Origin of the sequence: Pseudomonas sp. RHF3.3-3 (assembly GCF_048069595.1) — a bacterium.
Lineage (GTDB): Bacteria > Pseudomonadota > Gammaproteobacteria > Pseudomonadales > Pseudomonadaceae > Aquipseudomonas > Aquipseudomonas fuscovaginae_B.
Genome location: NZ_CP182250.1, coordinates 2,787,362 through 2,902,704, shown reverse-complemented (window position 1 = coordinate 2,902,704; position 115,343 = coordinate 2,787,362). Strand labels below are relative to the sequence as shown.

92 protein-coding genes and 3 pseudogenes (1 of these 95 cut by a window edge) are annotated in these 115,343 nt (G+C 63.7%); 49 read left to right on the top strand and 46 right to left on the bottom strand.

From position 1 onward, the window contains the following. From ACMGT0_RS13315 to ACMGT0_RS13300, 4 genes and pseudogenes are all read right to left on the bottom strand, one after another. On the bottom strand, positions 1-707 hold the 5' portion of the coding sequence (locus tag ACMGT0_RS13315) for a GGDEF domain-containing protein (protein ID WP_054056683.1). 331 nt of this gene lie to the left of the window's left edge; the window shows 707 of its 1,038 coding nt (coding positions 1-707); the start codon lies at positions 705-707; its stop codon lies beyond the left edge, outside the window. 85 nt (positions 708-792) lie between these two features. After that, positions 793-1,128: pseudogene (locus tag ACMGT0_RS13310) on the bottom strand (methyl-accepting chemotaxis protein); the annotation flags it as partial. Between the two features lie 20 nt (positions 1,129-1,148). Further along, complete coding sequence (locus ACMGT0_RS13305; protein ID WP_416772968.1) at positions 1,149-2,060, bottom strand: PAS domain S-box protein; 912 nt, start codon at positions 2,058-2,060, stop codon at positions 1,149-1,151. Positions 2,061-2,158: 98 nt separating this feature from the next. Continuing rightward, positions 2,159-3,052, bottom strand: coding sequence for a hypothetical protein (locus ACMGT0_RS13300; RefSeq protein WP_054056685.1), 894 nt, complete (start codon positions 3,050-3,052; stop codon positions 2,159-2,161). A gap of 524 nt (positions 3,053-3,576) precedes the next feature. Between ACMGT0_RS13300 and ACMGT0_RS13295 the strand changes: the two genes are divergently transcribed. Beyond that, positions 3,577-3,768 (top strand): hypothetical protein, encoded by a 192-nt coding sequence (locus ACMGT0_RS13295; RefSeq protein WP_054056686.1) that lies wholly within the window; start codon positions 3,577-3,579, stop codon positions 3,766-3,768. A gap of 13 nt (positions 3,769-3,781) precedes the next feature. Here ACMGT0_RS13295 and ACMGT0_RS13290 read toward each other — a convergent pair whose 3' ends face one another. The 3 genes from ACMGT0_RS13290 to ACMGT0_RS13280 all read right to left on the bottom strand — a co-directional run bounded on the left by ACMGT0_RS13290 (position 3,782) and on the right by ACMGT0_RS13280 (position 9,598). Then, entirely contained in the window at positions 3,782-4,744 is a 963-nt protein-coding gene (locus ACMGT0_RS13290) for a bifunctional helix-turn-helix transcriptional regulator/GNAT family N-acetyltransferase (protein WP_054056687.1), read from the bottom strand. 207 nt (positions 4,745-4,951) lie between these two features. Beyond that, positions 4,952-7,858, bottom strand: a complete 2,907-nt coding sequence (locus tag ACMGT0_RS13285) for an EAL domain-containing protein (protein ID WP_416772965.1) — start codon at positions 7,856-7,858, stop codon at positions 4,952-4,954. A gap of 369 nt (positions 7,859-8,227) precedes the next feature. Then, positions 8,228-9,598 carry an MFS transporter gene (locus ACMGT0_RS13280; RefSeq protein ID WP_416772963.1) on the bottom strand — a complete coding sequence of 457 codons (1,371 nt, stop codon included), beginning with the start codon at positions 9,596-9,598 and terminating at the stop codon, positions 8,228-8,230. 94 nt (positions 9,599-9,692) lie between these two features. Here ACMGT0_RS13280 and ACMGT0_RS13275 point away from each other — a divergent pair, with 94 nt between their 5' ends. Both ACMGT0_RS13275 and ACMGT0_RS13270 read left to right on the top strand, forming a co-directional pair. Further along, on the top strand, positions 9,693-10,553 hold the full coding sequence (locus ACMGT0_RS13275) for a LysR family transcriptional regulator (RefSeq protein ID WP_416772962.1): 861 nt from the start codon (positions 9,693-9,695) through the stop codon (positions 10,551-10,553). 112 nt (positions 10,554-10,665) lie between these two features. Beyond that, complete coding sequence (locus ACMGT0_RS13270; RefSeq protein ID WP_054056691.1) at positions 10,666-12,867, top strand: OsmC domain/YcaO domain-containing protein; 2,202 nt, start codon at positions 10,666-10,668, stop codon at positions 12,865-12,867. Between the two features lie 77 nt (positions 12,868-12,944). Here ACMGT0_RS13270 and mobH read toward each other — a convergent pair whose 3' ends face one another. Continuing rightward, positions 12,945-14,153, bottom strand: a complete 1,209-nt coding sequence (gene mobH, locus ACMGT0_RS13265; protein ID WP_416772960.1) for a MobH family relaxase — start codon at positions 14,151-14,153, stop codon at positions 12,945-12,947. A gap of 193 nt (positions 14,154-14,346) precedes the next feature. Then, positions 14,347-14,682, bottom strand: a complete 336-nt coding sequence (locus ACMGT0_RS13260) for an ArsR/SmtB family transcription factor (RefSeq protein WP_054056713.1) — start codon at positions 14,680-14,682, stop codon at positions 14,347-14,349. A gap of 58 nt (positions 14,683-14,740) precedes the next feature. Between ACMGT0_RS13260 and ACMGT0_RS13255 the strand changes: the two genes are divergently transcribed. The 7 genes from ACMGT0_RS13255 to ACMGT0_RS13225 all read left to right on the top strand — a co-directional run bounded on the left by ACMGT0_RS13255 (position 14,741) and on the right by ACMGT0_RS13225 (position 19,294). Then, positions 14,741-15,832, top strand: coding sequence for an NADH:flavin oxidoreductase/NADH oxidase (locus ACMGT0_RS13255; RefSeq protein ID WP_416772958.1), 1,092 nt, complete (start codon positions 14,741-14,743; stop codon positions 15,830-15,832). 244 nt (positions 15,833-16,076) lie between these two features. After that, positions 16,077-16,742 carry a hypothetical protein gene (locus ACMGT0_RS13250; RefSeq protein ID WP_416772956.1) on the top strand — a complete coding sequence of 222 codons (666 nt, stop codon included), beginning with the start codon at positions 16,077-16,079 and terminating at the stop codon, positions 16,740-16,742. Next, on the top strand, positions 16,739-17,260 hold the full coding sequence (locus tag ACMGT0_RS13245; protein WP_054062626.1) for a hypothetical protein: 522 nt from the start codon (positions 16,739-16,741) through the stop codon (positions 17,258-17,260). The genes ACMGT0_RS13250 and ACMGT0_RS13245 overlap by 4 nt, the downstream gene beginning before the upstream one ends. Beyond that, positions 17,257-17,778 (top strand): hypothetical protein, encoded by a 522-nt coding sequence (locus tag ACMGT0_RS13240; RefSeq protein WP_054056696.1) that lies wholly within the window; start codon positions 17,257-17,259, stop codon positions 17,776-17,778. The genes ACMGT0_RS13245 and ACMGT0_RS13240 overlap by 4 nt, the downstream gene beginning before the upstream one ends. 62 nt (positions 17,779-17,840) lie before the next feature. Then, positions 17,841-18,068, top strand: a complete 228-nt coding sequence (locus ACMGT0_RS13235) for a hypothetical protein (protein WP_054056697.1) — start codon at positions 17,841-17,843, stop codon at positions 18,066-18,068. A 35-nt stretch (positions 18,069-18,103) separates the two neighbouring features. Beyond that, positions 18,104-18,682: a DUF4291 domain-containing protein gene (locus ACMGT0_RS13230; RefSeq protein ID WP_054056698.1), complete on the top strand. Its 579-nt coding sequence runs from the start codon at positions 18,104-18,106 to the stop codon at positions 18,680-18,682. Between the two features lie 51 nt (positions 18,683-18,733). Continuing rightward, positions 18,734-19,294 carry a hypothetical protein gene (locus tag ACMGT0_RS13225; protein ID WP_416772953.1) on the top strand — a complete coding sequence of 187 codons (561 nt, stop codon included), beginning with the start codon at positions 18,734-18,736 and terminating at the stop codon, positions 19,292-19,294. Positions 19,295-19,449: 155 nt separating this feature from the next. Here the strand turns inward: ACMGT0_RS13225 and ACMGT0_RS13220 are convergent, their stop codons facing one another. Then, on the bottom strand, positions 19,450-19,815 hold the full coding sequence (locus ACMGT0_RS13220; protein WP_416772951.1) for a winged helix-turn-helix transcriptional regulator: 366 nt from the start codon (positions 19,813-19,815) through the stop codon (positions 19,450-19,452). A gap of 73 nt (positions 19,816-19,888) precedes the next feature. Between ACMGT0_RS13220 and ACMGT0_RS13215 the strand changes: the two genes are divergently transcribed. Further along, entirely contained in the window at positions 19,889-20,443 is a 555-nt protein-coding gene (locus ACMGT0_RS13215; RefSeq protein WP_416772950.1) for a carboxymuconolactone decarboxylase family protein, read from the top strand. 204 nt (positions 20,444-20,647) lie between these two features. On the opposite strand, the gene ACMGT0_RS13210 is transcribed toward ACMGT0_RS13215, so the two are convergent. The 4 genes from ACMGT0_RS13210 to ACMGT0_RS13195 form a co-directional block, all read right to left on the bottom strand. Next, the gene (locus tag ACMGT0_RS13210) at positions 20,648-21,118 is read right to left on the bottom strand and encodes a hypothetical protein (protein ID WP_416772948.1); all 471 of its coding nucleotides are present in this window, start codon (positions 21,116-21,118) and stop codon (positions 20,648-20,650) included. 16 nt (positions 21,119-21,134) lie between these two features. Beyond that, on the bottom strand, positions 21,135-28,436 hold the full coding sequence (locus tag ACMGT0_RS13205; RefSeq protein WP_416772946.1) for a DUF637 domain-containing protein: 7,302 nt from the start codon (positions 28,434-28,436) through the stop codon (positions 21,135-21,137). A 33-nt stretch (positions 28,437-28,469) separates the two neighbouring features. Continuing rightward, the gene (locus ACMGT0_RS13200) at positions 28,470-30,185 is read right to left on the bottom strand and encodes a ShlB/FhaC/HecB family hemolysin secretion/activation protein (protein WP_416772944.1); all 1,716 of its coding nucleotides are present in this window, start codon (positions 30,183-30,185) and stop codon (positions 28,470-28,472) included. Positions 30,186-30,344: 159 nt separating this feature from the next. After that, the gene (locus tag ACMGT0_RS13195) at positions 30,345-30,869 is read right to left on the bottom strand and encodes a hypothetical protein (protein WP_054062634.1); all 525 of its coding nucleotides are present in this window, start codon (positions 30,867-30,869) and stop codon (positions 30,345-30,347) included. A 112-nt stretch (positions 30,870-30,981) separates the two neighbouring features. On the opposite strand from ACMGT0_RS13195, the pseudogene ACMGT0_RS13190 reads away from it, so the two are divergent. From ACMGT0_RS13190 to ACMGT0_RS13130, 13 genes and pseudogenes are all read left to right on the top strand, one after another. Beyond that, positions 30,982-32,310 (top strand): annotated as a pseudogene (locus tag ACMGT0_RS13190) (cache domain-containing protein); the annotation flags it as partial. Between the two features lie 339 nt (positions 32,311-32,649). Next, positions 32,650-33,171 (top strand): annotated as a pseudogene (locus tag ACMGT0_RS13185) (methyl-accepting chemotaxis protein); the annotation flags it as partial. 139 nt (positions 33,172-33,310) lie between these two features. Next, positions 33,311-33,775 (top strand): SRPBCC family protein, encoded by a 465-nt coding sequence (locus ACMGT0_RS13180; RefSeq protein WP_054056707.1) that lies wholly within the window; start codon positions 33,311-33,313, stop codon positions 33,773-33,775. A 169-nt stretch (positions 33,776-33,944) separates the two neighbouring features. After that, the gene (locus tag ACMGT0_RS13175; RefSeq protein WP_054062636.1) at positions 33,945-34,391 is read left to right on the top strand and encodes a DUF411 domain-containing protein; all 447 of its coding nucleotides are present in this window, start codon (positions 33,945-33,947) and stop codon (positions 34,389-34,391) included. 63 nt (positions 34,392-34,454) lie between these two features. Next, on the top strand, positions 34,455-35,477 hold the full coding sequence (locus ACMGT0_RS13170; protein ID WP_054056709.1) for an alpha/beta fold hydrolase: 1,023 nt from the start codon (positions 34,455-34,457) through the stop codon (positions 35,475-35,477). Positions 35,478-35,487: 10 nt separating this feature from the next. Then, positions 35,488-36,441, top strand: coding sequence for a D-2-hydroxyacid dehydrogenase family protein (locus ACMGT0_RS13165; protein WP_054056710.1), 954 nt, complete (start codon positions 35,488-35,490; stop codon positions 36,439-36,441). A gap of 476 nt (positions 36,442-36,917) precedes the next feature. Then, a complete protein-coding gene (gene glgA, locus ACMGT0_RS13160; protein WP_054056711.1) occupies positions 36,918-38,483 on the top strand; it encodes a glycogen synthase GlgA in 1,566 nt (521 codons plus the stop codon). A 13-nt stretch (positions 38,484-38,496) separates the two neighbouring features. Next, on the top strand, positions 38,497-40,302 hold the full coding sequence (gene treZ / locus ACMGT0_RS13155) for a malto-oligosyltrehalose trehalohydrolase (RefSeq protein ID WP_416772941.1): 1,806 nt from the start codon (positions 38,497-38,499) through the stop codon (positions 40,300-40,302). Further along, positions 40,299-42,380, top strand: coding sequence for a 4-alpha-glucanotransferase (gene malQ, locus ACMGT0_RS13150; protein WP_416772939.1), 2,082 nt, complete (start codon positions 40,299-40,301; stop codon positions 42,378-42,380). Before treZ ends, malQ begins: the two co-directional genes overlap by 4 nt. Continuing rightward, entirely contained in the window at positions 42,377-45,115 is a 2,739-nt protein-coding gene (locus ACMGT0_RS13145) for a malto-oligosyltrehalose synthase (protein ID WP_416772937.1), read from the top strand. The genes malQ and ACMGT0_RS13145 overlap by 4 nt, the downstream gene beginning before the upstream one ends. 22 nt (positions 45,116-45,137) lie before the next feature. Next, positions 45,138-45,422 (top strand): DUF2934 domain-containing protein, encoded by a 285-nt coding sequence (locus tag ACMGT0_RS13140; RefSeq protein ID WP_054062641.1) that lies wholly within the window; start codon positions 45,138-45,140, stop codon positions 45,420-45,422. 188 nt (positions 45,423-45,610) lie between these two features. Further along, positions 45,611-47,755, top strand: a complete 2,145-nt coding sequence (glgX, locus tag ACMGT0_RS13135; protein WP_054056944.1) for a glycogen debranching protein GlgX — start codon at positions 45,611-45,613, stop codon at positions 47,753-47,755. Positions 47,756-47,896: 141 nt separating this feature from the next. After that, on the top strand, positions 47,897-48,655 hold the full coding sequence (locus ACMGT0_RS13130; RefSeq protein WP_054056943.1) for a PIG-L deacetylase family protein: 759 nt from the start codon (positions 47,897-47,899) through the stop codon (positions 48,653-48,655). 68 nt (positions 48,656-48,723) lie between these two features. On the opposite strand, the gene glgB is transcribed toward ACMGT0_RS13130, so the two are convergent. From glgB to ACMGT0_RS13115, 3 genes are read right to left on the bottom strand one after another with little or no spacing between them, the layout of a single operon-like run. Beyond that, on the bottom strand, positions 48,724-50,952 hold the full coding sequence (gene glgB / locus ACMGT0_RS13125; protein ID WP_054056942.1) for a 1,4-alpha-glucan branching protein GlgB: 2,229 nt from the start codon (positions 50,950-50,952) through the stop codon (positions 48,724-48,726). Then, positions 50,949-54,287 (bottom strand): maltose alpha-D-glucosyltransferase, encoded by a 3,339-nt coding sequence (treS, locus tag ACMGT0_RS13120; RefSeq protein ID WP_416772933.1) that lies wholly within the window; start codon positions 54,285-54,287, stop codon positions 50,949-50,951. The genes glgB and treS overlap by 4 nt, the downstream gene beginning before the upstream one ends. A gap of 29 nt (positions 54,288-54,316) precedes the next feature. Then, entirely contained in the window at positions 54,317-56,314 is a 1,998-nt protein-coding gene (locus ACMGT0_RS13115; protein WP_416772931.1) for an alpha-1,4-glucan--maltose-1-phosphate maltosyltransferase, read from the bottom strand. A 207-nt stretch (positions 56,315-56,521) separates the two neighbouring features. On the opposite strand from ACMGT0_RS13115, the gene ACMGT0_RS13110 reads away from it, so the two are divergent. Then, the gene (locus tag ACMGT0_RS13110) at positions 56,522-56,689 is read left to right on the top strand and encodes a hypothetical protein (protein WP_193394198.1); all 168 of its coding nucleotides are present in this window, start codon (positions 56,522-56,524) and stop codon (positions 56,687-56,689) included. 89 nt (positions 56,690-56,778) lie between these two features. On the opposite strand, the gene ACMGT0_RS13105 is transcribed toward ACMGT0_RS13110, so the two are convergent. Next, the gene (locus tag ACMGT0_RS13105) at positions 56,779-57,279 is read right to left on the bottom strand and encodes an MgtC/SapB family protein (RefSeq protein WP_054062644.1); all 501 of its coding nucleotides are present in this window, start codon (positions 57,277-57,279) and stop codon (positions 56,779-56,781) included. 144 nt (positions 57,280-57,423) lie between these two features. Between ACMGT0_RS13105 and ACMGT0_RS13100 the strand changes: the two genes are divergently transcribed. The 3 genes from ACMGT0_RS13100 to mapR all read left to right on the top strand — a co-directional run bounded on the left by ACMGT0_RS13100 (position 57,424) and on the right by mapR (position 60,873). After that, a complete protein-coding gene (locus ACMGT0_RS13100) occupies positions 57,424-57,663 on the top strand; it encodes a DUF3203 family protein (RefSeq protein WP_054056939.1) in 240 nt (79 codons plus the stop codon). A gap of 207 nt (positions 57,664-57,870) precedes the next feature. Beyond that, entirely contained in the window at positions 57,871-59,286 is a 1,416-nt protein-coding gene (gene ccoG, locus ACMGT0_RS13095; protein WP_273820405.1) for a cytochrome c oxidase accessory protein CcoG, read from the top strand. A 177-nt stretch (positions 59,287-59,463) separates the two neighbouring features. Next, a complete protein-coding gene (gene mapR / locus ACMGT0_RS13090) occupies positions 59,464-60,873 on the top strand; it encodes a GntR family transcriptional regulator MpaR (protein ID WP_054056938.1) in 1,410 nt (469 codons plus the stop codon). A gap of 126 nt (positions 60,874-60,999) precedes the next feature. Here mapR and ACMGT0_RS13085 read toward each other — a convergent pair whose 3' ends face one another. The 6 genes from ACMGT0_RS13085 to ACMGT0_RS13060 form a co-directional block, all read right to left on the bottom strand. Further along, complete coding sequence (locus ACMGT0_RS13085) at positions 61,000-61,746, bottom strand: SDR family oxidoreductase (protein WP_054056937.1); 747 nt, start codon at positions 61,744-61,746, stop codon at positions 61,000-61,002. 105 nt (positions 61,747-61,851) lie between these two features. Then, the gene (locus ACMGT0_RS13080) at positions 61,852-63,297 is read right to left on the bottom strand and encodes an efflux transporter outer membrane subunit (protein WP_416772928.1); all 1,446 of its coding nucleotides are present in this window, start codon (positions 63,295-63,297) and stop codon (positions 61,852-61,854) included. Next, complete coding sequence (locus ACMGT0_RS13075) at positions 63,294-64,355, bottom strand: HlyD family secretion protein (RefSeq protein ID WP_416772927.1); 1,062 nt, start codon at positions 64,353-64,355, stop codon at positions 63,294-63,296. Before ACMGT0_RS13075 ends, ACMGT0_RS13080 begins: the two co-directional genes overlap by 4 nt. Positions 64,356-64,380: 25 nt before the next feature. Further along, the gene (locus tag ACMGT0_RS13070; protein WP_416772925.1) at positions 64,381-65,922 is read right to left on the bottom strand and encodes an MFS transporter; all 1,542 of its coding nucleotides are present in this window, start codon (positions 65,920-65,922) and stop codon (positions 64,381-64,383) included. A gap of 138 nt (positions 65,923-66,060) precedes the next feature. Continuing rightward, complete coding sequence (locus tag ACMGT0_RS13065) at positions 66,061-66,969, bottom strand: LysR family transcriptional regulator (RefSeq protein ID WP_054062784.1); 909 nt, start codon at positions 66,967-66,969, stop codon at positions 66,061-66,063. Positions 66,970-67,062: 93 nt separating this feature from the next. Further along, on the bottom strand, positions 67,063-68,190 hold the full coding sequence (locus ACMGT0_RS13060) for an MFS transporter (RefSeq protein WP_054060293.1): 1,128 nt from the start codon (positions 68,188-68,190) through the stop codon (positions 67,063-67,065). 358 nt (positions 68,191-68,548) lie between these two features. Between ACMGT0_RS13060 and ACMGT0_RS13055 the strand changes: the two genes are divergently transcribed. The 3 genes from ACMGT0_RS13055 to ACMGT0_RS13045 are packed head-to-tail and all read left to right on the top strand — an operon-like array spanning position 68,549 to position 71,116. Continuing rightward, a complete protein-coding gene (locus tag ACMGT0_RS13055; protein WP_054060292.1) occupies positions 68,549-69,541 on the top strand; it encodes an aliphatic sulfonate ABC transporter substrate-binding protein in 993 nt (330 codons plus the stop codon). Positions 69,542-69,560: 19 nt separating this feature from the next. Further along, complete coding sequence (locus ACMGT0_RS13050) at positions 69,561-70,400, top strand: ABC transporter permease (protein ID WP_054060291.1); 840 nt, start codon at positions 69,561-69,563, stop codon at positions 70,398-70,400. Between the two features lie 2 nt (positions 70,401-70,402). Next, positions 70,403-71,116, top strand: coding sequence for an ABC transporter ATP-binding protein (locus ACMGT0_RS13045; protein ID WP_054060290.1), 714 nt, complete (start codon positions 70,403-70,405; stop codon positions 71,114-71,116). Position 71,117: 1 nt separating this feature from the next. Here the strand turns inward: ACMGT0_RS13045 and ACMGT0_RS13040 are convergent, their stop codons facing one another. Both ACMGT0_RS13040 and ACMGT0_RS13035 read right to left on the bottom strand, forming a co-directional pair. Further along, entirely contained in the window at positions 71,118-72,761 is a 1,644-nt protein-coding gene (locus ACMGT0_RS13040; RefSeq protein ID WP_054060289.1) for an acetolactate synthase large subunit, read from the bottom strand. 225 nt (positions 72,762-72,986) lie between these two features. After that, positions 72,987-74,159, bottom strand: a complete 1,173-nt coding sequence (locus ACMGT0_RS13035) for a DUF1624 domain-containing protein (RefSeq protein WP_054060288.1) — start codon at positions 74,157-74,159, stop codon at positions 72,987-72,989. A 283-nt stretch (positions 74,160-74,442) separates the two neighbouring features. On the opposite strand from ACMGT0_RS13035, the gene mrdA reads away from it, so the two are divergent. The 3 genes from mrdA (at position 74,443) to ACMGT0_RS13020 (ending at position 78,063) form a co-directional block, all read left to right on the top strand. Then, positions 74,443-76,335 (top strand): penicillin-binding protein 2, encoded by a 1,893-nt coding sequence (gene mrdA, locus ACMGT0_RS13030; RefSeq protein WP_416772921.1) that lies wholly within the window; start codon positions 74,443-74,445, stop codon positions 76,333-76,335. A 280-nt stretch (positions 76,336-76,615) separates the two neighbouring features. Then, positions 76,616-77,359 carry an ABC transporter permease gene (locus ACMGT0_RS13025; protein WP_416772920.1) on the top strand — a complete coding sequence of 248 codons (744 nt, stop codon included), beginning with the start codon at positions 76,616-76,618 and terminating at the stop codon, positions 77,357-77,359. Further along, positions 77,359-78,063, top strand: coding sequence for an ATP-binding cassette domain-containing protein (locus ACMGT0_RS13020; protein ID WP_416772919.1), 705 nt, complete (start codon positions 77,359-77,361; stop codon positions 78,061-78,063). The genes ACMGT0_RS13025 and ACMGT0_RS13020 overlap by 1 nt, the downstream gene beginning before the upstream one ends. Before the next feature lie 30 nt (positions 78,064-78,093). On the opposite strand, the gene ACMGT0_RS13015 is transcribed toward ACMGT0_RS13020, so the two are convergent. Then, positions 78,094-78,723 (bottom strand): LysE family translocator, encoded by a 630-nt coding sequence (locus ACMGT0_RS13015; RefSeq protein ID WP_054060284.1) that lies wholly within the window; start codon positions 78,721-78,723, stop codon positions 78,094-78,096. A 168-nt stretch (positions 78,724-78,891) separates the two neighbouring features. On the opposite strand from ACMGT0_RS13015, the gene ACMGT0_RS13010 reads away from it, so the two are divergent. Continuing rightward, positions 78,892-80,517 carry an NADP-dependent glyceraldehyde-3-phosphate dehydrogenase gene (locus tag ACMGT0_RS13010; protein WP_416772916.1) on the top strand — a complete coding sequence of 542 codons (1,626 nt, stop codon included), beginning with the start codon at positions 78,892-78,894 and terminating at the stop codon, positions 80,515-80,517. 1 nt (position 80,518) lies between these two features. Here the strand turns inward: ACMGT0_RS13010 and ACMGT0_RS13005 are convergent, their stop codons facing one another. Beyond that, positions 80,519-80,737, bottom strand: coding sequence for a hypothetical protein (locus ACMGT0_RS13005; protein ID WP_054060282.1), 219 nt, complete (start codon positions 80,735-80,737; stop codon positions 80,519-80,521). 182 nt (positions 80,738-80,919) lie between these two features. On the opposite strand from ACMGT0_RS13005, the gene ACMGT0_RS13000 reads away from it, so the two are divergent. Together ACMGT0_RS13000 and ACMGT0_RS12995 are read left to right on the top strand one after the other, a co-directional pair. Further along, complete coding sequence (locus tag ACMGT0_RS13000; protein WP_054060281.1) at positions 80,920-82,488, top strand: sensor domain-containing diguanylate cyclase; 1,569 nt, start codon at positions 80,920-80,922, stop codon at positions 82,486-82,488. Positions 82,489-82,589: 101 nt separating this feature from the next. After that, positions 82,590-83,738 (top strand): MalY/PatB family protein, encoded by a 1,149-nt coding sequence (locus ACMGT0_RS12995; RefSeq protein WP_416772914.1) that lies wholly within the window; start codon positions 82,590-82,592, stop codon positions 83,736-83,738. A gap of 124 nt (positions 83,739-83,862) precedes the next feature. Here ACMGT0_RS12995 and ACMGT0_RS12990 read toward each other — a convergent pair whose 3' ends face one another. From ACMGT0_RS12990 to ACMGT0_RS12945, 10 genes are all read right to left on the bottom strand, one after another. Further along, complete coding sequence (locus ACMGT0_RS12990; RefSeq protein ID WP_054060279.1) at positions 83,863-84,516, bottom strand: iron-containing redox enzyme family protein; 654 nt, start codon at positions 84,514-84,516, stop codon at positions 83,863-83,865. A gap of 50 nt (positions 84,517-84,566) precedes the next feature. Next, positions 84,567-84,965, bottom strand: coding sequence for an ester cyclase (locus ACMGT0_RS12985; protein WP_054060278.1), 399 nt, complete (start codon positions 84,963-84,965; stop codon positions 84,567-84,569). 38 nt (positions 84,966-85,003) lie between these two features. Continuing rightward, the gene (locus ACMGT0_RS12980; RefSeq protein ID WP_239688074.1) at positions 85,004-85,780 is read right to left on the bottom strand and encodes an N-acyl amino acid synthase FeeM domain-containing protein; all 777 of its coding nucleotides are present in this window, start codon (positions 85,778-85,780) and stop codon (positions 85,004-85,006) included. Between the two features lie 319 nt (positions 85,781-86,099). Further along, positions 86,100-86,537, bottom strand: a complete 438-nt coding sequence (locus ACMGT0_RS12975; RefSeq protein WP_054062659.1) for an HIT family protein — start codon at positions 86,535-86,537, stop codon at positions 86,100-86,102. Between the two features lie 325 nt (positions 86,538-86,862). After that, entirely contained in the window at positions 86,863-87,069 is a 207-nt protein-coding gene (locus ACMGT0_RS12970; protein WP_054060276.1) for a hypothetical protein, read from the bottom strand. A gap of 132 nt (positions 87,070-87,201) precedes the next feature. After that, positions 87,202-88,044, bottom strand: coding sequence for an alpha/beta fold hydrolase (locus ACMGT0_RS12965; RefSeq protein WP_054062660.1), 843 nt, complete (start codon positions 88,042-88,044; stop codon positions 87,202-87,204). A 36-nt stretch (positions 88,045-88,080) separates the two neighbouring features. Continuing rightward, on the bottom strand, positions 88,081-89,724 hold the full coding sequence (locus ACMGT0_RS12960; protein WP_416772910.1) for an ABC transporter ATP-binding protein: 1,644 nt from the start codon (positions 89,722-89,724) through the stop codon (positions 88,081-88,083). Next, positions 89,721-90,569 carry an ABC transporter permease gene (locus ACMGT0_RS12955; RefSeq protein ID WP_054061296.1) on the bottom strand — a complete coding sequence of 283 codons (849 nt, stop codon included), beginning with the start codon at positions 90,567-90,569 and terminating at the stop codon, positions 89,721-89,723. The genes ACMGT0_RS12960 and ACMGT0_RS12955 overlap by 4 nt, the downstream gene beginning before the upstream one ends. Further along, positions 90,569-91,558, bottom strand: coding sequence for an ABC transporter permease (locus ACMGT0_RS12950; protein ID WP_054062663.1), 990 nt, complete (start codon positions 91,556-91,558; stop codon positions 90,569-90,571). Before ACMGT0_RS12950 ends, ACMGT0_RS12955 begins: the two co-directional genes overlap by 1 nt. Next, positions 91,555-93,165: an ABC transporter substrate-binding protein gene (locus ACMGT0_RS12945; RefSeq protein ID WP_416772908.1), complete on the bottom strand. Its 1,611-nt coding sequence runs from the start codon at positions 93,163-93,165 to the stop codon at positions 91,555-91,557. The genes ACMGT0_RS12950 and ACMGT0_RS12945 overlap by 4 nt, the downstream gene beginning before the upstream one ends. 313 nt (positions 93,166-93,478) lie before the next feature. On the opposite strand from ACMGT0_RS12945, the gene ACMGT0_RS12940 reads away from it, so the two are divergent. Further along, entirely contained in the window at positions 93,479-94,840 is a 1,362-nt protein-coding gene (locus ACMGT0_RS12940) for a tetratricopeptide repeat protein (protein WP_416772907.1), read from the top strand. Between the two features lie 93 nt (positions 94,841-94,933). Here the strand turns inward: ACMGT0_RS12940 and ACMGT0_RS12935 are convergent, their stop codons facing one another. From ACMGT0_RS12935 to ACMGT0_RS12925, 3 genes are all read right to left on the bottom strand, one after another. Beyond that, positions 94,934-95,443: a GNAT family N-acetyltransferase gene (locus ACMGT0_RS12935; protein WP_416772905.1), complete on the bottom strand. Its 510-nt coding sequence runs from the start codon at positions 95,441-95,443 to the stop codon at positions 94,934-94,936. Further along, a complete protein-coding gene (locus ACMGT0_RS12930; protein WP_081006003.1) occupies positions 95,433-96,212 on the bottom strand; it encodes a HesA/MoeB/ThiF family protein in 780 nt (259 codons plus the stop codon). The genes ACMGT0_RS12935 and ACMGT0_RS12930 overlap by 11 nt, the downstream gene beginning before the upstream one ends. A 115-nt stretch (positions 96,213-96,327) precedes the next feature. Continuing rightward, positions 96,328-96,504, bottom strand: coding sequence for a hypothetical protein (locus ACMGT0_RS12925; protein WP_160319858.1), 177 nt, complete (start codon positions 96,502-96,504; stop codon positions 96,328-96,330). 157 nt (positions 96,505-96,661) lie between these two features. On the opposite strand from ACMGT0_RS12925, the gene ACMGT0_RS12920 reads away from it, so the two are divergent. From ACMGT0_RS12920 to ACMGT0_RS12910, 3 genes are read left to right on the top strand one after another with little or no spacing between them, the layout of a single operon-like run. After that, positions 96,662-97,021 carry a hypothetical protein gene (locus ACMGT0_RS12920; RefSeq protein WP_416773596.1) on the top strand — a complete coding sequence of 120 codons (360 nt, stop codon included), beginning with the start codon at positions 96,662-96,664 and terminating at the stop codon, positions 97,019-97,021. Continuing rightward, on the top strand, positions 96,966-97,325 hold the full coding sequence (locus ACMGT0_RS12915) for a cysteine peptidase family C39 domain-containing protein (RefSeq protein WP_416772903.1): 360 nt from the start codon (positions 96,966-96,968) through the stop codon (positions 97,323-97,325). Before ACMGT0_RS12920 ends, ACMGT0_RS12915 begins: the two co-directional genes overlap by 56 nt. After that, complete coding sequence (locus ACMGT0_RS12910; RefSeq protein WP_416772901.1) at positions 97,322-99,073, top strand: peptidase domain-containing ABC transporter; 1,752 nt, start codon at positions 97,322-97,324, stop codon at positions 99,071-99,073. The genes ACMGT0_RS12915 and ACMGT0_RS12910 overlap by 4 nt, the downstream gene beginning before the upstream one ends. Before the next feature lie 95 nt (positions 99,074-99,168). Here the strand turns inward: ACMGT0_RS12910 and ACMGT0_RS12905 are convergent, their stop codons facing one another. Then, positions 99,169-100,161, bottom strand: coding sequence for a P1 family peptidase (locus ACMGT0_RS12905; RefSeq protein ID WP_416772899.1), 993 nt, complete (start codon positions 100,159-100,161; stop codon positions 99,169-99,171). Between the two features lie 497 nt (positions 100,162-100,658). On the opposite strand from ACMGT0_RS12905, the gene ACMGT0_RS12900 reads away from it, so the two are divergent. The 6 genes from ACMGT0_RS12900 to ACMGT0_RS12875 all read left to right on the top strand — a co-directional run bounded on the left by ACMGT0_RS12900 (position 100,659) and on the right by ACMGT0_RS12875 (position 108,860). Beyond that, positions 100,659-103,094 (top strand): TonB-dependent receptor plug domain-containing protein, encoded by a 2,436-nt coding sequence (locus tag ACMGT0_RS12900; RefSeq protein ID WP_054061119.1) that lies wholly within the window; start codon positions 100,659-100,661, stop codon positions 103,092-103,094. Between the two features lie 64 nt (positions 103,095-103,158). Beyond that, positions 103,159-104,487 carry an LLM class flavin-dependent oxidoreductase gene (locus ACMGT0_RS12895; RefSeq protein ID WP_054061118.1) on the top strand — a complete coding sequence of 443 codons (1,329 nt, stop codon included), beginning with the start codon at positions 103,159-103,161 and terminating at the stop codon, positions 104,485-104,487. After that, positions 104,484-105,503 carry an LLM class flavin-dependent oxidoreductase gene (locus tag ACMGT0_RS12890; RefSeq protein WP_416772897.1) on the top strand — a complete coding sequence of 340 codons (1,020 nt, stop codon included), beginning with the start codon at positions 104,484-104,486 and terminating at the stop codon, positions 105,501-105,503. The genes ACMGT0_RS12895 and ACMGT0_RS12890 overlap by 4 nt, the downstream gene beginning before the upstream one ends. After that, a complete protein-coding gene (locus ACMGT0_RS12885) occupies positions 105,500-106,495 on the top strand; it encodes an LLM class flavin-dependent oxidoreductase (protein WP_054062669.1) in 996 nt (331 codons plus the stop codon). Before ACMGT0_RS12890 ends, ACMGT0_RS12885 begins: the two co-directional genes overlap by 4 nt. A gap of 219 nt (positions 106,496-106,714) precedes the next feature. Then, positions 106,715-107,719, top strand: coding sequence for an LLM class flavin-dependent oxidoreductase (locus ACMGT0_RS12880; protein WP_054062670.1), 1,005 nt, complete (start codon positions 106,715-106,717; stop codon positions 107,717-107,719). 1 nt (position 107,720) lies between these two features. Further along, complete coding sequence (locus ACMGT0_RS12875; protein WP_416772895.1) at positions 107,721-108,860, top strand: LLM class flavin-dependent oxidoreductase; 1,140 nt, start codon at positions 107,721-107,723, stop codon at positions 108,858-108,860. 171 nt (positions 108,861-109,031) lie between these two features. On the opposite strand, the gene ACMGT0_RS12870 is transcribed toward ACMGT0_RS12875, so the two are convergent. Both ACMGT0_RS12870 and ACMGT0_RS12865 read right to left on the bottom strand, forming a co-directional pair. Next, positions 109,032-110,111 carry a sigma-54 interaction domain-containing protein gene (locus tag ACMGT0_RS12870; RefSeq protein ID WP_054059387.1) on the bottom strand — a complete coding sequence of 360 codons (1,080 nt, stop codon included), beginning with the start codon at positions 110,109-110,111 and terminating at the stop codon, positions 109,032-109,034. After that, positions 110,108-110,323 (bottom strand): TOBE domain-containing protein, encoded by a 216-nt coding sequence (locus tag ACMGT0_RS12865; RefSeq protein ID WP_054059386.1) that lies wholly within the window; start codon positions 110,321-110,323, stop codon positions 110,108-110,110. Before ACMGT0_RS12865 ends, ACMGT0_RS12870 begins: the two co-directional genes overlap by 4 nt. A gap of 243 nt (positions 110,324-110,566) precedes the next feature. Here ACMGT0_RS12865 and ACMGT0_RS12860 point away from each other — a divergent pair, with 243 nt between their 5' ends. Together ACMGT0_RS12860 and ACMGT0_RS12855 are read left to right on the top strand one after the other, a co-directional pair. Beyond that, on the top strand, positions 110,567-111,388 hold the full coding sequence (locus ACMGT0_RS12860) for an aldo/keto reductase (protein WP_416772892.1): 822 nt from the start codon (positions 110,567-110,569) through the stop codon (positions 111,386-111,388). Between the two features lie 99 nt (positions 111,389-111,487). Beyond that, a complete protein-coding gene (locus ACMGT0_RS12855) occupies positions 111,488-113,092 on the top strand; it encodes an IclR family transcriptional regulator domain-containing protein (RefSeq protein WP_416772890.1) in 1,605 nt (534 codons plus the stop codon). Between the two features lie 2 nt (positions 113,093-113,094). Here ACMGT0_RS12855 and ACMGT0_RS12850 read toward each other — a convergent pair whose 3' ends face one another. Both ACMGT0_RS12850 and ACMGT0_RS12845 read right to left on the bottom strand, forming a co-directional pair. Further along, complete coding sequence (locus ACMGT0_RS12850) at positions 113,095-114,306, bottom strand: OprD family porin (RefSeq protein ID WP_416772888.1); 1,212 nt, start codon at positions 114,304-114,306, stop codon at positions 113,095-113,097. A gap of 124 nt (positions 114,307-114,430) precedes the next feature. Continuing rightward, complete coding sequence (locus ACMGT0_RS12845; RefSeq protein WP_416772886.1) at positions 114,431-115,300, bottom strand: aldose 1-epimerase; 870 nt, start codon at positions 115,298-115,300, stop codon at positions 114,431-114,433. Between the last annotated feature and the right edge of the window lie 43 nt (positions 115,301-115,343).

Here is a 115,343-nt window from a genome sequence, read left to right as displayed (position 1 = left end):
AAAATCCTGTCGCCGATATCGTGACCATATTGATCGTTTTTCAGTTTGAAACTGTCGATATCCAACATGATGAAGTAGCCACTATTCCCTTGTGCCAGCACCTTCTGGAAACTACCCATGAATGCACGCCGATTGAGCAGAGAGGTGAGAAAATCCGTCTCCGCCAACGTTCTGAACTCACTTTCGATCAACAGCACCGAACGCATATTCCTCAAGTAGGTCAGATTCAGGATAAAGCCGATCATCATGGAGAAGATGCAAAACAGCACCAGATAAATCTCCAGCCCCTGGTACGCACCGACATCGAGACTGGGCCATATCAATATCCAGACGGCCGTGGTGGAGATCAGGTAATCCTGAATCGTGATAAATAATATGGCGCTGCCTACTACCATGATCACCGCAAGCGGAAGAGAAAAAATACGCAATGCCACGTGAGCCTCGATCACCTGTACAAAACCGAGGGCCAGGAAAAAAATATAAAGGCCACCCAATACTCGCCATACGGGAAAGCTGGTCACCACACGATGGAAGTACCAGAGAGCCAGCAGGCACGCCGTGACCAGTACATTTGCAAGGTTCAATCCCGACAGGGGATCAAGCAGCAGTACCCATAACCATGCGACCAGTCCTGCCAATTCCGCCTTGGTTACCGCTGGCGATAATAATGTACGCATTCTCGGCCTGATCTTGAAAGTCGCCGGCATTGTTCAACTCCTCTTCCCGTAACGACTCAAGTGCAATGTCCAAAGGAAACGCCCCGTTTCCCATGACAGATACCCATGGCGCAGATCAACTCAAGTCGCTGGTGACCCTGCCAATGGCATCAACCACTTGCTTGGCGCCCTGCTGGATATCTCCCATTGCCATGCCTGCCTGCTCCGCCAGCCCCAGCAAATGGTCGGCCTGGTCCCTGCTGCCCTGGACAAGCACCGCGGCTTGATCGGCCAGTTCCCGGTTTTGTCGCACCACGTGGGTAATCTCTTGCGTGGCCGCGCTGGTACGGCCGGCGAGCTTGCGTACCTCATCCGCCACGACTGCGAAACCACGCCCATGGGTTCCTGCGCGCGCGGCTTCGATAGCAGCGTTAAGCGCCAGGAGATTGGTCTGGGTGGCAATGGCGCCGATGGTGTCCACGATGGAGCCGATCAACTGGGACTGCGACCCAGCGCTGTCATGCTGTCGGTCACTGAAGCCATCTGCTGCGCAATGGTTTGCGTGCCAAGAATCGAAGCAGCGGCCAGTTCCATGCCTCGATTCGCTTTCACATCGGTATCGCGCGATACGTCGTAGGCCATGTTCGCGGCCTGCTTGATCACCTCGGCTTTCTCGACCTGTTCGGTCACTACGCTGGCGAATTTGGTGATTTTGTACACCCGGCCGGAGGCGTCCTTGACCGGGTTATAGGTGGCCTCCAGCCATACCACCCGACCGCGTTTGTCCACCCGACGAAAACGTCCGGCACTGAACACGCCCCGATTCAAAGACTTCCAGAACTCGGCGTAATCTGCCGAAGCCACGTCCTCGGCCAGGCAGAACAGGCGGTGGTGCCGCCCCTGGATCTCCGCCAGGCTATAACCCATCGCCTGGATAAAGGCCTCGTTGGCAGAGAGAACCTCACCCGCAAGATTGAACTGGACCATGGCCATCGAGCGGTTCAGCGCACTGAACATTTCGATGACCTCCTGCTCCTTCTGCGCCAAGGGCGGCGTGATGAAACCATACCCCTGGAAGGCGCGATCCGCCGCGTTGAGCCAACACATGCCGAGTACCACGGCACGACCGTCGGCGGCGGTATAGCATTGCTGTTCAATGGCTCGCGGATTCGCCGCAAATCCACCCTGCGGCTCAGCCATGAGCTCGCCCATCGCCCTGCCTGACAGATCACTCGACGAGTACCCCAGTGCCTCTGCGAAACGCTGGTTGGCCGAGACGATCCGGCCCGTTCCATCGACCCTTACTGAAAGAAAAACCGAGTCGATGTCGGTGATCGTCCCCAGCAATGTGGTCAGATCCTGCCGACAGTCGAACAGGGCATTCTTGATGCGACGATTAAACACACTGACCTCCGGTATCAATGAGTACAACGAACAAGGACGGTGCCTGGCGATCAAGTCGCTCTCAACGGCGCGGCCAAGGAACAGGCCCGCTCATCGGCCTAGAGGCCGCGAAAGTTCCAACCTTCGACAGTCTCGCTATTCGCACAGCTGTCTTTGGCACCCAACTCCATGCTCACCCGTGCCACCGCAAAATTGATGGACATGGCCCGCCGAATCAGTTCGAGGAACGCAGGACTCAGTTCGACCAGATTCTGGTGGCATTTGAAATATCCCTGCAGTTTTCCCTCTTTGATCATGCGTCGCATATGAGTCTTGGAGACCCCGAGGCGCGATGAGAGCTCAACATAAGACGATACGTTATAACCTCTCTCCAGCGAGCCGTTGCGCAAGGCATCGGTATACAGCGCGAGCATCGGCAGGTGGCCGCCATCACGATTCATGATCCACTTAGCTTCGGGCAAGAGCTTGTCGAGCATCAGGTCCGCTTCCAGTAACCTGGCAAACCCGCGGAAAAAAATCTGCAGCAAATCCGTAGATCCTCGAGGCTCCGCCAACCAACTATCGTAGGGAGGAATGATCTGCGAGGGCAGCAAGTACGACTTGATAATACGGCTGGCTTCAAGCAACGCCATTTCGGTAGGCCCGAAAATACGCTGGCGCCCATCTTCGGCATGCAGGCCAATATGCATATAACCGGTAATAAACAAGAATGAACAATAGGAATCCAGACTGTTGCGCGACAGATAGCCACGCTCCTGACAAAAAGCCTTGACTCTGGACAGAGGAATCCGATTATCGCTGAAATTAAAACTCAACAACGAGAGAGCCACCATGAGCCTGTCATATTTTAAAAGATTTTTATAAAACAGGGGCTTTCTCCGATAACTTTCCATTACTAGGTCGAAATGCAAAAGAATAGCTCCATCCATATCGCCCTGGGTCATCTCGGAACTGGTCTCTTTCAAATACTCAAGCAGATCAGTTTTATTCATCAACGCTCAACAACCCTCACAAGACGACCTTAAACAGCTGCTACAGCGTTGCTGACAGTATAGGCATATTCGATCAGCTGGTTAGTTCACCCCAAAAATGTTCCATGGTTTTCCCTTGCCGGAATTACCCTTGATTTCGTACGGATACGGTCAATTTCTTTAATCGATCTCTGCCTGGTAGCCAGCGACTGTACTGGCAGTTCAAATGGGCTTGCCCGATCTTCAGACCTTCCGTTTCCACCCATTCACTTCAATACGGCAGTCCTCGGTTATTTCATCCAGATAAGGGGCTATCTTCTCTTCATCCAGCATGATCAGGGTCCGCCCGGCCGCAGCTCGCAAAGGCGCTCCTTTTTAATTCAACCGAAACAACACCCGCGCAAGCATGAATGCGTGCTCTATGGGCAAAGTGATGGTAGCGTGTGCCCGCGCCCTGTCGCCGGCAGGCAAGCGGCGTCGAGCGCGGATTGGTCGAGACCAGCCCATGACGATCAGCAAAGCACAGACAGGTAGTTGTCCTCACCATGCCATTCACCCGCCCACCCGAAGCGCTGGCACGCCAGATCGAGCAACTCGAGGAGGCGGTCGTGCGTATGCGCGAACAGGCATCGGTGCTGGCCGGCGAGAGGCTGTTCGTCGCTGCGGAACAACTCCTGGAAAACGCCAGCAGGCTGGAGCATGCCACGGCAAACCTGAAATCCACGGCCGGTCGATAGCCGCTCGCGCCCCTCAACGAGCGAGCCGGGCCCTGGTGCGGATGAATTGCTGTTCAGTGACAACCGTCCCCCACTGGCTGCCCTGCTCCTGCTTCACCAGCTCGAACCCCTGGGCCTCATAAAGTCGCCGCGCAGCGTCGAGGCCGCTGAACGTCCAGAGTCGAGTCGCATCGAACCCGGCATCGTCACAGAAGCCCAGCGCCTCGCTCAACAACCGACGCCCCACCCCACTCCCTCGACAGCCATCGTCCAGGATGAACCAGCGCAGGTGGGCCTCGTTGTTGCCCAGGTCCTGCCCGTCGATGGCGATCGAACCCACAATGCGTCCATGGTGAGTCGCGAGCCATAACCGGTTGCACGGCTGGTCGAGACGCCCGACGAACTCGGCAACAGCGGTGGCCACCTGGCTTTCGAACACCTGGCCGAACCCTGCCAGCCGGGAGTAGAACGCCGCATGCATCTCGGCTATCCGGCCCACCACGCCTGGTCGATATCCGCTAATGATGCTGATGCCATGGGCTGCAGGCTCGGCAGAACCCAGTCGCCTTGCGGACAAGGCGCGAGCATAGGCCGCCAGGCCCTGCGCGACCACCTGCTGCTCGGTCGGGTTCAGGTGGCCCAGCGCGGCGCTGACTTGCAACTGGCCATAGCCATGGATGTCTGCAACGGTCTTTCTACCGTGAGGGGTCAGACGCAGCAGCTTGGCGCGGGCATCGTCATGACTGGCCGTCTCTTCCAGTTCGCCGGCCTCGATCAGCTTGCTCACCATGCGGCTCACACTGGATTTCTCAAGCCCCAGAACCTGCACCAGTTGGGCGGCCGTCATCACTCCCTGCGCGTCGATCTCCAGCAAGGTGTGCACGGCGGATGCCGAATGGTCGGTACCCGCCAGTGTCGTGCGCATGAACCCCAGTTCACGCACCATGGTGCGTGAGGCCGAGCGTATTTCATCGATCAGTAAGGAGCTGTCGTTCATGGGAAATGCCCGCCGCCAAATAGTTGCATCATACAACCATTACTTTGACGGCCTGTCCAGCGCTCCCTGGCTCGCCCGTAAGCCATCAGCCCTCAACACCCGTGTAGGAGCGGGCTTGCCCGCGAACACCGGCGCAGCCGGTGCCACCCACCGAGTTGTCCGCTTCGCGGGCAAGCCCACTCCCCCAGGGGCGCGCCGAAGCCGCCACTAGGGGATCCAGGACCGGGCGTTCTCCCCGCACCCTCTCAGTGCTTCCAACCCCATCGGTTTGGCGAAGTAATAGCCCTGCGCCTGCCCCGCCCCCATTTCGCGCAACAGTTCCAGGGTCTCCTGATCCTCGACCCCTTCCGCCACCACACTCAGATCCAGCGATTCCGCCATCCGTACGATGGCCCGTACGATCGCCCGGCTGCGCGCGCTGCCGGTCAGCTCGAAGATGAACGACTTGTCGATCTTCAACCCGCTGAAACGGTACTGGTGCACATAGCTCAGCGACGAGAACCCCGCACCGAAGTCATCGAGTACCACCGACATGCCGTTGTCGGCCAGCCGCTGCATGGTCTGCCGGGCAATCGCCGGTTCGGCCACCAGCGCGCCCTCGGTCAGTTCCAGGCAGATCCGCGACGGCGAGACGCCATGCTGCGCCAGCAGCGCCAGCACATCACCGGCAAAGTCCGGGCGGGTGATGCTGTAGCTGGAGCAGTTGACGTGCACCGCCGGCCAATCGGCGTGCTCGGGTTGGGCAAGGATCGCGGCGACGCTGCCGAGCATGTACAGGTCCAGCCGGCCGATCAGGCGCAGGCCCTCGAAATCCGTCAGGAATTCTCCCGGGGCGATCACCCGCCCGCCCGGCTGGTGCCAGCGGACCAGCGCTTCCAGGGCCAGCAGTTCGCCGGTTTCAACGTTGACGATCGGCTGGAAGTACGGCAGCAGCTCGTCGCTGCGCTTGAGTGCGTTGCGCAGGGCCCCTTCCCGCTCGACCTGGTCCGAGACCTCGCGGCGCAGTTCCTGGTTGAACACCGCGTAGCTGTCGCGTCCGGCGCTCTTGACCCGGTACATCGCCGCATCGGCGTCGCGCAGCAGGTCGGCGGGCTCGTGGTGGAACTGGCTGTCGGCACTGACGATGCCGATGCTGCAGGAAGAAAAGACTTCATGGCCGTTGATCAGGAACGGCAGGTCGAACGCCACCAGGATCCGTTCGGCGACTTCGGTCACCACCTCCAGCGGCGCATCGGGGACGAGTACCGCAAACTCATCGCCGCCCAGCCGTGCCAGCATGTCGCTTTCGCGCAGGCAACCGCGCAGACGCTGGGCCGCCTGCATCAACAGCAGGTCGCCAAAGTGATGGCCAAGGCTGTCGTTGACCATCTTGAAGCGATCGAGGTCGATGAACATCACCGCCAGGTGCCCGCCTGCGCTGTCGAAGTGCGACCAGGCCAGGTTCAGACGCTGCTGCAGGTAGGTACGGTTCGGCAGCCCGGTCAGCGCATCGTGGGTGTTCTCGTGCTGCAGCTTGGCGTTGGCATGGTCGAGTTCGCGGGTGCGGCTCTGCACCCGGGCCTCGAGCATGAGGTTGGCGGCATGGATCGCCTCGGCTGCGCTGCGCCGCGACAGCGCGGTGTCGATGTGCCGCGAGACGAACGTCAGCAGTTCCTGGTCGCGCTGGGTGTAGCGCACCTGCGCGGTGTAGCTTTGCACCGCGAGCACGCCACGCACCACGTCGCCATCGAACAGTGGGATGCCCAGCCAGGAGTGGGAACGGACGTTGTCTTGCGGCGCGTCGATCTCGCCGATCGAGGTCAGCCGGTCGACCTCGTCGACGTCGAACAGGCAGGGCCGGCGCTGGCGGATCACGTACTCGGTCAGGCCGCGGCAGCCGCGCCGGGGGGCCGGACGGTTGGTCTGGCGTTCGTCGACGTAATAGGGAAAGGTCACCTCGCCCGTCGCGTCGTCGAACAGAGCGATATAGAAGTTCTGCGCAAACAGCAGCGCACCCACGATGTCATGCAGGCTCTGGAACAACTCGGCCATGTCGCCGGGCCGGCTCGACAATTCGGCGATCTGGAACAATACGCTCTGCAGGTGCTCGGCGCGCTCGCGGTCCAGTATTTCCTGGCGCAGCGCGTCGTTGAGCGCCGACAGTTCGAGGGTGCGGCGCATCACCGTTTCTTCCAGGTCCGCGCGGTGCAGCATGCGGTCCAGCGCCATCGCCACATGGCGGGCCACCACCAGGAACAGCGCGCGGTCCTCGGCGCTGTAGATACGCGACACGTCGTAGACCTGCATGGCGAGCATGCCGAACACCTCGTCCGAGGCGTTTTTCAGCGGCGCCCCCATCCAGAACTCGGGGCGGTCGCCCACGCAATAGAAGCGCTGCTCGGCCTGGGCGGCGAGGATCCCGGCGGCGTCGATCAGCAGCGGCTGGCCGCTGGTCAGCACCTGGCCGGTCAGGGACAGGTGATCGGGGTCGAGGTATTCGTAGTTTTCGGACTGCAGGGCCTGGGTGTCGATGATGTCGACATAGTACGGGTAGTCGATCTTGCCGGTGTGCGGGTCGTACAGCGCGAGGTAGAAGTTCTCGGCGTCGATCAGGCTGGCCAGCAGCCGGTGAATGCCCACCAGGAACACCGAGCGGTCACGGGTCGAACTGGCCAGGTAGATGATTTCATAGAGCACCCGCTGGGTGACTTGCGCCCGCGCCAGGGCATCGGCCTGCACCTGGACACCCAGGCGTCGGGCGAATTCGGCAAGTGCCGGCTGCGTGGCCTGCTCGAGCGGCGCGAGCAACCAGCCCAGGACGCTTTCGCCACGGCCGGTGGGCCAACGGTGCAGGCATCGGGCCCGGCAAAAGGCTTCGAATTCGTCATTCGAGACGATGGACGGCCACTGCGCCCGGGGGGCGCCCTGCCCGACCAGGTGCAACTGTTCGCCGGCGCGATAGACCGCCCAGGCGCTGGTGTGAACCCAGTTGCGCGCCGAGTCCAGCAGTTGCTCGATCGTGTCCTCGTTGTCCGCGGCAATCGCGGCAATGTCCGAGTGACCTTCCTGTTGATCGGCGACGGTATCGCAATCGTTCGATTGCCCAGAGGAGTCGGTCAAGCGACGAAAACTCATCAACACTCCCAGAGCCAAAACTGGCGATACTCAGTGACTGACCGCTAGCGATCCGCTCTCAGGTCAACCCCATGGCGTTCTTTGAATCGTTTATATGTCGGGTGCCAGCCATAGCGCCTTAATGCCATATTGACAGTATCGAGGCGCGTTGAGAATGGGGCTGAGACAGGAGTTTTCCGAACGGTAAATGGGGCCTGATAGGCTCACCCGGACGTGAGTGACGGGGGATGGCCGCCATTGGCGGTTCGCGGTCAAGGCCAACGGCCGTGTGCATCCGGCTCAACGCAGATATTGGCCGCGTCGAAGCCATGCGGATGCTTTCATTCGACCGGGATGAGTTGGTGACGCGGTGGTAGGCGGTTGAATCCCTCATTCCAGGCACAACGGAGCATCGCGGCAAGCGCTCGGTTTCAGTCCACTGAAAGCGATTGCCATCGCCAACAGCAAGGCCGCCACGCAACCACCGAGCGCCAGGTTGATGCCAGGTAGACTCGCCGTGCCACCGAGCAGCGCAACCCCCATCACACCGCCCATCTGCCGGGCCGCGTTGAGGGTGCCGGAGGCTGTTCCGGCATAGTGTGCCGGCACCGCTTCGAGCATCGCGTGGGTGAGCGTGGGTATCGCCAGCGCGATACCGCCTCCAGCCAGCAGCATCGGCAGGATCAACAGTCGGTAAGACTGCTCGGCCAGCGCCGCCAGCATCAGCCCGTAGCCACAGGCGGAAATGCCCAGGCCCAGCATCACCAGGGTGCGACCCGACCAGCGCCCTGCCAGATGCCCGGCCAGCAGGTTCATCACCATCAGCACCCCCATCATCGGCAGGAAGGCCAACCCCGTGCGCTCGGGTGTCCAATGCCATTGCGCCTGGAAGTACAGGCTGAAGGTAAAGACCATGCCGTAGAACACCAGGTTGGCGATCAATCCGACGCTCATCGTGCACCTGACCACCCGGTTGCGCAGGACAGCTGGTGGCAGCATGGCATTGGGATTGCCGTTCTGCAGATGGAGAAACAACCCTGCGGCCAACAGGCAGACCACGAAGGCCGCCAGCACCAGCGGATTGCTCCAGCCCTCATGACCGGCTTCGGTCAGCGCCAGCGTGAGCATGACCAGGGCCAAGGCGCCACAGAGTTGCCCGGGCAAGTCCAGCTTGCGCCCGGGCTGCCCCGTTCCGGCGGGAATGCCGCCGAGCGTGAACCACAGCCCCAGCAGACCGATCGGCAGGTTGATCAGGAACACACTGCGCCAACCCCAGTGCTCGACCAACACCCCGCCGAGCACTGGCCCGGCCGCCAGCGCAATGCCACCACCGGCACTCCACCAGCCCACGGCCCGACGACGCTGGGCAGGATCGACATAGAGCTGGCGCAGTAAGGCGAGTGACGTCGGCACCAACAAGGCCGCGCCGAATCCCTGGATGCCCCGCCAGCCGACCAGCCCCCAGAGCGTCGAGGCCACCCCAGCACCCAGCGAGGCGCCGGTGAACAGCACCAGGCCGATCAGGTACAGGCGCCTGGCGCCCAGGCGATCGCTCAACGTACCCGCCAGCAACAGCGAGGCGGCAAACACCAGGGCATAGGCATTGACCACCCATTGCAAGCCGCGCACATCCGTGTCCAACGCGCTGCGCAAGGTATCGAGGGCCACATTGACGACGCTCACGTCGATCAGAACGATGGCGAAACCGAGGCAGGCCGCCAGCAACGCTCGGGTGGAAGGGGATTGCGGATGCTCAGTCATGTCCGACTCCTCAAGGAAAGAAGCGACGATACAAGCCGGACTATCCGTGCGAATATTCCGTAAATGCTCACGCCATATCGGGAAAAACGCACAGATGCTGGACTGGGAAAACCTGCGCTACTTCGTGGCGATCGTCGAGGCCGGTAGCCTCTCTGGCGCCGCACGGCACATGAAAGTCGACCATGGGACGGTCAGTCGGCGCCTGTCGGCGCTCGAAGCCGAACTGGGCGTGAGGCTGCTCGACCGACTGCCGCGCCGATGCAGCCTGACCGCCATGGGCATGCAGATCCACCGGCTCGCCCAGGACATGGAGCGGGCCGCATTCGGCATCGAACGCCTGGCCAGCGCTGAACAGGCGAACATGTCCGGCAAGGTCACCTTGAGCGTACCGCCGGTACTGGGCACGAACTTCTTCGCCGATCGGCTCGCCCCCTTGAGGACACGTCACCCAGGCATTCAGCTGTCGATGGCCAACCAGGCGCAGAGCGTATCCCTGGAACGCCGCGAGGCCGATATCGCGGTCCGGCTGTTTCGGCCGAGCGAACCGGCCAACGTCACCCGCCGCATCGGGCGCATGCCGTTCGGGCTCTATTGCGCCCACGACTATGCCCACGCGGCACAGCCACAAGACTGGGGTTTCATCGCCTATGACGCACAGTATGCCGACATGCCGCACCAGCAATGGCTGCTGTCCGTGGCGGCAGGCCGCCCGGTGGTCTGCGAGGTGAGCGACATCAGCACCCAGCAACGGGTCGCGCGCTCGGGCCTTGGCGTGGCCGGACTGCCACTGTTCATCGGCGACCCTGACCCGGCGCTCAGGCCCCTGCCCTGCGATGGCGAAAGCTTCTACCGCGATATCTGGCTGGTGGTGCATGGCGACCTTGGCAAGTCACCGCTGATCCGGGCCGTACTCGATTATGTTTCGGAAACAGTGGAGCAGGTGTTTGCCACCTGAGCCAGGCGGCGCAACCGCGAAGATCCGCAGTCTCGTCCGCTATCGCTTCCTTCCCGGCGAAAAGACCGGATAATAGCGGCCATTCGTATTTTCGCTCTTCTGGTAATCCCGCATGGAAATCAAGGTCAACTTTCTCGACAACCTCCGACTCGAAGCCAAATTCGATGACTTCACGGTGGTGGCCGATCAACCCATCCGCTACAAGGGCGATGGCTCGGCACCGAGTCCCTTCGACTATTTCCTGGCCTCCTCGGCCCTGTGCGCGGCCTACTTCGTCAAGGTGTACTGCGAAACCCGCAATATCCCCACCGACAACATTCGCCTGTCGCAGAACAACATCGTCGACCCGGAGAACCGCTACAACCAGATCTTCAAGATCCAGGTCGAGCTGCCCGCCGACATCTCCGACAAGGACCGCCAGGGTATCCTGCGCTCCATCGACCGCTGCACGGTAAAGAAGGTCGTGCAGACCGGGCCGGACTTCGTCATCGAGGAAGTGGAAAACCTGGACGCCGATGCCCAGGCCCTGCTGATGCCGAGCAGCGATTCGCCCACCCGCACCTACATTCCCGGCAAGGACCTGCCGCTGGAGCAGACCATCGCCAACATGTCCGCCATCCTCTCGGGCCTGGGCATGAAGATCGAGATCGCCTCATGGCGCAACATCGTGCCGAACGTCTGGTCGCTGCATATCCGCGATGCGCAGTCGCCGATGTGCTTCACCAACGGCAAGGGCTCGACCAAGGAAAGCGCCCTGGCTTCGGCCCTGGGCGAGTTCATCGAGCGCCTGAACTGCAACTTCTTCTACAACGACCAGTTCTGGGGCGAAGAGATCGCCAACGCCGAATTCGTCCACTACCCGGACGAACGCTGGTTCAAGCCCGGGCGCCAGGACGCCCTGCCCAAGGAAATCCTCGACGAGCACTGCCTGGCGATCTACAACCCCGATGGCGAGCTGCGCGGTTCGCACCTGTACGACACCAACTCCGGCAACACCGAGCGCGGCATCTGCTCGCTGCCGTTCGTGCGCCAGTCGGATGGCGAGGTGGTGTACTTCCCCTCCAACCTGATCGAGAACCTGTTCCTCAGCAACGGCATGAGCGCCGGCAACACCCTGGCCGAAGCGCAGGTACAGTGCCTGTCGGAGATCTTCGAGCGTGCGGTGAAGCGTGAAATCCTCGAAGGCGAAATCGCCCTGCCGGACGTGCCGCAGGAAGTACTGGCGAAGTACCCGGGGATTCTGGCCGGCATCCAGGGTCTCGAGGAACAGGGCTTCCCGGTGCTGGTCAAGGATGCTTCCCTGGGCGGTGAATTCCCGGTGATATGCGTGACCTTGATGAACCCGCGCACCGGCGGTGTGTTCGCCTCGTTCGGCGCGCACCCGAGCTTCGAAGTGGCGTTGGAGCGCAGCCTGACCGAACTGCTGCAGGGGCGCAGTTTCGAGGGGCTGAACGACCTGCCGCAGCCGACCTTCGAAAGCCAGGCGGTAATGGAGCCGAACAACTTCGTCGAGCACTTCATCGACTCCAGCGGCGTGGTGTCGTGGCGTTTCTTCAGCGCCAAGGCCGACTACGAATTCGTCGAGTGGGACTTCTCCGGCCAGGGCGAAGACTCCAACGCCGAGGAAGCCGCCGCTCTGTTCGGCATCCTCGAAAGCCTGGAGAAGGAAGTCTACATGGCGGTGTACGAGCACCTGGGCGCGTCGGCCTGCCGCATCCTGGTGCCGGGCTACTCGGAAATCTATCCGGTGGACGACCTGATCTGGGACAACACCAACAAGGCACTGTTCTTCCGCGAAGACATCCTCAACCTGCACCGCCTGGACGAGGAAGGCCTGCAAGGGCTGGTCGGCCTGCTGGAAGAAAGCGAACTGGACGACTACACCGACATCACCACGCTGATCGGCATCGAGTTCGACGAAAACACCGCCTGGGGCCAGTTGACCATCCTGGAGCTGAAGCTGCTGATCCACCTGGCGCTGCAGAACTTCGAGGAAACGAAGGAGTTGGTCGAAACCTTCCTGCAGTACAACGACAACACCGTCGAGCGCGGCCTGTTCTACCAGGCCCTTAACGTGGCGCTGGAAGTGGTGCTGGACGACGATTTGGAGATGGCCGACTACGAAGTCAACTTCCGCCGCATGTTCGGCAACCCGCGCATGGACGCGGTGCTGGGCTCGATCGACGGCAGCGTGCGCTTCTTCGGCCTGACGCCGACGAGCATGAAGCTCGAAGGTCTCGACCGCCATCAGCGGCTGATCGACAGCTACCGGAAACTGCACGCGGCCCGGGCCAGGATGGTCGCCTCCCGCTGAGCCCTGTCGAGAGAAAAAAGCGCCCCGTGCGCTCTTTTCTCCCTGGCGACCGAAGTAGCCTGGACCCGCTGCGCGAGTCACTCCTTCAACCGCAAGGAGGGATTGTCCGCCGGGGCCTCGGCAAAGATCAGCAGCGGGTCCTTGAGCAGGTAGCCCTTGAGGTCGCGGACCTTGCGCAGGTCCTGAAGCTCGCAAGTCCAGATGTTCAGGCCCTTGCTGCCCTTGCGATGCACCCGCTGTTTCTCGAAACAGCGCTGAACCCAGCGCCAGTCGTCGGTGTCCTGCGACTTGGCCAGCTCGGCTATCTCGGGGTGCTCCTGGACATAACGGTGAAAGATGGCCGGGGACACCATGAACGCCGTGCCGGCAACGCTGTGAACCTTTGCCGCGGCGGTGTTGGTCACGATCCTGCCGGTGAGGATGCCGTCGCGAAGCCAACGGATGAAAGCCTCCCCCCTGGCCTTGTCGCCCCCATCGTCGCTTGCCTCGGCACAGGCCAGCGCAACCACCGGCTTCGGAACCACTTCGGCGGGTGGCGGTTGAGACATCCTCGCCGAACTGCCCTCCTGCCCATCGGCAATCGATGCCTGGTCAGCCTGGGTCAGCAGTTCACCCAAGGCGCCGGCCTTTTCATCGTGCCCCGCCAGAACATGGATCAAGGCCCTCCAGAGCTCGGGGTAGCCACTCAACCACTGGAGTGTCGAATGAGACACCAACTGGGTGAACAACAGGCCAGCCGCGGCGACATGAGCCTGGTCCGGACTGTCGTTGAGGTACTTGAAGCGGTAGGGCCGCTCGGGTGGCCCCATCCAGGGATACCATGCCGCACCGTTGGACAACTGCACACTCATGTCGACGATGATCCTGCCGAGATCGCGCAACAACGCGCCATAGGCCGTGGCGACGCTCCAGGCCTCCGCCTGGACGCCCTGCACTTGCGTGCTGGCCCCGGCCGGCAGCAGGCGCGACTGGCGCAACTTCAGCACATAAACCGTGGTGCTCAGGCAGTGGTCGAGCAAGCCACCGGGGTAGGCGTGATGAGCGTGCCGCGAGGCGGGAAACTGCTGGGCCAGCTCGGCACAGCGCTCGATGGGCTTGAGATAGAGCCCATCGAACTGGTCGCGTGACAGCGAAACGAGTTGCCAGATCTGCCCGAGCAGCGCTTGCCGGCGCGGCGTCGCAAGGAGTTCGGCAGCCGACTGCGGGATGAAGTACCCGACTGTCGGCGCTGCCCCATGGGAGTCTGAATCTGCGGGGTTTATTTTCAGCAACCGGCGCCAGAACATCGAAGTGTCATCCGTATCCGTGGAAAGACCTTTCGAATTCCCGGGCAGCCTGCGACGAACCCGGCCGCCCGTGAATCCTCGTTTTCTACCTGGATTTACGCACTTGCAGGGGGAGGATAACCATGGAGAAACAGGTTTGCGGCTTGCGTGTTTTCAGCCGCTGAAAGCGTTGCGCACCCGGCAGGCGCCTGGATCAGCGCTGGGACAGAATGCAGCCGAGCAACCCGGGAAAACGCGTGTCGAGCATTTCCAGGCGCAATGAATTCATGTGCGTGGTGCCGACGTTGCGAGTGTGCACCAGCCCCGCATCGCGCAGCACGCGAAAGTGGTGGGACATGCTCGACTTGGGCCGCCCGCCATCCAGCTCACCGCAGCTCGCCTCGGCCACACCGGCAAGGCTGCGGACGATTTCCATGCGCACAGGGTCGCTCAAGGCGTAGAGCACGCGTTCGAGCATGAGGTCTTCGGGAGCCGGGTGTTTGAATTCTCGCATGCCGGGAATGATAACAAGACTTCCCTTTATTGCCATAGTTCGATTACCATCGAACAAACGAATCAACCTATCCATCGTCTCCTGGAGATTTTCCATGTCGGCACTGTTCGAACCCTACAAGCTCAAGGACGTCACGCTGCGCAACCGCATCGCGATCCCACCGATGTGCCAGTACATGGCCACCGACGGCCTGATCAACGACTGGCACCAGGTCCACCTTGCCGGCCTGGCCCGTGGCGGCGCCGGCCTGCTGGTGGTGGAGGCCACCGCCGTGGCACCGGAAGGCCGCATCACCCCCGGCTGCGCCGGCATCTGGAACGACGAACAGGCCCAGGCCTTCGTTCCCGTGGTCAAGGCCATCAAGGCCGCAGGCTCGGTGCCCGGCATCCAGATCGCCCACGCCGGCCGCAAGGCCAGCGCCAACCGGCCATGGGAAGGCGACGACCACATTGCCGAATCCGATGCCCGCGGCTGGCAGACCATCGCGCCGTCCGCCCTGCCCTTCGGCGCGCACCTGCCCAAAACACCAAAGGCCATGACCCTGGAGGACATCGCCCGGGTCAAGCAGAACTTCGTCGATGCCGCCCGTCGCGCCCGCGATGCCGGTTTCGAGTGGATCGAGCTGCACTTTGCCCACGGTTACCTGGGCCAGAGCTTCTTCTCCGAGCATTCCAACCAGCGCACCGACGCCTACGGCGGCAGCTTCGAAAACCGCAGCCGCTTCCTGCTGGAAACCCTTGCTGCGGTGCGTGAAGTCTGGCCGGAAAACCTGCCGCTCACCGCGCGTTTCGGCGTGCTGGAATATGACGGCCGTGACGAGCAGACCCTCACCGAGTCCATCGAACTGGCCCGCCGGTTCAAGGCTGGCGGCCTGGACCTGCTGAGCGTCAGCGTCGGCTTTACCATCCCCGTCACCAACATCCCATGGGGCCCGGCCTTCATGGGTCCGATCGCCGAGCGCGTGCGGCGCGAAGCCGATATCCCGGTAACCTCGGCCTGGGGCTTCGGCACCCCGCAACTGGCGGAAGGCGCCCTGAAGGCCGGGCACCTGGACCTGGTCTCGGTAGGCCGTGCGCACCTGGCCGACCCGCATTGGGCCTACGCCGCAGCCAAGGAGCTGGGCGTCGACAAGGCCGCCTGGACACTGCCGGCGCCTTACGCGCATTGGCTGGAGCGCTATCGCTGAGTCGTTGTCGCGTTGAACCGGAAAGGCACCGATGTTCCGGTGCCTTTTCTTGCCCGGCTCGATGCCCCCCAAAAAACCGCGACGGATTTCGGGCGTCAATAACTCGAAAATCACGACCGATCGCTAGCAAAACGCCAGCACTTCCCTTAGGCTTCGCCTCGCAAAACCCGTGTGCCAGGAAGGCCGCCATCATGACTTTCCAACCGACACCGGTGCTTGACCGTCAGTTCAATCAGGGAAGTCCATGTTCCGCGTCATCAAGGCTTCGGCCATCTTCTTTCTCGTCGGCCTGCTCAGCGGCTGTATCACCCACAGCGCCTCACTCGTCAGCGACCCGCTGCAACCGGCCAGCGGTGAGCCCGTGGCCTACCTGGTCGGTTCCATCGGCCCACAGTCGTTCAAGCTCTCCCCGGCCGACAACCAGCGCCTGCTGATCCGCAAACGCGGCTCCGCCTATGGCGCCGCCGGCCTCTGGATGCGCGGTGGCAACCAGACACCGCAAGACATCGAGGATGGCGACGGCGCCGCCAGTGTCTTCGTACTGCCCCTCAAGCCCGGCGACTACGAGTTCTACGATTTCCAGTTCTTTTCCGCCCAGTACACGCCTGGGCTTGGCACCACCTTCACCTCGCGCCAGGCCCGGGAAAAATTCAACCTGCCGCTACGGCTCGAAGCCGGCAAGGCCTACTATCTCGGCGAATTCCGCTCGATGTGCCTGATGGGCGACCGCTGCGCCTTCCTGTGGCGGGACCAACTCGCCCGCGATGGTGCCATCGCCCTGCGCCAGCAGCCCGCCCTGCCGCCGCTGCAGCGCCTGAACCTGGATCTCAAGAGCGCCGCCCCCTACCTGTTCATCGCCCCCACGTCGACCACCGGCAAGCCTGCCGGCGCCACGGAAGTCAAACCATGAGAACACTTGCCGGCCTCGTCGCCGCGAGCCTGCTGACCGGCTGCACCGCGACCAACACCCTGCCCGACAGCACCTTGGCCGATGGCCAGGACTACCTGCAGCCCATCCATGTGATGGTCGACGACCCCCTGCAGTCCTCGACGCTGCGCAACCACCTGCGCGAGACCGGGGTTTTCCGCAACATCGAAACCGGCAGCGGCAAGGCCGACGAGTACAGCGTGCAGGTCAAACTGAAGATGCAGCGCGAGTACCCGCCGTTCCCGGTGGTTCTGCTCAGTTGCGCCACCCTGTTCATGCTGCCCCTGTCGAAGGAAATCGATACCGACACCGAGTTCACCGTCCTGCGCGGCGACCAGCGTCTCAAGCAATACCGCTATCGCAACAGCACCCGCAAATACACCTGGCTGCTGGATCAGGGCGGCGAGATGGAAGGCCAGAACCTCGGCCGCATCGCCCGCGCCTTTGCCCGGGACGTGCGCCAGGACCAACTGATCCCTGCCGTCGGAGCTGCACAATGAGCCTGAAGCCTTCAGCTGCCGCTGCGCTGCTGGGTGCCGCCCTGCTGACCAGCGGCTGCACCAACAACCTGAAGCCGCTCGACTACCACGCCGAGCGCGCCTACGTCCCGGTCACCCTGGACCTGGGTTCCATCAACAATCGTTTCGACGAGCAGCGTCATCGCCAGATGATCGGCGTGCTCAAGGACACCGGCGCGTTCTCCATGCTCGACGGCGGCTACAGCCGCAGTGGCTACAGCCTGTCGATCCGCGAGCCCTATGACGGTGGTCCGAGCTACCTGGGCCTGCTGAACGTCTTCACCCTCTTCACATTCCCGATGCCCTACCCTTACAAGGACAACCTGCGTGGCCAGGTCTACAAGGACGGCGAGTTGCTCAAGACCTACAACTATTCCCGCGAAGGCTGGAGTGTGCTGGCCTGGTACGTGCCACTGTCGAGCGTGGAAAACCGCCGGCAGATGCTCGATCAGTTGATGAACGAAATGGACAAGGATCAGGTGATTCCCCATCAACCTTGAACCCCGGCCTGGTCAGGACCACTGACTTTTGCACCCCTCTCAGACGCTCGGGAGAGCCATGGATGTCCGGCAATATCGGTAACGAGTACCTTCACGCAGTGCTGACCGGCCTGCGATTCGTCTTTCTGATGGTCCTCTCGGCCTGGCTTGCCGGCAAGTTGCAGGGCCTGTTTCACAACCACAACACCTTCGTGTTCATCGGTTTGTTGATGACAATCTGGTTTGTCCTCAACGAACTGTTGGAACGGGCCGGCAGGAAGCGCCGTCGCGCGTCATCCGAGAAACACTGATTACCCCATAGCCAAAACAACCACAGGACTATCATTTGCCTACACCTCCACTTCGCCAGATCCGCGCGCAGTACGACGAGCAGACCATTCGCGTCTACCAGGCCTATTCGGACTCCATCGCCGAGGCCGCCCTCGCCCACGGGACCTTCGTCTCGCCGCCGTTCAAGATGGAACGGATGACCTGGATAAAACCTTCCTTCCTCTGGATGATGTACCGCGCCGGCTGGGGCCTGAAGGACGCCGGCCAAACCCGCATCCTGGCGATCGACATCACTCACGAAGGCTTCGCCTGGGCCCTGGAACACAGTTGCCCGAGCCACCCCGACGAATCGATGAGCCAGGAACAATGGCAGGCCCTGAAGGACAACTCCCCGGTCCGCATCCAGTGGGACCCGGAGCGTGACCTGCACCTGCAACCGCAGACCCACCGCGCCATCCAGATCGGCCTGGGCAAGGAAGCTGTCGCGCTTTACGTCAACGAGTGGATACGGAACATCACCGACGTGACCCCGCTGGCTCGCCATATCCATGGGCTGGTAGCCGGGAACCGGCTTGCCGAGGCACAGCAGGCGCTGCCGGTGGAGGTCGAGTACAGACGACCTTCAGTGGCCTGAGCAGTACCTTTTCATCATTCAGACGAACATGTTCAAGGATATTCATAAGTCATGAAGAGCCCCAAACTGCTGACCCTCGCTCTCGTCCTGGCATTACCGGCCTGCCACTCCAATGTCCGGGACTCTTCGCCCAGTTTCGCGAAGGATGGGGTGCAACTGGGTCAGAAAAAGGTGGCGGTCGATGCCGAGCACGCCAAGGTGATCCTGAAGTCATCCGGCAGCACCGCTCCCGTGGAGTATTCGATCAGTCGCGCCAATGACCCCGACCAGCGCCTGGAAGTCCTTGGACGCGTGGTGGACTCGGGCCGCGGGAAAGTATTTGGCTGGATCGCCAAGCTCAACGAAACCAGCAGCAGCGCGCTGCTGAAGAACTTCCCGCAGTTGGAAGTCCAGGCCGATGCCAACCAATCGCTGCTGGTATCGGGTTACGGCCGCAGCCTCGGGACCGCCAATCATTATACCTGCGGCCCGATCAACACCCGCTTTACCCCGCAGAGCGGCAAGGTTTACCTGGTGGAATTCCAGTACATCGAACAGCGCTGTGAACTGCATGTCTATGACGTGACGAAGCCCAAGGAGCGCATTCCTGTGCAGAGTACGCCTTCGACGTAAAAAGCGTCGGCGTCTTTCATTGGCTGATGACGAATCGACCTGCATCGCCCTCCACACCCGCTCGACGAACGAAAGGCTCCATCAGGCGTTCCCCCGAAGGCCTGAGGAACGACCCTCGGATGTCCGAACGGGCCGGCCGGCTCGGCATTGCGCTTTCATGATTTCGTCGCGGCAACTGCCTTATTTTGGGGAGGCCGTGAATTGACGGCTTCATCCCACTTTTCCGCGAAGCGGTAAAGCGGCAGAAACGCTTGCGTGAGTTCGATACCCAGCCGGGTTAGACCATAACCGCTTTTCCCGGACTCAACGATACCCGCCTCGCGCAGCTCATGAATTCGAGCCTGAAGGACTGTGGGAGAAATCTCACCAGCGGCAGTACGCAGTGCCCTGGAGCTGAGTTCGCCGCCTTGAAGCTCCCAAAGTATTCGCAAAGCCCATTTTTGCCCCAAAAGATCCAGCAGCGCCATGATAGGCCGGCGTGGGATTTCAATTGATTGGCTGGTAGGTCTGTCATCACTCATGCTGATTGGCCTTGACTGCTACGTTTACTGTAGCAATCCTCACTGCTACATTATCAGTAGCGGAGGATACACCATGTCACGCATTTCGCCTCTCAGTGCTCCATACCCGCAAGATATCCAAACCGAATTCGATCGAATCATGGGACCGGGCGTACCGCCCCTGGTGCTCTTCTCGACCCTTGCAAAGAGCGAACGAGCCTGGCGCAAATTCATGGGAGGCTCGCTGCTGGACGGTTCTGTCCTCACCCTTCGCCAACGGGAGCTGGTGATCAACAGAGTCTGCGCACGCACGGGGTGCGAGTACGAGTGGGGGGTGCATGTCCTGGCATTCTCAAAAGCTGCCGGCCTCTCCAGGGAAGACATCGCCGAAACCTTGCGGTATCCGCTCAATGGGACTCACTGGTCTGCCGATGAGGCGGCCCTGCTAAGCACCATCGACTCTCTGCATGATCGAGCTACGTTGAGCACCGCCGAGTTCGAACTGGCAAGAGAACACTTGAACGAGGAGCAAATTCTGGAGGTGCTGATGCTCGCCGGCTTCTATCGCACAGTTTCGTACATCGCCAATGGGCTGGATCTCCCACTGGAGAAGCACGCAGCCCGATTCAGCGCGTTCAATCCCGGCTGAAGGTCAGCTCGCAAGGTGCAGCCCATGGCCCAGATCGAGCTCAAGAGTCCAGGCACTGGCACCGTCAGCGACGGGTTTATTTTCACACCATCAAAATCAGAAAATAAATCCATCCCATTGTCCTTACGCTCTCCAATGGGGTAGAGGCCGAAATATCGCTGCTATAGCCGCCTTCACCTTCAGGAAAACACTACACAGGACAAATCATAATGAGATGGCCATTTCCAGAACAGTCTCCACATGGGTCTCATTGCCACTTACCGCTCCCGGTTTCAACTCATCCAGGACATAAGCAATCTGGACCTTGGCCCCCACAACAAAAAGCTTACGATCCTCCTTGGCGGTAGCACTGTAGATGCTTTCATCCCTCACAGAACCATCGTCCAGCAACAAGCTGAATGAATTAACCCCCGTAGAAGAATCCTGCCCTGCAAAATAGACTTTTTTTACAATACCAGACACAAGCAGAAGAGGAATTTTCCGTTCCTCGATATTTTTCCACCATTCTTCCGACCCAAAAAGACCATGAGTCCCGTTAAGTCCTAAAAATGGCTTATTGGGATTCAACGTTAAGGCTTGTGTCAAAGCGACCCGATCCGGATTCCTTTTCAAGTCCTCAGATAGCAGATATACGGTCTTCATAGGCCCATCGGCCTCATTAAAACTCAAAAACACGAAACCACCTCAAAAATCACTTAGGAACCACTTCAAATTTAACTATATTTTCATTAAAAATATCTAGCGCCTTGCCTTTGCCAAGCTGCGTTGTCATCTGACCCTTCTCAACCTTAAAACGCGCATTCTCCTGGTTCCAGGGCCCCTTGACGATAGGCATGGAAAGCTGATTCATCGCAGGCTCGTTTGCAGCAATACCAATGCTTTGGAGCTTTGCAGAGGTCCCCGGGGCAGTCGTTATCCGAACGGTTACACCATCATAGCCAGACGAGTAAGACAACAGCGGAGAGGTGGACGTTTCTCCTGTTCCTGACAGAGAACCTGTAGCTTTGAGAGTATTAAAATGCTCTAAAGACATCGTACGGTAAACAATTTCATTGCCATAGGCATCAAACTCCAATACCGGGCTCAGTGGGTTTTCGGCTCGGGAAACCGGCACCCCCACACCAGGCCGCCCTGAATTTCCTGGCAGAACATCGACATAGCCACTGTTCACAGAGGAAGAAGCTCCCTTGCTTCCCCCCGGGACTACAGTTGCCGACAAACCTGGTGCGCTGACGGAAAACGGATTGAATCCTGTCTGGTCCAGCCATTGCCCAAACGAAGGAGCCCAGCCCGACTCCCCATTTACGAACATATGAGCGACTTGATCGATATGCAACTGGCCAGCAGTAGTCCAGTCGCGAGTATTGCCACCACCAAAACCAGTAAATTTCCCAAGAATATCCGCTGCCTTTCCGTCAGGAAGTGTCGCAACGAACTCATCCACGGCTTTTGAGCCGGCATCAATTTCAGCTCGGATTTCAGGGCAGTTCCCGGTCTTTTGACAAGCCATGAGCCGCTCGCGATTCGCAGCATCTCTGGCATTGGCTTCTGCCTGCAGCTGATCGCAAGTACCTTCGGCCTGACAACGTCGTGCTTTCTCGGACAGTTCCTGAATATCTCTATGATTCAAGAAGTTATATTGCGTTGCGTTCTCTGCAACCGAAGATGCGATACCAGAGTCGCCTCGCGAGGCAACAGCACCCAAGACTCCAACAATCTGCGAAAGTGCCTTCAGGCTCGCTTCAGCCCTGATGTACTCGGTCGATCCTGGGATCAAGTTCGCCGGCATCAGCTTGTCGCCGACCGCTCCGAGCAATAGCTCGTTAACCCCACCCGAAATCGCCCCGGTCTGGAAGTCGCCGCCCATTGCCTTGGAGAGCAGACCACCCAGGCCAGCATGCAGGAGGATCTTCTCCAGGCTACCCTCGTCGAGGCCAAGGTCACCGATCTTCCCGGCGCCCACCGCGCCGCCGATGCTGATTGCCGTGCTCGTCGCGGCACTGGCAAGGTTGTCCTTGAGACTACCCCCGTACACCGCCGTCTTGATCAGCGCATCGGCCGTCACCTTCATTGCAACGGTCTGCGCGCTCGGAAGGTCGAAGCCTATCTTGTCGGGACTGTAGCCAAGGCTCTGCGTCACCCCGGCGGTCGCGAACGAAACGGCATACCCCTTCATCGCATCGGACGAGGTCACGTCCTTGAACACCGCGCCCAGGTTGCCGCCATTGTTGATGAAGCTGGTGGTGGCATTGGTCGCTGCGCTGGTCGACACCGCAGCGACACCTGCCGCCAACACCGGCGAGCTGCCCGCCATGGCGGTCATGACTGCCGGCCCGACCACTGCCGCCATGATGATGGCGATAATCAGCTGCGAAGCCGGCCCCAGCCCCGAGGTGTTGTACTTGAAGGACTCGTGGATCTCCTTCACCTGCCGCCAATCCACGTCGCCGCGCTGCTCGGCATCCTTCAGCCAGGCCAGTTTCGGGTCGGCCTTGACCATGGCGTCGATGGTCTGGCTGACCGTCTGCTGGTTGACCTCCCTGACGTCGATCTTCAGGCCTTCGACCGCCTTGATGGTGATCTTGCCCTCGGCGATCATCTGTGTCTGGCGCAGGGTTTCGTCGGTGTTGCCCTTGCCCTTGGCCGAGTTCCAGAACGAGTTGTTGTTGGTCTTGGTATGGCTCTCGTCGTGCAGGTCCTTCACGCCCTCGAAGACGATGGCCCCGCCACTGTCAAGCGTGATGTCCTTGCCACTCTGCAACTGCGCCACCTGGTAGCGCTGGTCGCCACCGCTCTTGAGCGTCAGGTCGCCGCCGGTGGTGATCTGGCTGCCGACGTGGGTGACCTGGGTCACTTCGTCATGCTTGAGTTTCAGGTTGCCGAAGCCACCCTTCTCCTTCATGTCGTACAGGGTATGGTCGGTGTTCTGCGCCGCCAGCAGTTGCAGGTTGTTCCCCGCATTCACCCCCACATCGCCGCCCGACTTCAGGTTACTGGCGACCAGCGTCACATCCTGCTTGGCCTGCGCCGTCAGGTTGCCACCAGCGGTGAACTCGCTCGCGACCTGTTGGGTATGGCTGTCCAGCTCGTGGATGCGCTTCTTGCCTTTCTTGCTGCGAGTGTCGACGCTGTCCTCGTCTTCGGCCGACATCAGCGTCAGGTCACGACCGGCGCTGACTTCAAGGTCCTTGCCCGCCTTGGCGGTACTGGCGACGGCGTTGATGTCCTGCCCCGCCTCCAGCACCAGGTCACCTTCGGCGCTCACGCCGGAACCGAGGTTCTTGACCCGCGTGGTCACGGTGTTGTTATGCCCACCGTTCTTGATGACATGAGTCTCGCTGCTGTCAGTCACCGCCAGCAGGTTGATGTCGCGACCGGCCTTGAGCGTCGCATCACCACCACTGCTGATCTGACTCTTGTTGGTCAGGTCCTGCCCGGCAATCATGCTCAGGTTGCCGGTCGCCGAGATGTGGCCACCGTCATCGAGGATGGTGCGATGGCCACTGCCATCGCTGACCAGGATGGCGGTGCGGTCGTTGACGATGTCGCCGTTCAGCGCCGTCAGGTTGACCTGGTTGCCACGGATGTCGCCGGCCATGGCATTGCGGATGCTGTCCTGGGCCATCATCGAGAAATGCTGGCCGGCTTCCATCAGGCCGCCGTTGTACACACTTTCGCCGGCGATCACGCTGGCATCGTTGCTGGCACGCAAGGTGCCGACGCTGACCAGGTTATTGCCGGCAATCACGCTGATGTCGCGCCCCTGGACCAGGCTGCCGCCGCGAATGTCGCGGGAATCGACCTTGGCCAGGTAGAGCACCGGCACCAGGACTTTCTCGCCCTGCACCTCGCGCTCTTCCATCCAGACGATGTCGTGGGTCAACGACGCTACCTGGGCCGAGGTCAGCCCGACACCGACGGTCAGGTTGAGCTGGTCCTTCGAAGCGATGCCGTTGTCCATCAGGTAGCGGAACTGGTCGTACTCGCTGGTCAGGCCGTTGGCCAGGAAACGCTGGCCGGTCTGGGCGAATACCGCGTCGCTGACCAATCGGGTTTCGTAGCCGCCGTCACCGAGCCGGCGCCAGGCCTGCTGGTTGTCATAGCCCAACTGCCCGAGCATGTAGTCCGAGCTGAAGAAGCTCTTCAGGTCGGTCAGTTGCGGGTTGGTCTCGATCAGGTACTGGCCCTTGGGGTTACGGCTCTGGGTGAACATCCCGTAGTCGCCCTGGGGCAGGCGGAAAGTCGGCAGCGCCGTCGGATCGACGGACACGAATGGCGAGCCACTGAAGTCGGCCGGCACGAAGCTGACTTCGACGCTACCATCCGCATTGACGTGCTCGACCCGCGTCACATCCTTCGGTGCCTGGGCCGGCGGGCTGCTCGCGTTGACCGCGATGTCGATACCGCCGACTTTCGCGCCCAGCTGGTTGTCGCCCAAGGTGCCCGTCAGTTGCGCCAGGGTGTTGTCCACCAGGCTGCCGTTCTGGATGTTCTGGGCGACGTTCAGGCTGACCTTGCCGCCCGCCTGGATGGTGGCGGCATAGACGGTGTTGCCATCGGCACTCCAGGTGGTGACGTCGCTCATCAGGCTGAAACGACTATCGGAGGAACGGCTGATCAGCTCGTTGAAACGCGCCTCGTCGAAATGGCCAGCAGCGACGGCGGCGTTGAAAGCCGGCACATCGGAGGACTCCATCTGGTCCCAGTAGCCGGTATCGATCCGGCCTGGCGTGCCGATCTGAATGACGTTGTAGCCCTTGCGCGATACCGCCCCCTGGTTGAGCAGGCTGCCTGCGGTCAGGGTCAGGTCGCCGTTGGCCGCCATCAGGCTGTAGCGGTTCTCGATCTTGTCCGCCTGGGCCGTGAAGCCCTTGCCCGCCACCAGGCGCGCTGCCGCCGAGTCCTTGAGCGCCTGTTCGTTGAAGACCTTGGTGATGGTGATGGTGCCGCGCTTGAACGAGTCATGCCCGCCACAGTGCTGGCCACAGACCCAGGACAGGCTGCCGGAAACCGCCCCGCCCTTGCTCATCTCGAACTCGGCCTTGGCGTTGGTCAGCTCGCTGGCCTTGAGGTCGATATTGCCTTCGCTCTCGACGCTGCCGGAGAGGTTGCTGAACACACTGGCCTTGCCGTCATCCAGCGCGGCGAAGCTGAGGTCGCCCTTGCTATAGATGTCGCCGTAGAAGTTGCTCAGGCTGTCGCCACGAACGCGCAGGTCGGCGCCGCTGAACAGCAGGCTGTCCTTGTCGTTGTAGACGCCGTTGGCCGCCGTCAGCCTGACGGCGCCAAGCGCACCGAGGGTGCCGTGGTTGTTGATCCGTGCCGCCTGGATCGCCAGGGCCTGGTCGGCCACCAGTCGGCCGAGGTTTTCCAGGGTGCCTTGCAGCGTGAGGCGGGTATCGCCACCGCTCGCCAGACGACCACCGGACTGGTTCAGGTCGACAGCAGTGATCTCCAGCGCCTTGAGGGAGGAGATCACCCCGCTGTTGCTCAGGTTGCCCGCGAGTTTGAGGGTCAGGTCGTTGTCGCTGACCAGTTCGCCGGCGTTGCTCAGGCTGGCGACGTCGAACTTCAACGCACCGGCACTGGCGATACGCTCGCCTGCGGCGAGCGCCAGGGCCTGGCTGCTGGTGTAGGTCAGCCCGCCATTGAGCTGCCAGGTGCCCACACCCTCCACGCTACCGATCTTCCAATCGCCAGCGCCCAGGCCGATCATGCGGCCCTGGCCGCTGCGCAGGCTGGCAAGACCCAGGCTGAACAGCCCCTGGCCACCGTGCTCGATACGGCCGCCGGTATTATTCAGCGATGCCGCGGAGAGGCCGAAAGTGGTGCCACCGACAACGATCGAAGCATTCTGGTTATTCAACTCGCCATTGAGCGCGATATGGCTGGCGTCGCCCTTGAGCGCGCGCAACTGACCAGCGCTGTTGTCGAGGCTGTCGCCGTCGACGGTCAGGTTGCCCGCCGACTCCACCAGGCCGCCCCGGTTGATGATCCGGTCCACGGTCAGTTCGAGGTTGCCCTTGAGGCTGGCGATCAGGCCCAACTGTCCGTTGAGGGCGCTGTTGTCGAGATCCCCGGCAATGAGCTGGACGTCCGAACCCTTGATACTGCCAGCCTGGTTGTCCAGCGAGCCCTTGTTCAGCAGCAGCGAAACCTGGCTGCCTTCGGCAAGCAGGTTGCCCTGCTGGTTCAGCACCTTGTTGGCGGCGAGCTTCAGTCCTTCGCTGCCGGCCAGGACCTTGCCTTGCCCACTGTTATCGATCTCGGCGGCCGACAGCTCGATCCGGCGGGCCAGGACCTGGCCATTGCGGTTGTCGATACGGCCCTGGTCAGCCGAAACCCGGACCTGCTCGCCGACCACGACACCCTCGCGGTTGTCGAGGTTCGTCGCCGTCACGTCGACTGCACCGCTGGTGGACTGCAGGCGACCGCCCTGGTTGTTCAGGTCCTGTCGGGCCGTGATCTTGAGCGTGCCGGACTCGGCACTGACACGGCCCTTGAGGCTGTTGTCGAGGCTCAGGATATCGGCGGTCAGGCTATTGGCGATCAGGGCGCCGTTGCGGTTGATGACCTCGCCGCCCGTCAGCAACAGATCGGTACCGGCCAGCAGCTTGCCGTCGGTGTTGTCCAGTTGCTCGTCGGCCTGCACCTTGGCCGCGCCGCCATTGGCGTTGATCAGGCCCTGGCGGTTGTCGATGCGGGCTGCGCGCACCTCGGTCTCGGCCGATACCAACTGGCCGCCACGGTTGTCCAGGGTCTGCCCGGCCTTGGCGTCGATCTTGCGGCTGGCGATCACATTGCCACTGTTCTGGATCGTCTTGCCCAACAGCGTGACATTGCCTTCGACGTTACGACTGCCATCCTGGTTGACCCCGGCATCGATGCTGCCGCTGTTGACCAGTTGGCCGCCACTTTCCAGGCGGATGCCGTCATGGGCCGCCAGGCTCTTGCTGCTCTGCAGGTCGCCGGTAGTCTTGATATCGAGCTGGCTGCCGGCATAGACCGCCTCCCTGGCCTCCACGCTCTCGGCCGTGACCTTGACCGCCTCGCTGGCAATGGCCTGGCCCATGGTCAGCTTGCCGTTGGCATCGATCTGGATGTCGCCGGCGCTGGTGGCCATGTTGCCGGCCAGGCGCACGCCAACACCTTTCTCCGTGCCCACCAGGCGGATCGCCCCGGCATACATGCCGCCCAGGGCGGAACTGTCGATGGCCAGCGCCGGGGCCGCACTACCGTCGTCGGCCCGCGCCACAGCGGTCAGATCATCGACCTTTACATCATTGCGGCCGGTGATGACGTTGAGCTGCCTGGCGTAGATTTCGGCGTTGATCCGGGCACTGCGGGTGATCAGGTCGAACTGCTCGACGGTCCCGGCCTTGAAGCCCGCTCCGTCGATGTCGATGGCCCCGCCATCCACCTGGAAATGGTCGACCCGGCCATTCTCGATGACCGCCTTGCCGGTGCTGAGGGTGACCCGCGGGGTATTGATGAAACCGCAACCGTTGCAACTGATGCCATAGGGGTTGGCGACGATCACGTGGGCCGACTGCCCCGCCACTTCGGTATAGCCACGCAACTGGCTGGGACTGCCGCCGTTGACCTCGTTGAGGATGGTCGACGCGGCGCGACCGTTGAGGTTGCTGTTGCCGAGGATGATCCCGCCCAACTGGGTAGACTGGGTGCGGCCGGTGGCGTTGTTGAGGATGACGCCGTTGCTGCCGACGTTGTAGTCCTGGAACTGGTTGTGCGACAGCCCGTTGGCATTCGGGGCGGCGATGTTGACGATGGGCACGCCATTGCCCGCCTGCCCGAGCGTGGTTCCCGGTGCACTGACGACGATGCCATCGGCCTGGGCCCACAACGGCTGCCAGAACATCACGTTCGCCAGCAGGAAGGCGACCCCGCGCTTGGGCAACCCGAGGAAATGGTCACGGTTTTTCAGGGCAGCAGAAGGCTGCCCCGCGAGGAAGGCGAACTGGCGAACGTCCATGTCGGAAAATCTCGAATCGGTCGAAGCAAAAAATTAAAGGAAGAAGTCCAGGCGGAAGTAGATCGGCGCCTCACGCTCGGTAATCGGTGCCGGGCGTTCCAGGGAATGGGCAAAGGTCACCGTCGCCGCCACGTGCTGGCCGCGGGCGAACAGTTCCAGCGAGTCGCTGGTCATGCGCCCGTGCTGCTCGGCGTTGTAGCGGTCGCGGCGGATCACGCCCTGGTCATAACCGATACTGGTGCCGTACTCGGCGAAGACCGGACGCATCCAGTCCCAGGTCACCGGCCGGCTCCAGCGCAGGTCGTTGCGCCAGTAGCCACCACTGTCCCCTGCCAGGGTCTGGTCCTTGTAGCCGCGAATCGACGACTGGCCGCCCAGGCTCATGCGCTGCGGGCTGAACAGCACGTCTTCGCTGCGCTGGCCGGTCATCAGGCTGCTGAAACTGAAGGACTCGCCCCACAGCTTGAACGGCTGCAGGTAGCTGACGGTGGCGGTGTACTTGCGGTAGCGGGCATCGGCCTGACCCGGCTTGGGGTCGTGGTTGGCCTGGGCGTCAAAGGCGCCGATGCCGTTCTGCATGCCCAGGTCGACGTTGACGAACGCGCCGCCGATGCGCCGGCCATGGTTGATGCCGAACTGCGCTTCGCTGATGCGGTTGCTGCTGACCGCCAGCTTGCTGTCTTCGATGAAGTTGTTGGTGCGCAGGTAGGACACGCCGGTGTTGAGCGAGGTCTTGCTCATCGCATCGCGGTAGATCACCCGTTCCAGCTTCAACTGGTGGTTCTGGCTGTCGCCGGTCTGCTTGAAGTCGAAGCCGCTGGCCTTGGCCAGGGAACGGTATTCGCTTTCGCTGTAGGTGTAGCTGAGGTTCCACCAGCCGAACGGCAGGTTGTAATAGAACATTGCGTTGCGCGAGGTCTTCTGGTGATCGCTGATGGCATCGTGGCCGGCACGCAGCGACAACTGGTCGGCCAGGCCAAGCGGGTTATCCCAATCTAGGCTGGTGCCCCACTGCTGCTCGCCGGTGCTGCGCTGGCCATCGTTGTGCCGCGACAGGCCGACCCGCCAGGGTTTCTGCGGGTTGTTCCTGACCAGTACCTCGCTGCCGCCCACTTCCCTGCCCGGAGCCAACTCCATCTGGGCCTGGTTCGACGGCAGGCGGTTCAACTGGTCGACCATCTGCTCGATCTCCCGCAGGTTGAGCAGGTCGCCCTGCCGGCCGGGAAAACTCATCTTCAACTCGCGCTCGGAAATGCCGCTGCCCTCGGCGCCCTTGAGCCCTTCGAGCTTGCCTTCGACCACCAGCACTTTGAGGTTGCCGCTGGACAGGTCCTGCTGTGGCAGGTAGGCGCGACTGGTGACCAACCCCTTCTCTATATAGAGGTCGGTGATGACCTTGAGCAGTTCGTTGAGCTGCGGCACGCCCAGGCACTGGCCGATGTAGGGCTTGAGCAGGCGCTCGCGCTCACCGCTGGAGAGCGAGTCCGCGCCCTGCAGGTCGATGGTCTTGATCGGGAAGCAGCGGCTGTCCACCGGTGCCTGGGGTGCCACGGGGGTGGCACTCTTGCCAGGCAGGTCCTTGAGTTCTTCGAGACGGCGGCGCTGTTCTTCGAGGAGGCGATCCTGACGATCGCGGATCAGGTCAGTGATACCGGGGGTATTATCAAGAGAAGCGGCTTGAGCGGTATTCAGAGCGGAAACACACAGCAGCGCAACGCAAATCCTCGTCCCGAAGGCGAGTGGAGACATGTTCGATCCCTCGAAAAACAACTGATAGCAAAATGGTGGCGCGATGGTAGAGAGACGTATCCTTGACGTCAACAAATGCTACTTTTTATTTCAGCGCCGACACACCCGGGAGGACCCGGCATGCCCCCGGCAGGAGTGCATGCCTTGGCAGGGGGCCGGTCAGGCCTTGGTATTGACCGTCACGGCAGCGCCGGTGCTGCCGAACTGCTGCAGGTTCTGCAGCACGTTGATGGCCTTCTTGTAAGCCGGAACCATGTAGTTGGAATACGCGTCCTTTTTCATGGCGCGGTCCTGGATCGTGGTGATCTGGGTCGCGAAGTATTCCAGGGCATTGAACTTGTCGTCGGGGTTCTTCTGCACCCCGAACTTGTCGAAATCCTCACCGGCATTGAGCATCAGGCTGGCGGTGAACGTATCGATCAGGCCATTGTCCTTCAGGAAGGTACTGATTTTTCCCAACTGCGCGGGCGTGACCTGTTCCGGGTTGAAGTCCTTGAACTTGGGCCGCAGCTTGGCGGCCGCCATCTTGCCGAGATCGAGTGCCAGCGGGTCCTTGCCGACCGTACGCAGCAGTTGCTGGGCCTTCTCGCTCTGGATCTTGTTCTGCTGCGCGGGAGCGCCGTCCTTGACAAAAATCTTCAGACCCGCCGCCGAGGCCCAGGCCCCTACCGTCCCCATGCTCATGGTCGGACTCCCTGGCTCAGGTGAGTGAAAATCTGCTGCTGCGGTTGACGTGCTGGTGAGGCAGTCATAGGAAACGTCCCTGATTTAGGTGTGAAAAGCGAAATTCTAGTCAATGTTCCAATCAGGATACAATCTATCTACATTCCATTACATAAAGATGACGCCTGCTCCCACCGGACGAAAGCCGGTGCCAGAACCCCGACATCCTGCACGATCGTACCTAAAGACCCTCCAGGCCAGGCCGATAACCTCTCGCAGCCCTGAAAAGCTGACGAATAATAAAAGCCGCTCTGCAAGGACAGGTCCCATGCCCACGTTCCGTACGATCCAAGCCCGCTATACGCTGTTTCTGGTCCTGTTTGTCCTGCTGCTGTTCGTCCTGACCGTGGTCGGCATCGGCCAACTGGTCGCACCCAAGCTGCGCCACACCGAAGAGCAGGTGGCACTCAATCGCATTGCCGAAGTGGCGGAGCAGATCCAGGGCGAACTGAACAAGGTCCAGGCCCAGCAACGCAGCATCACCCAGACCATTCCCCTGCTCGACAGCGACGCCATCGACAAGGTCCTGCCCGGCCTGGTGGACCAGTACGGGGAGCTCAAGGTGTTCGGCGGCGGCATCTGGCCCCTGCCCGGCCAGCGCACGCCGGGGCAGAACAAGCACAGTACCTTCTGGCACCGCGATGCCAACGGCCAACTGAAGGTCAATACTTTCTGGAACAGTGCCGAGGCCCCCAACTACTACGACCAGCCCTGGTACAAGGGCGGCATGGCCACGCCACGCGGCCAGTGCGCCTGGGCGGCGGCCTACAAGGATGACGCCAGCCAGGAACCGCGCACCAACTGCGCCATGGCGATCCAGCGCAACGGCGCGCCCTACGGCGTATCGACCATCGACGTGACCCTGGGCTTCTTCAACGACCTGGTGGCCCGCAAGGAGAAAGACCTGGGCGCCGAGATGCTGATCGTCGAGGCCGACGGCAAGATCATCAGCAACAGCACCCACATCAGCAGCCCGGTGGTGCTCAAGAACATCAACGACCTGGCCGGCAACTCGCCCTTCGCCGCCCAGATCAAGGCCGCCCTGCAGGAACGCGACAATGGCCGGCGGCGAGTGGAGTTCGATAACGCCGGTGTCGCCAGCACCTTCTTCATGCGCCCCATCGAAGGTTCGCCGTGGTTCCTCGCCACCGCCCTGCCGACCCAGTCGATCACCGCCCAGCGCGACGACGTGCTCAAGACCCTGAGCCTGCTGCAGGTGCCGATGATCGTGCTGCTGGTGCTGCTGCAGATCTACGCCATCCGCAAGCTGGTGCAGCGCATGCGCGTGCTCAAGGGCAATATCGATGCGCTGTCCAGTGGCGATGCCGACCTGACCCGGCGCATCGTCATTCGCGCCGAGGACGAACTGGGCGCCATCGGCCATTCGGTCAACCGTTTCATCGTCTACCTGCAGAACATGATCGGCGAAGTCACCCAGGCCACCGGCGACATGTCCAGCAGCCTGGAAAAACTCCAGCAGACGTCGGCGCAGACCAACCAGATTCTCGCTCGCCACGCCTCGGAGACCGACCAGACGGTGACCGCCATCACCGAGATGAGCAGCACCGCCGAAACCGTGGCGCACAACGCCGCCGAAACCGCCGCCTTCACCCGCCGCGCCAACGAAGACGCCGACCGTTCGCGGGTGGTGGTGGGCGAAGCCTCCGGCAGCGTGATCGCGCTGATCGACGAAGTCTCCAGTGCCACCCAGAAGGTCGGGAGCATGCAGGAGGATGCCCAGCGCATCACCGAGATTCTCGGGGTGATCGGCGCCATTGCCGGGCAGACCAACCTGCTCGCCCTGAACGCCGCCATCGAGGCCGCCCGGGCCGGCGAGCAGGGTCGCGGTTTCGCCGTGGTCGCCGACGAAGTCCGTGCCCTCGCCGCCCGGACCCAGGCCAGTACTTCGGAAATCAACGAAATGCTGACCCGCCTGACCCAGGGCGTCAGCTCCTCGGTCAGCGCCATGGAAAACACCCAGGCCAGTTGCCAGTCGGCCGCCGACGCCACCGCCCGGGTCAACGCCGGGCTGGACGAAATGGCCGGCTCGGTCAGCCACATCAACAGCCTGAGCACGCAGATCGCCACGGCCGCCGAGCAGCAGAGCGCGGTGACCGAGGAGATCAACCGCAGCATGGTGCAGATCCGGCACATGGTCGAGGAACTGGTGCACAGCGGCCAGGCCACCGACGCCAACACCCGCAGCCTGCTGGAGGCCAACAACCGCGTCAGCGCGCTGATGGGACGCTTCAAGGTCCGCTGACCCGCCACAACGCAGTACCCCGCGACCGTTCGGCGTGGGGTACTGCAACACTCATCGACTGCCCGGGTGCAATGCTGGCTCATCGCCTATGCTCACTGCTGCTTCTTCCCTTTAAACAAGGAATGCAGTAGGAGCTAACATGGAACAGCCCTCTTTCCAGACCTATGCCAAAAGCCTGAGCAACGAGATCCATATAGAAGCCGATATTGCCGTGGTCTACGCCTACGTGACCCAGCCGGATCGCTGGCACGAATGGCACCCGACCTCCGTCAGCGCCGAAACCGGCATGCACGGTCCCGTGCCCAGGGATCATCGCTTCACCGAGGTCATCGACCTGCTCGGGTTGCGCGTCGACATGAACTACCGTGTTGTCGTGGCCGACCCGCCCCACACCTTCAAGACCGCCTTCACCTCCTCCGTCGTCGACGGCTGCATCTATTACGAACTCCAGCGTCAGGGCCGCGGCACCCACTTCTGCCGAACCCTGCAGTACATCACCGAACTCAACCTCAACGGCCTGCAAGGCCGCATGCACGAACTGTCGACCCGGGCACTGAACAACCTCAAGTACGTCCTGGAAACCTCGCGCCATACCCTTGCCTGACAAATCCGTCATCTTCCCCTCAGGTTGCCGACAGCGGCGACGGCGCATCATCGATGCCCGTCGCCGCCTCTCCCGCCCGCAAGAATGTTGCTGACTGTTTCAGAACCCCTTGCGATTGGCGTTATCGGCGAAAATGTCGCCCTCTCACCCAGCCTTCCGGAATCTGCCCATGAAAACCCCACTGCGCATGGTCGCCCTCTCGGCCCTGTTGATCGCCTCCCTGGCCAAGGCCGCCGAACCGCTGTCCATCGATGTCCATCGCGATGCCAACTGCGGCTGCTGCAAGCAGTGGATCGCCCACCTGCAGGCCAATGGCTTCCAGGTCAACGACCACGTCGAGGCGGACATGAGCGCGGTCAAGCAACGCCTGGGCGTGGCACCCCGACTGGCCTCCTGTCACACCGCGGTGATCAACGGCAAGTTCGTCGAGGGCCACGTGCCGGCCGAACAGATCAAGGCCCTGAGCCAGCGCGCCGACCTGCGCGGCATTGCCGTGCCCGGCATGCCCATCGGCTCGCCGGGCATGGAGATGGGGGATCGCCAGGACGCCTTCCAGGTCATCGGCCTGACCAAGTACGGCACCGACCAGGTGATCGCCGACTACCCGGCGCGCTGAGCGCCTTAATCGGCCGTTAATCGTTTCTGCGCAGCATCGGGCGGATTCCCCAGGAGGTCGCCCATGCCCACGTCACGCTCCCTTGTCCTTGGCAGCCTGCTGCTCGCCGCCTCGCTGCCGGCCCTGTCCCACGCCGCCGAAGGCCCGGCCTACGGGCCGCAGCTGCAAGGTTTCGACTATCCCTATCCGCTCGAGCACTTCGCCTTCCAGTCCCAGGGCCAATCCCTGCAGATGGGCTACATGGATGTGAAACCCAGTGCGCCGGCCAACGGCCAGAGCGTGGTGCTGATGCACGGCAAGAACTTCTGCGGCGCCACCTGGGACAACTCGATCAAGGCCCTGAGCGCAGCCGGCTACCGGGTCATCGCGCCGGACCAGATCGGTTTCTGCACCTCCAGCAAACCCGCCCACTACCAGTACAGCTTCCAGCAACTGGCGGCCAATACCCATGCCCTGCTGGAGAGCCTCGGCATCCACAAGGCCGTGCTGCTCGGCCACTCCACCGGCGGCATGCTCGCCACCCGCTACGCCCTGCTCTACCCGCAGCAGGTCGAGCGCCTGGCACTGGTCAACCCGATCGGCCTGGAGGACTGGAAAGCCCTCGGCGTGCCGTACCGCACCGTCGACCAGTGGAACGAGCGCGAGCTGAAACTCAGCGCCGAGGGCATTCGCAACTACGAGCGCAACACTTACTACGCCGGGCGCTGGAAGCCCGAGTTCGAGCGCTGGGTCGACATGCTCGCCGGGCTGAACAAGGGCCCGGGGCACGTCGCGGTGGCCTGGAACTCGGCGCTGATCTACGACATGATCTTCACCCAGCCGGTGTACTACGAATTCAAGGATCTCAAGGTGCCCACCCTGCTGCTGATCGGCACCGCCGACACCACGGCGATCGGCAGCGATATCGCACCGCCCGAGGTCAAGGCGCGCCTGGGCCGCTACGACGTGCTCGGCAAGCAGGTGGCCAGGCTGATCCCGCACTCGACACTGGTGGAATTCCCCGGCCTGGGCCACGCCCCGCAGATGGAGGAACCCGACCGGTTCCACAAGGCCCTGCTCGGCTGGCTGGCCGCACGACAATCATGAGGAGCACCCGATGACGTTGCAGATTGCGGTAATCGATGACTGGCAGGGCGTGGCCGGCGAGGTGGTGGACTGGTCGCTGCTGGACGGTATCGGCCAGGTCAGCTTCCTGCATGACTACCCCGCCGCCACCGAGGTCATGGCCGAACGCCTGGCCGGCTATGACGTGATCTGCGTGATGCGCGAACGCAGCACCTTCGACGAAGCCCTGCTGCGCCGGTTGCCGCGTCTCAAGCTGCTGGTGACCGGCGGCATGCGCAATGCCGCCCTCGATATCCAGGCGGCCAGCGCCCTGGGCATCCAGGTCTGCGGTACCGAGAGCTACAAGCATGCGGCGCCGGAACTGACCTGGGCACTGGCCATGGCCCTGAGCCGCAACCTGGTCCGGGAAGCCAACTCCCTGCGCGCCGGCGACTGGCAGGTGGGGCTGGGCAACGACCTCTACGGCAAGACCCTGGGCATCCTCGGCCTGGGCAGCATTGGCCAGAAGATCGCCCGCTACGGCCAGGCCTTCGGCATGCGGGTGATCGCCTGGAGCCAGAACCTCACCGCCGAACGTGCCGCCGAAGCGGGCGTGGAATACGTCAGCAAGCAGGCGCTGTTCGAGCAGGCCGACCTGCTGTCGGTGCATCTGGTGCTCAGTGATCGCTCCCGCGGCCTGGTGGATGCCCAGGCATTGGGCTGGATGAAGCCGTCCGCCTACCTGGTCAACACCGCCCGTGGCCCGATCGTCGACGAGGCGGCGCTGATCAGTGCCCTGCAGCAGGGCCGGCTCGCCGGCGCAGCGCTCGACGTATTCGAACAGGAACCGCTGCCGGCCGGCCACCCGTTCCGCACCCTGGACAACGTCCTGGCCACGCCCCATGTCGGCTACGTCAGCCAGAACAACTACCGGATGTTCTACAGCCAGATGATCGAGGACATCCAGGCCTGGGCCACCGGCGCACCGATCCGCGTCCTCGGCTGACGCCCCGAAACCGGCCACGCCCGTGCCTTGTACGGGCGCGGTCGGCGCCCCCTTCTCGCCCATCCGCCCCTCGCCCCGCGCCAATCGGGTGCAAACCTCCCTGCCCGCTTGTTCCCGAAAGTTGTCGTGAACCACGCGCCTTATATCCAGTAGGAAACTTTTTGAAATTTGTCGTCTAAATACCGCCCCACCAGTCGGCAACATCTCTCCTACACTGTGTTTCTGGGCCTACTGACCAGCCGGTCATTTCCTCGGAAAAAAAATCGAACCTTCTGAACCGGTCGTCAGTCAGGTTAAAGGTAAGGCGCCTGATCCGGGTGGAACAGGCACAGGCGCCACCCCACTCTTTTTCTTGCTCAGGTGCGTCGAGCGGCCTCGTGCCCCAACCACCCGAGCGGGCGTGTCCGACAAAAGGAAGCGGTTTGGGCACGCTGCGTGAAAGCCATGGATCAGATCGGATAAAACGGGAGAGGCACATGATCAGCGCTGCGTTGGAGATTCAGGGAGAAGGTTTGATTCAGGTCAGCGAACCGGTCCACGTGCCCGTCCCTTCAACGGGAGGGAAGACGTTGTCATCGGTGGTAAGCGTCAACCCCAACAAGAAGAAAGTGCTGTTCGTCACCTCCGAGTTCGCCGACCTGGTCAAGGCCGGCGGCCTGGGCGATGTCTCGGCGGCGCTGCCACGGGCCATGCGCCACCTGCATGATGTGCGGGTGCTGATTCCCGGCTACCCGCAAGTGCTGGACAGCGACAACCCGATCCATATCGTCGGCGAGCTCGCCGGCCACGCGGCTCTGCCCCCCTGCCGGATCGGGCGCATGGACATGCCCGACGGCCTGGTGATCTACGTGCTGATCTGCCCCGAACTCTACGAGCGCGATGGCACCCCGTACGGTGCCAACAACGGCCGCGACTGGCCGGACAATCACATCCGCTTCGCCCGCCTGGGCCTGGCCGCGGCCGACATCGCCGCCAACCTGGGCCAGATCCACTGGACCCCGGACCTGGTCCATGCCCATGACTGGCCCGCCGGCCTGGCCCCGGCCTACATGCACTGGCGCGGCCAGCGCACGCCGACCCTGTTCACCATCCACAACCTCGCCTATCAGGGCGTGGTCAGCCTGGCCTGCTGCCCGGAGCTGGGTATTCCGGCCCACGCCCTGCAACAGGAAGGCATGGAGTTCTACGGCAAACTGTCGTTCCTCAAGGCCGGCATGGCCTACTCCAGCCACATCACCACGGTCAGCGCCACCTACGCCGAGGAGATCACCACCCCGGAATTCGGCTGCGGCCTGGACGGCTTCCTTGCCAGCAAGACCTACCAGGGCCTGCTCAGCGGCATCCCCAACGGCATCGACGAAAGCTGGGACGCGGCCACCGACCATCACCTGGTCCAGCCCTTCCACATCGGCGACTGGGAGGGCAAGGCGGTCAATGCCGCCCACGTGCGCCAGCTGTTCGGCCTCGAAGCATCCACCGGCCCGCTGTTCGCCGTGGTCTCGCGGCTGGTCTACCAGAAGGGCCTGGACCTCACCCAGGCGGTGAGCGAGTTCATCGTCCGCTCCGGCGGCCAGATCGCGATCATCGGTCGTGGCGAGCCGGAGGAAGAGGAAGCCATGCGCCAGCTGGCCCTGCGCTTCCCCGGTCGGATCGGCGTACGCATCGGCTTCAACGAAACCGATGCCCGACGCATGTTCGCCGGCAGCGACTTCCTGCTGATGCCCTCGCGCTACGAGCCCTGCGGCCTCAGCCAGATGTATGCCCAGCGCTTCGGCTCGCTGCCGGTGGCGCGCAACACTGGCGGCCTGGCCGATACCATCGAGGACGGCGTGACCGGTTTCCTCTTCGACGAATCCACCGTGCAAAGCTACGAGTCGGCGCTGCGCCGGGCCTTCAAGGTGTTCGCCTACCCGCCGCTGCTCAATGCCATGCGCTGCCGCGCCATGGCCGCACCGTTCAACTGGTGCAAGGCGGTGGAGCCCTACGCCGAGCTCTATGAAACCTTGGTCGCCAATTCCCGGAGCAGGTCGGGCAAGCACTGAGGAGTGGCCACGGATGTCGCTAAGGACTCTGGAAACCTGGTCCCACGGCGCGGTCATGCTCGACGCGGAACACACCCGTTTCGCGTTGTGGGCACCGGACGCCTTCTACGTCAGCGTCGAGCTGGAGGATGGCCGCTCCCTGGCCATGCTGCCGCAGAACGACGGCTGGTTCACGTTGGAAACCCGCTGCGCCGCCGGGACCCGCTACCGTTACAACATCGACGGCGAACTGCAGGTCTGCGACCCGGCTTCCCGCTCCCAGGCCGGCGGGATAGCCGAACCGAGCCAGGTGGTCGACCCCCTCGCCTATCACTGGCGACACAAGGACTGGCAGGGACGGCCCTGGCACACCGCGATCATCTATGAGCTGCATGTCGGCGCCCTCGGCGGCTACCGCGCGGTGGAGCAGCACCTGCCGCGCCTGGCCGAACTGGGCATCACCGCCATCGAACTGATGCCCCTGGCCGAGTTCCCCGGCGAACGCAACTGGGGCTACGACGGCGTACTGCCTTACGCGCCGCAATCGAGCTATGGAACGCCCGAAGACCTCAAGCACCTGATCGACAGCGCCCACGGTCATGGCCTGGCAGTGATCCTCGACGTGGTCTACAACCACTTCGGCCCGGACGGCAACTATCTGGGGCGCTACGCCCGGGACTTCTTCCGCGAGGACCGCACGACCCCCTGGGGTGCCGCCATCGACTTCCAGCGCCGCGAAGTGCGCAGCTTCTTCATCGACAACGCGCTGATGTGGCTGCTGGAGTACCGCTTCGACGGCCTGCGCCTGGATGCGGTGCACGCGATCGACGACTCGACCTTCCTGCGCGAACTGTCCCGGCAGGTGCGCCGTCAGGTCGACCCGGCGCGCCACGTGTGGCTGACCGTGGAGAACGAATTCAACCAGGCCAGCCTCCTGGAAGAAGCCTATGACGGCCAATGGAACGACGACGGCCACAACGCCCTGCACGTGCTGCTGACCGGGGAGACCGAGGCGTATTACGCCGACTATGCCAAGGAAACCACCCACAAGCTGGCGCGCTGCCTGAGCCAGGGTTTCGTCTACCAGGGCCACCCCAACCGCCACGGTCGCTGCCGCGGCGAACCCAGCGCCCACCTGCCGCCCAGCGCGTTCATCCTGTTTCTGCAGAACCACGACCAGATCGGCAACCGCGCCTTCGGTGAACGCCTCAACCAGCTGTGCCCGCCACAGGCCCTGCGCGCGGCCACCGTGCTGTTGCTGTTGTCGCCGATGATCCCGCTGTTGTTCATGGGCGATGAAACCGGCGCCGAGGAACCGTTCCTGTTCTTCACCGACCACCACGGCGAACTGGCCGATGCCGTACGTGAAGGCCGGCGCGGGGAATTCGCCGAATTCGCCGGTTTCGCCGACCCGCAACGCCGCGCGCGGATTCCCGACCCGAACGCCGCGGCCACCTTCGAAGCCTCGCGACCGAACCTGGTCCCGACCACCGAGGGCAACCGTGGCGCCACCGCGCAGCTCTACCGCCAACTGCTGCAGATCCGCCACCGTGAACTGCTGCCCCGCCTGCCCGGCACCCAGGCACTGGACGCCGAGGTGCTGGCCGAGGGAGCCATCAGCGCACGCTGGCGCCTGGGCGATGGCAGCCTGCTGCGTATCGACCTGAACCTGGGGCCCGAGCCGGTCGAACAGGGCGCCGACGGAGTCATCCGTTGGCTGTTCGAAAGCACCGCCGGGGCCGCCCGGCAACTGGATGAAGGCCAACTGGCGCCCTACTGCGCGCTGGTCGGCCTGAGCAACGACGATGACCCGTCGACCCTCGATGGAGAACGCCCATGAGCGATGCGCAACTTGAAATACTCGCCAGCCGGGCGGGCCTGGCCGTTGACTGGATCGACGCCAATGGCCGGCCGCAGAAGGTCCGGCCCGAGGTCCTACGCAAGGTGCTGGCCGGCCTCGGCCACCCGGCCCATGACGAGGCCGCCATCGAGGCCAGCCTGCTGGAACTGCAACTGGCGCAACAGGACCAGCAACTGCCGCCACTGCTGACGGCGGACGTCGACAAGGGCCTGGACCTGGCCCGCTATTTCGCCCCCGACACCCCCTGCGAGGTCCACCTGGAAAACGGCTCGGTGCTCCGTCTGCGGCTGGACAACGAAGCGGTCCTGCCCGGGGTGGTGCCGGTCGGCTATCAGACGGTGCGCATCGACGGCCAGCAGTTCACCCTGGCCGTGGCCCCCGCCACCTGCTTCAGCGTCGACGCGGCCACCGACACACGCCCGGCCCGGGCCTGGGGCCTCGGGGTACAGCTCTATAGCCTGCAACGCCCGGCCGACGGTGGCTTCGGCGACACCCAGGCCCTGGAGGAACTGGCCCGGGCCGCCGGCGAGCGCGGGGCCGATGCCCTGGCGATCAGCCCGGTGCACGCGATGTTCAGCAGCGACCCGAGCCGCTACAGCCCGTACTCACCGTCCAGCCGCCTGTTCCTCAACAGCCTGTATGCCGCACCGGGGGCGATCCTCGGCGAACGCGCCCTGCGCCTGGCGATCGACAGCACCGGGCTGGCCGACGAGCTGCACGCGCTGGAGCAGTTGTCGCTGATCGACTGGCCCCGCGCCGCACGGGCCAAGTACCGCCTGCTGCGCGCGCTCTACGAGGGTTTCCGGCTTGGCGACCATCCTCTGGGCGAGGACTTCGCCAGCTTCCGCCGCGCCGGCGGCGAAGCCCTGGAAAACCACTGCCGGTTCGAGGCCCTGCAAACGCGCTGCGTCGCCCGTGGCGAAAGCGGCGACTGGCGCCACTGGCCGCAAGAGTGGCGGCAACCGGACAGCCCGGCCCTGGCCCGCTTCGCCGAGGAACACGCCGAAGACATCGAATTCCATGCCTTCAGCCAATGGCTGATCACCCGCAGCCTGGAGCGTGCGCAGGAGGCCGCGCGCAGCAGCGGCATGGCCATCGGGCTGATCGCCGACCTGGCCGTCGGGGCCGACGGCGGCGGCAGCCAGGCCTGGAGCCGGCAGGACGAACTGCTGGCAGAGCTCACCGTCGGAGCACCGCCGGATGTGCTCAATCGCTCGGGCCAGAGCTGGGGCATCTCCGCCTTCGCCCCCGAAGGCCTCAAGCGCCACGGTTTCCGCGCCTTCATCGAAATGCTGCGGGCCAACTTCGCCTATGCCGGCGGCCTGCGCATCGACCACATCATGGGCCTGCAACGGCTCTGGGTGATTCCCCTCGGCTCGCCGTCGAGCGACGGCGCCTACCTCTATTACCCGATCGACGACCTGCTGCGCCTGCTGGCCCTGGAGTCGTCGCGGCACCAGGCGATCGTCCTCGGCGAAGACCTCGGCACGGTACCCGATGGCCTGCGGGAAAAGCTGATCGCCCGCTCGATACTCGGCATGCGCGTGCTGCTGTTCGAACAGGAATACGGCCATCGCTTCAAACCTATCCTCGACTGGCCGGACAATGCCCTGGCCACCACCACCACCCACGACCTGCCGACCCTGAATGGCTGGTGGCACGCCCGCGACATCGACTGGAACATCCGCCTCGGGCTGATCGACACCGCCACCTGCGACCACTGGCGCCAGACCCGCCAACATGAGCGCGACGGGCTGCACCGGGCCCTGAGCAACGACCCGCAGAACTTTCGCGACGAAGCCCACGAGACCGACCAGGTCGTCGACGCCAGCGTGCGCTTCCTCGGCCACACCCGCGCCCCGCTGGTGCTGCTGCCGCTGGAGGATGCCCTGGGCGTGGAAGAGCAACCGAACCTGCCCGGTACCATCGACACCCACCCCAACTGGCGCCGGCGGCTGCCGGGCTACAGCAGCCAGCTGCTGGACGATGTCGATGCCGCCCGGCGTCTCGAACTGCTGGCCTGCGCCCGGCTGCAGGCCGCCGAGCGTGACCGATGAGCAGCCTGCGCGCCACGCTGCGCCTGCAACTGCACAAGGGTTTCCCGCTGGACGCCGCCATCGAGTGGGTGCCCTATTACGCCCGCCTGGGCATCAGCCACCTCTACGCCTCGCCACTGCTCTGCGCCCGCGCCGGCTCGATGCACGGCTATGACGTGGTCGACCCGACCCGGGTGAACCCGGAATTGGGAGGCGAGCCGGCGCTGCGACGGCTGGTGGCGGCCCTGCGCGAACACGGCATGGGCCTGATCCTCGATATCGTGTCCAACCACATGGCCGTCGGCGGTGCCGACAACCCCTGGTGGCTCGACCTGCTCGAATGGGGACGACGCAGCCCCTACGGGGAGTTCTTCGACATCCAGTGGCATTCACCGGACCCGTTGCTCGAAGGCCAGTTGCTGATGCCCTTCCTCGGTAACGACTACGGCGCGGCCCTGCAGGAAGGCTCGGTGGTGCTGCGCTTCGATGCCGAACGCGGCGGCTTCCATGTCGAGCACTACCAGCATCATTTCCCGATCTGCCCGCGGGACTACGGCCAGATCCTCGCCGACCTGCCGGAACTGGACGACCTCGCCGCCCGCTTCAAGGCCCTCAACACCCTGCCCGATGCCTACGGCCGGGCCCGGCAGTTGCGCGCGGAACTGGCCAGCCGCACCGCCAGCCACCCCGTCATCGAAGCCAGCCTGCAACGCTACGACGCCCGGGAACCGGAAGGCTTCGAGCGGCTGCACCGGCTGCTCGAGCGCCAGCACTACCGGCTCGCCAGCTGGCGCACCGCTGGCGATGACATCAACTGGCGACGCTTCTTCGATGTCAATGAACTGGGCGGCCTGCGCGTCGAGCGTCCGGCGGTGTTCGAGGCCACCCACCAGAAGATCTTCCAGCTGGTCGAGGAAGGCCTGGTCGACGGCTTGCGTATCGACCATGTCGACGGCCTGGCCGATCCCCGCGGCTACTGCCGCCGACTGCGGCGGCGGGTCGACGCCCTGGCGCCGGGGCGACACCTGCCGATCTACGTCGAGAAGATCCTTGGCCAGGGCGAGCAACTGCACCGCGACTGGAGGGTCGATGGCACCACCGGTTACGAATTCATGAACCAGCTGTCGCTGCTGCAGCACGATCCCCGCGGAGCCGAACCGCTGGCCAGGCTCTGGAGCCAGCTCAGCGAGCGGCCCGCCGCGTTCGGCGAAGAAGCCCGGCTGGCGCGCCAGCAGATGCTCAACGGCTCGCTGGCCGGCGACTTCGAGAGCGTCGCCCAGGCCCTGCTGCAGGTCGCCCGGGACAATGTCATGAGCCGCGACCTGACCCTCGGTGCGATCCGCCGGGCGCTGCAGGAACTGATCGTGCACTACCCGGTGTACCGCACCTACATCAACGCCTGCGGCCGCCCGGCCGACGACGAGCCGTTCTTCCAGCAGGCCCTGGCGGGCGCCCGTACCACCCTCGGCGAAGCCGACTGGCCGGTGCTCGACTATCTGCAGCAGTGGCTCGGCGGCCAACCCTGGCGCCAGCGTCCACCGGGCCGCGAGCGCAAGTTGCTGCGCCACGCCAGCGTGCGCTTCCAGCAACTGACCTCGCCGACCGCCGCCAAGGCCGTCGAGGACACCGCGTTCTATCGCTCGGCGGTCCTGCTGTCGCGCAACGACGTGGGCTTTTCCACCGAACAGTTCAGCGCGCCGCCGGCGGACTTCCACCAGGCCAACCGGCAACGGCTGGCAGCCTTCCCCGACAACCTGCTGACCAGCGCCACCCATGACCACAAGCGCGGCGAGGACAGCCGGGCGCGTCTGGCCGTGTTGAGTGAATGCGCCGACACCTATACCGGCTGGGTCGGACACTGGCGTGAGCTGGCGACTGCGCTGCGCAGCAGCCCGGACGCGCCTTCGGCTGGCGATGAGCTGATGCTCTACCAGACCCTGCTCGGCAGTTGGCCCCTGGACCTGGCCGTCGACGACCAGGCCGCCTTGCGCGACTACGCCGAACGTCTCGGCCAATGGCAGCGCAAGGCCCTGCGCGAAGCCAAGCTGCAGAGCAGTTGGAGCGCGCCGAACGAGGCGTATGAAAACGCCTGCCACGACTTTCTCCAGGCGCTGTTGCTCAAGCCCGAAGGGCTGGCACTGCGCACGGCGATCGCCACCGCGGTGCACACCATCGCCCCGACCGGTGCGCTCAACAGCCTGGCGCAATGCCTGCTGCGCATGAGCGTGCCGGGGCTGCCGGACCTGTACCAGGGCAACGAGTTCTGGGACTTCAGCCTGGTCGACCCGGACAACCGTCGCCCGGTGGATTTCGCCACCCGGCAAGCGGCACTTCAGGCAGCCGGCACGCCCGCGGAACTGATCGACGACTGGCGCAGCGGACGGATCAAGCAGGCATTGATCGCCCAGACCCTGGCCGTGCGGGCCCGGCACCCGGAACTGTTCCGTCGTGGCGACTATCAGCCCCTGGAGGTGTGTGGCGAACACGCCGAAAAGGTACTGGCCTTGCGTCGTGGCAACGCGACGCAACAGGCCATCGTGGTGGTGCCAAGGCTGGCACATGGGTTGTTGGCCGAGGTCGGTCGGCCCTGGGTAGCCCCGGCGACGTGGGGTGATACCCGGATCAAACTGCCGCTCGCCGCCCCGCACGGCAAATTAAAGGGACTTTTTTCCGCAGGTGCAGTCACACCCCATGGGGAGCTTATGGTCGGTGACGCACTGGGAGACTTCCCGGTCAATCTCTTTACCCAAACTTGAGTGTCTGTTCAGGAGCATGGCGATGAGTACCGACGAAAAACGCATCCGCGAGTTTGCCTATCAGATCTGGGAGTCGGAGGGCCGTCCCGACGGCCAGGAGGCCCGCCACTGGGAAATGGCCCGCAAGCTGGCCGAGGCCGAGGCCCTGGCACCGAGCAGGCCGGCCACGGCCGCCAAGGCCAAGCCCAAGGCCGCCACCACCGCGGCCAAGCCGGCCGCCAAGAGCACGGCCAAGCCGGTGGCGACCAAGGCCACGGAGCCGGCCGTCAAGAAGCCCCGGGCGCCACGCAAACCGGCGGCCAGTTGAGCCGCTGAAGAACACCTCGATCCTCCTCTCGCTGGAGCCGGCTTGCCGGCTCCCACAGGGTCCGAGTCGCCCATGGATCGGGGGCGGGAACGGGCTTGCCCGCCAATTGCCCCCTCAGGCATGCCCCCACAAAAGTCCGAACGGTGTCGGGGATATTTGAAGGGCCACCACTCTCAGCAGGAGCACCCATGAGCAAGCCAAAGCACGACAAACCCACTCCCCAGGCCTCGCGTATCCGCGAGGGCCTGCCCTTCCCCCTCGGGGCCACCTGGGACGGCCTGGGCGTCAATTTCGCGCTGTTCTCCGCCCATGCCACCAAGGTCGAACTCTGCCTGTTCGACGCCAGCGGCGAGGTGGAACTGGAGCGCATCGAGCTGCCCGAGTACACCGACGAGATCTACCACGGCTACCTGCCCGACGCCCATCCCGGACTGATCTACGGCTACCGGGTGCACGGCCCCTACGACCCGGGCAACGGCCACCGCTTCAACCCCAACAAGCTGCTGATCGACCCCTACGCCAAGCAACTGGTCGGCGAACTGAAATGGTCCGAGGCGCTGTTCGGCTACACCATCGGCCACCCGGACGGCGACCTCAGCTTCGACGAACGCGACAGCGCGCCCTTCGTGCCCAAGAGCAAGGTCATCGACCCCGCCCACACCTGGGGCCGCGACCAGCGGGTCAACGTGCCCTGGGAGCGCACCATCATCTACGAGGCCCACGTGCGCGGCCTGACCAAGCGCCACCCCGCCGTCCCCGAGGCGATCCGTGGCACCTTCGCCGGGCTGATGGTCGACGAAGTGCTGGAGCACATCCGCTCCATCGGCGTGTCCTCGGTGGAACTGCTGCCGATCCACGCCTTCGTCAATGACCAGCACCTGCTGCACAAGGGCATGACCAACTACTGGGGCTACAACAGCATCGCCTTTTTCGCCCCCGACCCACGCTACCTCGCCAGCGGCAAGATCGCCGAGTTCAAGGAGGCCGTCGCGCACCTGCACGCGGCCGGCCTGGAGGTGATCCTCGACGTGGTCTACAACCACACCGCCGAAGGCAACGAGCAGGGCCCGACGCTGTCCATGCGCGGCATCGACAACGCCTCCTACTACCGGCTGATGCCCGACGACAAGCGCTACTACATCAACGACTCGGGCACCGGCAACACCCTCGACCTGAGCCACCCGTGCGTGTTGCAGATGGTCACCGACTCGCTGCGCTACTGGGCCACGGAAATGCACGTGGACGGTTTCCGCTTCGACCTGGCGACCATTCTCGGGCGCTACCACGACGGTTTCGACGAGCGCCACAGCTTCCTCGTCGCCTGTCGCCAGGACCCGGTGCTGCGCCAGGTCAAGCTGATCGCCGAGCCCTGGGACTGCGGCCCCGGCGGCTACCAGGTCGGTGGCTTTCCGCCGGGCTGGGTCGAATGGAACGATCGTTTCCGCGACACCGTGCGCGCCTTCTGGAAAGGCGACGACGGCCAGCTCGCCGACTTCGCCGCGCGCATGACCGCCTCGGGCGAGATGTTCAACCAGCGCGGCCGTCGCCCCTACACCTCGGTCAACTTCATCACCGCCCACGACGGGTTCACCCTGCACGACCTGGTGTCGTACAACGACAAGCACAACGAGGCCAACGACGAGAACAACCAGGACGGCAGCAACAACAACCTGTCCTGGAACCATGGCGTCGAGGGCCCCACCGACGACCCGGCGATCAACGCGCTACGCCTGCGCCAGATGCGCAACTTCTTCGCCACCCTGCTGCTGGCCCAGGGCACGCCGATGATCGTCGCCGGCGACGAATTCGCCCGCACCCAGCACGGCAACAACAACGCCTATTGCCAGGACAGCGAAATCGGCTGGGTCAACTGGAACCTGGACGACGACGGCCACTCCCTGCTCGCCTTCGTCAAACGCCTGGCCAAGCTGCGTCTGGCCTACCCGATTCTGCGGCGCGGGTGTTTCCTGGTCGGCCGCTACAACGAGGAACTCGGGGTCAAGGACGTCACCTGGCTGTCACCCGATGGCAACGAAATGACCACCGAACAGTGGCACGACCGCCACGGCCGCTGCCTGGGCATCCTGCTCGACGGCCGCGCCCAGGTCTCCGGCCTGCGCCGCACCGGGGCCGACGCGACCCTGCTGATCGTGGTCAACGCCCACCATGACGGGGTCAACTTTCGCCTGCCGGCCGTGCCCCAGGGCCGCTACTGGACCTGCATGCTCGACACCAACGACGCGCAGATCCATGGCCGCGAGCAGTTCGACTTCGACCGCGAGTACACCGTGACCGGGCGTTCACTGGTGCTGTTCGAATTGCACCGGGAATAGGGGGCGGCGTCTCGAAGCGACAATAAAAAGTCGCATTTCGGGCCACATGAGCGATACTTGAATTCGGCGCTTCAGGATCGAGGCGCCCGCAGCCCCTCCACCAGGGGCTGCACGAACTTCCCGCACAAGGATGTGGAACCCATGAAATATCAATCCGCTGCCCGACATCAGGCCGCGCCGCCGATCTGGAGTGCTTCCCGGCAACTGGCCAGGGTGCCGTGCCTGAACCTCAACCGCCTGGTCGAACCGGGCGGACGGGTCGTGGTCATCGCCCCCCATCCCGGTGATGAAATCCATGCCTGCGGCGGCGTGCTGCAGATGCTCTCGACCCTCGGGCATCCCCTGCAACTGATTTCCCTGACCGATGGCTGCGCCATCTATCCCGGTTCCCAGCTCTGGTCGGAACAGCGCCTGAGCGTGGTCTGTCCCCAGGAAACCGCCGAGGCGCTGCGGCGCCTGGGGATCGAGTTGCACTGCCTGAAGTGGATACGTGGCGGCTTTCGCCACGGCGCGCTGGAACAGCAGGAGGATGCGATCTGCCAGTATCTGCGGCGTTATCTGCGCCATGACGACGTGGTCTTCACCACCTGGCGCGAGGACGGCGACAGTGACCATGACGCGGTCGGTCGCGCCAGTGCCAGGGCCTGTGCCGCCACGGGCGCGCGGCTGGTCGAGGTGCCGGTCTGGACCTGGTTCCGCCCGCTGCGCGAGGAATACCTGCTGCCCTGGCACCGGGCCCGCAAGATACGCCTGAACACCTGGGGCGTGGCACGCAAGCAACATGCGCTGCACGCCTTTCACAGCCAGTTGCAGGGCGACCCGGAAAGCGGCATCCCGCCCGTCCTCAAGCCCAACCTGATCGAACAGGCCCGGCAGCCGTTCGAAATGGTGTTCATCTGAGGCCGCCGAACCCCATCCTGTAGGCACGAGGAGCCGGGACAAGTCCGGCTCCCGGCGTCATGTCGACATCAGGACACCGGCTGCAGCATCAGTACCGCCAGCGGCGGCAGGTTCAGCACCAGCGAGGAGCCCTGCCCATGGCTGGCGATGTCCTCGGTGAATGCCCCGCCGCCATTGCCATAGTTGGATCCGGCATAGATCGCCGCATCACTGTTGATCACCTCCTGCCACTGCCCGGCGAACGGCACGCCGATGCGGTAGCCCTCCCGCGGTACCGGCGTGAAGTTGGCGATCACCAGCAGCGGCCGACCTTCGCGACTCCAGCGCAACCAGGCATAGACGCTGTTGCTCGCGTCATCGCCAATCAGCCACTGGAAGCCCTGGGGCAGGTCGTCCTGCTCGTGCAGCGCCGGCTCCTGGCGATACAGCTGGTTCAGGTCGCTCACCAGCTTCTGCACTCCCAGGTGCTCGGAGTACTGCAGCAGGTACCAGTCCAGTTGCCGGTCATGGTTCCACTCACGCCACTGGCCGAACTCGCAGCCCATGAACAGCAGTTTCTTGCCCGGGTGCGCCCACATGAAACTCAGGTAGGCCCGCAGGTTGGCGAACTTCTGCCACCGATCACCGGGCATCTTGTCGATCAGCGAATGCTTGCCATGCACCACCTCGTCATGGGATATCGGCAGGATGAAGCGCTCGGACCAGGCATAGACCAGGCCGAAACTCAGTTCATTGTGGTGATGGGCGCGGTACACCGGGTCCTGCTGGATGTAATGCAGCGAGTCGTGCATCCAGCCCATGTTCCACTTGTAGGCAAAGCCCAGGCCGCCCTGCTGGGTGCCTTGGCTGACCCCCGGCCAGGCCGTCGACTCCTCGGCGATCACCAGCGCCCCCGGCGCCTCGAGGGCCACCACGTCGTTGAGATGGCGCAGGAAATCGATGGCCTCGAGGTTTTCCCGACCGCCGTGGCGGTTGGGCACCCACTCGCCGGCCTTGCGCGAATAGTCGCGGTAGAGCATCGACGCCACCGCATCGACCCGCAGCCCGTCGACGTGGAAGTGCTTGAGCCAGTGCAGCGCCGAAGCCAGCATGAAGCCATGCACTTCGGTGCGCCCGAGGTTGTAGATCAGCGTGTCCCAGTCCTGGTGGAAACCCTCCAGCGGGTTGCCGTACTCATACAGGGCGGTGCCATCGAACTGCGCCAGGCCATGGGCATCCGTGGGGAAATGCGCCGGCACCCAGTCGAGAATCACGCCGATACCGGCCTGGTGGCAGGCGTTGACGAACGCGCCGAACTCCTCCGGCGTGCCGTAGCGGGCACTCGGGGCGAACTGCGACAGCGGCTGGTAACCCCAGGAGCCGCCGAAGGGATGCTCCATGATCGGCATCAGCTCGATATGGGTGAAGCCCAACTGCTGCACATAGGGAATCAGCCGCTCGGCCAGCTCGGCCCAACCGTAGCGGCGAGAAACCTCGCCAACCTCGTCGGTCTCGCACTGCCAGGAGCCGGCATGCAGTTCGTAGATCGACAGCGCGGCGCTGGTGCGTTGCCGCTCGCCCCGGGACTGCATCCACTCATGGTCCTGCCAGTCGATCCGCAACGGCGCCGCCACCCGCGAGGCGGTGTCCGGCGGCAGCTGGGTGGCCAGGGCCACGGGATCGGACTTGAGCGGCAGGATCGAATGCGGCCCGAGGATCTCGTACTTGTACGACTCGCCGGGCTGCAGCCGCGGGATGAAGATCTCCCAGACCCCGCTGGGGTGACGCAGGCGCATCGGGTGGCGGCGGCCATCCCAGCTGTTGAAGTCGCCGACCACCGACACCCGTCGGGCATTCGGCGCCCACACGGCAAAGCGCACACCGTCGATGCCGTCGACCTGGGTCAGTTGCGCCCCCAGGCACGTGCTCAAGTCACGGTGGTTGCCCTCGGCGAACAGGTACAGGTCCATTTCGCCCAGCAACGGGCCGAAGCTGTAGGGGTCTTCGCCCACCTGTTCGCCGCCGGCCCACTGGATACGCAACAGATAGGGCCGGGGCGGCTCGAACCGGCCGGCATACAGCCCCGGCACTTCGGTTTCACCGAGGGCGCCGAGCACCTGGCCGTCCTCCCGGGCCAGCACCTCGACACTCAGCGCACCGGGCAGGAACGCACGGATGATCTGCCCGCCCGCCCCGTCGTCATGGGGCCCGAGAACGGCGAACGGGTCCTGGTGTTCGGCCCGCACCAGCGCCTCGATATCACGGGCCGCCGGCAACAGGCCGACCCTGGCTTTACCTTGTTCCTTGCTTGAACTCATAACGACTCTCCACCGGACAAGGTTTTCACCTCACTCAACAGTCTGTCCAGACCGTGCAACGGTACCCGCAGCCAGGTCGGACGATTCTGTGCCTCATAGGCAATTTCATAGGCAGCCTTCTCCAGACTGAACAGGGCCAGGGCCGCTTGCGCGCCCGCCGGATCCTGCCACGCATGAGCAAGACTAGTCGTTGCCTGCTCATATGCCCGGATAAAGGCCTGCCGCGATTCCTTCAGGTAGCGCTCGGTCACCCGCGTCAACGCGGCCTGCGCCGCCTCGGAAGAGTCGACGCTGTGGGAGCTGTCGAGGGCCATCGCCGCGGCATAGTCGAACGAGCGCAGCACGCCGCTGACGTCCTTGTACGGACTGTGCTTGCCCCGCCGTTCCTGCAACGAACGCGCCGGTTCGCCCTCGAAGTCGATCAGGTAGGCATCGCCCTGCACCACCAGCACCTGTCCCAGGTGCAGGTCGCCATGCACGCGGATGCGCAAGCCGCCCACCGCCTGGACGGCCAGGGCCTGGACATGGGCGAGGATGGCCTTTTTCCCGGCGACCAGCCGGGCGACCAGGGCCTGGTCCGCGGCCGGCAACTGCGCCTGGTGCTGTTCGAGCAGTTGCAGGGCACGGGTGACCTGGCTGCCGATGTGCTTGCCCCAGGCCTGGCCGTCCTTGCCGGTGCTGACCTCGGCGCTGAAGGCCGGGTTGTCGGTCGGTGCGGCCAATACCTGGTGCATTTCGCCCAGACGCTGGCCGAGCAGGCCGGCGAAATTCACCAGTTCGTCGTGGGCATCGATGGACACCTCGTGCTCCGCCGTGCCATCGGCGAGCTCGTCACGAATCGCCCGCTCCAGGTTGTTCTGGGTCCAGATCCAGGCATCGCCCTGGTTGTTCAGCAGGCCCTGGGCAATCATCAGCAAGCTCTCCTCACCCGCCGGGTCGCGACGCACCACCGAGCCCAGCAATGGCGAAATATGGCGGTAGCCGCCGGCGCCCAGGTAGGCGCTCATTTCCAGTTCCGGGTGGATACCGGCACTGACCTTGCGGATCAGCTTGAGCATCACCCGCTCACCCACCACCACCGAGCTGTTGGACTGCTCGGCCGACAGGTAACGCACTTCGGCATCCGCCGGCAGCGGCTGCGTCAGCAATTCGGCGGTGGCCTGGAAGTGCAGCTCGCCGGCCTCGCCGCTCAGTACACGGCCCTCCTGCAGTCCCTGGATCACCGCCCGCACGAAGCTGTCGAGGCTGAAGGCATCGGTGATCAGCCCCACCTGCCGTCCACGGCGCACCCGGGCCAGGGCCAGTTGCTGCGGCAACGCGGCGTTGATCTGCTCCTCGGCGAGCAGGCCGAACGGCACCTGGTAGCGACTGACCTGGCCGCCGACGGTGACGTGCACTTCACTGAGCAGCACCGGCTGCTGCGGCTCGCCGAAACGCAGGCCATAGGCGATATGCACCTGCTCGATCGGCGCATGCTTGTCGGCGAACCAGCGGCGCATCGGCAGCCATTCGGGCAGCGAGGTCTGCTCCAGGCTGGTGCGGGCCGGCGCTTCGAGCAGTTCTTCAAGGCGCTTTTTCAACACCAGGGTGGTGAAGTCCGGCATGCACTGCGGCGGCTCCACGTGCCAGGCGGGCATCTGGGTCTGCGAAGCGAGCAGAAACCAGTAGAAGCCGTAGGGCGCCAGGGTCAGCAGGAAGTTCAGTTGACCGATCGGCGGAAAGGCATTGCCACCGAGCATCTCCACCGGCACCCGGCCGGCGAACTGCGACAGCTCCAGCTCCGCCGCCTGAGCCGTGCGCGAGACGTTGGCGACGCAGAGGATGATTTCGCTCTTGCCCTCGGCATCGGTGTACTCGCGGGTGTAGGCGAGAATCCGGCGGTTGGCCGGCGAGAGCATCTTCAGGCTGCCACGGCCGAAAGCCTTCTGCTGCTTGCGCACCGCCAGCAGGCGCCGGGTCCAGTTCAGCAGCGAATGCGGATCGCCGGCCTGGGCCTCGACGTTCACCGACGCATAGCCGTAGAGCGGGTCCATGATCGGCGGCAAGACCAGGCTCGCCGGGTCGGCGCGGGAGAAGCCGCCGTTGCGGTCGATCGACCACTGCATCGGCGTGCGCACGCCATCGCGGTCGCCCAGGTAGATGTTGTCGCCCATGCCGATCTCGTCGCCGTAGTACAAGGTCGGCGTGCCCGGCATCGACAGCAGCAGGCTGTTGAGCAGTTCGATGCGTCGGCGGTCGCGCTCCAGCAGGGGCGCCAGGCGCCGGCGGATGCCAAGGTTGATCCGCGCCCGGCGATCGGCGGCGTAGTAGTTCCACAGGTAGTCGCGCTCGCGGTCGGTGACCATCTCCAGGGTCAGCTCATCGTGGTTGCGCAGGAAGATCGCCCACTGGCAGTTGGCGGGAATCTCCGGGGTCTGGCGCAGGATGTCGGTGATCGGGAAACGGTCCTCCTGGGCCAGCGCCATGTACATGCGCGGCATCAGCGGAAAGTGGAAGGCCATGTGGCATTCGTCGCCGTGGTCGCCCTTCTGCTCGCCGAAATACAACTGGGTGTCTTCCGGCCACTGGTTGGCCTCGGCCAGGAGCATGCGGTCGGGGTAATGGGCGTCGATCTCGGCACGGATGCGCTTGAGCACATCGTGGGTCTCGGGCAGGTTCTCGTTGTTGGTGCCATCGCGTTCGATCAGGTACGGGATGGCGTCCAGGCGCAGGCCGTCGACGCCCATGTCGAGCCAGTAGCGCATCACCGACAGCACCGCCTTCATCACCTGCGGGTTGTCGAAGTTCAGGTCCGGCTGGTGGGAATAGAAACGGTGCCAGAAGTACTGGCCGGCCACCGGGTCCCAGGTCCAGTTGGATTTCTCGGTGTCGAGAAAGATGATCCGGGTGCCGTCGTACTTGTCATCGGTGTCGGACCAGACGTAGAAATCCCGCGCACTGGAACCGCGCCTGGCCCGGCGCGCCCGCTGGAACCACGGGTGCTGGTCGGAGGTGTGGTTGATCACCAGTTCGCAGATCACCCGCAGGCCGCGCTTGTGCGCCTCGGCGATGAAGCGCCGGGCGTCGGCCAGGGTGCCGTAGTCCGGGTGCACCCCGCGGTACTCGGCGATGTCATAGCCATCGTCGCGACGTGGCGAGGGGTAGAACGGCAGCAGCCAGATGGTATTGACGCCCAGATCGGCGATGTAGTCGAGCTTGGCGATCAGCCCGGGAAAGTCGCCGATCCCGTCGTTGTTGGAATCGAAAAAGGACTTTACATGGACCTGATAGATGACCGCGTCCTTGTACCAGAGCGGGTCGTTGATGAAGGTTGCAGGGCGGGATTTCTTCGCCATGGCGAACTCCTTTGGTTAGCGCCTGCTCATCAGAGCGGCTGGATGCGCCAGATCCCGAACGGCTGGTGCCAGGGCTCGATACGCATCCACTGGGTCTTGCCGTACCAGGTCCAGGTATGGCCATTCATCAGGTCTTCGCCGCGGGTCTGGGCGTCGTCGGGCAGGCCGAACTCCCACAGCGGCAGCTCGAAATGCGCCTCCTGGGCGTTGTGCGGGTCGAGGCTGACCGCCACCAGGATGAAGCTGCTACGGTCCGCGGTGCGCTTGCCGAAATACAGGATGTTGTCGTTCCAGGCGTTGTAGACCTGTAACCCCAGGTGCGTCTGCAACGCCGGATGCTGGCGGCGGATGCGGTTGAGCTGGGCGATCTCGGCGATGATGTTGCCCGGCGCGCTGTAGTCCCGCGGACGGATCTGGTACTTCTCCGAGTCGAGGTATTCCTCCTTGCCCGGCAACGGCGCCGACTCGCAGATCTCGAACCCCGAGTACATGCCCCACAGGCCCGAGCCCATGGTCGCCAGCGCGGCCCGGATGAGGAAACCGGCACGCCCCGACTCATGCAGGAAGGTGGGGTTGATGTCCGGCGTATTGACGAAGAAGTTCGGCCGGTAGCACTCGCGCCATGGCGACTGATTCAGCTCGGTGAAATAGCTGGCCAGCTCGGCCTTGGTATTGCGCCAGGTGAAATAGGTGTAGCTCTGGGAATAACCGATCTTGCCCAGGCGCGCCATCATCGCCGGTGCGGTGAACGCCTCGGCGAGAAAGATCACCTCGGGGTAACGGCCACGAACGTCGGCGATCAGCCATTGCCAGAACGGCAGCGGCTTGGTGTGCGGGTTGTCGACGCGAAAGATCTTCACGCCCTCCTCGACCCAGCCGACCACGATGTCACGCAGCTCGATCCACAGACTGGGCACGGCGTCGGCGGCATAGAAGTCGACGTTGACGATGTCCTGGTATTTCTTCGGCGGGTTCTCGGCGTACTTGATCGTGCCGTCCGGGCGCCAGTTGAACCAGCCGGGGTGCTGCTGCAGCCAGGGGTGGTCCTGGGAACACTGGATGGCGAAGTCCAGGGCAATCTCCAGGCCGTGCTCGGCGGCGGCGGCCACCAGCCGGCGAAAGTCCTCGCGAGTGCCCAGTTGCGGATGGATCGCCTCGTGCCCGCCCTCTTCGCTGCCGATGGCGTAGGGGCTGCCCGGGTCGTCGGGGCCGGCGGTGAGCGAGTTGTTCGGTCCCTTGCGATGACGACGGCCGATCGGATGGATCGGCGGGAAGTACAGCACATCGAAGCCCATGTCGCGGATCGCCGGCAGGCGGGCATGCACATCATTGAAGGTGCCATGGCGCGCGGCATCGTCGGTGACCGAACGCGGAAACAGCTCGTACCAACTGGCGAATTGCGCCCGTTGGCGCTCCCCATCCAGGGCGAAGTCCTGGCTGAGGCTGAGATAGGCCTGGTGGTCGGCCTGGCGCATCAGCACGGCGGTGGCCGGTTTGAGGAAACATTCCACCTGCCCCTCGTTCGAACGCTGCGACAGCTCGTCGTACAGCGCCGCCAGGCGTTCGGCCAGCTCGCCCTGGCTGCGCTCGCTGGCCTGGCGCACGTGCTCGCGGCCCTCCTGCAATTCCAGGTCGATGGGCACCGCGGCGACGAATTTCTTTTCCAGTTCATAGCAGTAACTGCCGAACTGATCGATCCAGGCCTCGATCCGGTACACGTAACGGCCCTGGCCGCCGACGCGCAGCCGGCCCCGCCAATGGTTGTTGCCCTGGTCGGTCATCGCCGCGCGCTGCCAATCCTCGGCCTCGAGCGGCTTCCAGGCCAGCAGCACCGCCAGCTTGTCATGGCCGTCGACGAACACCCGGGCCGTCACGGTCACCTCCTGCCCGACCACGGCCTTGACCGCGAACTGACCGCCGTCGATGGCCGGCATCACATTCTCGATGGCGATGCGCGGCAGCAATAGCGCCTGGGACAACGGCAGGACTTCGGCGACCTGCTCATCCAGCGGTTTATCAGTTGTCATCGAGCATCGCTCCCTACGTCCTGTGGACGCTCTACCTTGCGTGATCATCCGGCTTCGTCCTGTAAAGGCCGCTCAAGTTCGGAGCCGGTCGGTGGCGCAAAAGTTCAGACGGATTTGGCGAACGGGCCGCTCGTCCAGAAAATGCAGTCGATTGCGTTGCAACGGGGTCAACCGCAGCACCTGATGGCCATGCACCCAGGAGTGCCCATGAACATTCCGATTCCGGCGGAAACCCCCGATCCCAATATCGACCAGCCGACCCTGCCCCCCACCGAACCGCAACCGGTTCCCGAGCAGGAACCCCCGGAGAGCACACCGCCGCCCAAGATCGATCCACCGACGACCATGCCGCCGGTGATCGCGGAACAAGCATAGTCAAGCCTGAACACGGACACGCTCCCGTAGGAGCCGGGCTTGCCCGCGAAAGCGGTAGTGTCGGCGCCACAATGCCTGGGTGAATGGGATCAGCGACGATCCTTTTCCAGCAGCCGGACGATTCCCGGCATCAGGCTGAACACCGCCAGCGCCAGCAGCGTGCTGAGCACCGCCGTGGCCTCGCGCCCCAGGCCCACCGCCACGCCGATGGCGGCGGTCATCCACAGCCCGGCGGCGGTGGTCAGGCCCTTGACGTGTTGCCCCGCCTCGTCGGCATGCCCCTTGAGGATCGTACCGGCGCAGAGGAAACCGATGCCGGCGATCACCCCCTGGACCACCCGGCTCATGGCATCGGCCTGGGCACCGGACACCTGCGGCACCAGGACGAACAGCGCCGCACCGAGGGCCACCAGCATGTGCGTGCGCACACCCGCGGCCTTGCCCTTCTGTTCGCGCTCGAAACCGAGCAGGCCGCCCAGCAGCGCGGCGATCAGCAGGCGCAGGGTGATGCGCGTGACCTCGCGGATATCGCCGATATCGGCGAATTCGGCTTGCAGCGTTACCCATACGGTGTGCAACACGGCGTCCATGTCCCCAACCTCTCTGAGCTCGACAGACGGTGGACAGCGGATCGCGGGCAACGGTTCGACCGTTGACCGCTAATCGGCTGCGGCGAACGAAGCCCCCTGCCCGCACCCTAAATCCTGTCAGCCCGGAGAAATGAGGAGAACACCATGCCCGTGCAAATCGATCGCGCCAGCCAGACCTGCACCCTGCAGGAAAACGACACCCGGATCAGCGGCTTGGCCAGGGATGTGAAAATCACCACCGACGACGCCAGGAGCATGTCCCGCGCCGAACTCGATGGCCGGCAGATCTGGATCACCGAGGCCGAAGCCGACGCCCTGACCGTCGCAGGCGCCTTCGACGGCCGTCACCATGTGAAGGCGACGTCGAGTGATTCGGTGATTTGATTGACCCGTGTCAGCCTGCCCGCCCGGCACCTGTGCCAGGCGCCGGCAGGCGCGCGCCGGCGTGGCCTGCACCGGGGATGACAAGTTGTCGCAGGGGTTTTTCCGGCGCCATCTGATCCGCTTTTTATTCAGATACCTGAGTCTGTTATGCAAACAGTTCGCTCGGCATAGTGTCCTGGCCTGATGGAGGCTGACGAGCGACAGATCATGAGCGAAAGAATCCCCGTCCAGTTAGTTGACACCTTCGAGCCTTCGCGCCCCAACAAGATGAAGGCCAAGTCGAGCGACAACCTGATTCACACCCGCAGTTTCACCGGCCTGTTCCGCAGCCTGCGCATCAGCGGCGCGGGCTTTCTGTTCCTGCTGTTCTTCGGCACCGTCTGGTTGAACTGGGGCGGCCGCCAGGCGGTGCTCTGGGACCTGGCCAACAGCAAGTTCCATATCTTCGGCGCGACCTTCTGGCCGCAGGATTTCATCCTGCTCTCGGCCTTGCTGATCATCTGTGCCTTCGGCCTGTTCGCCATCACCGTGTTCGCCGGACGTGTCTGGTGCGGTTACACCTGCCCGCAGAGTTCCTGGACCTGGCTGTTCATGTGGTGCGAGAAAGTCACCGAGGGCGAGCGCAACCAGCGGATCAAGCTGCAGGCCGCGCCCTGGGGGCCGAACAAGCTGGCCCGGCGCGCCGCCAAGCACACCCTGTGGCTGGCGATCAGCCTGATCACCGGGCTGACCTTCGTCGGCTACTTCACCCCGATCCGCCCGCTGGTGCAGGAACTGCTGAGCCTGCAACTGGGCGGGGTCAGCCTGTTCTGGGTGCTGTTCTTCACCGGCGCCACCTACATCAACGCCGGCTGGCTGCGCGAGGCGGTGTGCATGCACATGTGCCCCTATGCGCGGTTCCAGAGCGTGATGTTCGACAAGGACACCCTGACCATCTCCTACGATGCCGCCCGCGGCGAGAACCGGGGCCCGCGCAAGCGCGAAGTGGCGCCGGCCAGCGTCGGCCTCGGCGACTGCATCGACTGCCGCATGTGCGTGCAGGTCTGCCCCACCGGCATCGACATCCGCGACGGCCTGCAGATGGAATGCATCGGCTGCGCCGCCTGCATCGACGCCTGCGACTCGATCATGGACAAGATGGGCTACGCCCGCGGCCTGGTCAGCTACACCTCCGAGCACCGGTTGCAGGGCGGCCGCACCCACCTGCTGCGGCCGCGCCTGGTCGGCTACAGCGCCGTGCTGCTGATCATGATCGGCGCGCTGGCGGTGGCGCTGGTGCAGCGGCCGATGGTCTCGCTGGATGTCAGCAAGGACCGTGGCCTGTTCCGCGAGAACAGCCTGGGGCAGATCGAGAACATCTACAGCCTCAAGGTCATCAACAAGACCCAGCAGCGCCAGCAGTACCGCCTGGAACTGATCGACGGCGACGGCTTCCAGCTGCAGGGTCGCACCGAACTGAGCCTGGCGGCCGGCGAGATCGCCGACTTCCCGGTCTCGGTGGCGATGACCACCGAGCGGGCGAAGAGCAGCTCCCAGGAGCTCGCCTTCCGCCTGGTCGACATCGATGAGCCAGGCGTCTACAGCGTGGCGAACAGCCGCTTCGTCGCCCCGATGAACCGCTGATGACCTAGAATCCCCGGGGCGCCAACCCCAGGGCCCGCGGGGAGTGTGGGACGCAACACTTTGGGAGCCGGCGGTCCGGCTCCCACAGGTTAGTGTCCCGACAGTTACAACAGCCAGCTCCAACAAGACAACCGAAAACCTGCCGTTGCGTGCCCGTATCCAATGAGCCAAGCCACCATGAAACGCTACGAAAAATTCGCCGACGACATCGCTGAACTGATCCGCTCCGGCGTCCTCGGCCCCGGCCAGCGGGTGCCGTCGGTCCGTTATGCCAGCCAGACCTACGGCGTCAGCCCGTCCACGGTGTTCCAGGCCTACTACCTGCTGGAACGCCGTGGGCTGATCCGGGCCCGGCCGCGCTCGGGCTACTTCGTCAACACCCATGCGCCCAGCCCGTTCTCGGAGCCGGTGATCAGCAGCCAGGTGCACGAGTCCACCGAGGTCGACGTCAGCGAACTGGTGTTCTCGGTGCTCGACTCGATCAAGGACCCGACCACCGTGCCCTTCGGCTCGGCCTTCCCCAGCCCGACGCTGTTCCCGCTGCAACGCCTGGCCCGTTCCCTGGCCAGCGCCAGCCGCGAGATGGACCCGCGCATGGTGGTCACCGACCTGTCACCGGGCAACCCGCAACTGCGCCGGCAGATCGCCCTGCGCTACATGGTCGGCGGGCTGATGCTGCCGATGGAGGAGCTGCTGATCACCAACGGCGCCCTGGAGGCGCTGAACCTGTGCCTGCAGGCGGTGACCGAACCCGGCGACCTGGTGGCCATCGAGGCCCCGGCGTTCTATGCCTGTCTGCAGGTGTTGGAGCGCCTGAAGCTCAAGGCCGTGGAGATCCCGGTGCACCCGCGCGACGGTATCGACCTCGGCGTGCTGGCGCAGAACCTCGAAAAGCATCCGATCAAGGCCGTGTGGTGCATGACCAGTTTCCAGAACCCGATGGGCGCGACCATGCCCGAGGCGAAGAAACAGGCACTGGTGGAGTTGCTGCGCGAGCACCAGGTGCCGCTGATCGAGGACGATGTCTACGCCGAGTTGTACTACGGGCAGCAGGCGCCCAAGCCGGCCAAGGCCTTCGACACCGAAGGGCTGGTGATGCACTGCGGTTCGTTCGCCAAGAGCCTGGCGCCCGGCTACCGCATCGGCTGGGTGTCGGCGGGGCGGTATGCGCAGAAGATCGAGCGGCTGAAGCTGATGACCTCGCTGTGCGCCTCGATGCCGGCCCAGGCGGCCATTGCCGACTACCTGCAGCACGGCGGCTACGACCGCCACCTGCGCCGCCTGCGCTATGCCCTGGAAGAACAGCAGAGTGCGATGCTCGCGGCGATCGCCCGCTATTTCCCGGCACAGACCCGGGTCAGCCAGCCGGCTGGCGGCTACTTCCTCTGGCTGGAGCTGCCGGAGCAGATGGATTCGCTGAAGCTGTTCCAGATGGCGCTGGCCCAGGGCATCAGCATCGCACCGGGACCGATCTTCTCCCCGGCGCGGCGCTTTCGCAATTGCATCCGCCTCAACTATGGCAGCCCATGGAACGAGGCTTCGGAGAAAGCCATGGAGACCCTGGGGCGGATCGTGCGTTCGTTCTGAGCGGACCTATTCGCGGGCAAGCCCTGCTCCTACAGGCCGGAGTCGTACTCAGGATTACCAGACCCACTCTGTAGGAGCAGGGCTTGCCCGCGAATAGGCCGTCAAGCCTTGCGCCCGGTCATGAAATCAGCGCCCGCCGGCAAGGTCGACGAAGGTCCCGGTGGTGTAGGACGCCTTGTCCGAGAGCAGCCAGATGATGCCCTCGGCCACCTCTTCTGCACGCCCGCCGCGTCCCATGGGAATTCCCGGCTCCAGCTTGCTGACCCGGTCCGGGTCGCCGCTCAGCGCATGAAACTCGGTAAAGATGTACCCGGGACGCACGGCATTGACCCGGATCCCCTCCCCTGCCAGCTCCTTCGACAACCCCAGGGTAAAGGTGTCCAGTGCGCCCTTGGACGCCGCATAGTCGACATACTCGTTCGCCGAACCGAGCCGCGCCGCCGCCGACGACACGTTGACGATGCTGCCGCCCTGCCCGCCATGCCGTGTCGACATGCGCAGCACCGCGTGCTTGGCGCAGAGCATCGGCCCCAGCACGTTGGTCTTCAGGGTCTGCAGGATGCGGAACTCGGACATCTCGTCGACCCGCGACTTCTGCCCCACCGTCCCGGCATTGTTCACCAGTGCGGTGACCGGTCCGAGTTCGGCGTCGACGCGCTGGAACAGGTGGATCACCCCGTCCTCGTCGCTGACATCCGCGCGCACCGTGATCGCCTGGGCGCCCAGCGCCCGTACCTGTTCCTGCACCCGGTGGGCCGCATCTTCGTCCCGCAGGTAGTTGATGCAGATGCGGTAGCCCTGCCGTGCCGCCAACAACGCCGTCGCCGCGCCGATACCACGGCTACCACCGGTGATGACGATGACTTTTTCCATGACACCCTTCCCCCGTCGCCTGGTCGCTCTGAACCTTCAGAATAACCGCGCAGCAGGAAGTTTGTGTAGCCACCCGGGCCGCCGGGAAGGCTGTCATCGGGAGCGTCACGGAATCGCGCGATCGGGCAGCGCCTGCTCCCAGCCACCGCCAAGGGCCCCGTACAGTCCGACCAGCGCCAGCGACACCGCCGCCGTGCTGTCCACCAGCGCGTCCTCGTTGGCGAGCAAGGCGCCCTGCACCGTCAGCACGTTGAGAAAGTCCACGGTGCCCTGCTCGTACTGCTGGCGGGCACTGGCCAGGGCCAGGCGGCTCTGCTCCACCGCCTGGTGCAAACTGTCGCGCCGACGCTGCCCGGCCTGGTAGGCACTGAGCGCGTCGTCCACCTCGTGCCAGGCATCCAGCACGGTCTGCCGGTAGCGCAAGGCGGCTTCCTGCTGGCGACTCTCGCGCAACTGTAACTGCCCTTGCAGGCGCCCACCCTCGAACAGCGGCACACTCAGGCTGGGCCCCACGGCCAGCGTATGCGAACCCCAACTGCCCAGGTCGGACAACTGCAGCGCCTGGAAGCCGAGGTTGCCGGAGAGGCTGATACGCGGGTAAAAGTCCGCCCGGGCCATGCCAATGGCCGCCGTGGCCGCATGCAGGTCGGCCTCGGCCCGACGGATGTCCGGGCGCCGTCGTGCCAGTTCGCTGGGCAGGCCGATCGGCACGCTGGCGGGTGGCACGGGAATCGCCGTCGCCGCCTGCAACTGCCCGGCCAGGGCCTGGGGTTCGAGCCCCATCAGGCGGCTGAGGGCATTGATCAACCGCGCTTCGCCCTGTTGCAGGGCCGGCAGTTGCGCCTCGATGGTGGCGACCTGCGCCGTGGCCTGGGCCACTTCCAGTTCGGTGGCCACGCCCTCGTCGCGACGCAGGTGCGTCAGGGCCCGGGTCCGTCGGGCAATCTCCAGGTTCTGCCGGGTCACCGCCTGCTCGTTCTGCAGCGCCCGCAGCTGGATATAATCGCGGGCGGTTTCGGCCAGGATCGTCACCAGCACGGCGCGGCGGTCCTCTTCGGCGACCTGCACATTGGCGTCGGCCGCCTCCACCGAACGTTTCACCCGCCCCCACAGATCGGCCTCCCAACTGATGCCCAGGCCGGTGCTCCAGAGGTTGTAGTCGTGCCGGCCGTTCTCGCCGGAAGGGTCGCTCAGGCCCCGACTGCTGTTGCGCGCGCGGCTGTAGCCGGCAGCGCCGTCGACCTTCGGCAGTTCATCGGCGGCGATACTGCGCCGTGCCGCACGACTCTGCGCCAGTCGGCTGGCGGCCCGTTGCAGATCGAGATTGCCCGCCTGGACCTGGCGCATCAGCGCGGCCAGTTGAGGATCAGCGAAACCCTCCCACCAGGCGGCTTCGGTCGCCCCCTCAGCCGGCTGGCTGTGCCCGGGCTCGCCCTGCCGGGTGTGCCAACGCTCACCCAACTCAGGCTTCGGCGCCTCAAAGTCGGGGCCCAGCGTGCAACCCTGTACCAGCAGCGTGGTGATCAACAACCAGGGGAAATACCGGTTCATCGCAAGCTGACCTCACGCACGTCCGTCGAAGCGGTATCGATTCGCGCCTCCACCGACATGCCCGGCCGCAGGCGCTCAAGCAGCGGCTGCCCACGGTCGAGGACGATCTTCACCGGAATACGCTGAACCACCTTGGTGAAGTTGCCGCTGGCATTCTCCGGAGCGATCGCGGCAAAGGTCACGCCGGTGGCCGGGGCGATGCTCTCGACCTGGCCCGTCAGCGGCGTATCGGCAAAGGTGTCGACGGTGATACTCACCGATTGGCCGGGGCTGACATGGGTCATCTGGTTTTCGAGGAAGTTGCCCACGACATAGGCTGCGTTCACCGGCACCACGGCCAGCAGCACATCGCCCGGCTTGACATAGGCGCCCTGGCGCACACTGCGCCGCCCGACCACGCCGTCGAACGGCGCCACCAGCACGGTGTGCGCCAGGTCCAGTTCGGCCCGTGCCTGGCGTGCCTCGGCCTGCTGCACGGCCGCCTGGGCGGTATCGCGCCGGGCCAGCAGGACATCGGTCTGCTTGCGGGTCGCCTCCAGGGCCGCCCGGTGTTCGGCCAGCCGGGCCGCGGCGGTGCGCTGGCGGGTCTCGGCCTGCTGGGCATTCTGCAGGGTGCCGGCGCCCTGCCCGGCCAGGTGCTGGTAACGCTGCCACTCATGGGCGGCGAACTGCACATCGGCCTGATCGGCGTCGACCACCGCCCGCGCCTGCTCGATCAGCGCCTGCTGGCGCAGGAGGCTCGCCGCGGCATTGGCCAGCTGTGCCCGGGCACTGGCGACACCGGCGCGGGCCGCCGCCAGGTCGGCCTGGTAGTCCTGGTCATCGATGCGCACCAGCACCTGCCCCGCCTCTACCCGCTGGTTGTCACGCACCAGCACCTGGCCGATGAAGCCGGCGACTTTCGGTGCCACCAGGGTGTAGTCGGCGTTGACGTAGGCATCGTTGGTGCTCTGCACCGGGCCGCCGCCGAGCAGCAGGTACCAGAGTCCGTAAAGCAAGGCGCCGGCCAGGAGCACGGCGAGGATCAGCAGGGGTTTGCGTGAAATTGAAGTATTCATGGTCAGTGTCCGAAAAAGGGGGAGATCAGGCCGCGGCGCGCGGTGGGTAGATGCGCGTCGGCAGGATCGGGATCAACAGGATCAGCGCGATGGCGAGGCCCGCCACGCACAGGTAGAGGTCGGCGCTGGTCAGGGTCACCACCTGCTCGTGCAGCCGATGGGCCAGTTGCCCAGGCTCCACCGAGTCCGCCAGCCAGGGCTGGCTGCCCAGGCGGTCGACCAGGTGACTGGAGTGAAAGTGCTCGCGGCGCACCGTCAGGGTTTCCAGCAGGCTGCCCGCCGCCACTGCGGCAAAGCCCTTGATGGTGTTGAACCAGGCCGAGGCGAATGGCCCATCCGCCGGGGTGATGCTGCCGGTCGAGAGCATCAGCAACGGGATCACCGCCATCGGCTGGGCCACGATCTGAATGGCCTGCAACAGGTAGAAGTTCTCGCGGTTCCAGGCCACGGTGACCTGGGAGCCGATCACGCAGACCAATGCCAGCAGGAACAGCCCGGTGGCCAGCACCCAGCGGCAATCCACCACCCGGTTGTTACACAGCGCGACCACCAGCGGCAGCGCCAGCAGTTGCGGTACGGCGACCCAGAGCAGCACCGGCGCGGTCTGCAACGGCCGGTAGCCCTGGACCTGGGCCAAGTAGCTGGACGGGATCATGATCACCGCCAGCAGCACGAACAGCACGCCACCGAGGGTGACCAGCGCGTGGGTCAGGTTGCGGATGCCGAGCATCTGCAACTTGAAGAACGGCAGCGGGTGCGACCATTCGTTGATAAAGAACAGCACCAGCAACAGCAATCCACCGCCGACCAGCACCCGGATAAGCTGCGCATCGAACCAGCCCAGGCGCTCGCCCTGCTGCAGGCCGAGCACCAGCATCACCAGGCCGGGAAAACCCAGCAGCAGCCCGCGCCAGTCGAACTGGCGCAAGCGCTCCAGGCGCAGCGGGTCCTGCGGTATGCCCCAGGCCACGCAGGCCATGGCCACCAGCCCGAGCGGGATGACCTGCCAGAACGCCCATTGCCAGCCGGCGTATTCCACCCACCAGGAGGCCAGGGGCGTGCCGAAGCTGGGGCCGAAAGTCGCGGTCAGGGCATAGCCGCCCAGGCCATAGAGCTTGATGCCCGGCGGCAGGAAGCGCAGCGCCACCGACATCAGCATCGGCGGCAAGGCGCCGCCGGCAAAGCCCTGAACCACGCGGATCAGCATCAGCACCTGGGTATTGGGTGCGAACGGCGCCAGCAGGGCCAGTACCAGCAAGCTGCCGATGGCGCAGAGGGTGAAGCGGCGCAGGGAAAAGGTCACGGCGCACCAGGGGGCAAAGGCCATGGCGCTGACCGACATCGCTGCGTAGGCCGCAATCAGCCAGGTACCCTGGTCGTAGCTCAGGCCCATGGCGCCGCGGATATCGGCCATCGCCACCTTGGTCACGTTTTCGTTGAAGCCCGAGGCCAGCACCGCCAGCAACACGCCGACCAGGCCGACGCCGATGCGCAGGCCCAAAGGTGTGGCGGCCGCTGCGGGCCTGGCTGCGGCCGCCAGCGGCAGGCTGGTTTGCAGGGCGGTCATGAGCCGGCCGTCCGGGCAGGCTCGGAGGGAAGAGACATCGCAAAAACTCCGGTTTCACTGGGAAATCCGAGTCTATGCAGGGCCTGAAGCTATAAAAATTGACAAATATCTACAACTGGATTGCACCAGGCGCAATGATTACGCCGGCGTAGCGTCGCACATGTCCTTCAGCGTGCGGCGCAACCAGCGATGGGCGTGGTCATTGTCCAGCCGGGGATGCCAGGCCTGGATCACCACGATGGTTTCCACCGGCACCGGCAATTCGAAAGTGCGCAGGGGCAGCCCCAGACTTATCAGGTTGCGCACCATTGGCCGCGGTATCGACGGCAGGATCAGGTCGGAGCCGGCCACGGCGAACATCGCCGCATGAAAGGTCGGCAGCACCAGGGAGACCCGCCGCCGCAGATTCAGCTCGGCCAGCAGCGCATCGATCGGCCCACGCGCCCGGCCACGGCGCGACACGCTGATATGGTCGTAGCGGGCAAAGCGCTCGGCATCCAGTTCCTCGTCGAACAGCGGATGACCTGCCCGGGCGATACCGATCAGCGAAGTGTTGAACAGACGTTGCACCTTGATATCGGCACCGAACTTGCGAGGGGCACAGATCGCCAGGTCGATGCGCCCCTCGTTGAGCGCATCGTCGTCGGTATCGCCTTCCGGCACCATGCGCAGCGTGGCGTTGGGCATGTCCCGGGCCAGGCGTTCGAGCAACTGGTTGCCGAAAGCGCCGAAGAACATGTCGTTGGCCCGCACGCTGAAGGTCCGCTCCAGGGTCGTCAGGTCGGTTTCCTGGCCGGGGGCGAAGACCCCATGGGCCAGCTCCACCACGCCGCGCACCTGTTCGCGCAGCTCCAGCGCCCGCGGGGTCGGCGCCAGACCACGCCCGGAGCGGACCAGGATCGGGTCATTGAGGGCTTCGCGGATGCGCGTCAGCGTGCGACTCATGGCCGGGGCACTGAGGTTCATGCGCCGGGCGGCCGCGGTGACCGAGCCTTCTTCGAGCAGGATGTCGAGGGCTACCAGCAGATTCAGATCAGGTATTTGCATGGGCTGAGCATACCCGGCAGCCGCGTCGATCGCCACACCGGACTCTTGCGCAGGGTGCAATCATCAGGGGAACGGATGCAGCATTCGAACGACTCAATCAGCCTTGTAACGCGCGCAGGCCAGTGCACTGAGGGCAATGGCCAGGCCGGCCAGGGAATAGACCCAACTGGCCGAGGCGACCGGCAGCAGCACACCCGCCAGTAACGGGCCGACACCGGCACCGATGTCGCGCCATACCGCATTCGAGGCCAGGGCCTGGACACGCCCGGCGCCGGGATTGCGCTCGGCCACCAGGGTCACCACCAGCGGCAATTGCAGCGCCCGCAGGACCAGCACCGAACCGGCGCCGAGAATCAGCCAGTGGCTGCCGAAGGCTGCCAGGGCCAGACCGCTGAGAATCGAGAACAGCAACAGCATGCGTACCACGCCATAGCGGTCGGCCACCCGCCCGCCGAGGGGGCTGAGGAACATTTCCGAGACATAGCGCAAAGCCATCAGCCCGCCGGCGATCACCACCGCATCGCCACCGAGCACGGCACTGGCCTGCAGCGACAGGCCGAAGATGAACAGCCCGTCCAGCGCTACCCCTTCGACGAAGGACCAGAGCGCGACACTGTCCGGCCACTTGAAGCGTCGCCCGACCGGCGCCGCCAGCTCGTGCCCCTGGCTCGGCAGGCCGTGCGCCACCCACAGGCCGATCAATGAAGTGGCGCACAGCAGCAGGAAAATCAGCCGCGGGCCGATCTGCAGACTCAACCAGCCCCCCAGGGCCAGGGCGATCATCGGACCGATGGCGATGATCCCCCGCGAGCGCCCTGCCCGGCGTGCCGCGCCGGCAGGCTCGAGGGTCGCCAGCACCTGCGTCGACAGGTTCAACGCGGCAAACGACAGGCCCCAGCCCAGGCGCAACAGCAGCAGCCAGAAGAACCCTGAAATCAGCGAATTGCCCAGGGCGCACACGGCACTGACGGCCGCGGCCAGCATCAGGGTGGCGCGGTCGCCCTGACGGGCGTAATAGCGCAGCACATGGCCGTAACCGAAGATCCGCACCAGCCGGTTGGCCGCCAGCAACACCCCGGCCTGAGCCAGGGTCACGCCAAAGGCCTGGGTGTTCATCGGCAGCAGCAGGTACAGCAGGACATCGCTGGGCAGACACAGTGCCAGGACAATCGCCGCACGGCGGGAGGCGGAGTCGGTCGAGTGAGCGGCCACGGCTGACATGAGGGCAGGATCTTCGCGTGGTGGAACAAGCCCGTCAGCATGCCGGGTCGAAACGATCGACCGCAACATTTTTTGAAACATGTTTGTCATGTTGCTGGAGCAACAGCCGTTCAACAAAGTGCATGCGAACAAACACCAGCGCCCCCCCGGCAGGAGCCGGATTGCCGGCAATAGCTATCGCGCTGGCACCCTCCTTTTCATTGGATCGTTCCCACACAGAGCGTCATCGTAGGCTCTTTGAGGGCAAGCCCTGCACACAGCTGGCATAGAGACTGCATTATTCCTTTTAAGCAGCTCATCATCACCATGACTGCTTAATTAAGAATAAGCCCTGCAGTCCCTCTCCCTGGAGCATTCGATGAAATCCCTCAACCCGATCACCAAGGCCGCCCGCCTTCTGGCCGCCGCCACGGCGCTGGTACTGGGCCTGCATCCGCTGGCGCAGGCCGCCGAAACCACCCCGGCCGAAGTCAAACTGGACTACGCCTATTACTCGCCGGTCAGCCTGGCATTGCGGCATTTCGGCTGGCTGGAGAAAGCCCTGCCGCAGACCAAGGTCACCTGGGTCCTGAGCCAGGGCAGCAACCGTTCCCTGGAATACCTCAACAGCGGTGGCGTCGACTTCGGCTCCTCAGCCAGCCTGGCTGCCGTACTCAGCCGGGCCAACGGCAGCCCGATCAAGTCGATCTATGTCTACAGTCGCGCCGAGTGGACCGCACTGCTGGTGCGCAAGGACTCGCCTTACCAGAGCCTCGCCGACCTCAGGGGCAAGAAGATCGCCGCCACCAAGGGCACCGACCCCTACCTGTTCACCCTGCGCGCCCTGCAGCAGGCCGGCCTGGGCAAGAACGACGTGGAACTGGTGCACCTGCAGCATCCCGATGGCCGCACCGCCCTGGAAAAAGGCGACGTCGACGCCTGGGCCGGGCTCGATCCGCACATGGCCGCCAGCGAACTCCAGGCCGGTTCGCGCCTGCTCTACCGCAATCCCGACTTCAACAGCTACGGGGTGATCAGCGTCACTGAGAAGTTTGCCAAGGAACATCCACAGACCATCGAAACCGTAATCGGCGCCTATGAAAAAGCCCGCGAGTGGGCCCTGCACAACCCTGACGAACTGGCCGGCCTGCTGGCCAGCGAATCCGGCCTGCCGTTGGATGTGGCCAAGCTGCAACTGTCGCGCACCGACCTGAAAAACGCCCGTCTCGGCCCTCAGGACCTGGTGGCCTCGAAAGCCGCCGCCCCGATCCTGGTATCCGAGGAGCTGGTTCGTCGTGGGGTGAATGTCGATCAGGTCATCGACCAGTTGATCGAAACCCGGTTCAACCCTGTCGCGGTCGCCCGCCAGTAAGCGCGTCCCGGGAGCCCCCATGAACGCCAAAAGCAAAGCCCTGCCTGCCGCCCTGGACACACCCGCCCCCGCCGCCGGCACCACGTCGGTCTGGCCTCGGCGACTCAAGGGGCTGGTGCTGCCGGTGCTGATCATCGCCCTGCTGGAGGGAGTGGTGCGCCTCGGGTGGGTGCCCGCGTATCAGATGCCGGCACCGAGCGATATCGTCCTGACCCTGCGCGATCTCGGTCAGGGAGCTCTGTGGAAACACATTGGCGCCAGCCTGCTGCGGGTGCTCAGCGGCTTCGCCATCGGTACCGGCCTGGCCCTGCTCTTCGCCGCCTGGGTCGGACTCAGCCGCGAAGCCGAAGCCTACCTGGAACCGACGTTCGCCGGACTGCGCTCGATCCCGAGCCTGGCCTGGGTGCCCCTGCTGCTGTTATGGCTGGGCATCGATGAAACCTCGAAGATCGTCCTGATCGCCATCGGCGCATTTTTCCCGGTGTACCTCAACGGTGTCGCGGCGATCCGCAATATTGACCGCAAACTGGTCGAGGTCGGACAGATGCTCGGCTTCAGCCGTTACCGGCTGGTGCGCCGAATCCTGCTGCCGGCGGCCCTGCCGGGGCTGTTCACCGGCCTGCGCAGCGGCATGAGTCTGGCGTGGATGTTCCTGGTGGCCGCCGAGTTGATCGCCGCAACCAAGGGCCTGGGTTACCTGCTCAGCGACGGCCGGGAAACCTCGCGCCCGGATATCGTGCTGGCGGCGATTATCGTTCTGGCCCTGCTCGGCAAACTCAGCGACGGCCTGCTGGCCGGCCTGGAAAAACGCTGGCTGTCCTGGCGCGACACTTTCAATGGCCAGGACCGGGAGTCTTGAACATGAGCGAAACACTGCTGGACCTCTACGTCGAACGCAAGGCGTTTGCCCAGACCACCGTGCTCAGGCAGGTCAGTCTGCAACTGCACGCAGGGGAAACCGTCAGCCTGCTGGGCCCCAGCGGCTGCGGCAAGAGCACGCTGCTGAGGATCGTCGCCGGGTTGGAAAAGGACTTCGAAGGTGAACTGAAACACACGACCTCGCCCATCGCTTTCGTCTTCCAGGAACCCCGCCTGATGCCCTGGCTGACGGTGGAGCAGAACATCGGCTTCAGTGAAGACGAGGGTTACGACCGCGCCTGGGTGACACAACTGATCGAGGAGGTCGGTCTGAGTGGTTTCGCCCAGGCCTTGCCCAAGCAACTGTCAGGCGGCATGGCGCAACGGGTGGCGATTGCACGCGGATTGTATTCGAAACCACGGGTGCTGCTGCTCGACGAGCCATTCAGCGCGGTCGACGCCTTTACCCGCATGAAGTTGCAGGATTTGCTCCTGCAACTGGCTCGGCGGCATGGCATCGCGCTGTTGCTGGTGACTCACGATGTCGACGAAGCGTTGTACCTGAGCGACCGGGTGCTGGTGATGGATAACCGCCCCAGCCGCATTCGCCAGGCCCTGGCGGTCGACCTGCCACATCCTCGCGATCGTCGCGATTCGCAGTTGGCCGACCTCAAGGCCCTGTCACTGACCGAATTGCACCGGGCTCATGTGATCTAGATCAGACCAGCAATGCGCGACGCTTGAGCTCGTTGTTGAGAATGAAGTCATTCTCCGAGTAGTCGATCGGGCAGTCGATCACGTGCACGCCCGGGGTCTTGATGCAGTGTTCGAGCAGCGGCAGCAGGCCCTCGGCGCTTTCCACGCGGTGGCCGTTGGCGCCATAGGCTTCGGCGTACTTGACGAAGTCCGGGTTGCCGTAGTCCAGGCCGAAGTCGGTGAAGCCCATGTTCGCCTGCTTCCAGCGGATCATGCCGTAGCCGTCGTCACGCAGGATCACCACGGTGATGTGCATGCCCAGGCGCACCGCGGTTTCCAGTTCCTGGCTGTTCATCATGAAACCGCCGTCGCCGCAGACCGAGATCACCGGACGATCCGGGTGCACCAGGTGCGCCGCCATCGCCGAGGGCAGGCCGGCGCCCATGGTCGCCAGGGCGTTGTCCAGCAGCACTGTGTTGGGCTTGTGCGCCTTGTAGTTGCGGGCGAACCAGATCTTGTAGATGCCGTTGTCCAGGGCGACGATGCCTTCGGACGGCAGCACGCGACGGATGTCGGCGACCAGGCGCTGCGGGTACACCGGGAAGCGGTTGTCGTCGGCGCCTTCGGCGATCTGCGCCTCGTTGGCTTCGCGAATCGCCATCAGGCGGCTGAAGTCCCAGTGCGGGTTGTCGCCCAGGGCTTCGCCGATCTGCCAGACGGCGTTGGCGATGTCGCCGATCACTTCGATCTGCGGGAAGTACACCGCATCGACTTCGGCGGAGCGGAAGTTGATGTGGATGACTTCGGTGCCGCCACGGACCATGAAGAACGGCGGCTTCTCGATCACGTCGTGGCCGATGTTGACGATCAGGTCGGCCGCTTCGACGGCGCGGTGGACGAAGTCGCCGGACGACAGCGCGGCGTTGCCGAGGAAACGCGGGTGACGCTCGTCGACCACGCCCTTGCCCATCTGGGTGGTGATGAACGGGATGCCGGTCTGGTCGATCAGTTGCTTGAGGACCTTGGCGGTCATCTTGCGGTTGGCACCGGCGCCGATCACCAGGATCGGGCTGCGGGCCTTCTGCAGTTTCTCCACGGCAGCTTCGACGGCCTTGTGCTCGGCCAGCGGGCGGCGGTGCAGGCTCGGCGGGATCGGCATCGAGTCGGTCTGCTCGGCGGCGATGTCTTCCGGCAGTTCCAGGTGCACGGCACCGGGTTTCTCTTCTTCAGCCAGGCGGAAGGCTTCGCGCATGCGCGCCGGGATGTTGTCGGCCGAGGCGAACTGGTGGGTGTACTTGGTGATCGGGTCCATCATGCCGCAGACGTCGATGATCTGGAATCGGCCCTGCTTGGACTTCTTGATCGGCTTCTGGCCGGTGATCATCATCATCGGCATGCCGCCCAGGTAGGCGTAGGCACTGGCGGTCACCAGGTTGGTCGCGCCGGGGCCGAGGGTCGACAGGCTGACGCCGGTCTTGCCGGTCAGGCGGCCGTAGGTGGCGGCCATGAAGCCGGCGGACTGCTCGTGGCGGGTCAGGACCAGCTTGATCGGCGACTTGCGCAGCGATTCCAGCAGGTCGAGGTTTTCCTCGCCAGGAATGCCGAACACATACTCGACACCTTCGTTTTCCAGGCATTGCACAACGACATCGGCGGCCTTGGCCATTTATCTACCTCAATCTCGACAAGCGCTTTCGCGCGTCTTGCAGTTGTTGTCAGGGGACGGACCCGGTTTTTCACGCAGGCGGTGCCACAGTAACATCGCTCTGGCCACTCTGGACCAACGCAGAGCGCACAAAACCTTCGACTTTGCGCCGTTCGACGAAGTCACGGATAAAGGCGGCTGCGGCCTTGCGACGAATTGGCACAGCCATGGCCCACCCTGCACGCCTCAGAAGTACTTGAGCCAGGCGATATCCCGCCGCCGCTGCTTGAGCCGGGCGAACCAGCGGGTCGGGAAGAACAGCGCGAAGCCCAGCAGCAGGCTCAGCAGCCAGACGCTGGAGAGTTGGCTGAACGCATAGACCCCACCCTCGGTCGCGCCCCAGAAGGCAAAGGCCGGCAGGTACATCGCCTTCAGCACATACAGGTGCAACAGGTAGAAGAACATTGGCGCCCCGCCATAGATCGCCAGGATCGCCACCACCTTGCGTTGCTGCAGCTGCTCGAACAGGGCCAGCAGCAACAGGCCGACGCCCAGGGTCGGCAGCAGGAACATCAGCGACGGTGGATACTTCTTCGCACTCAGGAAGCTCATGACCGTGCGCAGTGCATCGCCGGTATGCACCCAGGGTGCGTCGCCATAAACGTTCAGGTAGCGGATCGACACAAACGCTAGCAGCAGGCCACCGCCGAGTTTCAGCAGGCGGGCGCGACGCACCGCCGACTCGACGCCGCTGGCGAACCAGGGGCCGATACTCCAGCCGAGCAGGATCACGCCGATCCACGGCAGTACCGGGTAGGTGGTGCGGGCACGGGTGTACTCGGTGAGCTGGATGAAAACCTTCTGGTGCAGCACCGACCAGGGGATGAAGAACGGCGACTCGGGCCCCAGCACTATGCCATCAAGCAGATTGTGCCCGCCGACGATCACCAGCCCGAGCCATACCAGCCAGGCCCGCCGCAGGTGCAGCAGGCCGGCCAGCACGATCATGCAGAGGCCGATGCACCAGATCACCTGCAGCCACAGGGTCTTGGGTGGGAACTCGCCGTTCCAGGCGAAGCAGACCAGGGTCAGCTCCAGCAGCACCAGGAAGACGCCGCGTTTGAGCAGGAAGATCGACGTCTCGCGAGCGCTGTGCTTCTGGCTGTAGAGAAACGCCGACAGACCGGTGAGGAAGATGAACACCGGCGCACAGAGGGTGGCGAGCAGGCGGGTGAAGAACAGGTCCGGCGCGACCGTCAGCGCATCGACTGGGTCGCTGACCTGGCGGTGCATGAAAAAAGTTTCACGAACATGATCGAGCACCATGCACAGCATGACAAAGCCACGCAGCGCATCGATGGCACAGAGACGGAGGTTGGGACCGGCCGATGAGGCGAACGGCCCGGAAGTGGGCGTCATATCGATAGCTTACGGAGAGGGATGAGGCGGCAGAATCTAATTTCGATACGATATAACATCAATAAAAGAAACATCTTGAAACGTTTGTACCGTGGTTTAACCGAAGGGATTGCAGGCTCGAACCGCCCCGCCCTCGCCGCCTTTTGGCGGATGCTGCGGCAATAACGTCCCTAAATCCGGTGCTTCTTGCTATCTTGTGCGCCGTTTTAAATAGCCAGCTATGCATTTTCCCTATTAGCCGCCGCCTTCATAGTCATTTTCCTTTGCACGAGACAGGTTCCGCATGTCCGATCCCATTCATCTCAAGGATCACGAGACCGAAAAACGCCTGGTCAACAAGCGCCTGATCGCCTGCGGGCTGCTGGTGCTGGGCCTGGCCGGCGCCCTCGTGGGCCGCCTGTACTTCCTCCAGGTCGTCGAGTTCAGCTACAACTCCACCGTTTCGGAGAACAACCGCGTTCACGTGCTGCCGATTCCACCGGAGCGCGGGATCATTTTCGACCGCAACGGCGAAGTGCTGGCCGACAACCAGCCCAGCTTCAACATGACGCTGACCCGCGAACGTGCAGGCAATGTCGCCCAGGTGCTGGACACGGTGATGAACGTGCTCAACCTGCCGGAAGAAGACCGGGCGATGTTCGCCAAGGCGCTCAAGCAGTCACGCCATCCGTTCGAGCCGGTGACCCTGCTCTACGAACTGACCGAACAGCAGATCGCCCTGCTGGCGGTGAACGAATTCAAGCTGCCGGGGATCGAGGTCGAGCCGCAGTTCGTCCGGCATTACCCGCTGGGCGACCACTTCGCCCATTCGGTGGGGTATGTCGGGCGGATCAACGAGAAGGAAATCAAGCAGCTCGACCCGGTGGAATACCGCGGCACCCAGTCCATCGGCAAGACCGGCATCGAGCGCTTCTACGAGAGCGAACTGCATGGCCATGTCGGCTACGAGGAAGTCGAGACCAACGCCCAGGGCCGGGTGATGCGGGTGCTCAGGCACACCGATCCGATTCCCGGCAAGAACATCGTCCTGAGCCTGGACATCAAGCTGCAGGAAGCTGCGGAAAACGCCCTGGGCGACCGCCGCGGCTCGGTGGTGGCCATCGATCCGAAGACCGGCGAAGTGCTGGCGATGGTCAGCAAGCCGAGCTTCGACCCCAACCTGTTCGTCACCGGCATCCGCGCCAGGGACTACTCGGCCCTGCGCGACTCCATCGACCGCCCGCTGTTCAACCGCGCCCTGCGCGGGCTCTATGCGCCGGGCTCGACGATCAAGCCGGAAGTGGCGATCGCCGGCCTCGACAGCGGCGTGATCTCGCCGACGACACGGGTGTTCGACCCCGGCTACTTCCAACTGCCGAACGTCGAGCACAAATACCGTAACTGGAACCACAGCGGCGACGGCTGGGTCGACCTCAACGCGGCTATCATGCGCTCCAACGACACCTACTTCTACGACCTGGCCAACAAGCTCGGCATCGACCGCCTGCACGAGTACCTGGACAAGTTCGGCATCGGCCAGAAGGTCTCCCTGGACATGTTCGAGGAATCCCCCGGCCTGATGCCGTCCCGCGAGTGGAAACGCGCCACTCGCCGCCAGGCCTGGTTCCCGGGCGAGACGGTGATCCTCGGCATCGGCCAGGGCTACATGCAGGTCACCCCGCTGCAACTGGCCCAGGCCACCACCCTGATCGCCAACAAGGGCGTGTGGAACCGCCCGCACCTGGCCAAGACGATCGGCCAGGAGGCGCCGGTGGACGAGCATCCGATTCCGAACCTGGTGCTGCGCGATCCGCGGGAGTGGGAACAGGTCAACTACGCCATGCAACTGGTGATGCACGACCCTCGCGGCATCGCCCGGGCGGCGGCGCAGGGTGCGCAATACCGCATCGCCGGCAAGAGTGGTACCGCGCAGGTGGTGGCGATCAAGCAGGGCGAGCGCTACGACCGCCTCAAGACCGCCGAGCGTCACCGCGACAACGCCCTGTTCGTCGGCTTCGCCCCGGCGGAGGATCCGCAGATCGTGATTTCGGTGATGATCGAGAACGGCGAGGCCGGCGGCCGCGTCGCCGGCCCCGTGGTACGCGAGATCCTCGACGCCTGGCTGCTGGACAAGGACGGCAAGCTCAAGCCGCAGTATGCGCACCCGCTCAAGGCGCATGAGGATCCGAAGGTCTGAGGCAATGAGTCCATCCTACCGCTCCATTTTCCAGTTCAGGCCAGTGGAGCGGTAATCTCAAACCGACAATTGAAGATCTCCTTTTCTCTTGAAGGAAGTCTCTTACAACAACGCCCCCATCCTCTCTTATTCCATCTTGAAAACGACAGAGCTTGACGAAGTACCTATCCACCTGAAGAAAAACTCCATAAAGAAAATTCCCACAGAAAGAACCTCCTGAGTGGCAGCACCTCCTCCCAGCCACTATAGATAGTGTCCCCACCACTCAGGATGCAGCCACATGAAAGCCTGTACCGCCTATCGTGCAGGAAACTTGGCCCTGCTATTCATCAAGGAACAACTCAAGGAGCCCATAGCGCTCTTCTGGATCATCATTTCCCCCTGTGCAGCCTTTTACCTGCTGGTACTGTTCAAGGGAGAAAGCCTTGCCTTTTCCGATGACTATATCCAGCGCACCGCCTGGTTCTACGCCTACGTCGCCTCAAATGTCGCCCTATTCGGCTTTTCCTTCTACATCATTGGCCGTCGGGAGAGCGGGTTCATCCGCTCATTCGCCTACAACCGTAAAGCAAGGCTGGTTTTCCTCATTGCCCAGAACTTGGCCTACCTGACCATTGCAACCATCTATTGCGCCACCTTTTATCTGAGCACGCGCCTGCCTTTCGAATCCTACTCAATCCGCGAATTCAGTCTTATCCTGATAAGATTCCAGGTCAATTACCTGTTCTTCTGCTCACTAGGAGTTTTGTTAGCGCTACTGCCCATCAACTTCCAGAACGCCAATACCCTGTTATCGGCGGTGTCGCTGGTCATGCTGGTACTTGGCCTGTCACGCGGTGTTTCCGAGAACTCCATGCTTGCAGCGCTCAACACCAGCAATCCCTTGTGGCATGCATCGCAACTGATGGCGCTGGGGCTCAACCAGCAATATGAGTGGGTGCTGCTGTCTATCGTCCTGTTTACCGTCAGCATGGCAATCAGCGTCAAGCTGCTCCGCATCAACCCTGTATGGAGCCGGTACTGATGAACTCCCTGCAAGCCAATCTCCTGTCCTTCAACTATGAGAACAAGGTCCTTTTCAAGGAGGCTTCACTCACGGCAGAAGCCGGGGCGATTACCGGCCTGCTCGGCTCGAACGGCTCAGGGAAAACCACCTTCTTCGACATCATCTGCAAACTGAGAAAACCCGCCAGAGGCAAGGTGATCAATACCTTCGCCAAGCAGCTCTATCTCTCACAGATACTCACAACGCCTCCCGCCCTGCGCATGTTCGACATATTCAGGATGACCAACCTGCTGTGCTCATCCAAACAGATCTCCCAGGCACAGGTGTTGAGCAGGCTTTCATCATGGAGCCCGAGCATCACGGAACGCTATCAGGAGATCTGGAAGAAGAAGTCATCGCTATGCAGTTATGGAGAAAAACGCTGGTTCTTCACCCTTTCTTTGCTGTCGATAGAGGCTGACCTGATCATTCTTGATGAGCCAACAGCGGGTGTAGACCCGGAGTTCAGGCACTACATTTGGCAGTGCCTGCATGGTGCGGCTCAGAGTGGGAAGGCCATTCTGGTTTCGTCGCACAACGTCAATGAGATCGCCGAACACTGCGACTGTTTCTACATGATCAGTCATAAGCAGTTCAGGCGCTTTGCCGATGGGCAATCATTTCGGGACAGCTACAGCGCCCGTACGCTCGATGAGGCATTCATCAACGCCGCGGCTTGCTGAGAAGACCACTCGATCCAACGGCCTGGCTCGTCAGGCCGTACTCCCCCGCCGATAAAACGCCAACACCCCACCCAGGGTCATCAGCAGTCCACCGGTCACCCGGTTGAACGCCCGCAGGTGCCCGCCCTGCAAGCGACTGAGCAAGCGGGCGCCGCACAGCGCGTAAAACAGCATGATGCTGACATTGAGCAGCGTCAGCACCACGGCCAGCGCCGCGTACTGCGGCAGTTGCGGCTGCGTGCTGTCGATGAACTGCGGCAGGAAGGCCGACATGAACAGCAAGGCCTTGGGGTTGGTCAGGGCCACCACGAAGCAGCGCACGAACAACCCGACGCTGCGACTGGAGCCCTGCTCCACCGGCAGTTCGGCCAGGGCTCCGCTCGAACGCAGCATTTTCCAGCCGAGCCACACCAGGTAGCCCGCCCCCACCCATTTCACCGCCTGGAACAGCGTCTCGCTGGCCTGCAGCAGGATGCCCAGGCCACAGGCCACCGCCGTGACCAGCAGGGCATCGGCCAGCACCGCCCCGCCCATGCCCCAGGCCGCCGCCCGTACACCGTGGTTGGAGCCGTTGTGCAGGGCCAAAAGCACCGTCGGGCCCGGCATGGCGATGATTGCCGCCGCACTGATCAGGAACAGAAGCAACGTTGCCAGCGTCATAAATGAAGATCGCCTTGAAAAGAAAAAAGAGTGCCATTTTGCGGCCTGCGCCCCTGCCCTTCAACCGACCTGTCGTTTGTAGTGGACGGGACTAAGATGTTTCGTGATAAAACACCAGCATGCACTGAAGCGTTTCAGCGTCCTTCCCATCAGACAGGGTATTGCCTCATGACCGATCAGAAGCTGCTCGACTCACTGTTTCCCGCCGCTGCGGACATTCCGGAAAAGTACCGGCTCGACGGCCAACTGGAACAACGCGAATACCTGGTGGACGGCGCCCTGCGTACCTGGAGCGGCCCACTGGCGCAAGTGCGCAGCCCGGTGTATCTGGCCGGCCCCGACGGCGACGAGCAGGTGATCCTCGGCAGCACCCCGCTGCTGGACGCTGAAACCGCCCTCACCGCCCTCGATGCGGCGGTCCGCGCCTACGACCGTGGCCAGGGCCAATGGCCGACCCTGCGCGTGGCCGAACGCATCCAGCATGTCGAAGCCTTCCTGCGGCGCATGCGCGAACAGCGCGAGGCGGTGGTCAAGTTGCTGATGTGGGAGATCGGCAAGAACCTCAAGGACTCGGAAAAAGAGTTCGACCGCACCTGCGACTATATCGTCGACACCATCAACGCCCTCAAGGAGCTGGACCGCCGCTCCAGCCGCTTCGAGCTGGAACAGGACACCCTCGGCCAGATCCGCCGCGCGCCCATGGGCGTGGCGCTGTGCATGGGCCCCTACAACTACCCGCTGAACGAGACCTTCACCACGCTGATCCCGGCACTGATCATGGGCAACACCGTGGTGTTCAAGCCGGCCAAGCTCGGCGTGCTCCTGATCCGCCCGTTGCTGGAAGCCTTCCGCGACAGCTTCCCGGCCGGGGTGATCAATGTGATCTACGGCAGCGGCCGGGAAACCGTCAGCGCGCTGATGGCCAGCGGCAAGATCGACATCTTCGCCTTCATCGGCACCAACAAGGCCGCCAGCGACCTGAAGAAACTGCACCCGCGCCCCCACCGCCTGCGCGCGGCCCTGGGCCTGGACGCGAAGAACCCGGGGATCGTGCTGCCGGAGGTGGACCTGGACAACGCGGTCAACGAATCGGTGACCGGCTCGCTGTCGTTCAACGGACAGCGCTGCACCGCGCTGAAGATCCTGTTCGTCCACGAGGACGTGGTCGAGGCCTTCATCGAGAAATTCAATCGCAAGGTGCAGAGCCTGTTGCCCGGCATGCCCTGGGACCATGGCGTGGCACTGACGCCGCTGCCGGAAGCGAGCAAGGTCGACTATCTCAACGGCCTGGTGGCCGATGCGGTCGCCAAGGGCGCGCGGGTGGTCAACCCCGGCGGCGGCCAGACCCGTGCCTCGTTCTTCTACCCGGCGGTGCTGTACCCGGTGAACGCGCAGATGCGCGTGTACCAGGAGGAACAGTTCGGCCCGGTGGTGCCGATCGTGCCCTATCGCGACCTGGAGACAGTGATCGACTACGTGCTGGAATCGGACTTCGGCCAGCAACTGAGCATCTTCGGTACCCACTCGGCCCAGGTCGGGCGGCTGGTGGACACCTTCGCCAACCAGGTCGGGCGGATCAATATCAATGCCCAGTGCCAGCGCGGCCCGGACACCTACCCGTTCAACGGCCGCAAGAACTCCGCCGAGGGCACTCTCTCGGTTCACGACGCGCTACGGGTGTTCTCGATCCGCACGCTGGTGGCGACCAAGTTCCAGGAAAGCAACAAGGCGCTGATCAGCGACATCATCCGTAATCGCGAGTCGAGTTTCCTGACCACCGACTACATCTTCTGAGTCAGAGAAACAGATACACCGCCAGCAACACCAGCGAAACCACCAGGATGGCTTCCCCGAACAGTTCGAGGGAGCCCTCCCGCTCCGGGCCATACTCCCAACTCACACTGGGCTGGCGCATGGCCCAGCGCCGCTGCGGCCGCCTGTCGAAATGTCCCAGTGCCCAGATGGCAGCCCCGATGGCGCCGAACTCGAGGGCGATGATCAGGAAAAGTGTCATACCGCTGTCCTTTTCAGGTCGGATAATCAAGACATTAGGGCGTCGTCGAGGAAAAACGTTCGTCGTGGAACGGCATTTTTTTACTCGCCGGCCTGATGTCCTTTCGTCCTGCAGCCCGCACTGTTCTATCATTACCCCCAGGCTCCATCGGCCAACGATTTCGCCATTCTCATAAGAAACTCATGCCACGTATCGACCTGCGCCGACTGATCCTGTTGCTCTCGCTTGCCGTTGTCACCCTGACCGCCGGCAACCTGTTCTTCGCCAGCTACCAGACCCAGCGCAACTTCCTGATGGCCCAGACCCTGGAAGCCAACCGCATCTACGCCGTGAAGCTGGCCAGCTCCACCGACGACTTCCTCAAGTCGACCCAGCAGCAACTGGCCCTGAGCGCCAACCTGCTGCCGGAGATCTGGGACCAGCCGGACCGACTGTGGCAGGAGGCGCGCCGCTTGCGCCGCCAGACCAACAGCTTCAATTCGGTGGTGGTCATTCGCGCCGACAACCGGATCATCGCCTCCTCGCCACTGTCGATGCACCTGACCGGAACCCTTTCCGTCAGCGAAGGCACCCGCCAGGCCAGCGCCTCGCGCCAGCCCTATATCTCGACCCCGTATGTGGGCAACAACAACCACCTGATGATCCAGATCTCCCATCCGATCTTCGACGGCAAGGGCAATTACCTGGGTTACCTCGGCGCCGGGATCTACCTCAACGAACCGAACATCCTGCATTCGCTGCTGGGCGAGCACTACTACCGCGACGGCTCCTATCTCTACGTGGTCGATACCCAGGGCCGGCTGATCTACCACCAGGACCCCACACGGATTGGCGAGGTGATCAAGGGCAATCCGGCGATCGACGCGGTCATCACCGGACAGACCGGCAGCCGGCGGCTGACCAACTCCAAGGGTATCGACATGCTCACCGGCTATGCGCCGGTGCCCCGTATCGGCTGGGGAGTGATCAGCCAGCGGCCCACCGACATCACCCTCGAAGGCCTGCAGCGACTGATGCTGGAGGTTGCCGGTTACGCCGTGCCGCTGTCGCTGCTGTCGTTGCTGGCCATCTGGTGGCTGACTTCACTGATCACCAAGCCGCTCTGGCAGCTGGCCAATTCGACCGAGCACTGGGGCTCCTCGAGCGCCGCGCAATCGGTGAGCAAGGTCAGGGCCTGGTACTACGAGGCGGCGCAATTGAAAAACGCCATGCAGAAGGCGCTGCTGTCCCTGCACCAGCAACTGGGCCGGCTCAACCTGGAGAACGTCACCGACTCGCTCACCGGCCTGACCAACCGGCGCGGCCTGCAACTGATCCTCGAGGACTGGGAAAACCACCGCCAACCGTTTTCGGTGCTGGCCCTGGATATCGATCACTTCAAGCAGGTCAACGACAACTACGGGCACAGTGCCGGTGATCTGGTGCTGCAGCACGTGGCCCAGCAGATGCGACGACACTCGCGCGAAAGCGACGTGCTCTGCCGCCAGGGCGGCGAGGAATTCCTCATGCTGCTGCCCGGTATACCGCTGAACCAGGCGCTTCAGGTCGGCGAACGGCTGCGTGCGGCCATGGCCTACACCGAAAGCCCGAACGGCATCCCGGTCACGGTGTCCCTCGGCGTCACCGACTGGCCGCGGGACGGCGAGACCGTCGCCCACGCCCTCAAGGAAGCCGACCTGGCCCTGTACCGGGCCAAGGGCAAGGGGCGCAATCGTGTCGAAGCAGTGCCGCCGGCCACCACGACCGGGTAGACTGGCCTACACGTGACAGACAACGGGCCAGCCAGCGCCCGCCTCTGCAGATTCCGAACACCCGACGACTTCGGGGACTTCCCGCGAGACTTTCCGCCAGCATGACTTTCAACTTCGACACCCTGCTCGACCGCCGCAACACCGGTAGCACCAAGTGGAGCCGTTATCCCGCCGATGTCCTGCCCATGTGGGTGGCGGACATGGACCTGCCGGTGGCGAACGAGATCACCCAGGCCCTGCACAAGCGCCTGGAACACCCGCAACTGGGTTACAGCGTGGCCCAGGATGCCCTGCGCGAAGCCATCGTCGTCGACCTGTGGAACAAGTACGCCTGGCGGATCGAGCCTCAGGAACTGGTGTTCCTGCCCGGCGTCGAGCCGGGCTTCAACATGGCCCTGCGCGCCTTCGTGCAACCGGGCCGCAATGTCGTGGTGCAAACCCCGAACTACCGCCCGCTGCGCCTGGCCCCGGGCAACTGGAACCTGCCGAAGGTCGAACTGCCCTTCCAGCGTGACGCCCAGGGCAACTACATCACCCCCATCGCCGCCCTGCGCGACGCACTGCAGGACGGCGGTGCGCTGTTGCTGAGCAACCCGCACAACCCACTGGGCAAGGTCTTCCCCCGCGAGGAACTGCAACAGGTGGCCGAGGCCTGCCTGGAACGCGGAGCCCTGATCATTTCCGACGAGATCCACGCCGATCTCTGCTACGACGGCCGCCGCCATGTGCCGACCGCGTCCCTGAGCCCGGAGATCGCCAAGCGCACCATCACCCTGATGTCGGCGAGCAAGGCCTACAACATCGCCGGCTTGAAGACCGCGTACGCGATCATCCAGGACCCGGTCGTACGCGAGCGTTTCAACGCTGCCCGTGGCGGCATGGTCGACAGCGTCAACGCCCTTGGCCTGGAAGCCACGCTGACCGCCTACCGCGAATGCGGGCCATGGCTGAAGGGGTTGGTGGACTATCTGCAGGGTAACCGCGACTACCTGCAGCGCGCGGTGGAAACTCGCCTGCCCGGCGTCGTCCTGCAGCCGGCCCAGGGCACCTACCTGGCCTGGCTCGATTGCAGTGCATTGGGGTTGGAAGATCCGTACCAGTTCTTCCTCGACAAGGCCAGGGTCGGCCTGAGCGCCGGCGTCGAATTCGCCGACGAGGCCCGGCAGTTCGTCCGCCTGAACTTCGGCTGCCCGCGGGCGTTGCTGGAAGAAGGGATCAGCCGGATGGAGAACAGCCTGCGCCAGCGCTGAAAGCCCAGGCTGACGCAAGACCTGTAGGAGCCGGCATGCTGGCGATCCGCCGCAGGCGACCATTCAATGAGAATGCTGTTGCCTGGGCTACTGCTATCGCCAGGCCGGCTCCTACGGCGCGGGATCAGAATTCGTCGGCAACCGACTCAAGGATCTTGCCCATCAGGTACACGGTGGTACGCGCCACCTGCTTCACCGCTTCCTTCTCTTCATCGGTGACCACCCAACGGTCGATTGCCGCGTTGACCTCCTCGGAGTGCTTGGCATCGATGATCGCGTGGGCGACGAAGAAGGTCATCTGCTTGTCGGTCAGCTTGAGGCTGTTCTTGCAGATGTCCATCATCGGCTCGAGGTGCTCGTAGGAGTCCTCGGCCCAGAAGCTGTAGCCCAGGCGCGGGATGATGCCACGGCAGACCGAGACGTAGTCCAGGTAGCCGTAGAAGGCCTCGGTGGCCGGCAGCATCGGTTTTTCGAACTCGGCCGGGTCCACGCCGATGGCGATCAGGTCGTTATAGGCCATGTTTTCATGGCCCAGTTCTTCCAGCGCATGCTTCATGGCGAAACGCAGCAGGCCGACCTTCTTGTGATCCTGGTTCCAGCAGGCCACCGCCTGGTTGATCGCATTGTTCTTGGTGTAGTGATACACCTGCACGATCGACTTGATGTACAGCTCCCGTTGCAACTCGGGACGTTTCATCATCTGGAAGAAACGCCCGGCCTTGATCTTGGCCCATTCGGCGTCGCAGACGGCCTTCAACTCGGTACGAAACTCAGTCATTTCACTCTTTCCCTGTTGGTTCATGAATCGCTTATGACATTTGTTATGGATTACAGGCGCAATACGGACTTGATGATGTACATGAACTTCGAGAAGAACCCGAGACCTTCGATCGTGTCCCAGTGCTCCATCAACACCCCATTTTCCACACGATAGATATCGATCACCTTGTACTTCACGGTAAAGAACCGATGTTTCGCCCAATGGGTGGCATAGAGGAAGACATAGTCACCCTCGGCACAGACTTGCTTGATATGCGTGCCGGACTCCGGAAAAGTCTTGAAGAACTGCGCAAAGTACTTCTTGAAACCTTCACGACGCGGCGGAATGAACACATTGTTGTGCTGTACATAGTCTTCGGCAATCAATGTATCGGCGACCGCCAGTTCACGCTTGGCAAACATGCGTTCATAGAACTCGATAACCACGGCCTTGTTCTGGGCTTCCATCTGAGATCAACCTCATTATTGTCGTTTTATTATGCTTTTCAGACCGCCAGGACCTGGCGGCTGGCACGGGCGGCCAGGGTATGGCGCATCAGTGCATCGATATCGCCGAGATCGGCCGGGCACTGTTCCAGGCCGAAATAGGGGGTCACCGAGGGCAGCAGCTCGCCCTTGTACACCGCGTAGTAGTGGTCGCCGCGTTCCGGGATCTTGAACAGGATGCCGTCCTGGTCGAACACCGAACTCTCGAATTTCGGTGCCAGGCGCGGTTTCACATAGGTGATGAAGGTCCTGTAGCCGCCCAGCAACGCCACCAGCGAGGCGCCGGTCATGGCCAGTGCGGTGACCACGTTGCCGACCGGGGCGTGCTTGTCGACGATCAGGCGTGAAAGCTCGATGCACTCCCGCTCGTAACCGGGGCCGGAGAACTGCACCAGGCGCTGGTGGTCGATGTATTCACCGGACTCATGGGGAAACGGCGTAAACCGCTGGGTACCGATGATTTCACCGTCGTAGTAACAGGCGAACACATAAGAACGGGAGTCGTACTCGTCGAGACAGACGGTTTCATCGACCGCGTCACCGAACAAGGTACGGTAGTACACCTTGCGCTGACCATAGAGACGATACCGGGCCCGCGACAACTCGGAAAATTGCTCAGGCGTTACAACTTGCCTGATCTTTACCTTATCGGACTGGCAATGTTCCTGCAGGACCGAATCGTAGAAGGCATGAATCGCCGCACCGGCCGAATCATCTTTCACCAGTTGCATGGGGGTGAACGGCAATACCGCCTTGTTACTTCCGTATGACGACATGAGACGCTCCTTTATTATTATGCTTCGTATTGTTTCTCTCAACCAGACACACGATACAGAACCCATGATTCAACTCATGAGTTCACTTCCTGATACAACGATGCTGCCAAATCCGATGTGCAAGGGGCTGAAATTCGGCAAGAGCCAAGGGCCTATTCGCGGGCAAGCCCGGCCCCGACAAGTTCTGCGCCGGATAAAAGTTCCAGATGCACTCTGTGAGCGCCAACTGGCTGGCAATAAACGTTGACGCGCAATAACAGACAGACAACGGCACCTGAACAGCCGACTCCCCAGTCGGCTGCCGCACGCTACCTTTTGTTCAGCGTTGTTCGAGGGCCGAACGAATCAGCTCGGCCCGTTCACCCAGCACCTGCGGGTTGGCCAGGGGAATATCGCCGTGGGCAAGGTCGAAACCGTCGCCGACGAACCGGGCGATCACATGCAGGTGGGCATGACCGACGGTCTGCCCGGCCACCGCACCATCGCACAGCAGCAGGTTGATGCCCTCGCACGGCTGGCCGTCGAGCCGCAGGCCACTGTTGCGCAAGGCCGTTGCCACGCGCTGGCCGACCACCATCATGTGGCCCGCGGTTTCCGGAGGAATTTCGCCCAGGCCGCTGGCATGGGCCTTGGGAATGACCAGCACATGACCGGGAGTGATCGGCTGGATGGACAGAAAGGCCAGGCACTGTTCGTCTTCATGGACGATGCTTGCGGGTGCCAGCTTGGCGACGATCGCGCAGAAAATGCAGTTCACGAATTAGCTCCCTCTAATTGTTATGTGCAAACCCCTGACACGCTTGTGCTCCGGGCTTGCTAGGCTGAATTCCCTTACAGACCTATACCGCTGATCGAACAACTGGGGGCGAAAATACGCCGAGGTTTGAATGGCTGTACACGCGAGTTTTGAAATTTTTTGTATCCGGCGTCCCCGAAAAGCAGCTAACGCGCTGATTTGTCTTCAGAAAATCGCCCTAAAGCCTATTTCCCGCCCCCACGGCCCAGCCAAAAAAAACCGGAGCCCCTTCGGACTCCGGATTTTTCCTGGGCTCGGCGGCCTCGATTCACCACCGACAAAGGCCTTAAGCCAGTTTTTTCAGGCGCGGTCTGGCCTTGGGAAAATAGGGTCGCCTCAACAACCCTCCCGGTGCCGATTGGCTGGTCCGAGTCGAAGTCTCCTGCACTGGCGCCTCTCCCCCAAACTCGGCGACATAGGGCGTCTGCCCGCAGCGCACCAGGTTGTTGATCGGGAACTCATCGCCATTGTCTTCCATGTACGCCTTTTTCATGGGGCCACTCCTTTCCAAGGTTGATCACCGCCGACTGGCAGTCGGCGCCTCAAAAACCTTCAGCGTAGACCAGCGACGGCGATCCGCAGGCTCTGGCGCAAGGTTCCGACGAATGACCGGTCGGTCACCGAATCACACCGAATCGAGCCGCTGCCGCAGGCGGCCGAAGGCTTCCAGCACCTGCCGGGGTTTCTCCAGCATCAACTGGTGCCCACAGTCGCGCAGCACCTCGAACCCGGCCTGGGGCAATTGCCGGGCCAGGGCCTCGCCGCCGCTGGCCGGGGTCAGCCCGTCGCTGTCGCCGCAGAGCACCTCGATCGGCAACCTGAGGCTCGCCAGGTGCCCGGCATCCGGCCACTGCACACCTTCGAGCAGCCCCTTGAACACATACAACCGATTGTTCTCGGTGATCTTCTCCTCGTAGGCCACCAGCTGCCGGTCGGCCGCCGGATGCCAGGCACGCTGGCGAAAGCCCTTGGCCAACACCGGCCGGATCAGTTCCAGCACCCACGCCGGCAACGCCATCAGGCCACCGCGACTCAGCGGCCGGTGCAGTTGCGAGCCCAGCAACAGCGCGCCACTGACCGCCTGCGATTGCAGCAACGCGCTCATCGACAGGCCGGTGCCGAAGGAGTGCGCCACGATCAGGTTGCGCCTGCCGCCGAAACGCCGCAGCAGTTCCAGGTAGTCGGCCACCAGCTCGGCCCAGGCATAGGCCGCTGACCGGCGCGGCTTGTCGCTGGCGCCATGACCGAGCAGGTCCCAGGCCACCAGGCCGTAGCCCTCCTCGCCCAGTGCCTGCCACAGATGGCGCCACTGGTCCTTGTTGCCGCCGGCGCCGTGGCAGAAAAACACCACGGTGTCGGCCTGGGCCTGGCCGGGCTGGTGAGCCACGCTCAAGTGGCGACCCGGGCGGATCTCGAGCAACTCGCCGCGCACCTGCGGCAGATCAACGGAGGAAAAGGCTTCAGCCATGCGCTGTGGGTCCTGTCGGATGGAAAAGGGATGGGTTCACCAGGCGCCCTCGCGACTCTGCGCCAGGCGGGACGCTTCGGCGAGCACCGATGAGGCGCCGAGCAACGCGCGGGTGTAGGTGTGCTGCGGCTCGGCGAACAGCCGCGCCGTCTCGCCCTGCTCGACGATCCGCCCGCCCTGCATCACCGCGATGCGATCACACAGCCGCGCCGCCACCCGCAGGTCGTGGGTGATGAACACGATGCTCAGGCGCAGGCGGCGTTGCAAGTCCTCCAGCAATTCGAGGATCTGCACCTGAATCAGTGCATCCAGCGCCGACACGCATTCGTCGGCGATGAGAATCTTCGGCCGCACCGCCAGCGCCCGGGCGATGCCGATACGCTGGCGCTGGCCGCCGGAAAATTCGTGGGGGTAACGCTCGAAGGCGGTGGGCGGCAGGCCGACCAGTTCCAGCACCTCGCGGGCGCGCTGCTGCGCTTGGCGAGCCGGCACGCCCTGGGCCAGCGGCCCGGTCATGACGATCTGGCCCACGCTCTGGCGCGGATTGAGCGAGGCGAACGGGTCCTGGAAGATCATCTGGATCTCGCCCCGCAACGGCCGCAGGCGGCGCTGGGACAAACCGGCGACCTCCCGCCCCTGCCATTGCAGTTGCCCGCTGTCCGGTTGCAGCAGGCGCACCAGGCAACGCCCGAGGGTCGACTTGCCCGAACCGGACTCGCCGACGAGGCCCAGGGTCTCGCCTTCACGCAGGTACAGATCGACGCCGGCCAGGGCCCGACTGGCGCGCTTGCGCCACCAGCCGCCCTGTCCGGTGTAGGATTTCTCCAGTTGCCGCGCCGCGAGCACCGTCGACACCTGGCTCAGCGGCGGACGCGGCGCCAGCGGGCTGGCCGAGACCGCCGCCAGCAGCCGCCGGGTGTACTCCGCCGCCGGAGCCTGTAGAACCTGGGGCGCACTGCCCTGCTCCACCAGATGGCCCTTTTCCAGCACCAGCACGCGATCGGCAATCGCCTGCACCACGGCAAAGTCATGGGTGATGAACAGCACCGCCATGCCCTTGTCGCGCTGGATCCGTCGCAGCAGTGCGAGGATCTGCGCCTGGGTGGTGACATCCAGCGCCGAGGTCGGCTCGTCGGCGATCAGCAGCGCCGGGTCGAAGGCCAGCGCCATGGCGATCACCACCCGCTGACGCTGGCCGCCGGACAATTCGAAGGGATAGGCGTGGCGCAGGCGTTCCGGGTCCGGCAGGCCGACGTAACCGAGCAGTTCGAGTACTCGCCGACGACGGCTGGCCGCCGCCTTCACACCATGGGCGGCGAGGGTTTCGTCGATCTGCCGGCCGACGCTCAGCAGTGGATTGAGCGCGCTCATCGGTTCCTGGAAAACCATGCTGATATCGCGTCCACGCAACTGGCGCATGCTCGCCTCGTCGAGTCCGGCCAGATCATCGCCGCGCCAGCGGATGCGGCCGCTCTCCAGCGTCAACGACTCGGGCAACATCCGCAGCAGGGCCTTGGCCAGCATCGACTTGCCCGAGCCGGACTCACCGACCACGCAGAGCAGTTCGCCGCATTCGAGCTGCAGCGACAGGTCGTACAGGGCATGGCTGCGATCGGCACCGGCCGGCAGCGCGATGCGCAGGTGCTCGATGCTCAGCAAGGGATTGTGGCGGTCTGTCATGAGTGGGCTCCTGGTTGCCGCAGCGGCGCGCAGGCCACCCGCAGGCCCTCGCCGACGCGGTTCACCGCCAGCACGCTGAACAGGATCGCCAGGCCCGGCCACAGGCTCATCCACCAGGCATCGCGCAGCAGGCCGCGGGAGGCGTTGATCATGTAGCCCCAACTCATCGCCTCGGGATCGCCCAGGCCGAGAAAGGCCAGGGCCGCTTCGGTGAGAATCGCGGTGGCCATGACGAAGGTCAGGGTCACCAGCAGCGGTGCCAGGGCATTGGGCAGGATCTGGCGGAAGATAATCGCCGTCGACGACTGCCCGAGCACCCGCGCCGCCTGGACGAATTCGCGCTGGCGCAGGCTGAGGAATTCACTGCGCACCAGGCGCGCCACCGCCGGCCAGGCGACCAGGGCGATGGCCAGGACGATCGAACCCAGGGACGGTTCGAGCACCGCCACCAGGATCACCGCCAACACCAGTTGCGGCACGATCTGGAAGAACTCGGCGATGCGCATCAGCACAGCGTCGAGCCAGCCCCCGAAGTAGCCGGCCAGGGCACCGACCAGGGCGCCCACCAGCAGGGTCGCCAGGCTGGCCAGCGCCGCCACCGCCAGGGACACCCGCGCGCCATACAGCAGGCCACTGCCGAGGTCGCGACCGAGCATGTCGCTGCCCAGCCAGTGTGCCGGGTCGTGGAACGGTGCGAGCAGCGGCTGGCTGTTCATCTCCCAGGGCTGGCTGTCGGTCAGCCAGGGAGCGGCCAGCGCCAGCAGGCCCAGCACCAGCAGAAACAGCAGCCCGGCCAGTGCGGACGGCTGCGCAAGGAACCGGCGCAGGAACGAATGCCGTTGCATCAGTGTTGCCCTCCGGCGCCGATTCGCGGATCGAGCCAGCGACAGGCCAGGTCGGTCAGCAGGTTGAAACTCACCACCATGATCGAAATCACCAGGAAGCCGCCCATCAATACCCCGTAGTCGCGCTGCGCCAAGGCCTCGTACATCAGCCGACCGATGCCCGGCCAGGAATAGACCACCTCGATCAGCAGGATGCCGCTGGCCAGTTGGCCCAGTTGCAGGCCGGCGAAAGTCACCACCGGCAGCAACGCATTGCGCAGCACGTGGGCCCAGAGAATCCGCCGCGGCGACAGGCCCTTGGCCCGCGCGGTGCGCACGTACTCCTGGCCCAGCGCTTCCAGGGTCGCGGCACGGGTCAGGTGGATGTAGAGGGCCAGGAACAGAAAGCTCAGGGACAGGCATGGCAGCACCAGGTGCTGCAAACGGTCAGCCCACCAGGCCAGACCCTGGTAGTCGGCAGCGACGGTTTCCATGCCGAAGGCCGGCAACCAGTCGAGACTCACCGAGAACAGCAGGATCAGCAGCATCGCCAGCCAGAACGACGGGGTGGCATAGAGCAGCAGCGCGCCCTGGGCAATCAGCCGGTCGAGCCACGGCCGGCGTTCCCGGCTGCACGCTGCAAGCACGCCCAGGGCGATGCCGGCCAGCGATGACAACAGGAACGCCGAGCCCATCAGTGCCAGGGTCGCCGGCAGCCGCTCGGCGATCAGCGACCAGACCGGCGCCTGGTTGCGATAGGAATAGCCCAGGTCCAGTCGCGCGATATGGCCCAGATAGATCAGCAACTGCTGGGCCACCGGCTTGTCCAGCCCCATGTCCTGACGCAACTGCGCGATGTACCGGGCGTCATCGACCCCGGCTTCGCCGGCCAGCATCAGCGCCGGGTCGCCCGGTGCCAGGCGGATCAGCAGGAAGCTCAGCACCAGCACCCCGAGCACCATCGCCAGCGCCCGCAGCAGCCGCGAGCCAAGGAAGATCAGCCCGCTCATGGTGTCGGTGCATCGAGGTAGACGCTTTCGTCGTCTTCGTTGAGGCTGGTGGCGGTCTGCAGCAGGTTCCTGACCTGGCTATGGTAGAGCGTCGGATAGCGCATCTCGAAGATCGGCAGGATCGGCAGGTCGGTGTTCAGGCGGTTCTCCAGCTCGCTGTAGACCTGGCGACGCTGCTCGCCGTCCGCCGTGTTGGCGACCTTGCTCCACAGCGCATCCGCCTGCGGGCTGCTGTAGCCGCTGACGTTGGCGAACGGCGAGGTCTTGAGGATGTAGTCGGAGCGGTACAGGTAGGCGGTGGTCAGGTACGGATCGCCGACCTGGAAGATGAAGTTGTAGGTCAGGTCGAAATCCCAGTCGCTGACCCGCTGGAACCAGGTGGCCGCGTCCGAGGTGACCACCTGGACCTTGAAGCCCAGCGGCTGCAGAGCCTGCTTGGTGTACTCGGCGGCGCGCTCCCAGGCACCGCCCTTCTCGCCGTTGAGCAGGCGGATGCGCACCGCGCCGACATCGACGCCGGACTCGGCGATCAGCGCCTTGGCTTTCTTCAGGTCATAGCTGTACTGCGGCAGTTGTGGATCGTGATACGGCGAGCTGGAGACGAAGGGTCCCTGGGCCACCTTGCCCGTGCCGAAGAAGATGTTGTCGACAATGAACGGCCGGTTCAGCGCATAGAGAATCGCCTGGCGTACCTTGGGGTTGTCCAGCGGCGGCTTGCGGGTGTTGATCTGCAGGAAGGCCAGCCCGGAGTACAGTTCCCAGCCCTGCTCCGAAGACTGCACGCCCGGCAGGCCGCTCAGGCGCTTGAGGTCGGAGTAGTCGGCATCGCCGCTGCGCAGCACCTGCACGTCGCCACGCTCGAAGGCGGCGGCCCGGGAGGAAGCGTCGGGGATCACGTGGAAGACGATACCGTCCAGGTGCGGCAGGCCCTTTTTCCAGTAGTCGGGGTTTTTGCCCAGCTTGATATAGGCACCTCGTTTCCATTCCTGGAACACGAACGGACCGGTGCCGACCGGCTTGAGGTTATAGGGGTTGTTACGAAAATCGGTGCCTTCGTAGAGGTGCTTTGGCACCACCGGGCGCAGGCCGCTGCCCAGGGACGAGAGCAGCGGTGCGAAAGGCTTCTTCAGGTGGAAGGTCACCTGCAGCGGGCCGCTGGCGTCGATGGAGGCGACGAATTCGGTGAACACCCCGCCGAGGCGCTTGTCCACTTCCGGGTAGAAGGTCCGAAAGCTGAACACCACGTCGTCGGCGGTGAACGGCTGACCATCGTGCCAGCGCACGCCGTCCTGCAGGTCGAAGGTGTAGGTCAGGCCGTCGGCGGAGACAGTCCAACTCCTGGCCAACACCGGTTTGGGTTGCAGGTGGGTGTCGTAGGTCAGCAGGCCCTGGAGGATCTTGCCGCTGACGTACTGGGTCGAAACATGGGAGACCACGCCATGCATCAGCGATGGCGGTTCCGGCTGGGCCACCAGGTTGAGCACACCGCCATCGCGGGGTTGTGCCTGCACGCTGCCAGCCAGGATCAGCGCACTGGCGGCGAGGCCGAGCAGGGCCCGGCGCAGGGGCCGGGTGCGAGATGAAGGGGTCGGCGAAAAATCAGGCATGGCGGGCTCCGCAGGAAAGATTCGGCAGGCACGGCACAGGGTGTGCGACCGGCCCTTTCGAGGGTTTTAGCAAGGCCTGTGCCAGTGCTTTTGCGCCCGTGTTTGCGCGGTACCGGGTTGCCGCGCAGTGATGAAAAAACCACAACCCGTGCCGGACACTGTGGAAAAAGCAGCAGCCTCCCCTGTCTCATCGTTGGGAACCGGCTTGCTGGCACCCAAAAACACCAGTCGCGGCTCCCCGAGAAAACCCATTGCCCTGCCCTGGCACAACCCTTGCGACAACTGCGATCTTCGAACCCGCGAGCCTCTTCCCATGTTTCTGGATTACCTGGGCAACCCCATCGATAGCGACCTCTCCACCACCCGACGCGGCATCGACGACTTCATCGGCGGTTTCCTCGGTTATCACCCACGCGCCGAAAACATTCTCGCCGCCGCCGATGCCGACCCGAACTCGCGGCTGGCCAATGCCCTGGCCGGCATCCTGCTGATGTTCAGCGAGTCTCCCGACGGGCCGCGCCTGGCCGAGCGTTATCGCCAGCAGGCCGATGCCGTGCACGTCGCTCACCGCCGTGCCGACCTCTACCTGGCGACCCTCGATGCCTGGATCGCCGACGATCTGGAACGGGTACTGGGCCTGACCGAGCATTTGCTGGACAGCTTCCCCCGCGACCTGTTCGCCGCCAAGCTCAACCAGTACGTGGAATTCAACCGCGGCAACTGGCCGGCGCTGCTGCGCATTGCCCTCAAGGCCCGCGACGCCGCGCCGGAAATCGCCCATAGCCATGGCCTGCTGGCCTTCGCCTATGAACAGTGCCACCTGCTCGATGAAGCCGAGGCCGCCGCCCGCCAGGCCCTGGCGCTGCAGGCCGACGAAGCCTGGGCCCAGCACGCCCTCGCCCACGTGCTGCTGACCCGCGGGCGGATCGAGGAAGGCATCGACTTCCTGGAAAGCGTCAAGCACCACTGGCAAGGCCTCAACTCGTTCATGTACACCCACAACTGGTGGCACCTGGCGCTGTTCTACCTGGCCCGTGGGCAGGATCAGCGAGTGCTGGAAATCTATGATCGACACGTGTGGGGCATCCTCCCGGAATACTCCCAGGACCAGATCGGCGCGGTGTCGCTGCTGGCCCGCCTGGAGCTGGCGGGGGTGGATGTCGGCCAACGCTGGCAGGCCGTGGCGACCTACCTGCGGGTGCGGGTCGCAGACACGGTGCAGCCGTTTCTCAGCGTGCAGTACCTGTATGGCCTGGCGCGCGCCGGGTTGCCCGAGGCGGACCGATTGCTCGAGGCCCTGCGCGAACGCAGCCACAGCGCACCGGCTTTCAGCCGCGACACCTGGGCCCAGGTGACATTACCCCTGGCCGAAGGGTTGCTGGCCCATGCCCGTGGCGACTGGCATACCGCAGCGCTACGCCTGGGCAGCGTGTTGCCGCGCCTCAACGATATCGGCGGCAGCCACGCCCAGCGCGACCTGTTCACCCAGATCGAACTGGATGCACGGCTGCACGCGGGCGATTGGCGAGCGGCGCAGCAGACCCTGGAACTGCGCCGAGGCTACGATGCGCTGGATGTGCCGACCAATCGGCATCTGGTACGGGTGTATGAGGCGCTGGGGTTGCCAGAGCAGGCACGGAAGGCTCAAGACCGGATTCGGCAAGCATTCAATTGAGGCACGTCATTCCAAGAGGCCGCTCTGCTTACAGCAAGGATAGGCGTTAGGCCTCTAGGTGATACGACAGCATGGAATCAGCATCCCGCCAATTCAGCCTATCCTTTTCGAATAGAATTCCCGACTAATATAAATCCCCTCCTTTTTATAGTAATCAGGAATACTACCAGAATACTCAAACCCACAAGAGCGAACGACTTCTATACCTTGCCTCTGAGTTGCCAAGTGAAAATAGTAAAGCACTTCAATATCTATCCCCCTCGCTCTCTGCTGCAGCAACTCTATCAGCGCAACGCCTTGGGCGTGATACCCAGGAAGCAAGCCAAATCTTATTTCCGCCACATGACGCTCAATCCACCGAGATCGCCGTTCGACTTCCCCCAAACCGACAATCGCAGAGGACTCATCCAGTACGCAAATAGCGATACCTTCGCCATCATGCTCCTTTTCGATCAATTGCCCCACCCACGCTTCCTCCATGCTCTGCGTTAGCAGACTGACATCCTCAGATCGCTCAACCCGTTCAGAGTCCTCACCAACCAATCGAATGAAAAAGCTCAACAAACTCTCCGCATCCTGAACAGACGGCTGCTTAAATCTCATTTCGCTTCTTCTCATAATAGGGCGCACAACACACGCAGTCAGGTTTCCTAGGTACAACATCGACCTCAAATATTCCACTCAAGAGCAACGAGGAAAATGTCATTCGTCGATTTACGTACATCTTCTCCTCATGACCGAGAAACCATTTGAAAACCTCAGCAGCACCCAGCGTTCCAGCAACGGAAGTCGCCAAGACATTCACCGGCACCGGACCTGTATGTTCCGAGCGTGAATAATCATCAGGGAAAAGGCATGCGAAGCAAGCGCTTTCCCTCGCTGGCAGCATTGAAAAAACGTAACCATATGAAAACTGCGCAGAGGCATGCACCATAGGCTTCAAGGTCCGGATACAATACTCACTCACCGCATTCCTGCCATCAGGTGAATCACCACCCTCGACAATCAACTCATAACTCTTCAGTAACCTATCAATATTTTCCCTTGTTAATTTCTCCTCAATCAGATCAATCTCAATTTCTGGATTCAGGTCACTCAGTGTCTTCTGCGCAGCGCGCCCTTTAGAAGTTCCGATGTCGCTGGTTCTGTATAAAATCTGCCGATTCAGATTCGACAACTCAACGATATCGAACTCAATGATGGCGATTCGCCCAATTCCACCAGCTGCCAGCGACATCAATAGAGTAGACTTGACTCCACCAGCGCCGATGACAGCCACTGACGCACGAGCAAGACGTCTTTGACCCGCCTCTCCCCACTCAGGCATGTTTTCATGTCGATTGTATCGAGCATCCTTGAAATCAAACCGCATATTTCCCTGCCTCAACGCATCAAGAAATTTATTAAAAATATAATTCGGCTCTGAACACTCTCCCAATCTGGCGTCAGAGCCGAATCATTCAAGATTTCAAGCTGACTGCTGCTTTTCAGCCATCACAAGCACGAAAGCTCCTCGCATTGCAGTTACCACCGCTGACATATTCCAAATCTTCCTGAAACAACTCAAGCACTGGATACTCATCGAGAGCCGCTTCTATTGATTCAGACTCGATTTCAGGTTTCCCAATCAAACCTTCAGGCAAACCGCGCAAGTAAATCTTCATAAGACTTTCCTCATTTCCCAGATAGATTTAATCTCAGACCAGAGCCCTCCCGGCCCGACGTTCAGAAATATAGAAACCAGAATAAAATAACGTCAACAAAAACGGCATGAATTTTTTATTTAACAAGCACAGACTTAAGCCACACAGGAAAATTAAAATGACTACAAAAAATATAGAAACATCCCACAAAAAAGCCCTTCCCTTATTTAGAAGTGAAGTACTAGCGCGTGCTACAGAAAACCGATACGGCCACCCCTTGGACATCAACCCTTCCAAAGAAAATAAATTCGTCATATTCCTGACGTACATATGGAGCCTACTTATGGTTTCCAGTGCAGGCTTGTACATAATCAATCATCAAGAAATCCGCCTTGAATGCTCTGGCAATTCTGCCACCAGCAAATATTACCCCTGGAATCCACTGAAGCCCCCAGAAAGCCTCAAGGACTGTAGAACACCATATGAAATGGCCGAAAACCAAACTCAAGAAGAAACTTCCAATCCTTCTGCAGACTGAAACGACAGAGTGCGGTCTGGCTTGCATCGCCATGGTGACGAGCTATTGGGGAAAATCTCTTGACCTGATGCTTTTACGCCAGCATTTCAATGTATCGCTGAAGGGATCCTCCTTAAAAAGCCTGATACAGATAGCCCAACATATGGGTTTACAGTCCCGACCATTACGACTGGAACCTGCCCAATTACCCAAACTGAAGCTTCCATGCATTTTGCACTGGGATATGAACCACTTCGTGGTGCTGAAGAAAGTCACCGGAACCCGTTTGACCATACACGACCCGCCTACGGGATCAGAAACATGAGTTGGACCGAACTGTCTCGACATTTTACCGGCGTAGCGTTGGAACTCACCCCGGGAGAGCTATTCAAGTGCTCTGACAGCCCTCGAAGAACTCCCCTGCTATCCATACTCGGTAAAGTCGACGGACTGTACTCAGGGGCTACCAGACTGCTACTGATAGGGTTAGTCCTGCAGACAGTCACCTTGATCACCCCTTTTTACCTGCAGTGGGTACTGGACGACGTGTTGGCCAGCAATGATCAGCAACTGATGACCCTTCTCGGTGTTGGATTCTTGCTGCTGATGGTGCTTCAGGCCGGACTTGGGCTGTTGCGGTCGTGGATGACTAGCGCACTATCGACCTATTTGAGCTATCAATGGCTAGGCAACGCCTTTTCTCATCTGCTACGCCTACCCGTCACCTGGTTTGAAAAACGCCACCTGGGCGATATTACATCCAGGTTCAATTCCCTCCACGCAATCCAGAAGGCCCTCACAACACAACTGATCGAGGGCGTGATCGACGGTGTTCTGGTCATCACCACCTTTTTTCTCATGCTGTACTACAGTGTCCTGCTGACAAGCATATGTGTTCTAGCCGTAAGCATATATGCAACCTTGCGTTGCTGTGCCTTCCGTATTCAGAAGGAAAAAACATCCGCACATATCTCGCAAATAGCGAAACAGAATACTCTTTTTATCGAATCGGTCCGCAGCATACAGAGTATTCGTTTGTTCGGGCGCGAGGAGGAACGACGGATTACCTGGATAAATGGCCTGGTAGATCAACTCAACATTGAACTTAGAATTTCACGAATTTCAATCTCACTCCAGTCGACCAGCACCCTGATCTTCAGCTGCGAAAGAGTCGTGGTGATTTGGCTGGCAGCACTTTCCGTCATGAGCAGCAACTTTTCAGCTGGCATGCTATTAGCCTTTCTAAGCTACAAAGAGCAATTCAGCCAGCGCATAGCCGTACTCATCGACAGGATCTTCGAACTACGTATATTGCGACTCCACGGTGAGCGTGTCGCCGATATTCTATTGACGGCGACTGAGCAGGACACAGAGGCTGCTGAAGCAGAATTGCACGACCTGATAGTCAATATTGAGTTACGAAACGTCTCGTTTCGTTATGCCAAAGATGAACCCGATATAATAAACGACTTGAGCCTGATGATTCCAGCAGGCGAATGCATCGTAATCACCGGAGCGTCGGGGTGCGGAAAGACAACCCTGCTCAAGTTATTGCTAGGCTTGCTTAAGCCCACCAAGGGGGAAATCCTCATCAATGGAATTTCACTTGAGAGCCTGGGTTTGAAAAACTACCGAAAACTGGTCAGTACGGTAATGCAGGACGACCAACTATTCAGCGGTTCGTTATCAGATAACATCTGTTTTTTCGATGCTCAACCTGTTGTAGATCGTATTATCGAAAGTGCTCAGCAAGCGGCTATACACGATGAAATCATGGACATGCCCATGGCCTATAACACCCTGATAGGAGATTTGGGCTCAGGCCTTTCAGGTGGACAGAAGCAGCGCATTCTGCTGGCCAGGGCCCTCTACCGGACACCCAGATTGCTGGTACTTGATGAAGCTACCAGCCACTTGGACGCGTGGAATGAAAAGCGGGTCAATGCTGCAATTGCCGATCAGGCCATGACTCGAATAATGGTGGCACACCGCAACGAAACTATTGCAATGGCACAGCGCGTGGTGACCCTGGATAAGGGACGAATCTCAAGTGATACTCGCGCCGTCAGCTAGGGGCTGTATGAAACGTTTTCAAGCGAAGGCCGGTTTTCAACGCAGCCCGGGCGCACGCAGATACATTTCGTACAGTGTCTGATGCTGCTGCGCAGTCACCGCCGCGCTTCGAACACCCCCCGCGCAATCGCCCGCGCCACGCAATCGGCTGCCGCCGAGCCGATATAGCCGATCTGCACCTGCCGACGCGGCCCGTCCACCAGCGGCAACTCCCCGGAGGCCAGGGCGAACACCGTGTCGCCATCGAACGGCAGGTGCGCCGGCCGCACCGCCCGGGCAATGCCGTCCTGGGCCATGATCGCCACACGCTTGCACTCGGCAGTGGTCAGCCGGGCGTTGCAGGCCACCGCCACCAGGGTGGTGTTGGCACCGGCCTGCAGGCGGCCCATGCTGTCCAGCCGCGACAACTCCGGCATCGGGTCGCTGGCGTCCATCACCGCGGTGGGCCGCGCGCCCCCGAACTCGCCGGCGATCTCCCAGGGCCAGGACCAGAAGGTCTGTCCGTCCGGCATGTACACCGAGCCGATGGGGTTGGCCACCACCAGGGCCGCCACCACCAGCCCGTCCTCGAGGGCTAGCGAAGCCGATCCGAGCCCGCCCTTGAGCACGCCGGCCATCGCTCCACGGCCGGCCCCCACCGAACCCAGGGCGAAGTCTTCACCGACATTGTCCAGTGCCTCGAAGCCAAGGCGGCGGTACGGCGGCTCCAGCCCCCAATGCTTGTCGCCACCGTTGGCCAGGTCATGCAGCACCGCCGCCGGCACGATCGGAATCGCCGGTGCACCGGCCTTCAGGTGCAGGCCGACTTCCTGTTGCGACAGCGCCGCCGCCACCGCATCCGCCGCGCCCAGGCCGAACACCGAACCGCCGGCGAACACCAGCGCATGCAGTTGCCCGACCATGTTCTGCGGCTCCAGCGCCGCCGACTCCCGCCCCCCCGGACCACCACCACGAATATCGATGCTGGCCGTCCAGGCGCCATCGGTGCGGATCACCGTCACGCCGGTGTCGACCCGCAGGTCGGTGGCGTGTCCGACGCGAACGCCAGGTACATCGGTCAACAGGTTACGGGGTCCCGGTAACGGCATGGTCATTTCCTGAGTTGAAGAATATCGGTGTCCTGCCCTTGCGGGAGCCAGCTCCCACAGCACATGTATCGGATCCATTGAGCAAGTGATGTGCCAGCCATCGATGACCCCATGTCGGCTCGGCATGGCTGGCGAAGGCCTGTTGCTAACTCAACAGCCCCCATCGCGACTGCTGACAAATCAACACTCGCCTTCCCCGCTACGCCCACCCACCGCGCGCTGTAGAAAAACCAACAGCCTGAATCGCCGCCGTTGGAAAAACACCAGATCCGCTTCGTCATACGAGCCAAAACCTTGATTTTAAAGGGCTAAAACACATGGCACAGGCCTTGCTCCACGGCCTTCAGCAGAGCTTGAGACCGCGGCCATCGCGCCGGTCCGGCAACAAGCCGTCACTGACCACGCTTGCGACGACCCGCCACGACACCGTCGCCTTACCCGAACAAGGTGGGCCCTGCCAGGGGCCACACCGGGGAACCACTGGAGCGATTCACATCATGAGTTCGACACGCGCCGCCGGCCGCCAGGCCCTTACCACCTTCACCCACAGCCTGCTGTTCCTCGCCGTCTGCGAGGCCCTGAGCTACAGCAGCCTGACCCTTGCCGCCGACATCCCCGCCAGCGACAACCCACTGGACACCGTGGTGGTCATCGGCAACCGCGGCCAGGCCCGTACCCTGGCCGAAAGTCCGGCCCCGGTGGACGTCATTTCCTCCAGGCAACTGCTCGCCACCGGTCAGGGCGACCTGACCCGCGCCCTGAGCAAGGTCCTGCCGTCGCTGAACCTGCCGGCCTCCTCCGGCTACGGTTCGGCCTCGGTGGTACGCCCGGTGAGCCTGCGCGGCCTGAACGGCGACCAGGTGCTGGTGCTGGTCAACGGCAAGCGCCGCCACAACAGCGCCCTGCTCAACAACGGCACTTTCCTCAACTCCGGCTCGCAACCGGTGGATCTGGACATGATCCCCACCGCCCTGGTCGATCATGTCGAAGTCCTGCGTGACGGCGCCTCGGCCCAGTACGGCTCCGACGCCATCGGCGGCGTGGTCAATATCGTGCTCAAGCAGACCGACCACGGCGGCAGCCTGTCCACCACCTACGGCCAGAACTTCGAGAACGGTGACGGCGAGACCGCCCGCCAGACCGGCAACCTCGGCCTGTCGCTGCCCAACGACGGCTTCATCAACCTGGCCCTGGACGTGAAGAAACAGAACGTCTCCGACCGTTCGGACGCCGCGCCCTACACCGACAGCGCCGGCAACACCAGCCTGCGCCACACCTACTACGGCACCGGCCTGCCGGAAGCGCGCAACTTCAGCTTCGGCTACAACGCCGAGTTGCCGGTGGACGACGCCCTGACCCTCTACTCGTTCTCCACCTACACCCGGCGCAACTCGGAAAAACCCCTGGCCTTCCACCAGCCGGCCAGCTTCGACGGCATCGCCACGCCGTTCCCCGAAGGGGTCGAGGACACCCTGCGTTTCATCGAGAACGACTTCCAGGTCGCCTTCGGCGGCAAGGGCCAGGTCGCCGGCTGGGACTACGACCTGTCCAGCACCTACGGCCAGGACCATGCCCAGGCGACCCTGCGCCACACCTACAACCTCAGCTACGGACCGGACTCGCCGACCTCCGTCGACACCGGGGTCAAGACCTTCAGCCAGTGGACCAACAACCTCGACCTGACCCGCGCCTTCGACCTCGGCCTGGCCAAGCCGACGCAGATTTCCTGGGGCCTGGAACAGCGCTATGAAAACTACAAGATCGGCAAGGGCGACTACGAGTCCTATGCCCTGGGCAACTTCAGCACCGGCGCCAGCGGCAACCCGATCGCCCCGGGGACCATTTCCGGGGCCGGTACCACGCCGGCCGATGCCGCCGAAAAAGGCCGTACCAGCGTCGCCACCTACGCCGAGATCGGCCAGGACCTGACCGACAAGTGGCACGTCGACCTGGCCGGGCGCTATGAGCACTACAACGACGGCTCCGGCACCACCACCAACGGCAAGCTCGCCACCCGCTACCAGCTGACGCCGATTCTCGCCGTGCGCGGCAGCTTCAGCACCGGGTTCCGCGCACCGTCGCTGGCCCAGCAAATCTACAGCTCGACCTCCCAGAGCAGCGTCAACGGCAACCTGATCGACTACCGCAACGTCGCCGTCGACTCGGCCGTGGCCAAGGCCCTTGGCGCCGAAACCCTCAAGCCGGAGAAATCGACCAACTTCGGCCTGGGCCTGACTCTGCAACCGCTGGACAACGCCAGCATCACCCTCGATGCCTACCAGATCAAAATCAAGGACCGCATCGCCCAGACCGGCTACCTTGGCGGAACCCCGCAGATCAACGCGATCCTCGCCGCGGCCGGACTCAACACCAACCAGGCGGTCACCTACTTCACCAACGCCCTGGACACCACCACCCGCGGCATCGACCTGGTCGGCGACTACCGCCAGGACCTCGGCGCCTACGGCAGCCTGCGCTACACCCTGGGCTTCAACTGGAACACCACCGAGATCGATGCGATCCACGCCTCGGACGTGGCCCAGCAGGCCCTCGGCCCGGATGGCGGCTACGACCGCCAGCGCCAGGGCAACCTCAAGCACGGCACGCCGGAATCCAAGCTGCTGCTGGGCGGCACCTGGACCGTCGACAAGTTCGACATCGGCCTGAACCTGACCCGCTATGGCGAGTACACCCAATACGGTACCGCGGCGATCTACGACCGCACCTTCGCGCCGACCTGGATCACCGACCTCAACGTCGACTACCACGTGACCAAGGCCATCACCCTCACCGCCGGGGCCAACAACCTGTTCAACATCTACCCGGAACGCACCAGGCTGGCGAGCAGCTCGGGCGGCTTCCCCTACGGCAACTTCTCGCCCTACGGGACCACCGGCGGCTACTGGTACACCGGCGTGACCTACAACTTCTGACCCACCTGGCGCTGCCGGCGATCACCTGCGTCGCCGGCCTTGCCTGCTCAACGGGAGCCCGTTAATGACCCGCCGAACCGATCAACTCAAGCTCGGAGCCTTTCTCGCCAACAGCGGCCATCATGTCGCCGCCTGGCGCCATCCCCTGGCCCAGGCCGATGCCAGCCTGGACTTCGCCCACTTCAAGACGATTGCCGAAACCGCCGAACGTGGCCGGTTCGACGCCCTGTTCATCGCCGACGTGGTTGCGCTCTGGGGCCACCACCACGATGCCCTGAGCCGCACCGCCCGCGCCGAACATTTCGAACCGCTGACGCTGATGTCCGCACTGGCGGCCGTGACGAACCACATCGGCCTGATCGCCACCGCCACCACCAGCTACAACGAGCCGTACCATATCGCCCGCAAGTTCGCCTCCCTCGACCACCTTTCCGGCGGTCGTGCGGCCTGGAACCTGGTGACCTCGGTGGTCTCCGACGAGGCCTGGAACTTCGGCCGCGAACGGCACATCGACCACGGCGACCGCTACCAGCGCGCCGAGGAATTCCACGACGTGGTCAAGGGCCTGTGGGACAGCTGGGACGACGACGCCTTCACCCGCGACAAGGCCAGCGGCCAGTACTTCGACCCGGACAAGCTGCATACCCTCAACCACCGTGGCGAACACTTTTCCGTACGCGGCCCGCTGAACGTCGCCAGGCCACCCCAGGGCCACCCGGTACTGGTCCAGGCGGGCGCCTCGGAAGCCGGCAAGACCCTCGCTGCGCGGGTCGCCGAAGTGATCTTCGCCTCCGCCAGCGACCTGGCCGATGCCCAGGCCTTCTACCAGGACATCAAGGCCCGCGCCGCCGATCTTGGCCGCGACCCGGACCACATCAAGATTCTCCCCGGCATCACGCCTTTCATCGGCGAGACCCGCGAACAGGCCCAGGCGCTGTTCGACGAGTTCCAGGCCCTGATCGACCCGGTACTCGGCCTGCGCCTGCTGGCCGACACCCTTGGCGAAGATATCGACCTGAGCGGCCATGACCTCGACGGCCCGTTGCCCGAGACCCCGGTCGGCCAGCGCGGCAGCCGTCGCGACAAGGTGCTGGAGCTGGCGCGCAAGGAAAACCTCAGCATCCGCCAGCTGTACCTGCGCCTGGCCGGCGGCAACCCGGTGATCGGCACCGCCGCCGATATCGCCGATCATTTCGAGGCCTGGTTCCAGGCCCGCGCCTGCGACGGCTTCAACGTATTCTTCCCGTACTTCCCCGGTGCCATCGAGGTGTTCGTCGACCAGGTGACGCCACTGCTGCAGGCGCGTGGACTGTTCCGTCGTGAATACCAAGGCCGCACCTTGCGGGAAAACCTCGGGCTGCCACGGCCGGCCAACCGGTTCAGCCGATCATGAGCGGCGGTTTCTCCCTGGGCTTTCTCAGCCGCGTCTACCGCCCGGCCTTCGACCCGCAGGTCTACCGCGACACCCTGGAGCTGTTCCGCGTTGCCGAGGAGCTGGGCTTCGACAGTGGCTGGGTGGCCCAGCACCACTTCGCCAGCGAACAGGGCCGCCTGCCCTCGCCACTGGTCCTGCTGGCCGCCATCGCCCAGCGCACCCGGCGCATCGCCCTGGGCACCGGCATTATCGTGCTGCCACAGGAGGACCCGCTGCGCCTGGCCGAGGATGCGGCGGTGCTCGACCTGCTCAGCGGTGGCCGCCTGGAACTGGGCCTGGGTGCCGGCTTCGACCCGCAGACCTACGACGCCTTCGGCCTAGATCACGGTGAGCGCCACCGCGACTACGAAACCCGCCTGCAACGCCTGCGCTCGGCTCTGGGCAACGCACCGCTGAGCGCCGACGGCGCGCGCCTGCTGCCCCGTGCCGAAGGACTTGGGCGATGCTTGTGGGAGGCGACTTCACGGGTCGAACAGGTCGCCGCCCGCGGCAACGGGCTGATCATGGCACCCAATCCGCACCTGCCGCCCGAGGCCGGCGTGGAGCTGGTGGAGCGCTATCGCCAGGCCTGGACCGGCGACAACGGCACCCCGGCGCGGGTGGTCCGGGTTCAGGCGGTCTTCCCTGACGCGGATGCGGCGGCGCCGGGATCGACGCTGCACGGCGATATCCTCGCCTACGTGCGTCGCCAGCAGAGCATCGGTGTCTATCGGGCCGGAATCGATGCCGACTTCAACCAGGTGCTCGCCCGTCTCGGGGTGCTTCACGGAGCACCGGAGCGGATCGTCGAGGCTCTCGCCCAGGGACCGCGCCTGGGTGCCCACGACCATCTGGTCGTGCAGGTGCAGACCGCCAGCACGCCACTGCGCGAGGCCATCCGCGCACTGCAGATCATCCGCGAACGGATCGCCCCGGCGCTGGGCTGGCAGCCGACCCCGCAGCGTCCCTCGTCCCTGGAGAAACCGCATCCATGAGCAGCGTCCGTCCCTTCAAGCTGGGTTTCCTCAGCCATGCCTTTGGCGATGATCCGCAGCAGGTCTATCGCGACCTGATCGAACAGTTCGAGGTCGCCGAAGCCCTCGGCTTCGACGGTGGCTGGATCGCCCAACACCACCTGAGCAACGGTTTCGGCCGCCTGCCCTCGCCGCTGATCCTGCTGTCGGCGATCGCCGAACGCACCCGCACCATCGAGCTGGGCACGGGTGTCATCGTGCTGCCCTTCGAGGACCCGGTGCGCCTGGCCGAAGACGCCAGCGTGCTCGACAGTCTCAGTGGGGGCCGCGTGCAGCTGGGACTGGGCAGTGGTGGTGCCAACCTCGACAACTTCGCCGCTTTCCGGCGCGACGCCGAGGAACGTCAACAGGACTTCGCCCGACACCAGCAACGGCTGCAGCAGTTGCTCAGGGGCGGCCCGGTGGACACCTCAAGCGACCTGACCCTGCAACCGCCGGCAGCGGGCCTGGCCCGACGCCTCTGGCATTCCCACGGCAGTGTCGAGGGCGCGGCCTACACCGCCCGGCAGGGCAATGGCCTGCTGTTGGGGACGGCGACCCATGATCCGCTGACCGTGCAGAAGCCTTTGGCGGATGCCTACCTGCAAGCCTGGGAGCATACCGGGCAACCGCCGCGCATCGGTGTGGTCCGGGCGATCTTTCCGGCGGCCGACCGCGCCAGCGCCCAGGCCGAACTGGCGGTGGACATCGAACGACATATCCCGCGTCTCAAGCGCGAGGGGCTGATCGATGAGGCGGTGGACCTGCAGGAACACCTGCGGCTGATGAACGTGCATCACGGCCACCCCGACGAAGTGATTGCCAGCCTGCGCCAGGACCCGTCGCTGCTGCCCTACGCCGACTACGTGATCGCCGTGGTCCAGGCCGAAAGCTCGACCCAGGCGCAGATCCTCCGGCGCCTGGAAATCCTCGCCGGCGAAATCGCCCCGGCCCTTGGCTGGCGTCGCGCATGAGCACAGCGCAACCCTGGCTGGCGGTGGCGTATGCACCGACGCTGCAAGGCCGGGGGGCCCATTCGCGGGCCAGCCCGGCTCCTACGGATGTGCGTCATGCCTCCTTGCCGCCTACGACTCGATCCATTGGAGGAGCGGGCCGATCGGTGCTCCGCTTGCTGGCGATCGACAACAACGCGCAGTATCAGGCACAACCCCATTCCTGTCCGGGAACCCCACATGGCACTTGAATTCAGTTGGCAACTCCCCCTGTGCGGTCCCGGCCAGACGCCGGGCTGGGCCCAGCAGCCCGGCCAGTGGATGCAACTGGCCCAGGCGGCGGAGTACGCAGGGCTCGACGGCCTGTGGATCCCTGGTGGCGCCCATTGCGCCGACAGCCTCGGCGTGGCCGCTGCGCTCTGCGCCCATACCCGGCACCTGCACCTGACCGTCAGCGTACCGCCGGAAGTCATGCTGCCCGCCGCCCTCGCCGCCACTGTCCAGAGCCTGCAATCGATCAGCTGCCACCGCGTGCGACTGCACCTGCCCGACAGCGAACAAGGCAGCCTGCGCAGCGCCTTCGGCGAATGGCTCAACCGCGACCAGCGCAACGAGCGTATCGGCGAATACCTGGAAATCCTCGGTCCACTGCTGCAACCCGACGGCGACGAATTCAACTACGACGGCCGCTACTTCCAACTGGAAAACGCCGGCGTCGGTCGCCGCCCGCTGCCCGCCCCGCCCCTGGTGCTCGATGACTCCCAGGACGCCGCGCTGATCGCCCGCCATGCGCAGGTCTGCCTGCTGCGCTCGGGCGCACCGCACTGGCTGCAGCAGGCCATCGAACGCCTGCGCGACAGCCAGGGCCGGCTGACCTTCGCCAGCCGCTTCGGGCTGATCGTGCGCGACACCGAGGACGAAGCCTGGGAGGCCGCCCAGGCCACCCTGGAACAGCCCCCCTTGCAGGTCCCGGACGTCCCGTCGCGGGTCCTGCCGCTCAAGCGCCAGCAGCACCCGGCACGGCGCTTCGAGATCCATCCGAATCTGTGGCAACCCCACAGCGACCAACCGCTGTACATCGTCGGCAGTCCGCACCAGGTCGCCACCCGCCTGCAGCAACTGCACGGACTGGGCCTGGGTCAGGTGATCGTCCAGGGGGAGCCGGCGGTGCGCGAGGTGCTGCGGTTCGGCGAACAGATCCTGCCGTTGCTGACGGCTCAAGGCTTGCGCAAGGAGCGCTGCTAGCATGCCCCACGAATACCGCTCGGCCCTGGAAATCGACTGGTTCCTGCCCACCAACGGTGACGGCCGCCACCTCACCAGCAGCGGCCTGCCCCGCACCGGACTGCTGCAGGCCGGCGAGCGCGCGCCGACCCTGGACTATCTGCGCCAGATCGTCCGCGCCGCCGAACTGGCCGGCTTCGACTCGATCATGGTGCCGACCGCCAGCGGCTTCGAGGACCCCTGGCTGATCACCGCGGTACTGGCCCAGGAAGTGCGTCGGCTGAAGTTCCTGCTGACCCTGCGCCCCGGCCTCGAACTGCCCGCCTACACCGCGCACCGGGCGGCCACCCTGCAACTGCTCAGCGATAACCGCCTGGCCCTGCATGTGGTCAGCGGTTCCAGCCGCTTCGAGCAGCGCTCGCTGGGCGACTACCTCGAACACGACGAGCGCTACGCCCGTACCGCGGAATTCCTCCAGGTGTTCCAGGCGGTCTGGGCCGGCAAGGGCCTGCCGTTCCACGGGCGCTACTACCGCAGCACCAGCGCCACGCCGATCAGTCCCTATGCCTCGGCACCGGCGATCTACTTCGGCGGAGCCTCGGCGGCGGCCGAACAGGTTGGCGCCACCCACGCCCAGACCTACCTGATGTGGTGCGAACCGCCGGCGATGATCGCCGAACGGATCGAACGCATGCGCGAACTGGCGGCGCTACAGGGGCGCACGCTGCGCTTCGGCCTGCGCCTGCACATCTTCGCCGCGGCCACCGACGATCAGGCCTGGGCCCATGTCGAGAAGCTGCTGGAGGAGATTCCCAAGGAGGCCATCGACCGGGCGCAATTGCAACTGGCGGCGTACGAGTCGGTGGGCCAGAGCCGCCAGACGCAACTGGTCCAGGGCCGTGGCCGACGGGCGCGGGAGCTGGAGGTTTCGGCCAACCTGTGGGCCGGTGTCGGCCTGGTGCGGGGGGGCGCCGGAACCGCGCTGGTGGGTAGCTATGAGCAAGTGGCGCAGCGGATCGAGGAGTATCACCAGCTAGGGGTCGACAGTTTCATCCTGTCGGGTTTTCCGCATCTGGAAGAGGCGATTCACCTGGGTAGCGAGCTGTTGCCGCAGTTGCGGCGCATCGGTGCGATGCAGCGACAAACCGAACAACGAGTTTGAATGGGCCCCATGGGTGCGACTTTGCCTGAACCGGCCTCTTCGCGGGCAAGCCACGCTCCTACAGAGCCATGTTGTGCGCAAGACCGGCGTACGACACAACCTTTGTAGGAGCGTGGCTTGCCCGCGAAGAGGCCGGCACTCCTTGCACCAAACTACCGCCCCTCCACCGACTCAGGATTTCGCTCGGCCCTTGAGCATGCCGTGGTTGACCAGCAAGGTACGCATCGCGTTACGGGTAATCCCCAGCAATTGAGCGCTGCGCAGTTGGTTGAACCCGGAAAAGGCAAACGCCTCGCGCACGATCAGGTCTTCGATGTCATGCAGCAGGCTCTCGCCCGGCACCTCGAACAACCGCAGCAACTGCTCGCGGATCACCTCCTGGGGTACCCGCGCCACCGTACTGGCACTGGGACTGCGCGCGGCACTGAGGCCGGCGGAAAACTTCAGGTGCTCGGGGCGGATCGGCTTGTCGCCCGCCACCAGCAAGGCCAGGTGCACGACATTCTCCAGCTCGCGGATGTTGCCCGGCCAGGGATAGTCGAGCAGCGCCTGGGTAGCCGCCTCGGAGAGCATCGGTTCGACGATTTTCAGCCGTTGGCTGTAGAGCTTTCGGAAGTGCTCCACCAGCGGCAGGATGTCCAGCGGCCGCTCGCGCAACGGCAGTACGCGGACCTGGGCGACGTTGATCCGGTAGAACAGGTCGAGGCGGAAATTGCCCGCCTCCACCGCCTGTTCCAGGTCGATGTTGGTCGCCGTCACCAGGCGGATATTGATCTTGATCGGCTTGCGCGAGCCGACCCGGACGATCTCCTGCTCCTGCAGCGCCCTGAGCAGTTTCACCTGCAACGGCAACGGCAGGTCGCCGATTTCGTCGAGAAACAGCGTGCCGCCATCGGCCTCCTCGAACCAGCCGGCACGCCGCCCGACCGCTCCGGAAAAGGCCCCGGCCTCATGCCCGAAGAACTCGCTCTCGGCCAGGGTTTCGCTGATCGCCCCGCAGTTCACCGGAACGAAGGCACCCGTGCGACCGCTGGCCGAATGGATATAGCGCGCCACCAGTTCCTTGCCGGTGCCGGTCTCGCCATTGATCAGCACCGGCGCTTCGCTCGGTCCGACCCTCTGCAGGTAATCGAGCAGTTGCCGCGAACGCGGGTCGGCGAATACCAGGGCCTTGGCGCGAATCGACAACGGGTCCTTTTCACCCTGCGGCAGGGTCAGGATCGGGCCGGACCGCCCGGCGGTCGTACTCATAGCTTGGCGATGGACACTTCTGTGGATTTGACGAAGGCGATCACCTCGCCGCCGACCGCCAGTTCAAGATCGCGCACCGAGCGCGTGGTAATCACCGAAGTGACGATGCCCGAAGCGGTCTGCACGTCGATCTCGGACAGCACCTCACCGAGGTTGATTTCCTTGATGACGCCACGGAACTGGTTGCGGACGTTGATAGCCTTGATGGTCATGGGGCAGCTTCCTGTCTGGGAGAGTGGCACGAACGTCGTGCGGTTCGTGGATAAGGTGCACCTTTCTCTATTTTTTCAAAAGGAATTAATAATCATCATTTTATTCCTTTAGGAAATAAGTCAGCGAATCTTCCTGAACACCCTTCCTGCGTGGCTAGAATCAGCTTTCGGAAACCGGCATGGCGGAACCTCGCGGACCGACCGTTGCCACACGGATACCCCCGGTATTTCAAGGAGACTTCAATGCGAACGCTCGATCTGGCCGGCGTGGCCGTCCCCGTCATCGGCCAGGGCACCTGGCGCATGGGTGAGGATCAGCAGCAGCGCGCCCATGAGGTGCGTGCCCTGCAGGCCGGCATCGACCTGGGCATGACCCTGATCGATACCGCCGAGATGTATGGCGACGGCGGTGCCGAGGAAGTGGTCGGCCAGGCCATCGCCGGGCAACGCGACAAGGTGTTCCTGGTCAGCAAGGTCTATCCGCACAACGCCAGCCGCAAGGGCATTCCCCTGGCCTGCGAACGCAGCCTCAGGCGCCTGGGCACCGAATACATCGATCTGTACCTGCTGCACTGGCGCGGCCAGTATCCGCTGGAAGAGACGGTCGAAGCCTTCGAGCGCCTGCGCGAGCAGGGCCGGATCGGTCGCTGGGGCGTGTCCAATTTCGATGTCGAAGACCTGCAGGAATTGGCCTCGCCGTTCTGCGCCACCAACCAGGTGCTGTACAACCTGCAAGAGCGCGGCATCGAGTTCGACCTGCTGCCCTGGTGGCAACAGCACAACCTGCCGCTGATGGCCTACTGCCCGGTCGGCCAGGGCGGCGCCCTGCTCGACAGCCCGACGCTGCAGCAGATCGCCGCTCGCCACGCCGCCACCCCGGCTCAGATCGCGCTGGCCTGGGTGATCCGCCATGAAGGTGTGCTGGCGATTCCCAAGGCGGTCAACCTGGAACACGTGCGGCTCAACGCGGCTGCGGTGCAACTGGAGCTGGACGAACACGACCTGGACGCCATCGACCGGGTGTTCATGCCGCCCAAGCGCAAGCATCGGTTGGCGATGGTTTGATTCCCAGCAGATGGGAGCCAAACCAACAAATCACTAAGAGCTCCAGGCAAAAAATCCCGCAAGGTGGTATTTCTCTGCAAAAAAGAGAGGAATACCCCCATGGAAGCCGCAAAAGGTACCGCCGCCCTGGAAAAGGCCTTCGACCTGCTCGAAGCCATCGGCCTCGCCCCCGAGGGCCTGGAGACCCAGCAGTTGGCGGCCCGGGTCAATCTGCCCCGCTCCACCCTCTACCGCCTGCTCGGCCTGCTGGTCGAACGGGGCATGGTCCGCCGCGATGCCCACCAGAAGCGTTACCGCTTGGGCTTTCGCTACCTGGAAATGGTCCGTGGCGCCTGGCTGGAACCGGACCTGGTCGCCGCCGCCAGCTTCGAGTTGCGCGCCCTGCGCGACCTGACCGGCGAAACCACCTACCTGGCGATCCGCGATGGCGACCAGGTGCTGTCGCTGGAGCGCTGTGACGGTGCCCACAGCCATCGTTCCGCAGCGGCCATGGGCCAGCACAAGCCCATGCACTGCACCGGCCAGGGCAAGGCCATTCTTAGCGTCATGCCTGACAGCGAGCGCCGTGACCTGCTCAAACACATGCCGTTGGTACCGCTCACGCCACTGACCATCACCGATCGCGACCGCCTGCTGATCGAGCTGGAGGTGACCCGCACCCGTGGCTATGCGATCGACGACGAGGAAATTGCCCTGGGCATCCGCTGCGTCGCGGCACCGGTGGTCGACTCGGCAGGACAGGTGCGCGGCGCCCTGAGCATCGCCGGGCCGGCCTATCGCCTGACCCGCAAGCGCCTCGACCTGCTCGGGCCGGAGGTCGCCGCCTCGGCCCAGCGGGTTGGCAGCCAGTTGGCCGTGCGACACATCCCGGATAATCCGGATGCCCTGCAACCGCTCAGCGAGCGCTGGGCGTTCCTGGGTGGGCAGCCGCGCTGGAGCGAACGCGAGGCCTGCCTTTACTGGACCGACCGGCTCGGTCCGGCCGTCTACCGGCACGGCACCCACGGCACGGAAAAGGTATTCCATTGCGAGCGGCCGATTCTCGGCATGGAGTTGACCACCGACGGGCTGTTCGTCGCCCTCGACGAGGAGTACCTGTTCGTCACCGAAGGCCGCATACGCAACCGTGGCCAGTGGGGGTTCGGGACGCCGAGCTGCCTGTGCAGCGACCGCGAGGGGCGGCTGTGGGCAGCGATCCGCATGGGCAGCGGGCAGTGGAAGGTCGGCGAGGTACACCGCGACGGCACATTGGCCAGCCACTGGCAGTTCAACGAGGCGATCAGCGCGCTGTGCTGGGACTCGCAGCACGGCCAGCTGTTCGCACTGGCCGCAGACTCGGGCACGATCCTGCGCCTGGACAATGCTGGCCAGGTGCGCCGCTTCGCTACCCTGCCCAAGGGCTCAGGGCTGCTCAGCGGCCTGGCGGTGGACCTGGATGGCAGCGTCTGGACCGCGCTCTCGGGCGGCTGGAGCATCGTCAAGTTCGACCGTGGCGGCAACCTGGAACGCATGGTCGGCGTGCCCGTCGCCTCGCCGACCGACCTGTGCTTCGGCGGTAGCGACGGCGCAACACTGTACATCACCTCGGCACGCCAGGCGGTGAGCCGCGAGGCCCTGAAGACCGCGCCGTGGTCCGGCACGGTCATGAGCACGCCAGTGGACAGTCGCGGAGCCCCGGCCGCCATCACCCGGGGCCCCGCCTGAGGCTACTTGAGGGCGAAGGTGTAGCTGAGGACCACCCGGTTCTCGTCGCGGCGCCTGGTCACGTCGCCCTGGATCTCGACGTTGCGCCAGCGCAGCGCCAGGTCCTTGAGCGGCCCGCTCTGGATCACGTAGCTGACATCGAGGTTGCGTTCCCATTCCTTGCCGGCATGACCGTTGACCTGGAAGTTGTCGCCATACACATAGCGAGTGAAGGCACTCAGGCCCGGCACGCCAAGACCGGCGAAGTCGATGTCGTAGCGAGCCTGCCAGGAGCGCTCGCGGGCACGGTCGAAACGCAGCACCTGGATCGCGTTGGATACGCCCGGCAGATCGGTGTCATGCAGGAACGGCAAGGCACTGTCGCCGGCGTTGAACTGGTAGCCCATCGTCACTTTCTGGAAGCCATAGGCGGCGCTGAGCAGCCCCGAGGTCATGCGGCTGTCGAGCACGCCGGCACGGGCCTGGCCGCTTTCGCTGCTGTCCAGGTAATTGAGGGTGCCGCTGAGCCGCCAGCTTCCGACATCGACGAATTTAGTGCCGGTGTACAGCGTCTGCTGGTAGACGTTCTCCAGGCGCCCGCCCCAAATACCCAGGGACAGGCTCGGGTCCGGGGTCCAGGTACCGCCGAGGTAGTTGAAGCGGTCGCTGGTGACGTTCAGGTAGTTGCCGGTCTGCATGTCGCGCGAGCCGCTGAACTCGCGGTAGTTGACCTGGCGCATCTGGCCGAGGCTGAAGCTGAAATGCTCCAGCTCGTTGACATCCAGCATTGCCCCCTCGAAGAACTGCGGCAGCAGCCGCGAGTCGCCGGCATACACCAGGGGGATTTTCGGGAACAGCCCGCCGACCTTCAGTTCAGTCTTGGAGATTTTCATCTTCAACGCCGCCGTCGCCTCGGAGTACTGGTTTTCCGAGCTCGGATCGGCATTGCGCGGCCCACCGGCCCGGTTGTAGGCCCCCGGCAGCAGGGCGCTGCCGCTACGATCCGGGGCTGAGTCGAGCTTGAGCCCGAGGCCGGCATACAGGTCCACGCCAAGGGCCACTGGCGTATCGGTATAGCCGGACTGCGCCTTGAGGATGAAGCCCTGGGCCCATTCCTCGATCTTCGACTGCGCTGGCGGCTTGGAGTCGCGCAGGTCGTGGTTGTAGTAGAAGTTGCGCAGAGTCAGGTTGGCCTTGCTGTCGTCGAGGAAGTCCGCACGGGCAGTAACCGGCAACAGGCCGGAAACACAAAGCGCGAGGACTGGGACGGATGAGGAGCGAAGCGGACGCAATTGCATTGTTATTATTTTCCTTCGGTCGAGTGATGTTGCGGCACCGGCTCATTGAGCTGGCGCGGATTCAGCGGGCTTGCCAGTTGAATACGAGGGTGCTGCCCAGGCGCTGCCCGGGCTCCAGGACCTGAGTGCCCTGGGCGGGCCATTCGGCGACCGGGCTGTTGAAAGCGTCGGCCAGGTGCGAGACCGGCTCCAGGCACAGGTAGGCGGCGTCCATCGGGGCAAAGGCGACGAAATGCGTCAGCGGCGCCTGGGCCTGCATCAGCAGGCGGCCCTGCGGGTAATCCACCCGCAGGGCGCCATCCCATTGCGAGCCGTACAACGCAAGTTCCTGCTGCGGGCTGTCATCGATGACCAGTGGCTGCTCCAGGGAACGCGAGCGGCCGGTCGGCAGGTAGGCGGCATCAATGTCCCAGGAGCGGCCGACGCTCAGCTCGATCCGCATGCCCGGGTGACGCTGGAAATAGGGATGCAGGCCGAGCCCACCGGGCATCGACGAGTGCCCGAGATTGGTCAGGCCCAGGTCGATACGCAGTCGCTGGCCTTCGAGGCTGAAACGCTGTTCGAAGCGCACCGGCCAAGGCCAGTGCTCGCCGGTGTATTCGCAGGCCAGGTCGACATGCCCGGTGCCCTGCTCCACCACCTGCCAGGGCAATGTCTGGGCCACGCCATGCAAGGTGTGCGGTAGCGCCGCCGGATGCGCGGGCAAGACGTGGCTGGCACCGGCATGCTCGAGCCTTGCGTCACGCAGGCGATTGGAATAAGGCAGCAACGGGTAGATCCCGCCGCGCGGCCAGGCCAGCGGATCGAAGGCCTCGGCGCGGATCGGCGTCATGATATCCAGGCCATCGGCCTGCAGCAGCGCCACGCGCCCACCCCATTCGGGTAGCAGGGCCAGGGACCAGGTTGCGTTCGCCAGTTCTATACGTTTCATCGACAGCTCCAGAATCGAGGCATGCACAGTCCCGTCCGGCGCG

Coding starts and splice junctions, on each gene's coding strand:
- ACMGT0_RS13300 (WP_054056685.1), bottom strand. CDS start 3,052: ATGAATAAAACTGATCTGCTTGAGTATTTGAAAGAGACCAGTTCCGAG.
- ACMGT0_RS13295 (WP_054056686.1), top strand. CDS start 3,577: ATGCCATTCACCCGCCCACCCGAAGCGCTGGCACGCCAGATCGAGCAA.
- ACMGT0_RS13290 (WP_054056687.1), bottom strand. CDS start 4,744: ATGAACGACAGCTCCTTACTGATCGATGAAATACGCTCGGCCTCACGC.
- ACMGT0_RS13285 (WP_416772965.1), bottom strand. CDS start 7,858: ATGAGTTTTCGTCGCTTGACCGACTCCTCTGGGCAATCGAACGATTGC.
- ACMGT0_RS13280 (WP_416772963.1), bottom strand. CDS start 9,598: ATGACTGAGCATCCGCAATCCCCTTCCACCCGAGCGTTGCTGGCGGCC.
- ACMGT0_RS13275 (WP_416772962.1), top strand. CDS start 9,693: ATGCTGGACTGGGAAAACCTGCGCTACTTCGTGGCGATCGTCGAGGCC.
- ACMGT0_RS13270 (WP_054056691.1), top strand. CDS start 10,666: ATGGAAATCAAGGTCAACTTTCTCGACAACCTCCGACTCGAAGCCAAA.
- mobH (WP_416772960.1), bottom strand. CDS start 14,153: ATGTTCTGGCGCCGGTTGCTGAAAATAAACCCCGCAGATTCAGACTCC.
- ACMGT0_RS13260 (WP_054056713.1), bottom strand. CDS start 14,682: ATGGCAATAAAGGGAAGTCTTGTTATCATTCCCGGCATGCGAGAATTC.
- ACMGT0_RS13255 (WP_416772958.1), top strand. CDS start 14,741: ATGTCGGCACTGTTCGAACCCTACAAGCTCAAGGACGTCACGCTGCGC.
- ACMGT0_RS13250 (WP_416772956.1), top strand. CDS start 16,077: ATGTTCCGCGTCATCAAGGCTTCGGCCATCTTCTTTCTCGTCGGCCTG.
- ACMGT0_RS13245 (WP_054062626.1), top strand. CDS start 16,739: ATGAGAACACTTGCCGGCCTCGTCGCCGCGAGCCTGCTGACCGGCTGC.
- ACMGT0_RS13240 (WP_054056696.1), top strand. CDS start 17,257: ATGAGCCTGAAGCCTTCAGCTGCCGCTGCGCTGCTGGGTGCCGCCCTG.
- ACMGT0_RS13235 (WP_054056697.1), top strand. CDS start 17,841: ATGTCCGGCAATATCGGTAACGAGTACCTTCACGCAGTGCTGACCGGC.
- ACMGT0_RS13225 (WP_416772953.1), top strand. CDS start 18,734: ATGAAGAGCCCCAAACTGCTGACCCTCGCTCTCGTCCTGGCATTACCG.
- ACMGT0_RS13220 (WP_416772951.1), bottom strand. CDS start 19,815: ATGAGTGATGACAGACCTACCAGCCAATCAATTGAAATCCCACGCCGG.
- ACMGT0_RS13215 (WP_416772950.1), top strand. CDS start 19,889: ATGTCACGCATTTCGCCTCTCAGTGCTCCATACCCGCAAGATATCCAA.
- ACMGT0_RS13205 (WP_416772946.1), bottom strand. CDS start 28,436: ATGGACGTTCGCCAGTTCGCCTTCCTCGCGGGGCAGCCTTCTGCTGCC.
- ACMGT0_RS13200 (WP_416772944.1), bottom strand. CDS start 30,185: ATGTCTCCACTCGCCTTCGGGACGAGGATTTGCGTTGCGCTGCTGTGT.
- ACMGT0_RS13195 (WP_054062634.1), bottom strand. CDS start 30,869: ATGAGCATGGGGACGGTAGGGGCCTGGGCCTCGGCGGCGGGTCTGAAG.
- ACMGT0_RS13180 (WP_054056707.1), top strand. CDS start 33,311: ATGGAACAGCCCTCTTTCCAGACCTATGCCAAAAGCCTGAGCAACGAG.
- ACMGT0_RS13175 (WP_054062636.1), top strand. CDS start 33,945: ATGAAAACCCCACTGCGCATGGTCGCCCTCTCGGCCCTGTTGATCGCC.
- ACMGT0_RS13170 (WP_054056709.1), top strand. CDS start 34,455: ATGCCCACGTCACGCTCCCTTGTCCTTGGCAGCCTGCTGCTCGCCGCC.
- ACMGT0_RS13165 (WP_054056710.1), top strand. CDS start 35,488: ATGACGTTGCAGATTGCGGTAATCGATGACTGGCAGGGCGTGGCCGGC.
- glgA (WP_054056711.1), top strand. CDS start 36,918: ATGATCAGCGCTGCGTTGGAGATTCAGGGAGAAGGTTTGATTCAGGTC.
- treZ (WP_416772941.1), top strand. CDS start 38,497: ATGTCGCTAAGGACTCTGGAAACCTGGTCCCACGGCGCGGTCATGCTC.
- malQ (WP_416772939.1), top strand. CDS start 40,299: ATGAGCGATGCGCAACTTGAAATACTCGCCAGCCGGGCGGGCCTGGCC.
- ACMGT0_RS13145 (WP_416772937.1), top strand. CDS start 42,377: ATGAGCAGCCTGCGCGCCACGCTGCGCCTGCAACTGCACAAGGGTTTC.
- ACMGT0_RS13140 (WP_054062641.1), top strand. CDS start 45,138: ATGAGTACCGACGAAAAACGCATCCGCGAGTTTGCCTATCAGATCTGG.
- glgX (WP_054056944.1), top strand. CDS start 45,611: ATGAGCAAGCCAAAGCACGACAAACCCACTCCCCAGGCCTCGCGTATC.
- ACMGT0_RS13130 (WP_054056943.1), top strand. CDS start 47,897: ATGAAATATCAATCCGCTGCCCGACATCAGGCCGCGCCGCCGATCTGG.
- glgB (WP_054056942.1), bottom strand. CDS start 50,952: ATGAGTTCAAGCAAGGAACAAGGTAAAGCCAGGGTCGGCCTGTTGCCG.
- treS (WP_416772933.1), bottom strand. CDS start 54,287: ATGGCGAAGAAATCCCGCCCTGCAACCTTCATCAACGACCCGCTCTGG.
- ACMGT0_RS13115 (WP_416772931.1), bottom strand. CDS start 56,314: ATGACAACTGATAAACCGCTGGATGAGCAGGTCGCCGAAGTCCTGCCG.
- ACMGT0_RS13110 (WP_193394198.1), top strand. CDS start 56,522: ATGAACATTCCGATTCCGGCGGAAACCCCCGATCCCAATATCGACCAG.
- ACMGT0_RS13105 (WP_054062644.1), bottom strand. CDS start 57,279: ATGGACGCCGTGTTGCACACCGTATGGGTAACGCTGCAAGCCGAATTC.
- ACMGT0_RS13100 (WP_054056939.1), top strand. CDS start 57,424: ATGCCCGTGCAAATCGATCGCGCCAGCCAGACCTGCACCCTGCAGGAA.
- ccoG (WP_273820405.1), top strand. CDS start 57,871: ATGAGCGAAAGAATCCCCGTCCAGTTAGTTGACACCTTCGAGCCTTCG.
- mapR (WP_054056938.1), top strand. CDS start 59,464: ATGAAACGCTACGAAAAATTCGCCGACGACATCGCTGAACTGATCCGC.
- ACMGT0_RS13085 (WP_054056937.1), bottom strand. CDS start 61,746: ATGGAAAAAGTCATCGTCATCACCGGTGGTAGCCGTGGTATCGGCGCG.
- ACMGT0_RS13080 (WP_416772928.1), bottom strand. CDS start 63,297: ATGAACCGGTATTTCCCCTGGTTGTTGATCACCACGCTGCTGGTACAG.
- ACMGT0_RS13075 (WP_416772927.1), bottom strand. CDS start 64,355: ATGAATACTTCAATTTCACGCAAACCCCTGCTGATCCTCGCCGTGCTC.
- ACMGT0_RS13070 (WP_416772925.1), bottom strand. CDS start 65,922: ATGACCGCCCTGCAAACCAGCCTGCCGCTGGCGGCCGCAGCCAGGCCC.
- ACMGT0_RS13065 (WP_054062784.1), bottom strand. CDS start 66,969: ATGCAAATACCTGATCTGAATCTGCTGGTAGCCCTCGACATCCTGCTC.
- ACMGT0_RS13060 (WP_054060293.1), bottom strand. CDS start 68,190: ATGTCAGCCGTGGCCGCTCACTCGACCGACTCCGCCTCCCGCCGTGCG.
- ACMGT0_RS13055 (WP_054060292.1), top strand. CDS start 68,549: ATGAAATCCCTCAACCCGATCACCAAGGCCGCCCGCCTTCTGGCCGCC.
- ACMGT0_RS13050 (WP_054060291.1), top strand. CDS start 69,561: ATGAACGCCAAAAGCAAAGCCCTGCCTGCCGCCCTGGACACACCCGCC.
- ACMGT0_RS13045 (WP_054060290.1), top strand. CDS start 70,403: ATGAGCGAAACACTGCTGGACCTCTACGTCGAACGCAAGGCGTTTGCC.
- ACMGT0_RS13040 (WP_054060289.1), bottom strand. CDS start 72,761: ATGGCCAAGGCCGCCGATGTCGTTGTGCAATGCCTGGAAAACGAAGGT.
- ACMGT0_RS13035 (WP_054060288.1), bottom strand. CDS start 74,159: ATGACGCCCACTTCCGGGCCGTTCGCCTCATCGGCCGGTCCCAACCTC.
- mrdA (WP_416772921.1), top strand. CDS start 74,443: ATGTCCGATCCCATTCATCTCAAGGATCACGAGACCGAAAAACGCCTG.
- ACMGT0_RS13025 (WP_416772920.1), top strand. CDS start 76,616: ATGAAAGCCTGTACCGCCTATCGTGCAGGAAACTTGGCCCTGCTATTC.
- ACMGT0_RS13020 (WP_416772919.1), top strand. CDS start 77,359: ATGAACTCCCTGCAAGCCAATCTCCTGTCCTTCAACTATGAGAACAAG.
- ACMGT0_RS13015 (WP_054060284.1), bottom strand. CDS start 78,723: ATGACGCTGGCAACGTTGCTTCTGTTCCTGATCAGTGCGGCGGCAATC.
- ACMGT0_RS13010 (WP_416772916.1), top strand. CDS start 78,892: ATGACCGATCAGAAGCTGCTCGACTCACTGTTTCCCGCCGCTGCGGAC.
- ACMGT0_RS13005 (WP_054060282.1), bottom strand. CDS start 80,737: ATGACACTTTTCCTGATCATCGCCCTCGAGTTCGGCGCCATCGGGGCT.
- ACMGT0_RS13000 (WP_054060281.1), top strand. CDS start 80,920: ATGCCACGTATCGACCTGCGCCGACTGATCCTGTTGCTCTCGCTTGCC.
- ACMGT0_RS12995 (WP_416772914.1), top strand. CDS start 82,590: ATGACTTTCAACTTCGACACCCTGCTCGACCGCCGCAACACCGGTAGC.
- ACMGT0_RS12990 (WP_054060279.1), bottom strand. CDS start 84,516: ATGACTGAGTTTCGTACCGAGTTGAAGGCCGTCTGCGACGCCGAATGG.
- ACMGT0_RS12985 (WP_054060278.1), bottom strand. CDS start 84,965: ATGGAAGCCCAGAACAAGGCCGTGGTTATCGAGTTCTATGAACGCATG.
- ACMGT0_RS12980 (WP_239688074.1), bottom strand. CDS start 85,780: ATGTCGTCATACGGAAGTAACAAGGCGGTATTGCCGTTCACCCCCATG.
- ACMGT0_RS12970 (WP_054060276.1), bottom strand. CDS start 87,069: ATGAAAAAGGCGTACATGGAAGACAATGGCGATGAGTTCCCGATCAAC.
- ACMGT0_RS12965 (WP_054062660.1), bottom strand. CDS start 88,044: ATGGCTGAAGCCTTTTCCTCCGTTGATCTGCCGCAGGTGCGCGGCGAG.
- ACMGT0_RS12960 (WP_416772910.1), bottom strand. CDS start 89,724: ATGACAGACCGCCACAATCCCTTGCTGAGCATCGAGCACCTGCGCATC.
- ACMGT0_RS12955 (WP_054061296.1), bottom strand. CDS start 90,569: ATGCAACGGCATTCGTTCCTGCGCCGGTTCCTTGCGCAGCCGTCCGCA.
- ACMGT0_RS12950 (WP_054062663.1), bottom strand. CDS start 91,558: ATGAGCGGGCTGATCTTCCTTGGCTCGCGGCTGCTGCGGGCGCTGGCG.
- ACMGT0_RS12945 (WP_416772908.1), bottom strand. CDS start 93,165: ATGCCTGATTTTTCGCCGACCCCTTCATCTCGCACCCGGCCCCTGCGC.
- ACMGT0_RS12940 (WP_416772907.1), top strand. CDS start 93,479: ATGTTTCTGGATTACCTGGGCAACCCCATCGATAGCGACCTCTCCACC.
- ACMGT0_RS12935 (WP_416772905.1), bottom strand. CDS start 95,443: ATGAGATTTAAGCAGCCGTCTGTTCAGGATGCGGAGAGTTTGTTGAGC.
- ACMGT0_RS12930 (WP_081006003.1), bottom strand. CDS start 96,212: ATGCGGTTTGATTTCAAGGATGCTCGATACAATCGACATGAAAACATG.
- ACMGT0_RS12925 (WP_160319858.1), bottom strand. CDS start 96,504: ATGAAGATTTACTTGCGCGGTTTGCCTGAAGGTTTGATTGGGAAACCT.
- ACMGT0_RS12920 (WP_416773596.1), top strand. CDS start 96,662: ATGACTACAAAAAATATAGAAACATCCCACAAAAAAGCCCTTCCCTTA.
- ACMGT0_RS12915 (WP_416772903.1), top strand. CDS start 96,966: ATGAAATGGCCGAAAACCAAACTCAAGAAGAAACTTCCAATCCTTCTG.
- ACMGT0_RS12910 (WP_416772901.1), top strand. CDS start 97,322: ATGAGTTGGACCGAACTGTCTCGACATTTTACCGGCGTAGCGTTGGAA.
- ACMGT0_RS12905 (WP_416772899.1), bottom strand. CDS start 100,161: ATGCCGTTACCGGGACCCCGTAACCTGTTGACCGATGTACCTGGCGTT.
- ACMGT0_RS12900 (WP_054061119.1), top strand. CDS start 100,659: ATGAGTTCGACACGCGCCGCCGGCCGCCAGGCCCTTACCACCTTCACC.
- ACMGT0_RS12895 (WP_054061118.1), top strand. CDS start 103,159: ATGACCCGCCGAACCGATCAACTCAAGCTCGGAGCCTTTCTCGCCAAC.
- ACMGT0_RS12890 (WP_416772897.1), top strand. CDS start 104,484: ATGAGCGGCGGTTTCTCCCTGGGCTTTCTCAGCCGCGTCTACCGCCCG.
- ACMGT0_RS12885 (WP_054062669.1), top strand. CDS start 105,500: ATGAGCAGCGTCCGTCCCTTCAAGCTGGGTTTCCTCAGCCATGCCTTT.
- ACMGT0_RS12880 (WP_054062670.1), top strand. CDS start 106,715: ATGGCACTTGAATTCAGTTGGCAACTCCCCCTGTGCGGTCCCGGCCAG.
- ACMGT0_RS12875 (WP_416772895.1), top strand. CDS start 107,721: ATGCCCCACGAATACCGCTCGGCCCTGGAAATCGACTGGTTCCTGCCC.
- ACMGT0_RS12870 (WP_054059387.1), bottom strand. CDS start 110,111: ATGAGTACGACCGCCGGGCGGTCCGGCCCGATCCTGACCCTGCCGCAG.
- ACMGT0_RS12865 (WP_054059386.1), bottom strand. CDS start 110,323: ATGACCATCAAGGCTATCAACGTCCGCAACCAGTTCCGTGGCGTCATC.
- ACMGT0_RS12860 (WP_416772892.1), top strand. CDS start 110,567: ATGCGAACGCTCGATCTGGCCGGCGTGGCCGTCCCCGTCATCGGCCAG.
- ACMGT0_RS12855 (WP_416772890.1), top strand. CDS start 111,488: ATGGAAGCCGCAAAAGGTACCGCCGCCCTGGAAAAGGCCTTCGACCTG.
- ACMGT0_RS12845 (WP_416772886.1), bottom strand. CDS start 115,300: ATGAAACGTATAGAACTGGCGAACGCAACCTGGTCCCTGGCCCTGCTA.